The sequence below is a fragment of the Xanthomonas sp. NCPPB 3442 genome (assembly GCF_056725145.1).
Genome location: NZ_CM161514.1, coordinates 2,809,991 through 2,923,833 on the forward strand (window position 1 = coordinate 2,809,991; position 113,843 = coordinate 2,923,833).

General features: G+C 65.4%; 102 protein-coding genes and 1 tRNA gene (2 of these 103 running past the window's edge). 47 read left to right on the forward strand and 56 right to left on the reverse strand.

What is annotated here, in order from left to right; all coding sequences use genetic code 11:
• Positions 1-1,428 carry the 3' portion of a proton-conducting transporter transmembrane domain-containing protein gene (locus AC1POX_RS12235; protein ID WP_372356215.1) on the forward strand. It extends 144 nt beyond the left edge of the window, so 1,428 of the gene's 1,572 nt are visible here — the last part of the coding sequence; its start codon lies off the left edge, out of view; its stop codon occupies positions 1,426-1,428.
• A 27-nt stretch (positions 1,429-1,455) separates the two neighbouring features.
• Positions 1,456-3,894, forward strand: a complete 2,439-nt coding sequence (locus AC1POX_RS12240; RefSeq protein ID WP_372356216.1) for a YbcC family protein — start codon at positions 1,456-1,458, stop codon at positions 3,892-3,894.
• Between the two features lie 146 nt (positions 3,895-4,040).
• On the opposite strand, the gene guaA is transcribed toward AC1POX_RS12240, so the two are convergent.
• From guaA to folD, 3 genes are all read right to left on the reverse strand, one after another.
• Positions 4,041-5,606 carry a glutamine-hydrolyzing GMP synthase gene (guaA, locus tag AC1POX_RS12245; RefSeq protein WP_071117506.1) on the reverse strand — a complete coding sequence of 522 codons (1,566 nt, stop codon included), beginning with the start codon at positions 5,604-5,606 and terminating at the stop codon, positions 4,041-4,043.
• 121 nt (positions 5,607-5,727) lie between these two features.
• Complete coding sequence (gene guaB / locus AC1POX_RS12250; RefSeq protein WP_008572372.1) at positions 5,728-7,185, reverse strand: IMP dehydrogenase; 1,458 nt, start codon at positions 7,183-7,185, stop codon at positions 5,728-5,730.
• A gap of 181 nt (positions 7,186-7,366) precedes the next feature.
• Complete coding sequence (gene folD / locus AC1POX_RS12255; protein WP_008572374.1) at positions 7,367-8,278, reverse strand: bifunctional methylenetetrahydrofolate dehydrogenase/methenyltetrahydrofolate cyclohydrolase FolD; 912 nt, start codon at positions 8,276-8,278, stop codon at positions 7,367-7,369.
• 49 nt (positions 8,279-8,327) lie between these two features.
• Between folD and AC1POX_RS12260 the strand changes: the two genes are divergently transcribed.
• The gene (locus tag AC1POX_RS12260; RefSeq protein WP_029819542.1) at positions 8,328-8,648 is read left to right on the forward strand and encodes a DUF1244 domain-containing protein; all 321 of its coding nucleotides are present in this window, start codon (positions 8,328-8,330) and stop codon (positions 8,646-8,648) included.
• Between the two features lie 270 nt (positions 8,649-8,918).
• On the opposite strand, the gene AC1POX_RS12265 is transcribed toward AC1POX_RS12260, so the two are convergent.
• From AC1POX_RS12265 to cmk, 9 genes are all read right to left on the reverse strand, one after another.
• On the reverse strand, positions 8,919-10,769 hold the full coding sequence (locus tag AC1POX_RS12265) for a monovalent cation:proton antiporter-2 (CPA2) family protein (RefSeq protein ID WP_109290978.1): 1,851 nt from the start codon (positions 10,767-10,769) through the stop codon (positions 8,919-8,921).
• Positions 10,770-10,942: 173 nt separating this feature from the next.
• Positions 10,943-11,836, reverse strand: a complete 894-nt coding sequence (galU, locus tag AC1POX_RS12270) for a UTP--glucose-1-phosphate uridylyltransferase GalU (protein ID WP_008572379.1) — start codon at positions 11,834-11,836, stop codon at positions 10,943-10,945.
• Positions 11,836-13,743, reverse strand: coding sequence for a polysaccharide biosynthesis protein (locus tag AC1POX_RS12275; protein WP_011347661.1), 1,908 nt, complete (start codon positions 13,741-13,743; stop codon positions 11,836-11,838). Before AC1POX_RS12275 ends, galU begins: the two co-directional genes overlap by 1 nt.
• Positions 13,744-13,756: 13 nt before the next feature.
• Positions 13,757-14,725 (reverse strand): MraY family glycosyltransferase, encoded by a 969-nt coding sequence (locus AC1POX_RS12280; RefSeq protein WP_372357173.1) that lies wholly within the window; start codon positions 14,723-14,725, stop codon positions 13,757-13,759.
• Positions 14,725-15,903 (reverse strand): lipopolysaccharide assembly protein LapB, encoded by a 1,179-nt coding sequence (gene lapB / locus AC1POX_RS12285; RefSeq protein ID WP_003489647.1) that lies wholly within the window; start codon positions 15,901-15,903, stop codon positions 14,725-14,727. The genes AC1POX_RS12280 and lapB overlap by 1 nt, the downstream gene beginning before the upstream one ends.
• A gap of 6 nt (positions 15,904-15,909) precedes the next feature.
• Positions 15,910-16,215 carry a lipopolysaccharide assembly protein LapA domain-containing protein gene (locus tag AC1POX_RS12290; RefSeq protein ID WP_003489650.1) on the reverse strand — a complete coding sequence of 102 codons (306 nt, stop codon included), beginning with the start codon at positions 16,213-16,215 and terminating at the stop codon, positions 15,910-15,912.
• Positions 16,216-16,281: 66 nt separating this feature from the next.
• Positions 16,282-16,593, reverse strand: a complete 312-nt coding sequence (locus AC1POX_RS12295) for an integration host factor subunit beta (RefSeq protein ID WP_008572387.1) — start codon at positions 16,591-16,593, stop codon at positions 16,282-16,284.
• Between the two features lie 88 nt (positions 16,594-16,681).
• Positions 16,682-18,367: a 30S ribosomal protein S1 gene (gene rpsA, locus AC1POX_RS12300; RefSeq protein WP_003489652.1), complete on the reverse strand. Its 1,686-nt coding sequence runs from the start codon at positions 18,365-18,367 to the stop codon at positions 16,682-16,684.
• A gap of 182 nt (positions 18,368-18,549) precedes the next feature.
• Positions 18,550-19,233: a (d)CMP kinase gene (cmk, locus tag AC1POX_RS12305; RefSeq protein WP_008572390.1), complete on the reverse strand. Its 684-nt coding sequence runs from the start codon at positions 19,231-19,233 to the stop codon at positions 18,550-18,552.
• 172 nt (positions 19,234-19,405) lie between these two features.
• Between cmk and ykgO the strand changes: the two genes are divergently transcribed.
• From ykgO to AC1POX_RS12335, 6 genes are all read left to right on the forward strand, one after another.
• Positions 19,406-19,531, forward strand: a complete 126-nt coding sequence (gene ykgO / locus AC1POX_RS12310) for a type B 50S ribosomal protein L36 (RefSeq protein ID WP_005913193.1) — start codon at positions 19,406-19,408, stop codon at positions 19,529-19,531.
• Between the two features lie 240 nt (positions 19,532-19,771).
• Entirely contained in the window at positions 19,772-20,113 is a 342-nt protein-coding gene (locus AC1POX_RS12315) for a hypothetical protein (protein ID WP_007970129.1), read from the forward strand.
• 235 nt (positions 20,114-20,348) lie between these two features.
• A complete protein-coding gene (locus AC1POX_RS12320) occupies positions 20,349-21,383 on the forward strand; it encodes an agmatine deiminase family protein (RefSeq protein WP_218488430.1) in 1,035 nt (344 codons plus the stop codon).
• Between the two features lie 125 nt (positions 21,384-21,508).
• A complete protein-coding gene (locus AC1POX_RS12325) occupies positions 21,509-22,393 on the forward strand; it encodes a carbon-nitrogen hydrolase (RefSeq protein ID WP_033478929.1) in 885 nt (294 codons plus the stop codon).
• A 3-nt stretch (positions 22,394-22,396) separates the two neighbouring features.
• Positions 22,397-22,936: a GNAT family N-acetyltransferase gene (locus AC1POX_RS12330; RefSeq protein ID WP_372356217.1), complete on the forward strand. Its 540-nt coding sequence runs from the start codon at positions 22,397-22,399 to the stop codon at positions 22,934-22,936.
• The gene (locus tag AC1POX_RS12335) at positions 22,917-24,149 is read left to right on the forward strand and encodes a TraB/GumN family protein (protein ID WP_046931923.1); all 1,233 of its coding nucleotides are present in this window, start codon (positions 22,917-22,919) and stop codon (positions 24,147-24,149) included. The genes AC1POX_RS12330 and AC1POX_RS12335 overlap by 20 nt, the downstream gene beginning before the upstream one ends.
• 221 nt (positions 24,150-24,370) lie before the next feature.
• On the opposite strand, the gene AC1POX_RS12340 is transcribed toward AC1POX_RS12335, so the two are convergent.
• The 10 genes from AC1POX_RS12340 to AC1POX_RS12385 form a co-directional block, all read right to left on the reverse strand.
• A complete protein-coding gene (locus AC1POX_RS12340; protein WP_372357174.1) occupies positions 24,371-25,264 on the reverse strand; it encodes an endonuclease/exonuclease/phosphatase family protein in 894 nt (297 codons plus the stop codon).
• Between the two features lie 62 nt (positions 25,265-25,326).
• Positions 25,327-28,464, reverse strand: coding sequence for a discoidin domain-containing protein (locus AC1POX_RS12345; protein ID WP_031422947.1), 3,138 nt, complete (start codon positions 28,462-28,464; stop codon positions 25,327-25,329).
• A gap of 26 nt (positions 28,465-28,490) precedes the next feature.
• Positions 28,491-29,327: a carbohydrate ABC transporter permease gene (locus tag AC1POX_RS12350; RefSeq protein WP_011347671.1), complete on the reverse strand. Its 837-nt coding sequence runs from the start codon at positions 29,325-29,327 to the stop codon at positions 28,491-28,493.
• Complete coding sequence (locus AC1POX_RS12355; RefSeq protein WP_011347672.1) at positions 29,324-30,208, reverse strand: carbohydrate ABC transporter permease; 885 nt, start codon at positions 30,206-30,208, stop codon at positions 29,324-29,326. Before AC1POX_RS12355 ends, AC1POX_RS12350 begins: the two co-directional genes overlap by 4 nt.
• A complete protein-coding gene (locus AC1POX_RS12360; RefSeq protein WP_011347673.1) occupies positions 30,205-31,575 on the reverse strand; it encodes a sugar ABC transporter substrate-binding protein in 1,371 nt (456 codons plus the stop codon). The genes AC1POX_RS12355 and AC1POX_RS12360 overlap by 4 nt, the downstream gene beginning before the upstream one ends.
• A gap of 3 nt (positions 31,576-31,578) precedes the next feature.
• Entirely contained in the window at positions 31,579-33,198 is a 1,620-nt protein-coding gene (locus AC1POX_RS12365) for a glucoamylase family protein (RefSeq protein ID WP_011347674.1), read from the reverse strand.
• Between the two features lie 103 nt (positions 33,199-33,301).
• The gene (locus AC1POX_RS12370) at positions 33,302-36,280 is read right to left on the reverse strand and encodes a TonB-dependent receptor (RefSeq protein ID WP_122272967.1); all 2,979 of its coding nucleotides are present in this window, start codon (positions 36,278-36,280) and stop codon (positions 33,302-33,304) included.
• Between the two features lie 133 nt (positions 36,281-36,413).
• The gene (locus AC1POX_RS12375) at positions 36,414-37,436 is read right to left on the reverse strand and encodes a LacI family DNA-binding transcriptional regulator (protein WP_008571806.1); all 1,023 of its coding nucleotides are present in this window, start codon (positions 37,434-37,436) and stop codon (positions 36,414-36,416) included.
• A gap of 377 nt (positions 37,437-37,813) precedes the next feature.
• Complete coding sequence (locus AC1POX_RS12380; RefSeq protein ID WP_008571805.1) at positions 37,814-38,083, reverse strand: BolA family protein; 270 nt, start codon at positions 38,081-38,083, stop codon at positions 37,814-37,816.
• Positions 38,080-38,379 carry a YciI family protein gene (locus tag AC1POX_RS12385; RefSeq protein WP_209261582.1) on the reverse strand — a complete coding sequence of 100 codons (300 nt, stop codon included), beginning with the start codon at positions 38,377-38,379 and terminating at the stop codon, positions 38,080-38,082. Before AC1POX_RS12385 ends, AC1POX_RS12380 begins: the two co-directional genes overlap by 4 nt.
• A 228-nt stretch (positions 38,380-38,607) precedes the next feature.
• Here AC1POX_RS12385 and AC1POX_RS12390 point away from each other — a divergent pair, with 228 nt between their 5' ends.
• From AC1POX_RS12390 to AC1POX_RS12400, 3 genes are read left to right on the forward strand one after another with little or no spacing between them, the layout of a single operon-like run.
• Positions 38,608-39,636, forward strand: a complete 1,029-nt coding sequence (locus AC1POX_RS12390) for a segregation and condensation protein A (RefSeq protein WP_184420162.1) — start codon at positions 38,608-38,610, stop codon at positions 39,634-39,636.
• A gap of 13 nt (positions 39,637-39,649) precedes the next feature.
• Positions 39,650-40,798: an SMC-Scp complex subunit ScpB gene (gene scpB / locus AC1POX_RS12395; RefSeq protein ID WP_372356218.1), complete on the forward strand. Its 1,149-nt coding sequence runs from the start codon at positions 39,650-39,652 to the stop codon at positions 40,796-40,798.
• Positions 40,791-42,431, forward strand: coding sequence for a pseudouridine synthase (locus AC1POX_RS12400; protein ID WP_277573885.1), 1,641 nt, complete (start codon positions 40,791-40,793; stop codon positions 42,429-42,431). The genes scpB and AC1POX_RS12400 overlap by 8 nt, the downstream gene beginning before the upstream one ends.
• A 341-nt stretch (positions 42,432-42,772) precedes the next feature.
• Here the strand turns inward: AC1POX_RS12400 and AC1POX_RS12405 are convergent, their stop codons facing one another.
• The gene (locus AC1POX_RS12405; RefSeq protein ID WP_003487019.1) at positions 42,773-43,210 is read right to left on the reverse strand and encodes a hypothetical protein; all 438 of its coding nucleotides are present in this window, start codon (positions 43,208-43,210) and stop codon (positions 42,773-42,775) included.
• Positions 43,211-43,373: 163 nt separating this feature from the next.
• On the opposite strand from AC1POX_RS12405, the gene AC1POX_RS12410 reads away from it, so the two are divergent.
• Positions 43,374-44,144, forward strand: coding sequence for a glutaminyl-peptide cyclotransferase (locus AC1POX_RS12410; RefSeq protein ID WP_277612226.1), 771 nt, complete (start codon positions 43,374-43,376; stop codon positions 44,142-44,144).
• An 86-nt stretch (positions 44,145-44,230) separates the two neighbouring features.
• Here AC1POX_RS12410 and AC1POX_RS12415 read toward each other — a convergent pair whose 3' ends face one another.
• Both AC1POX_RS12415 and AC1POX_RS12420 read right to left on the reverse strand, forming a co-directional pair.
• Positions 44,231-45,031: an amidohydrolase gene (locus tag AC1POX_RS12415; RefSeq protein WP_372356219.1), complete on the reverse strand. Its 801-nt coding sequence runs from the start codon at positions 45,029-45,031 to the stop codon at positions 44,231-44,233.
• Between the two features lie 140 nt (positions 45,032-45,171).
• Positions 45,172-46,320, reverse strand: a complete 1,149-nt coding sequence (locus AC1POX_RS12420; RefSeq protein ID WP_122272970.1) for a pyridoxal phosphate-dependent aminotransferase — start codon at positions 46,318-46,320, stop codon at positions 45,172-45,174.
• A 226-nt stretch (positions 46,321-46,546) separates the two neighbouring features.
• Between AC1POX_RS12420 and ccmA the strand changes: the two genes are divergently transcribed.
• From ccmA to AC1POX_RS12475, 11 genes are all read left to right on the forward strand, one after another.
• Positions 46,547-47,191, forward strand: a complete 645-nt coding sequence (ccmA, locus tag AC1POX_RS12425; RefSeq protein ID WP_008573812.1) for a heme ABC exporter ATP-binding protein CcmA — start codon at positions 46,547-46,549, stop codon at positions 47,189-47,191.
• Positions 47,188-47,883: a heme exporter protein CcmB gene (ccmB, locus tag AC1POX_RS12430; protein ID WP_008573811.1), complete on the forward strand. Its 696-nt coding sequence runs from the start codon at positions 47,188-47,190 to the stop codon at positions 47,881-47,883. Before ccmA ends, ccmB begins: the two co-directional genes overlap by 4 nt.
• 94 nt (positions 47,884-47,977) lie before the next feature.
• On the forward strand, positions 47,978-48,730 hold the full coding sequence (ccmC, locus tag AC1POX_RS12435) for a heme ABC transporter permease CcmC (RefSeq protein WP_008573810.1): 753 nt from the start codon (positions 47,978-47,980) through the stop codon (positions 48,728-48,730).
• The gene (locus AC1POX_RS12440; RefSeq protein ID WP_008573809.1) at positions 48,727-48,897 is read left to right on the forward strand and encodes a heme exporter protein CcmD; all 171 of its coding nucleotides are present in this window, start codon (positions 48,727-48,729) and stop codon (positions 48,895-48,897) included. The genes ccmC and AC1POX_RS12440 overlap by 4 nt, the downstream gene beginning before the upstream one ends.
• Positions 48,894-49,364, forward strand: coding sequence for a cytochrome c maturation protein CcmE (ccmE, locus tag AC1POX_RS12445; protein ID WP_338334061.1), 471 nt, complete (start codon positions 48,894-48,896; stop codon positions 49,362-49,364). The genes AC1POX_RS12440 and ccmE overlap by 4 nt, the downstream gene beginning before the upstream one ends.
• Positions 49,365-49,535: 171 nt before the next feature.
• Positions 49,536-51,473: a heme lyase CcmF/NrfE family subunit gene (locus tag AC1POX_RS12450; protein WP_372356220.1), complete on the forward strand. Its 1,938-nt coding sequence runs from the start codon at positions 49,536-49,538 to the stop codon at positions 51,471-51,473.
• A complete protein-coding gene (locus AC1POX_RS12455; RefSeq protein WP_008573806.1) occupies positions 51,466-52,068 on the forward strand; it encodes a DsbE family thiol:disulfide interchange protein in 603 nt (200 codons plus the stop codon). Before AC1POX_RS12450 ends, AC1POX_RS12455 begins: the two co-directional genes overlap by 8 nt.
• On the forward strand, positions 52,065-52,496 hold the full coding sequence (locus AC1POX_RS12460) for a cytochrome c-type biogenesis protein (RefSeq protein WP_011347687.1): 432 nt from the start codon (positions 52,065-52,067) through the stop codon (positions 52,494-52,496). The genes AC1POX_RS12455 and AC1POX_RS12460 overlap by 4 nt, the downstream gene beginning before the upstream one ends.
• Entirely contained in the window at positions 52,496-53,509 is a 1,014-nt protein-coding gene (locus tag AC1POX_RS12465) for a tetratricopeptide repeat protein (RefSeq protein WP_338334062.1), read from the forward strand. The genes AC1POX_RS12460 and AC1POX_RS12465 overlap by 1 nt, the downstream gene beginning before the upstream one ends.
• A gap of 300 nt (positions 53,510-53,809) precedes the next feature.
• The gene (metX, locus tag AC1POX_RS12470; RefSeq protein ID WP_209261585.1) at positions 53,810-55,012 is read left to right on the forward strand and encodes a homoserine O-acetyltransferase MetX; all 1,203 of its coding nucleotides are present in this window, start codon (positions 53,810-53,812) and stop codon (positions 55,010-55,012) included.
• Between the two features lie 150 nt (positions 55,013-55,162).
• On the forward strand, positions 55,163-55,777 hold the full coding sequence (locus AC1POX_RS12475) for a DUF1294 domain-containing protein (protein ID WP_014090331.1): 615 nt from the start codon (positions 55,163-55,165) through the stop codon (positions 55,775-55,777).
• Positions 55,778-55,849: 72 nt separating this feature from the next.
• Here AC1POX_RS12475 and cydC read toward each other — a convergent pair whose 3' ends face one another.
• Complete coding sequence (gene cydC / locus AC1POX_RS12480; RefSeq protein ID WP_029819568.1) at positions 55,850-57,535, reverse strand: thiol reductant ABC exporter subunit CydC; 1,686 nt, start codon at positions 57,533-57,535, stop codon at positions 55,850-55,852.
• Positions 57,532-59,268, reverse strand: a complete 1,737-nt coding sequence (gene cydD / locus AC1POX_RS12485) for a thiol reductant ABC exporter subunit CydD (protein ID WP_338334063.1) — start codon at positions 59,266-59,268, stop codon at positions 57,532-57,534. The genes cydC and cydD overlap by 4 nt, the downstream gene beginning before the upstream one ends.
• A 152-nt stretch (positions 59,269-59,420) precedes the next feature.
• Between cydD and AC1POX_RS12490 the strand changes: the two genes are divergently transcribed.
• The 5 genes from AC1POX_RS12490 (at position 59,421) to AC1POX_RS12510 (ending at position 63,895) form a co-directional block, all read left to right on the forward strand.
• Positions 59,421-61,043 carry a cytochrome ubiquinol oxidase subunit I gene (locus AC1POX_RS12490; protein WP_014090334.1) on the forward strand — a complete coding sequence of 541 codons (1,623 nt, stop codon included), beginning with the start codon at positions 59,421-59,423 and terminating at the stop codon, positions 61,041-61,043.
• Positions 61,044-61,059: 16 nt separating this feature from the next.
• Entirely contained in the window at positions 61,060-62,211 is a 1,152-nt protein-coding gene (gene cydB / locus AC1POX_RS12495; RefSeq protein WP_338334064.1) for a cytochrome d ubiquinol oxidase subunit II, read from the forward strand.
• Between the two features lie 88 nt (positions 62,212-62,299).
• Positions 62,300-62,410, forward strand: coding sequence for a cytochrome bd-I oxidase subunit CydX (cydX, locus tag AC1POX_RS12500; RefSeq protein WP_008573380.1), 111 nt, complete (start codon positions 62,300-62,302; stop codon positions 62,408-62,410).
• Between the two features lie 59 nt (positions 62,411-62,469).
• A tRNA-Pro gene (locus AC1POX_RS12505) sits at positions 62,470-62,546 on the forward strand.
• Positions 62,547-62,629: 83 nt separating this feature from the next.
• Complete coding sequence (locus tag AC1POX_RS12510) at positions 62,630-63,895, forward strand: CynX/NimT family MFS transporter (RefSeq protein WP_372356221.1); 1,266 nt, start codon at positions 62,630-62,632, stop codon at positions 63,893-63,895.
• On the opposite strand, the gene AC1POX_RS12515 is transcribed toward AC1POX_RS12510, so the two are convergent.
• Positions 63,876-65,789 (reverse strand): CocE/NonD family hydrolase, encoded by a 1,914-nt coding sequence (locus AC1POX_RS12515; protein ID WP_372356222.1) that lies wholly within the window; start codon positions 65,787-65,789, stop codon positions 63,876-63,878. The two genes, AC1POX_RS12510 and AC1POX_RS12515, sit on opposite strands and share 20 nt — an antisense overlap.
• Positions 65,790-66,112: 323 nt before the next feature.
• Here AC1POX_RS12515 and AC1POX_RS12520 point away from each other — a divergent pair, with 323 nt between their 5' ends.
• Entirely contained in the window at positions 66,113-68,524 is a 2,412-nt protein-coding gene (locus AC1POX_RS12520) for a glycosyl hydrolase family 95 catalytic domain-containing protein (RefSeq protein WP_372356223.1), read from the forward strand.
• 100 nt (positions 68,525-68,624) lie between these two features.
• Here AC1POX_RS12520 and AC1POX_RS12525 read toward each other — a convergent pair whose 3' ends face one another.
• The 12 genes from AC1POX_RS12525 to AC1POX_RS12580 all read right to left on the reverse strand — a co-directional run bounded on the left by AC1POX_RS12525 (position 68,625) and on the right by AC1POX_RS12580 (position 80,807).
• Positions 68,625-69,869 (reverse strand): glutamate-5-semialdehyde dehydrogenase, encoded by a 1,245-nt coding sequence (locus AC1POX_RS12525; RefSeq protein ID WP_031423002.1) that lies wholly within the window; start codon positions 69,867-69,869, stop codon positions 68,625-68,627.
• 159 nt (positions 69,870-70,028) lie between these two features.
• A complete protein-coding gene (gene proB, locus AC1POX_RS12530; protein ID WP_136732623.1) occupies positions 70,029-71,183 on the reverse strand; it encodes a glutamate 5-kinase in 1,155 nt (384 codons plus the stop codon).
• 13 nt (positions 71,184-71,196) lie between these two features.
• A complete protein-coding gene (locus tag AC1POX_RS12535; protein WP_008573390.1) occupies positions 71,197-71,457 on the reverse strand; it encodes a YciI family protein in 261 nt (86 codons plus the stop codon).
• Positions 71,454-72,752 (reverse strand): argininosuccinate lyase, encoded by a 1,299-nt coding sequence (locus tag AC1POX_RS12540; RefSeq protein WP_011347702.1) that lies wholly within the window; start codon positions 72,750-72,752, stop codon positions 71,454-71,456. The genes AC1POX_RS12535 and AC1POX_RS12540 overlap by 4 nt, the downstream gene beginning before the upstream one ends.
• Positions 72,753-72,925: 173 nt before the next feature.
• Entirely contained in the window at positions 72,926-73,876 is a 951-nt protein-coding gene (gene argC / locus AC1POX_RS12545) for an N-acetyl-gamma-glutamyl-phosphate reductase (protein WP_029819574.1), read from the reverse strand.
• Positions 73,873-74,484, reverse strand: coding sequence for a GNAT family N-acetyltransferase (locus AC1POX_RS12550; protein ID WP_008573396.1), 612 nt, complete (start codon positions 74,482-74,484; stop codon positions 73,873-73,875). Before AC1POX_RS12550 ends, argC begins: the two co-directional genes overlap by 4 nt.
• A 5-nt stretch (positions 74,485-74,489) precedes the next feature.
• Entirely contained in the window at positions 74,490-75,833 is a 1,344-nt protein-coding gene (locus tag AC1POX_RS12555) for an acetylglutamate kinase (RefSeq protein ID WP_014090341.1), read from the reverse strand.
• Positions 75,834-75,877: 44 nt separating this feature from the next.
• A complete protein-coding gene (locus AC1POX_RS12560) occupies positions 75,878-76,978 on the reverse strand; it encodes an acetylornithine deacetylase (protein ID WP_338334067.1) in 1,101 nt (366 codons plus the stop codon).
• A gap of 5 nt (positions 76,979-76,983) precedes the next feature.
• The gene (locus AC1POX_RS12565) at positions 76,984-77,436 is read right to left on the reverse strand and encodes a GNAT family N-acetyltransferase (protein WP_136732626.1); all 453 of its coding nucleotides are present in this window, start codon (positions 77,434-77,436) and stop codon (positions 76,984-76,986) included.
• Positions 77,437-77,678: 242 nt separating this feature from the next.
• The gene (locus tag AC1POX_RS12570) at positions 77,679-78,917 is read right to left on the reverse strand and encodes an argininosuccinate synthase (RefSeq protein ID WP_031423013.1); all 1,239 of its coding nucleotides are present in this window, start codon (positions 78,915-78,917) and stop codon (positions 77,679-77,681) included.
• Positions 78,918-78,968: 51 nt separating this feature from the next.
• On the reverse strand, positions 78,969-80,000 hold the full coding sequence (locus AC1POX_RS12575; protein WP_008573404.1) for an N-acetylornithine carbamoyltransferase: 1,032 nt from the start codon (positions 79,998-80,000) through the stop codon (positions 78,969-78,971).
• Between the two features lie 312 nt (positions 80,001-80,312).
• Positions 80,313-80,807, reverse strand: a complete 495-nt coding sequence (locus AC1POX_RS12580) for a hypothetical protein (protein WP_039571965.1) — start codon at positions 80,805-80,807, stop codon at positions 80,313-80,315.
• Positions 80,808-80,984: 177 nt separating this feature from the next.
• On the opposite strand from AC1POX_RS12580, the gene cysS reads away from it, so the two are divergent.
• The 3 genes from cysS to AC1POX_RS12595 all read left to right on the forward strand — a co-directional run bounded on the left by cysS (position 80,985) and on the right by AC1POX_RS12595 (position 84,359).
• Positions 80,985-82,409, forward strand: coding sequence for a cysteine--tRNA ligase (gene cysS, locus AC1POX_RS12585; RefSeq protein ID WP_169306405.1), 1,425 nt, complete (start codon positions 80,985-80,987; stop codon positions 82,407-82,409).
• 265 nt (positions 82,410-82,674) lie between these two features.
• Positions 82,675-83,112, forward strand: a complete 438-nt coding sequence (locus AC1POX_RS12590) for a SufE family protein (protein WP_008573408.1) — start codon at positions 82,675-82,677, stop codon at positions 83,110-83,112.
• A complete protein-coding gene (locus tag AC1POX_RS12595) occupies positions 83,109-84,359 on the forward strand; it encodes an MFS transporter (protein ID WP_008573410.1) in 1,251 nt (416 codons plus the stop codon). Before AC1POX_RS12590 ends, AC1POX_RS12595 begins: the two co-directional genes overlap by 4 nt.
• Positions 84,360-84,573: 214 nt before the next feature.
• Here the strand turns inward: AC1POX_RS12595 and dksA are convergent, their stop codons facing one another.
• Positions 84,574-85,062, reverse strand: a complete 489-nt coding sequence (gene dksA, locus AC1POX_RS12600; protein ID WP_223866281.1) for an RNA polymerase-binding protein DksA — start codon at positions 85,060-85,062, stop codon at positions 84,574-84,576.
• Positions 85,063-85,120: 58 nt separating this feature from the next.
• Here dksA and AC1POX_RS12605 point away from each other — a divergent pair, with 58 nt between their 5' ends.
• From AC1POX_RS12605 to eutC, 8 genes are all read left to right on the forward strand, one after another.
• A complete protein-coding gene (locus AC1POX_RS12605) occupies positions 85,121-85,699 on the forward strand; it encodes a hypothetical protein (protein ID WP_029819583.1) in 579 nt (192 codons plus the stop codon).
• Positions 85,699-85,992 carry a membrane protein insertion efficiency factor YidD gene (yidD, locus tag AC1POX_RS12610; protein WP_011347711.1) on the forward strand — a complete coding sequence of 98 codons (294 nt, stop codon included), beginning with the start codon at positions 85,699-85,701 and terminating at the stop codon, positions 85,990-85,992. Before AC1POX_RS12605 ends, yidD begins: the two co-directional genes overlap by 1 nt.
• Complete coding sequence (locus AC1POX_RS12615; protein WP_071117797.1) at positions 85,989-87,338, forward strand: dihydroorotase; 1,350 nt, start codon at positions 85,989-85,991, stop codon at positions 87,336-87,338. Before yidD ends, AC1POX_RS12615 begins: the two co-directional genes overlap by 4 nt.
• Positions 87,338-88,180, forward strand: coding sequence for a M23 family metallopeptidase (locus tag AC1POX_RS12620; protein ID WP_008573419.1), 843 nt, complete (start codon positions 87,338-87,340; stop codon positions 88,178-88,180). Before AC1POX_RS12615 ends, AC1POX_RS12620 begins: the two co-directional genes overlap by 1 nt.
• A 118-nt stretch (positions 88,181-88,298) precedes the next feature.
• Entirely contained in the window at positions 88,299-88,799 is a 501-nt protein-coding gene (locus tag AC1POX_RS12625) for a VOC family protein (RefSeq protein WP_051370116.1), read from the forward strand.
• A gap of 417 nt (positions 88,800-89,216) precedes the next feature.
• A complete protein-coding gene (gene eat / locus AC1POX_RS12630; RefSeq protein ID WP_008573423.1) occupies positions 89,217-90,581 on the forward strand; it encodes an ethanolamine permease in 1,365 nt (454 codons plus the stop codon).
• The gene (locus AC1POX_RS12635) at positions 90,578-91,987 is read left to right on the forward strand and encodes an ethanolamine ammonia-lyase subunit EutB (RefSeq protein ID WP_031423031.1); all 1,410 of its coding nucleotides are present in this window, start codon (positions 90,578-90,580) and stop codon (positions 91,985-91,987) included. The genes eat and AC1POX_RS12635 overlap by 4 nt, the downstream gene beginning before the upstream one ends.
• Positions 91,984-92,799: an ethanolamine ammonia-lyase subunit EutC gene (eutC, locus tag AC1POX_RS12640; protein ID WP_372356224.1), complete on the forward strand. Its 816-nt coding sequence runs from the start codon at positions 91,984-91,986 to the stop codon at positions 92,797-92,799. Before AC1POX_RS12635 ends, eutC begins: the two co-directional genes overlap by 4 nt.
• Positions 92,800-92,853: 54 nt before the next feature.
• Here eutC and AC1POX_RS12645 read toward each other — a convergent pair whose 3' ends face one another.
• From AC1POX_RS12645 to AC1POX_RS12655, 3 genes are all read right to left on the reverse strand, one after another.
• On the reverse strand, positions 92,854-93,144 hold the full coding sequence (locus tag AC1POX_RS12645; protein WP_008573429.1) for a hypothetical protein: 291 nt from the start codon (positions 93,142-93,144) through the stop codon (positions 92,854-92,856).
• Positions 93,145-93,237: 93 nt separating this feature from the next.
• Positions 93,238-94,119, reverse strand: coding sequence for an MBL fold metallo-hydrolase (locus AC1POX_RS12650; RefSeq protein WP_372356225.1), 882 nt, complete (start codon positions 94,117-94,119; stop codon positions 93,238-93,240).
• Between the two features lie 119 nt (positions 94,120-94,238).
• Complete coding sequence (locus tag AC1POX_RS12655; RefSeq protein ID WP_031423038.1) at positions 94,239-94,742, reverse strand: pyridoxamine 5'-phosphate oxidase family protein; 504 nt, start codon at positions 94,740-94,742, stop codon at positions 94,239-94,241.
• 462 nt (positions 94,743-95,204) lie between these two features.
• Here AC1POX_RS12655 and AC1POX_RS12660 point away from each other — a divergent pair, with 462 nt between their 5' ends.
• Positions 95,205-96,344 carry a putative acyl-CoA thioester hydrolase gene (locus tag AC1POX_RS12660; RefSeq protein WP_372357175.1) on the forward strand — a complete coding sequence of 380 codons (1,140 nt, stop codon included), beginning with the start codon at positions 95,205-95,207 and terminating at the stop codon, positions 96,342-96,344.
• A gap of 326 nt (positions 96,345-96,670) precedes the next feature.
• Here AC1POX_RS12660 and AC1POX_RS12665 read toward each other — a convergent pair whose 3' ends face one another.
• The 6 genes from AC1POX_RS12665 to efp form a co-directional block, all read right to left on the reverse strand.
• Positions 96,671-97,360: an isoprenoid biosynthesis enzyme family protein gene (locus AC1POX_RS12665; protein ID WP_014090355.1), complete on the reverse strand. Its 690-nt coding sequence runs from the start codon at positions 97,358-97,360 to the stop codon at positions 96,671-96,673.
• A gap of 28 nt (positions 97,361-97,388) precedes the next feature.
• Positions 97,389-98,081 carry a phosphoglycolate phosphatase gene (locus tag AC1POX_RS12670; protein ID WP_008573441.1) on the reverse strand — a complete coding sequence of 231 codons (693 nt, stop codon included), beginning with the start codon at positions 98,079-98,081 and terminating at the stop codon, positions 97,389-97,391.
• Between the two features lie 85 nt (positions 98,082-98,166).
• The gene (gene ubiG / locus AC1POX_RS12675) at positions 98,167-98,886 is read right to left on the reverse strand and encodes a bifunctional 2-polyprenyl-6-hydroxyphenol methylase/3-demethylubiquinol 3-O-methyltransferase UbiG (protein ID WP_008573443.1); all 720 of its coding nucleotides are present in this window, start codon (positions 98,884-98,886) and stop codon (positions 98,167-98,169) included.
• Between the two features lie 30 nt (positions 98,887-98,916).
• Positions 98,917-100,254: a TRZ/ATZ family hydrolase gene (locus tag AC1POX_RS12680; RefSeq protein ID WP_338334073.1), complete on the reverse strand. Its 1,338-nt coding sequence runs from the start codon at positions 100,252-100,254 to the stop codon at positions 98,917-98,919.
• A 17-nt stretch (positions 100,255-100,271) separates the two neighbouring features.
• On the reverse strand, positions 100,272-101,252 hold the full coding sequence (locus tag AC1POX_RS12685) for a PA3715 family protein (protein WP_457853338.1): 981 nt from the start codon (positions 101,250-101,252) through the stop codon (positions 100,272-100,274).
• Positions 101,253-101,257: 5 nt separating this feature from the next.
• On the reverse strand, positions 101,258-101,824 hold the full coding sequence (gene efp, locus AC1POX_RS12690) for an elongation factor P (protein ID WP_007962665.1): 567 nt from the start codon (positions 101,822-101,824) through the stop codon (positions 101,258-101,260).
• Between the two features lie 102 nt (positions 101,825-101,926).
• On the opposite strand from efp, the gene epmB reads away from it, so the two are divergent.
• Positions 101,927-102,955, forward strand: coding sequence for an EF-P beta-lysylation protein EpmB (gene epmB, locus AC1POX_RS12695; RefSeq protein WP_218558194.1), 1,029 nt, complete (start codon positions 101,927-101,929; stop codon positions 102,953-102,955).
• Positions 102,956-103,054: 99 nt separating this feature from the next.
• Here epmB and AC1POX_RS12700 read toward each other — a convergent pair whose 3' ends face one another.
• From AC1POX_RS12700 to AC1POX_RS12710, 3 genes are read right to left on the reverse strand one after another with little or no spacing between them, the layout of a single operon-like run.
• A complete protein-coding gene (locus AC1POX_RS12700) occupies positions 103,055-105,172 on the reverse strand; it encodes a putative bifunctional diguanylate cyclase/phosphodiesterase (RefSeq protein ID WP_008573449.1) in 2,118 nt (705 codons plus the stop codon).
• Entirely contained in the window at positions 105,169-106,098 is a 930-nt protein-coding gene (locus AC1POX_RS12705) for a phosphate/phosphite/phosphonate ABC transporter substrate-binding protein (RefSeq protein ID WP_033478490.1), read from the reverse strand. Before AC1POX_RS12705 ends, AC1POX_RS12700 begins: the two co-directional genes overlap by 4 nt.
• Before the next feature lie 51 nt (positions 106,099-106,149).
• A complete protein-coding gene (locus tag AC1POX_RS12710; RefSeq protein ID WP_218502041.1) occupies positions 106,150-106,914 on the reverse strand; it encodes an RNA methyltransferase in 765 nt (254 codons plus the stop codon).
• A 117-nt stretch (positions 106,915-107,031) separates the two neighbouring features.
• Here AC1POX_RS12710 and AC1POX_RS12715 point away from each other — a divergent pair, with 117 nt between their 5' ends.
• Positions 107,032-107,865 (forward strand): inositol monophosphatase family protein, encoded by an 834-nt coding sequence (locus AC1POX_RS12715; protein ID WP_005913068.1) that lies wholly within the window; start codon positions 107,032-107,034, stop codon positions 107,863-107,865.
• Between the two features lie 207 nt (positions 107,866-108,072).
• Here the strand turns inward: AC1POX_RS12715 and AC1POX_RS12720 are convergent, their stop codons facing one another.
• Positions 108,073-108,684: a superoxide dismutase gene (locus AC1POX_RS12720; RefSeq protein WP_003486056.1), complete on the reverse strand. Its 612-nt coding sequence runs from the start codon at positions 108,682-108,684 to the stop codon at positions 108,073-108,075.
• Positions 108,685-108,935: 251 nt separating this feature from the next.
• Between AC1POX_RS12720 and AC1POX_RS12725 the strand changes: the two genes are divergently transcribed.
• Positions 108,936-109,376, forward strand: coding sequence for a guanyl-specific ribonuclease (locus tag AC1POX_RS12725; protein ID WP_122272990.1), 441 nt, complete (start codon positions 108,936-108,938; stop codon positions 109,374-109,376).
• Positions 109,373-109,798 carry a barstar family protein gene (locus AC1POX_RS12730; RefSeq protein ID WP_008576164.1) on the forward strand — a complete coding sequence of 142 codons (426 nt, stop codon included), beginning with the start codon at positions 109,373-109,375 and terminating at the stop codon, positions 109,796-109,798. Before AC1POX_RS12725 ends, AC1POX_RS12730 begins: the two co-directional genes overlap by 4 nt.
• A 290-nt stretch (positions 109,799-110,088) precedes the next feature.
• On the opposite strand, the gene AC1POX_RS12735 is transcribed toward AC1POX_RS12730, so the two are convergent.
• Positions 110,089-111,978 (reverse strand): ATP-binding cassette domain-containing protein, encoded by a 1,890-nt coding sequence (locus AC1POX_RS12735; protein WP_057681915.1) that lies wholly within the window; start codon positions 111,976-111,978, stop codon positions 110,089-110,091.
• Between the two features lie 110 nt (positions 111,979-112,088).
• Between AC1POX_RS12735 and dbpA the strand changes: the two genes are divergently transcribed.
• Complete coding sequence (dbpA, locus tag AC1POX_RS12740) at positions 112,089-113,465, forward strand: ATP-dependent RNA helicase DbpA (protein WP_372356226.1); 1,377 nt, start codon at positions 112,089-112,091, stop codon at positions 113,463-113,465.
• 101 nt (positions 113,466-113,566) lie between these two features.
• On the opposite strand, the gene AC1POX_RS12745 is transcribed toward dbpA, so the two are convergent.
• Positions 113,567-113,843, reverse strand: partial view of an adenine phosphoribosyltransferase gene (locus AC1POX_RS12745; RefSeq protein WP_014090366.1) — the 3' portion only. 284 nt of this gene lie beyond the right edge of the window; 277 of the gene's 561 nt are visible here — the last part of the coding sequence; the start codon falls outside the window, past its right edge — the gene reads right to left on this strand; it ends in the stop codon at positions 113,567-113,569.

The window sequence follows — 113,843 nt, forward strand, 5'->3', positions numbered from 1 at the left end:
GCATCGCTGGCGCTGGTGCTCTTGCGAGGCACCGGCGCCAGCCCGCTGATCGGATGGGGCGATATCGGCCTGTCCGCGCGGCTGGACGCGGTCAGCGTGACGATGCTCCTGCTGGTGGCCTTCGTTGGCTGGATCGTGGTGCGGTACGCGCGCACCTATCTCGACGGCGAGGCACGCCAGGGCTATTTCACCGGGTGGCTGTGCATGGCGCTGGCAGCGGTGCTGCTGCTGGTGCAGGCCAGCAACCTGGTCCAGGTCGTCATCGCCTGGATCGCCACCAGCATCGCGATGCATCGCCTGCTGCTGTTCTACCCCGAGCGCGTCGAGGCGCAGCGCGCCGCACGCAAGAAGCGCGTGTTCTCCACCACCGGCGGTATCGCCCTGACCTGCGGCGCGGTGCTGATCTGGAAAAGCATGGGCACGACCGATATCGCCACGATCAATGCGCTGGCCGCGCGCGGGCAGCACTCCTGGGCGCTGGTCGCGGCGGCCGCCCTGATCGCACTCGCGGCGGTGCTGAAATCGGCGCAGTTCCCGACCCACGGCTGGCTCACCGAGATGATGGAAGCGCCCACGCCGGTATCGGCCTTGCTGCACGCCGGCGTGGTCAACGGCGGCGGCTTCCTGCTGATCCGCTTTGCCGATCTGATGCTCGCCGCCCCCGGCGTGCTCGCCGTGCTGGCCATGCTGGGCGGGTTCACCGCCTTGTTCGGCGCGCTGGTGATGCTGACCCAGCCGGCGGTCAAGACCTCGCTGGCCTGGTCCACGGTCGCGCAGATGGGATTCATGATGCTCCAGTGCGGTCTGGCGCTGTTCCCGCTGGCCCTGCTGCACATCGTGGCGCACTCGCTCTACAAGGCGCACGCGTTCCTGGCCTCCGGCGGCGCGGTCGAGCAGGTGGCGGCCATCCGCCGGCCCGGGCCGGTCGCCGTTCCGAACGGGTCGGCGGTCGGCCGCGCATTTTTGATCGCACTGGCGATCTATATCGGCATCGGCACTGCCTTCGGGTTCACCTTCGGCTTCGAGCACAAGTCGCCACAGGCGCTGGCACTGGGCGCGATCCTGATCTTTGGTGTCGCCTACCTGCTGGCCCAGGGCCTTGCCGATGCCGCGCCACGCCCTCTTACCCGCAGGACGGCGATCTGCGCCAGTGCCGCAGCGATCGGCTACTTCGCGCTGCAGACCGCTGCCGAATGGCTGACGGCCGGCGTGCTGCCAGGCACGCCCGCACCGGGGCGGCTGGAGTGGACGCTGATGACGCTTGCGGTACTGAGCTTCGGGCTGGTGGCGGTGGCGCAGGCGCTGTTCCCGCTCTGGGCCTCGCACCCCGCGGCTGCCGGGCTCCGCGTCCACCTCTCCAATGGGCTGTATGCCAACGCCACGATCGATCGCCTGCTCGGCGGCTGGTCCATTCGCAAGACCTCCTGAACCCCTTCACCCCAGGCCCCCACGCTGATGACCACCACGCCCACCGCCATGCCTGTGTCCCCGTCCCACGATGTGATCATCGCCGTCGCCCAACGTGCGGCACGCGCCATCCCGCCGCTGTGGCCGCTCGCCTCCAGCGTTGCGGTCAACCCCTTCCTCGGCCAGGGCAGCGAGCCGTTGGAAATGGCGGGGGCGCGACTGCGGCGCGCGTCCGGTATCGCGATCACCATGCCGCGGTCCTGGTATGCAGAGCGGCTACAGTCCGGCCAGATCGCCGAGCAGGATCTGCAAGCCGCCTTGCAGAACGCGCCGGCAGCCCTGCGGCCGCCGAACTTGCCCGCCCTGAAACAGGCGGTCCAAGCCGCACGCCCTGCCCCGCAGGCGCTCCCCACGGTCGCCGAGCTGGCCCGCGACGCGGATGCGGTCGACTGGCCCGGCATCGTCAACGAGCGTATCGGTCACTGGGCAGCCGGCTATTTCGACCAGGGCCAGGCGCTGTGGGCGGTCGGCCAGTCCGGTGGCGCCTACAGCACCTGGCGGATCATCGCGACCCACGATCTGACTCCGGAAATCGCCGGCCTGGCAGGTTTCGCACGCTATGTGGCGGAGGCGCCAGCCAATGCCGAAGACGCCATCGTCGACTGCGTCGCTCGCCTGGGACTTTCGCAGGACGCACTGGACGGTTATTTCCACCGCTTGCTGACCACGTTGGGCGGCTGGGGCCAGCTCGCCCGGTATCGGCTCTGGCAGGCAGAGTTGAGCGGCGCAACCGATGCATGCGTCACCGATCTGCTCGCCATCCGCCTGCTCTGGGAAGCCGCGCTGCTGGGCAACGGCGCCTGCACGCTGGTGCCTGGCTGGCAGAGGGCCGTTGCCGCCTACGCCGAGCCGGTCGCTGCAACGTCGGACGATGTCATCGACAGCATCCTGCAGGAAGCGGCCGAACGTGCCGCGCAGCGCAAGCTCAACGCCGTGCTGGCCGCGCCATCGCCGGCCCAGGTCGCATCTGGGCGTGTGAAGCTGCAAATGGCGTTCTGCATCGATGTGCGCTCGGAAGTCTTCCGCCGGGCGCTGGAAAGCCTCGATTCGGGCATCCAGACCCTCGGGTTTGCAGGGTTTTTCGGCTTGGGCATCGGCCATCGTCGGTTTGCCTCGGACGTGGTCGAAGCGCGCCTGCCCGTATTGCTCACGCCAGGTGTGACTACCTGCGCGGGAGATGCAACATCGTCGGCCGCCGCCTCCGACCTCAGCGCACGGATCGCGGCACGTGCCAAGCGCGCCTGGGGCCGCTTCAAGCTGGCGGCCATTTCCTCGTTCGCCTTCGTCGAGGCCACCGGCCCGATCTACGTCGCCAAGCTACTGCGCGACGGGCTGGCGCTGGCCCGCCCGCATGCACCGGACGAGCCTGCGCCACGCTCTGCCGACGGGCTGGACCTGGAGACCCGGCTGACCATGGCCACGCGCATCCTCAAGGCGATGTCGTTCACCGGCGGCTTCGCCCGGCTGGTGGTACTCGCCGGCCATGGTGCGAAAGTGGTCAACAACCCTCATGCGAGCGCGCTGCACTGCGGCGCATGCGGCGGCTATTCGGGCGAAGTGAACGCGCGGTTGCTCGCGTCGCTGCTCAACGACAGCCAGGTGCGCGCCGGTCTTGCCGCACGCGGCATCGTCATTCCCGCCGACACGTTATTTCTGGCTGCACTGCACGACACCACGACCGATGCGGTCACCCTCTACACCGCCGATCACCCTTCGCCTGGGCATGCCGACGATCTCGCCCAAGCGAGGCAGTGGCTGGCCGCAGCCGGGGCGCTGGCGCGCGGGGAACGTGCCGTGCGCCTGCCCCGCGCGCATCGCAGCCAGGACATCGCACATCGCGCCCGCGACTGGGCCGAGATTCGCCCCGAATGGGCACTTGCCGGCTGCCAGGCCTTCATCGCCGCACCGCGCTCGCGCACTGCCGGGCGCGATCTGGCCGGACGCGCCTTCCTCCATGACTACGACTGGCGCTACGACGACGGCTTCGGCGTGCTGGAGTTGATCCTGACCGCACCGGTCGTCGTCGCCAGCTGGATCAGCCTGCAGTACTACGGATCCACCGTCGCGCCCGAGAGTCTTGGTGCCGGCAACAAGCTGCTGCACAACGTCACCGGCGGCATCGGTGTGGTCGAGGGCAACGGCGGGATCCTGCGCACCGGGTTGCCGTGGCAATCGGTGCATGACGGCCAACGCCTGACCCACGAGCCGCTGCGGCTCTCCGTGCTGATCGAAGCACCGCCCGAGGCGATCGCCACCATCCTCGAACGGCACCCGCAGGTCCGCGCCCTGTTCGACAATCGCTGGCTGCACCTGTTCGCGCTGGACGACGAAGGCCGCATGGCGCAGCGCTATCTCGGCAACCTGCGCTGGGAGACGTGTTTCGGGGATGCGCCTTCGGAGAGCAATCGCACGGCCCTCCTCGCGTAAGACAGGTTCTTGCTCGACTGCGCCCCCGCTCGTGGATGGCGGGGGCGAACCTGGAATCTACTTCCAAGCTCGGAGCAACGCCGCCCGATCAGATCATCGGTGCGGCGATTTCGATCGCCGAAACAGTGGGTTCGGCAGACCGGCGGTCACTCCCACTCGATCGTCGCAGGCGGCTTGCCCGAGATGTCGTAGACCACGCGCGACACACCACGCAGTTCGTTGATGATGCGGTTGCTCACGGTGCCGAGGAAGTCGTACGGCAGGTGCGCCCAATGCGCGGTCATGAAGTCGATGGTCTCCACCGCGCGCAGCGCGATCACCCATTCGTAGGCGCGGGCGTCGCCGACCACGCCGACCGACTTCACCGGCAGGAACACCGCGAAGGCCTGGCTGGTCCTGTCGTACAGGTCGGCCTTGCGCAGTTCATCGATGAAGATCGCGTCGGCCTTGGCCAGCAACTCGGCGTACTCGCGCTTCACCTCGCCCAGAATGCGCACGCCCAGGCCGGGGCCCGGGAACGGGTGGCGATACACCATGCTGCGCGGCAGGCCGAGTTCCACGCCAAGGCGACGCACCTCGTCCTTGAACAATTCGCGCAACGGCTCGACCAGGCCCAGCTTCATGTGCTCGGGCAAGCCACCGACGTTATGGTGGCTCTTGATCACGTGCGCCTTGCCGGTCTTGCTGCCGGCCGACTCGATCACGTCCGGATAGATCGTGCCCTGCGCCAGCCACTTGGCATTGGCCAGCTTGTTGGATTCTTCGTCGAAGATCTCCACGAACAGGTTGCCGATGATCTTGCGCTTGGCTTCCGGGTCGCTGACGCCTTCCAGCTTGGCGAAATAACGGTCGGCGGCGTTGACGCGAATCACCTTGACGCCCATGTGCTCGGCGAACATCGCCATCACCTGGTCGCCTTCCTGCCAACGCAGCAAGCCGGTATCGACGAACACGCAGGTCAGCTTGTCGCCGATCGCCTTGTGCAGCAGCGCGGCCACCACCGACGAATCGACGCCGCCGGACAACCCAAGAATCACTTCATCGTCGCCCACCTGTTCGCGCACGCGCGCGATCTGGTCCTCGATGATGTTGGCCGCAGTCCACAGCGTCTGGCAGCCGCAGACATCCACCACGAAGCGGCGCAGCAAGGTCTGGCCCTGCAAGGTATGCGTCACCTCAGGATGGAACTGCACGCCGTACCAACGCTTGGCTTCGTTGGACATGGCCGCCACCGGGATGCGGTCGGTCGTGGCGGTAATGGTGAAGCCCGGCGGCACCTGCGACACGTGGTCGCCGTGGCTCATCCATACATTCAGGCGCGAGGCGCCGGCGTGGTCGGTCAGGCCGGAGAACAAGGCATCTGCCGCCACCACGTCCACTTCGGCATGACCGAATTCGCGTTGATCCGCTGCCTCGGTCGCACCACCCAATTGCGCGGCGAGGGTCTGCATGCCGTAGCAGATACCGAACACCGGCAGGCCGCTATCGAACACTTCCTGCGGCGCCACCGGTGCGCCCGGCAACGTGGTCGACTCCGGGCCGCCGGACAGGATGATGCCCTTGGCACCGAAACCGGCAATCTCCGACGGATCGTGATCCCACGCCCAAATCTCGCAGTAGACCCCGATCTCGCGAATACGCCGTGCAATCAACTGGGTGTACTGCGCGCCGAAGTCGAGGATGAGGATCTTGTCGGTATGGATGTTGGTCATTGAGAGCCGGGAATCGAGAATCGGGATGAGGGAATCGCAACAGCAAACGCAGCGCCGACCGCTATCGGATGAGGAGGCGGCGGGCTCTTACGATTCCCGATTCGCGATTCCCCATTCCCGGTTACCCGGCGCGATAGTTCGGCGGCTCTTTGGTGATCTGCACGTCGTGCACGTGGCTTTCGCGCTGGCCGGCGCCGGTGATCTTGACGAACTTGGGCTTGGTCCGCATGTCTTCGATGGTGGCGCAGCCCACATAGCCCATGGTCGCGCGCAGGCCACCGATGAGCTGATGGATGATGCCGCCGACCGGCCCGCGATACGGCACGCGGCCCTCGATGCCTTCGGGAACCAGCTTGTCGGCATCGGAGGCATCCTGGAAGTAGCGGTCCTTGGACCCCTTTTCCATCGCACCCAGGCTACCCATGCCGCGGTAGCTCTTGTAGCTGCGGCCCTGGAACAGTTCGACCTCGCCCGGCGCTTCTTCGGTACCGGCCAACAGGCCGCCGACCATCACCGTCGAGGCACCGGCCACCAGCGCCTTGCCGATGTCGCCGGAATAGCGGATGCCGCCATCGGCAATCAAGGGGATGCGGTCCTGCAGCGCTTCGGCCACCATGTCCACCGCAGTGATCTGCGGCACGCCCACGCCGGCAACCACTCGCGTGGTGCAGATCGAACCCGGGCCCACGCCGACCTTGACCGCGTCCGCACCGGCATCCATCAACGCCAATGCCGCATCGCCGGTGACGATGTTGCCGCCGATCACCTGCAACTGCGGATAGGTCTTCTTGACCCACGCCACGCGATCGATCACGCCCTGCGAATGGCCATGCGCGGTATCGACAATCACCACGTCCACGCCGGCTGCGGCAAGCAGCTCGATGCGCTGCTCGGTATCGCCGCCCACGCCCACCGCCGCGCCCACCAGCAAACGCTTGGCGCTGTCCTTGGCGGCATTGGGGTTGTCGGTCTTCTTCTGGATGTCCTTGACCGTGATCAGGCCGCGCAGCTCGAAGCTGTCGTTGACCACCAGGACCTTTTCGATCCGGTTGCGATGCAGCAGCTCGAGCACTTCCTCATCGCTGGCGCCTTCGCGCACGGTAATCAGGCGGTCCTTCTTGGTCATGATGTGGCGGACCGGATCGTCGAGCTTCTTTTCGAAGCGCATGTCGCGGCTGGTGACGATACCGACCAGTTCGCTGCCATCCACCACCGGCACGCCGGAGATGTTGCGCGCGCGCGTCAGTGCCAGCACTTCGCCGATGGTCGTGTCCGGACTGACGGTGAACGGCTCGGTGATCACGCCGGATTCGAACTTCTTGACCCGTGCCACTTCGCCGGCTTGCTGCTGCGGGGTCAGGTTCTTGTGGATGATGCCGATGCCGCCCAGCTGGGCCATGGCCACCGCAAGACGGTGTTCGGTCACTGTGTCCATTGCCGCCGACAGAATCGGCAGTTTCAGGCGCAGGTCGCGCGTCAGCCGGGTTTCCAGGCTGACGTCCTTGGGCAGGACGATCGAATGAGCGGGGACGAGCGAAACGTCGTCGTAGGTGAGAGCTTCAGCCTGGATGCGTAGCATCGGCGGACCCGAGTTTTGGGGAAGCGCGGCATTTTAACGCATTGGAGCCGGGATTGGGGAGTCGGGATTCGCAACGGCGGGCCCTGCACCGTTCGCCGTTCGCTTGTTTGTCAGGATGCCGATGGCCGGCCGATCCCGGACGCAATCCGGATGGGCCGACGCGTGCGCGTGGCCGCTGCGGTTAACCAATCCCCAATCCCGAATCCCCACTCCCGGCGGCATCGGCGGCCTCGATGGTGTTCTGCATGAGCGTGGCCACCGTCATTGGCCCTACCCCGCCCGGCACCGGAGTGATCCAGGCCGCGCGCTGCGCGGCGGCGTCGAAGCCGACGTCGCCCACCAGGCGGCCATCATCGAGCCGGTTGATGCCGACATCGATCACCACCGCGCCCGGCTTGACCCATTCGCCCGGAATCAGGCCCGGGCGGCCCACCGCCACCACCAGGATGTCGGCATTGCGCACGCTCGCTTCCAGCACATCGGGCGGGGTGAATTTGTGGCAACTGGTGACCGTGCACCCGGCGATCAATAGCTCCAACCCCATCGGACGGCCCACGTGGTTGCTCACCCCCACGATGGTAGCGTTGCGGCCGCGCACCGGTTGGTCGGTATGCCCGAGCAAGGTCACGATGCCGCGCGGCGTGCACGGGCGCAGCCCGAATTCGCGCAAGGCCAGATGCCCGACATTCTGCGGATGGAATCCGTCCACGTCCTTGCGCGGGTCGATGCGCTGAATCAGCCGGTTGGCATCGGGGATGCCCGGCAGCGGCAGCTGGATCAGAATGCCGTGGATCTTGGGGTCGGCATTGAGCTCATCGATCAGCGACGCCAGCTGGGCTTCGCTGGTGCCCTGCGGCAGGTCGTAATCGAAGGCTTCGATGCCGACCTTCTCGGCCGCGCGCCGCTTGTTGCGCACATACACCGACGATGCCGGATCGCCACCGACCAGCACCACCGCCAGCCCGGGTCGCGCCTTGCCGGCGGCCAGCCGCGCATCCACCCGCAGCTTCAATCCGTCGAGCAATTCCTCGGCAATGCGGCGACCATCGAGAAGGCGGGCCGAAGCGGAGGCAGCTGGCGCAGAAGCGGTCATGGGGCGTCAGGTGTAGAGTCGAAGGCCGTCTATTGTCCCCGATTCCGCAATGACCGACACCACCTCACGCACCGATTCAAGCACCACTTCGATCGAAGCGGCAGCATTTCGCCGTCTCTTGCAGCATCTCAATCGGGACCGCACCGATGTGCAGAACATCGACCTGATGATTCTCGCCGGCTTCTGCCGCAATTGCCTGGGCGATTGGTACCGCGAAGCGGCCGAAGCGCAAGGCCAGGCCATGACCAAGGAACAGGCGCGCGAAGCCGTTTACGGCATGCCATTTGCCCAGTGGAAACAGCAGCATCAGAAAGACGCCACGCCCGAGCAGTTGGAAGCCTTCGCCGCCGCCCAGCGCAAGCATGGCTAGTAGGCATCGGTGAGCGCGCCTGCCAGAACGTCCCGTCAATCTTTGGCGGGATGTGGGCGCACTGAGGAGCCGGAGCGCCCGAGCGATCCGTACCGCATCGAGCAGGGGTGGCGCACCCGACGCCTGCGCAGGCGTGTGTGCCCGCTCCTGGCGGCCAACAAGACCTAGTGAGCAGTCGTCCAATCGCGGCTATCGCGCCGGACGACTGGCGCACCGCATCGCGCACTGGCCATGCCGCGGAGCGCCTGCGCAGCGGTTTGTGGGCCGCCCTTAGTCGCGCGTCTGTGTCTCTGCTGGCTCAGCCTGCGGCACCGCATCGGGATTCAACGTGCGGCTGCCGCGACGCGGCCGCGTGAACGGCGTGGGCCGGGGCGCGATCGGCACGGTGTTGCCATACATCAGCTTGGCTCCGGCGCGTGCATCGCCGGCAGCAATCTCCAGTTCGAAACGCTCGGCATCGCGGCGGCGGATCTGACGCGAAATCATGCCGGCTTCGTCCTCGTCCACCCCCAGCTCCACCAGCGCCACTTTGCCGAAGAGCACCGCCGACTCGAAGGTCTCGCGGATCTGGTAATCCACTCCCGCAGCGACCAACTGCAGCGAATGCTGGCGGTCGTACGAACGCACCAGCAGCTTGGCATGCGGAAACTCGCGCGTTGCCAGCTCGACGATGCGATTGGCCGCCTCCTGGTTGTCGACGCACACCGCAATCGCACGTGCGCTGTGCGCGCCGGAGGCGTGCAACACATCGAGCCGGGTGCCGTCGCCGTAGTAGATCTTGAAACCAAATTCTTCCGCGCTCTGGATCATCTCGATGTCGTTATCGATGATGGTCACATCCACGTCGCGCGCCAGCAGCGACTGACTGGCCACCTGTCCAAAGCGCCCAAAGCCGATGATCAGCACGCTGCCGGTCTGGCCACTGGCTGCTTCCACGCCATCCAGCGAGACCGCCGCCGCCGGCGTCAGCCGCCGTTGCAGCAGCACGAACAATGGCGTCAGTGCCATCGACAACACCACGATCGCGGTCAGGCTGGCATTGACCTGGGCATCGATGACGCCGGATGCCGACGCGGCGGCAAACAGCACGAATGCGAATTCGCCGCCTTGCGCCATCAACACACCACGGTCCAGCGCCTGGCGATGGTCGCTGTGCATCAGCCGCGCCACCGCATAGATGCACACGCCCTTACCCACCATCAGAGCCGGCACGCCCATCACGATCAGGCGCCAGTCCGCCGCCACCACGCGCAAGTCCAGGCTCATGCCGACACCGAGAAAAAACAGCCCCAGCAGGATGCCGCGAAAAGGTTCGATATCCGCTTCGATCTGATGCCGGAACGTGGACTCGGACAACAGCACGCCGGCCAGGAACGCCCCCATCGCCATCGACAGCCCGCCCACCTGCATCAGCAGCGCGGCGCCCAGCACCACCAGCAATGCCGCTGCCGTCATCACCTCGCGCGCCTTGGATGCGGCCAGGATGCGGAACAAGGGATTGAGCAGCCAACGCCCGGCCGCCAGCAAGCCGACGATGCAGGCCAGACCGATGCCGATTCCCTGCCAACGCTGCGATGCCGCCTGCGGGTCGCCGCTGGCTCCCATCCAGGCCACGATCGCCAGCAACGGCACGATCAACAGGTCTTCGAACAGCAGGATCGCCACGATCTTCTGCCCCGGCGGCAAGGCGACGTCGCCACGCTCTGCCAAGAGCTGCATCACCACGGCAGTGGATGTCAGCACGAAACCGGACGCCGCCACGAAGGCCACCGGTAGCGCAAAGCCGAGCAACATGCCGACGCCGGTCAACACCAGCGCGCAGACCGCGATCTGCAGCGTGCCGAGTCCGAAGATTTCCTTGCGCAAACTCCACAGGTGCGAGGGGCGCATTTCCAGCCCGATCACGAACAGAAACATCACCACGCCCAACTCGGCCACATGCAGGATGGCTTGCGGCTCGTTGAACAGGCCCAACCCGAACGGACCAATTGCCAGTCCCGCCGCCAGATAACCCAACACCGAGCCCAGGCCCAGACGACGGAACAACGGGATTGCCACCACGGCAGCGCCGAGCAGCACTACCACGTTGATCAGCTCACTGGATTCGGCAGGTTGGCTCATGCCCGGATTCTAGCGGCACTTGCGCGGCCCCAGCCTGCATCAGGGTGCGCATCTTCGTCCCCGCTTGGGCTTGCCAAGCCGAGCTCTGCCGGCGCGGCAAAGCATACGGCAAGCCCCTAAACGACGAACGACGCCAGCTGGCGTCGTTCGTGGAAACAGCGATCAGGCAACACTCAGCCGCGCGCGTCGGCCTGGGCCAGTGCATTGCGCAGGATTTCCTTCGCTGGGCCGCCATGCTTTTCGTGCTCAAGCGCGAAATGCACGGTGGCTTCGATCAGGCCGATGTGCGCGCCGCAATCGAAACGGCGACCTTCGAAACGGAAGGCATCGACTTGCTCTTCCTTCAGCAACTCGGCAATCGCATCAGTGAGCTGGATTTCGCCGCCCGCGCCTGCACCGGTGGCTTCGAGCAGGTCGAAGATCTTGGGGCTCAGCACGTAACGACCGACCACGGCCAGATTGCTTGGCGCGACTTCCGGCTTGGGCTTTTCGACGATCGCGTTGATGCGGCCCTTGCGGCCGTCGAACGCGTCGGTGGAAACGATGCCGTAGCTGGCGGTCTTGTCGTGCGGCACGTCTTCCACGGCGATCACGCTGCCGCCCGAGGCTTCGGCCACGTTGGCCATCTGGGTCAGCGCGGCATCGCCGCGGTTCCACATCAGATCGTCCGGCAGCAACACCGCGAACGGCTCGTCACCGACAACGGCCTTGGCACACAACACCGCATGGCCCAGGCCAAGCGCCTCTGCCTGCGTGACAAAAATGGCGCGGACGCCCTCGGGCAATGCATGGCGCACCAGCTCCAGCTGCTCCAGCTTGCCTGCGCGCTCCAGCTTCTGCTCGAGCTCATAGGCTTTGTCGAAGTAGTCGGCAATGGAGTGCTTGTAGCGGTTGGTAACGAAGATCAGCGTATCGCAACCAGCCTGGATGGCTTCGTCGACGGCGTACTGGATCAATGGCTTGTCGATGATTGGCAGCATTTCTTTCGGCACTGTCTTGGTTGCCGGAAGAAAGCGGGTCCCAAGACCTGCGACGGGGAATACGGCCTTGCGAATACGCTGGCTCATTACAGTCTTCTGACCTCACGTGCGGGGAATGGAACGACCGTATCAGATCGCGCGTCGACTTTCCGTCGAGCAGCCGCGAAATCCGGCATCAGGCTGCCCAATACAGTCTCCATCGCGTTGATGTCATAGCGGTTAACGGCCTCGCGCAAGCGCGTCACCAGCTGCAGCACCTGCTCATGCGAGAACTCGCGCACACCGGCTTCCAGAATCTTGGGGTGCGCGGTGGGACGATAGTCTTCGTCGGAATAGAACAGCGTCTCATGCAGCTTCTCGCCCGGCCGCAGGCCGGTATAGAGAATCGCCACGTCCTTGCCCGGCTGCTTGCCGGCCAGTCGGATCATCTGCTCGGCAAGCAAGCGAATCGGCACCGGCTCGCCCATGTCCAGCGTATAGATCGCACCATGCGATGCAGATGCAGCCGCCTGGATGACCAACTGGCAGGCTTCGGGGATGGTCATGAAGTAACGCGTGACATCCGGATGCGTCACGGTCACCGGGCCGCCCTGGCGGATCTGTTCGCGGAACAACGGCACCACGCTGCCGGCCGAATCCAGCACGTTGCCGAAGCGCACGGTGATGAAGCGCGTCGGCGCATCGCGCGCGTCAAGGCTCTGGCAGATCATTTCTGCATAGCGCTTGCTTGCGCCCAGCACATTGACCGGCTCGACCGCCTTGTCGGTGGAAATGAAGACGAACGTCTCGATACGTGCCCGCTGGCAAGCGCGCGCCACGTTCTCGGTCGCCAGCACGTTGTTGCGCACCGCCTCGCGCAACTGCTCTTCCAGCAACGGCACCTGCTTGTACGCAGCCGCATGAAAGACCGCGTCCGGCGTGGCAGTGTTCAACGCATGCGCCACGACCGCCGGGTCGCCGCAATCGCCCAACACGCGCACCACTTCGATATCCGGAAACAGCCGGCGCAGATCCGAGTCGATGGTCAGTAGCGCCAGCTCGTCGATTTCCAGCAGCACGATCCGGCGCGCGCCATGGCGTGCGCACTGGCGGCAGACTTCCGAACCGATCGAACCGCCGGCGCCGGTCACCATCACGGTCTTGTTGGTCAGCCAGTCGCGGATCAGGCGCCAGTCGGGCGTGACCGGCTTGCGGTTGAGCAGGTCCTCGATCGCGACCTCCTTCAACTCGCCCGGCAAGGAGCGCCCTTCCAGCACGTTGATCAGCTTGGGCACCATGCGGAACGGCAAGCCGGTGCTTTCGCAAATCGCCACCACGCGCTGCATGCCGGAGGCATCCAGCGATGGAATCGCGATCACCAGTAATTTGGCAGCAGTCTCTTTGGCAATCGCGGCGGCCTGGTCCAGATTGCCCAGCACATTGAGGCCCTGGATCTTGGCGCCATGCAGGTTGCTGGCATCGTCCAGATAGCCGATCGGCACAAACGCACCGGTACGGCGAAGATCGCGCACCAACCCTTCGGCGGCGCGCCCGGCGCCGAGGATCAGCACGCGCTGCCCCGCATCACCGGAATGCGCGATCTGGTAGTCCTTCCAAGCGCGATACAGCAGACGCGGCGTACCCAGCATGGCCGACAACGCAAAGGGATAGACCACCAGCACCGACAGCGGCACGCCATCCAGACGGTCGTACGCCAACGCCAGCACGATCGCGACCAATCCGAGAAAACTCGACTTGAAGATGTTCCACAGGTCCGGCACCGAGGCGAAGCGCCACAACCCGCGATACAACCCCATCTTCCAGAACACCAGGCCCTGCGCCACCAGCACCACCGCGGTGCGCCAGTCCCACAGCGGCAGATCCGGCGCGTCGCGTAGCATCGAGTAGCGGCCGGCATGCAGGAGCTGCCAGCACACCCACACCATCAGCAGGTCGTGTACCACGACCGCTATCTGCGGCAGGGCCTTGGTCAAACGGTCACGCCAGGAAATCATAAAAGTCCATTAGTCAGGAATTGCGCAATCCATCGCGCAGAAAATGCCAGATTGCAGTGGTGCCCATGCCCCATGCCAGCGCGCCGGACACCTGCAGCCAGAACGGATCATGACGGATTAACAGGTACAAGCAGACGGCAATGAGGCTGAAAGCGAAATAAACGCACGTTACCGGAACGTGCGTCTCAAGACGACGCGCCAGACGTTGATAGACGTGCTGGGCATGCGGTTCCCACCAGCGTTGCCCAGAAAGCATGCGAGCAAGCAGTGTGAAGCCGGCGTCTACAACAAAGACCGTCAACGGGAACCAGCTGATCCACCAGCTCACCTGACCACTCGCTACGTTCAGCGCCAATAGCGCCGCCAGCACATAGCCGAGCGCACCGCTGCCGCCATCGCCCATGAAGATGCGTGCACGTGGGAAATTGAACGGCACAAACCCAAGGCACGCCGCTGCAACCGCCAGACCTGCCCACGACCAACCGGCAGGCGCTACCAGCGAGAATCCGAGCGCGGCCAACGCCGCCTGGGTGCTGGCCAGCCCATTGATGCCATCCATGAAATTCCAGACATTGATCAATACCACAGACGCAGCGGCAGTCAGCAATCCATCCCACACGCTGCCCGTGTCATGCCAAACCAAGGCGCCCAATGCCGCCGACGCGGCCAGGTGAATCGAAAACCGCAGCCTTGCCGAAAGCGGACGATGATCGTCCCACCACCCTACGCCGGCCACGGCGATCAGGCCCGCTGCGAACCAGCAAACCGTCAGCCGCGACGTCGGCCACAGCGCGCAAGCTGCAACGCAGCCCAGCAAGATCGCCGCCACAATCGCCATACCGCCGCCGCGCGGGGTAGCGACCACGTGGCTACGCCGTTCACCGGGATGATCGAGCAGGCGGCGGTGCAAGGCATAGCGCCGCAGCCCCCAGGTCCCCAGTGCCGCGACCAGCAGGTGCAGCGCGCACCACAGCCACGCCATCAGACCACCGCGTAGTTCAACAGCGGTTTGACCGTACCCCATTCCTTGCAGCTCGGGCATTGCCAATGATGCGTCTTGGCACCGAAGCCGCAGCGCGTGCATCGGTAGCTCGGATTGCGCACCAGCAATTGGTCGGTGATGTGCTTGAGGTCCTGCAAGGTGCCGACCGGGTCGCTTCCCTCGGCCAGGGTGAGATCGATCAACGCCGACTCACCACGCACCGACGGCCGATCCTTGAGCTGGCGGCCAAGATAGGCCAGCGCAGGCGCGACGCCATCCTGGGCTTCCATCAACTGGGTCAGCGCCAGCACCGGAGCGATGCCGCGATAGTGCTCGGTCATCTCCGACAGGAAGTTGCGCGCCCCCGCGATATCGCCGACCCGTCGATACGCGGCCATCAATGCAGGAATGATCTCGGGCAGGTATTCCGGATCATGCCGGGCAGCCCGTTCGAAAGCGCGCACTGCCGCTTCGTCGTGACCGCGCTCGGCTTCGATGCGCCCTTCCAGAATGCCGGCGCGCACGGAGGTGCCATCGGCCTGGTAGGCACGTGCGATGGCTTGTAGCGCATCGTCGGTCTTGCCCAGGCCGCGATAGCGATCAGCCAGTTCGCATTCGAATTGCGAGATCAGTTTGCCCATCGGCTCACCGGTCACTTCTTCGTAGCGGGTGGCGTTGTCGATCGCCTTTTCCCAATCGCGCTCGGCCTGATAGATGCCGATCAGGTGCCGCAGCGCCTGCGGCGCGCGCTGGTCCAGTTGCGCCAACTCGGTAAAGACCGTTTCGGCACGATCCAGCAGACCCGACTTCATGTAGTCCTCGCCGAGTGCCAGCAAGGCCTGCACGCGCTGCTGATCGGTCAGGTCGCCACGCTGCACCAGGCCCTGGTGCAGGCGGATCGCACGATCCACTTCACCACGGCGACGGAACAGATGCCCCAACGCGACCTGGGTCTCGAAGGTTTCCTTGTCCAGTTCGGCGATATGCAAGAACAGCTCGATCGCCTTGTCCGGCTGCTCGTTGAGCAGATAGTTCAACCCACGGAAATAAGTACTGGAAAGACGACTGACCTGCGTGTCGCCATGGCGTTGACCGCCACGACGGCCCACGATCCAGCCGCCTAGCGCAGCCAGCGGCACAAACAGGAAGAACCAGATCCACTCGGTCAGAAAGTCCATACGTCGTTACAGTCCATCGATGGGGCGCGGCTCGACGGTCGCAGGCGTGACAGGCCTGGCGTCGGCGCGACTGACCGCAACAGCCTTGTTGGCCTGGCGCAGTTTGGAATAGAGGGGAATGACCACACTGACCAGCACCATGCCGGCACCGATCAACACACCGACCAGCAGCGCGACGATGATCGCGACGCCTGAACTGGTATGCACGCTGGAGAACAGGAAGTCGAGCGTGACGTCCTGGGAATTGACCGCACCGATGATCAGACCGACCAACAGGAAGGCCAACATCACCAGCAAGCGAAGCACCTTCATGGCGAGACTCCGTCGGGAAGCATGCTAGCTTAACCGAGACGACATAAACGCAGCGCCAGACGGGCTTCAGTCTGCCGTATCGACCACATCCACGGGCACCACGGAGCTGACCCGCTCACGCAATTCCTTGCCCGGCTTGAAGTGGGGAACATGCTTGCCCGGCAGCGCGACCGACTCGCCGGTCTTGGGATTACGTCCCAGACGTGGCGGACGGTAATGCAGCGAAAAACTGCCGAACCCGCGAATTTCGATCCGATCGCCATCGGAGAGCGCCTGCCCCATCATTTCCAGCAGCGACTTCACTGCCAGATCCACGTCGTCCGACTTCAGATGCGCTTGGCGTCGCGCCAGGATTTCAATCAATTCGGACTTGGTCATGGGAAGACTTGCTTTTTTCGACTGACACATCGGAATCGGCCCGGGCAAGCCCGGGCCGATCCATTACGCTCTTGCGAGCGCTACGCGCTTACTCGGACTTGTTGTTGTTCAACTGTGCACGCAGCAGCGCGCCCAGCTGAGTCATGCCGCCCGACGCGGAGGCGGACTGGTAGTCCTCCAACGTTTCGCGCATTTCGGCATCGTCCTTGGCCTTGATCGACAGCTGCAGGGTGCGGCCCTTACGGTCCATGCCCACGAACTTGGCTTCGATCTTGTCGCCGACCTTCAGGTGCTGAGTGGCGTCGTCGACGCGCTCGTTGGCGATGTCGCGTGCAGCGACGTAGCCTTCGATGCCATCGGCCAGATCGATCGTGGCGCCCTTGGCATCCACTTCACGCACCACGCCTTCGACCTTCGAGCCCTTCGGGTTGGACGCCATGTACTGACCGAACGGGTCCTGCTCCAGCTGCTTGACGCCCAGGCTGATGCGCTCGCGCTCCGGGTCCACTGCCAGCACCACGGCTTCCAGCGTGTCGCCCTTCTTGTAATTGCGCACGACATCTTCGCCGGTGGTGTTCCAGCTGATGTCGGACAGGTGGACCAGACCGTCGATGCCGCCGTCCAGACCGATGAAGATGCCGAAGTCGGTGATCGACTTGATCTGACCGGACACCTTGTCGTTCTTCTTGTGGGTGGCAGCGAAGGTTTCCCACGGATTGGCGGCAACCTGCTTCATGCCCAGCGAGATGCGGCGACGCTCCTCGTCCACGTCCAGGACCATGACTTCGACTTCGTCACCGACCTGCACGACCTTGGACGGGTTGACGTTCTTGTTGGTCCAATCCATCTCGGAGACGTGCACCAGGCCTTCGACGCCCGGCTCGATCTCGACGAACGCGCCGTAATCGGTGACGTTGGAGACCTTGCCGAACACGCGGCTGTTGGCCGGGTAACGACGCGCGATGTTGTCCCACGGATCTTCGCCCAGCTGCTTCAGGCCGAGGCTGACGCGGTTACGCTCGCGATCGAACTTCAGCACGCGCACGTCCAGCTCGTCGCCGACGTTGACCACTTCGGACGGATGGCGCACGCGCTTCCAGGCCATGTCGGTGATGTGCAGCAGGCCGTCGATACCGCCCAGGTCCACGAACGCGCCGTAGTCGGTCAGGTTCTTGACGACACCCTTCAGGATCGCGCCTTCCTGCAGCTTATCCATCAGCTGCTCGCGCTCTTCCGAGTGCTCGCTTTCGACCACTGCACGACGCGAGACAACGACGTTGTTGCGCTTGCGGTCCAGCTTGATCAGCTTGAACTCAAGTTCCTTGCCTTCCAGGTAGGCCGGGTCGCGCACCGGGCGCACATCCACCAGCGAACCGGGCAGGAACGCGCGGACATCCTTGATGTCCACGGTGAAACCACCCTTGACCTTGCCGCTGATGCGGCCGGTGATGGTTTCGTTCTTTTCCAACGCTTCTTCGAGCTCGTCCCACACCATCGCGCGCTTGGCCTTCTCGCGCGACAACACGGTTTCGCCGAAGCCGTTCTCGATGGAATCGAGGGCGACCTTGACCTGGTCGCCTACGCCGACATCGATCTCGCCAGCGTCGTTACGGAACTGCTCGATCGGCACGATGCCTTCGGACTTCAGGCCAGCGTTGATCACCACCACGTCGCCGCGGACTTCCACGACGGTACCGGTGACGATGGAGCCCGGCTTCAGCTTCGCCAGATTGGCTTGGCTGGCTTCGAACAGTTCTGCAAAAGATTCTGTCATTTGAATTTACTCAGTTGAACACACGGGCGCCGATTGTCGGGGTGCGACAGATGCGAACCGCCCAGCCTGTTGGTCGACTCGGGAAAGCGAGTCGGTTGGAAGTCATAGAACCGCCACGCAGGATGCGCGACGGAGCTTTGGAACGCCTTACGGTCGGCGGGACAAACCCGCTTGCCAAACGCTTACGACGGCGCGCGGTCTGCGAGCAACCCGACCACACGCTGGACGACATCTTCGATTCCCATTCCGCTGGTATCGATCAGCACGGCGTCTTCGGCCGGCCGCAATGGCGCCACCACCCGCTGCGCATCACGGGCATCACGGGCCATGATCTCGCGCAGCAGGTCGTCAAAGATAACCGAAACACCCTTTTCCATCAACTGTTTATGGCGACGGCCCGCACGTTCTTCGGCACTGGCGGTCAGAAATACTTTGTAGGCCGCATCGGGGAAGATCACCGTGCCCATGTCGCGCCCGTCGGCAACCAGTCCGGGGGCGCGCCTGAATGCGCGCTGGCGCTCTTTCAGGGCGCTGCGCACCTCGGGAATGGCGGCAATGGCCGAGGCCAGCGCGCCCGTAGTTTCCAGGCGCAGCTCACTGGTCGCATCTGCGCCATTGACCAGCACGCGCAGCCCTGCCTCGCCCGCATCGTCGAACTCCACCCTGGTGTCGAAGGTGCAACGCACCAGCGCTGCCGGGTCGGAGACATCCAGGTCGGCCCAGCTCGCCGCCACACCCACCGCGCGATACAGTGCACCCGAATCGAGGTAATGCCAGCCCAGCCGGGCGGCCACGATCCGGCTCACGGTGCCCTTACCGGCACCGGAAGGGCCATCGATGGTGAGAACGGGCGACAGGTCGGTCATTCAGGTTTCCGGAAGGTCATCAGCGCGTAGTGTAGCGCCGCTCGCAGCGATCGCGCTGCAACCACTTGAAAGCACGACGAAAAGCCGGTTAGAATCGCCGGCTTAATTCCGGGTGCACCCTCGATCGTGGGCACTCTTCCATCGAATCCAACCGTTTACGCCGAGGTGTGCCATGAAAGTCCTGTCCTCCCTGAAGTCTGCGAAGACCCGTCACCGCGACTGCAAGGTGGTCCGCCGCCGCGGTAAGGTCTTCGTGATCTGCAAGTCGAACCCGCGTTTCAAGGCGCGTCAGCGCTAAGCCTTTGCGGCGCGTGCAAGACCCGAGAAAGCCGCCTTCGGGCGGTTTTTTCTTGGCCGCTGCTTCACAGTGGTTGACATACGGATCTACCGCCGGCCTGCCCACGCAGGACATCGCCGTCCCTGGGCCAGGGCGCCGGGCAATCGCGGCCCCGACAGGTCAGCCGTGTCGCAACAGCGCCTGTCGTCGTTTTTTGCTGTAATCACCATCTGAAATCTTGTCCACTGGGGAGTAGATGACATGCGTAACCGTTTGTTTGTGATGCCGCCGGTCGTGCTGACAATCGCGCTGATGGGGATCAGTGCCGTCGCTTCGGCCGATACATTGCTGGTCGACCGCGCACAGCAGAAGCCTGCCGCTGCCCTGCCCTTGCGCGGCGAGAGCATGAGCCAGGTCGAAGGCCGCTACGGCGCGCCACAGGAAAAGCTCGACCCACGTGGCGGCCAGAAGCGCCAGTGGCCGACCATCCATCGCTGGGTGTATCCGGCCTTCACCGTGTACTTCGAAAAGAGCAAGGTGATCGACGTGGTGGCCAACAAGGCCGATGCCAACGAGATTGGGCCCAAGCCGCCGATCCGCTGAGGCGTCGGTGACGGCTCGACCGGAGGTTTCGGCATCCGGTCTTCGCACGCCGGCCGTCACGATTCGCATCGCAAGGTGCACCGGGTCCGTCAGCAGCCGGACATGCGTTGCTGCGATGCTGTTACAAGGCCGGCGCGGCGATCGGCGACTGGATTGCAAGAGCCCGCATCCACGTGCGGGATATCGATGAACGAGCGGGCGATGGCCTGCACACCAAGATGAGTATTTGCCTGGCATGACCGACCGTCTTCGCTTTCCCGCCGAGTGGGAACCCCAATCCGCCGTGTTGCTCGCGTGGCCGCATGCCGGCACCGATTGGGCCGAGCGCCTGGCCGACGTGGAAGAGACCTATATTGCGCTGGTCACGGCGATCTCCCGCTTCGAGCCGGTGGTCATCTGCGTGGCCGACGACGACCTGCAGATCTATGCCGAGGCGCGGCTGCGTTCGGCGCGGGTGGAGATGACGCGCGTGCGCTTCGTGATCGCCGCGTACAACGACACCTGGCTGCGCGATTCGGGCCCGATCACGCTGCGCCAGGAAGCCGGCTTCCGGTTGATGGATTTCCGTTTCACCGGTTGGGGCGGCAAGTTCGAAGCCAGCCTGGACGATCAGTTGGTGAGTTCGCTGGATGCCGCGCAAGTGTTCGTGCCGGCGCAGGTGGAGACCATCGACTTCGCGCTGGAAGGTGGCGCCATCGAGACCGATGGTGCCGGCACCCTGCTGACCACCTGGAAGTGCCTGCATGAGCGGCATCCGCAGCGCACGCGCGAATCGCTCAGCAGCGATCTGGCCACGTGGCTGGCGCAAGAGCGCGTGCTGTGGCTGGATCACGGCTACCTGGAAGGCGACGATACCGACGCGCATATCGACACGCTGGCGCGCTTTGCCGGCCCGGATGCGATCGTTTATCAGGGCTGCGACGTGCCCGGCGATTCGCATTACGTCGAACTGCAGGCGATGGGGGCCGAACTGGCCGCGCTGCGCAGGGCCGACGGGCAGCCATATCGGCTGTTTGTGCTGCCGTGGGCACAGCCCATCCTCGATGAAGGCCGCCGGTTGGCTGCGTCGTATGCCAATTTCCTGATCGTCAACGGCGCAGTGCTGATGCCGGCCTATGGCGATGCGGCCGATGCAACCGCGCAGGCGGTGCTGGCGCAGGCATTCCCGCAGCACGAGATCGTGCCGGTGCCGTGCCGTGCGCTGATCTGGCAGAACGGCAGCCTGCATTGCCTGACCATGCAATTGCCGGCCGGCCTGCTCGCGGCCTAAGCGCAGTTGCGAACCTCGCCTGCGTCGCGGCCGCACAGACCGCGCGCGGCTTCCTGTTCCGGCCGGCAGGCCGGTGTTACGCCATGGCGCGCTACCTTAGTGCGCCACTTACGTTGGATGCTGCCATGACCCGTCATCTCCTTCCCGTCGCGCTGATCCAGGAGCGCAACCACGGCGACGCCGAGGCCAACCTGGCCGTCATCGCATCGCGCGTGGCCGAAGCCGCCGCGCAGGGCGCCAAGCTGGTGCTGCTGCAGGAACTGCACAACGGCGCGTATTTCTGCCAGCACGAGTCGGTGGACGAGTTCAACCTGGCCGAGCCGATTCCCGGCCCCAGCACCGAGCGCTTGAGCGCGCTGGCCAGGCAGCACGGCGTGGTGCTGGTCGCCTCGCTGTTCGAGCGTCGCGCGGCCGGCCTGTATCACAACACCGCGGTGGTGTTCGAAAAGGACGGCCGGCTGCTCGGCAAGTACCGCAAGATGCACATCCCCGACGATCCGGGCTTCTACGAGAAGTTCTATTTCACTCCGGGCGATCTGGGCTTCACGCCGATCGATACCTCGGTGGGCCGCCTGGGCGTGCTGGTGTGCTGGGACCAGTGGTATCCGGAAGCGGCGCGCCTGATGGCGCTGGCCGGTGCGGAACTGCTGCTCTACCCCACGGCGATTGGCTGGGATCCGGACGACCAGCAGGCCGAGCAGGAGCGCCAGCGCGATGCCTGGATCCTCAGCCATCGCGGCCATGCGGTCGCCAACGGCGTGCCGGTGCTGTCGTGCAACCGGGTCGGCCATGAGCCCTCGCCGCTGGGCGCCTCGGGCATCCAGTTCTGGGGCAACAGCCATGTGCTGGGGCCGCAGGGCGAGTTCATTGCCGAAGCCGGCCAGGATCCGACCGTGCTGATCTGCGATGTCGACCTGCAACGCAGCGAACATGTGCGCCGCATCTGGCCGTTCCTGCGCGACCGTCGCATCGATGCGTACGGCGATCTGCTCAAGCGCTACATCGACTGACGCATGCCATTGGAGCTGCGTGCAGTCCGCGATGCGGACATCCCGGCGATCACTGCGATTTATGCGGAGCAGATCGCCGGGGTCAATACCTACGAATACAACGCGCCATCGCTCGATGAAATGCGCGCGCGGGTAAGCGCGATCGTGGATGCAGGCTACCCCTATCTGGTGGCAGAGCTCGATGGCGTGGTCGCGGGCTATGCCTATGCCAGCGCATTTCGCGCGCGCGCCGGATATCGCTGGACGGTGGAGAACTCGATCTACCTGGCCAGCGCGATGCAGGGCCGCGGCATCGGCAAAGCCCTGCTGGGCGAGCTGATCGCGGTGTGCGAGCAGCGCGGCTTCCGCCAGATGATCGCGGTGATTGGCGATGCCGGCAATCTGGCATCGCGACACTTGCATGAACGTTTTGGATTTCGCACGGTCGGAGTCTTCAACGGAATTGGCCGCAAACACGGTCGCTGGCCGGACGGCGTGCAGATGCAACGCGCGCTCAGCTCCGGCGACACCGCCCCTCCTTCTGATGAAAAGCCCCATGACTGAGCAGCCCCCCCACGTTCTGGACGATGCGCTGTCCGGCCAGCCGCATCGCATCGTCGAACGCGACGGCGTGCGCTATACCTTGCTCGGCACCGCGCACGTGTCGCTGGCGAGCGTTGCCGCCGTGCAACGGGCGATCGGCAGCGGGCGTTACGACGCGGTAGCGGTGGAACTGGACGCGCAGCGCCTGCAGGCGCTCAGCGATCCCGATGCCCTCGCCCGCCTGGATCTGGTGCAGGTGATCCGCAAGGGCCGTGTGGCCTTGTTCGCCGCGAATCTGGCGCTTGCCGCGTACCAACGCCGCCTGGCCAAACAACTGGGCATCGAACCGGGCGCGGAATTGAAGGAGGCGGTGAACCTGGCACGCGCGCAGGGCTTACCGGTGCATCTGATCGATCGCGAGGTTGGCCTAACCTTCAAACGTGCGTCCGGGCGGCTGGGGTTTTTCGGCAAGATGAAACTGGCCGGGGGATTGCTCGGCGGCCTGTTTGCTGCCGATGAGGTGGGCGAAGAAGAAATCGAAAAGCTCAAGCAAGGCGACATGCTCGAGGCAAGCTTCGGCGACTTCGCCAGCGAAAGTCCGGAGCTGTACGAGACGGTGATTGCCGAGCGCGACCAATACATGGCCACGCGTCTGCGCGAAGAAGTCGGCGCAGAGCAGCGCGAGATCTTGGCGGTGGTTGGCGCTGGACATCTGGCCGGACTTGCGCGCCATCTGGAACAGGACACCGCCGCGCCCGGCCCGCTGCGCGAATCGCTGGAATACGTGCAGCAGCGCAAGCGTATTCCGTGGATCACGCTGGGCATCCTGGCGGTCATCATCACCGGCATCGGCATCGGGTTCTGGCGTGGCGGCCTGAGCATGGGCGCGGACCTGTTGATGCAGTGGGCCATGTATACCGGCGGCATGGCCGCGCTCGGCTGCTTGCTGGCCGGTAGCCACCCGTTGAGCATTCTCACCGCCGCGGTCGTCGCGCCGTTCAAGCCATTTCGCCTGAGCGTGCCGACCGGTGCATTCGCCGCGTTGGTCGAAGTGCATATGCGAAAGCCGGCCTACGGCGACTTTCTGTCATTGCGCGACGACGCGCAGACGCTGCGCGGCTGGTACCGCAACCGCGTCTCGCGGGTGGTGCTGACATTTCTGCTGACCAATTTCGGCAGCATGGCCGGTGTGTGGCTGGCCGGGGTGCAAATCTTCAACCGTCTGCACGGGTGAGTACAGCGGCACTGAAGCCGCCAGCTCCAGACCGTTCGTCGGAGCGCACCCGGGCCAATAGGCCTTACGGTAAATCCCCGTCGCGCCCGGGTGCGCTCCTACGGCATACGGGGGGGGGTGGATGCTCCGGCGCTGGCTGCAGGCGTACCCGGAGCCATGTAGAAACGCCCTGGGCGCGATGAGGCCTTCCCGGTAAATTACTGTCGCGCGCGGGTGCGCTCCTACGGCATCCGGTTGCTTGCCGGATGCTCCGGCGCAAGCTGCAGGCGTACCCACACACCATAGTGATCCGATGCCCAGCGGCCTTCGGCATAAGGCGCCTCGAACAGGATGCGGGCTTCGCGGGCCAGCAGGCGGTTCTGCTGGAAAAACACATGGTCGATGCGTGCAGGCCTGTCGAAGATGTGCATGTTCAAGGTGCTGACCGTGGCGTCGCTATTGCGATGCACGCTGCCGTAGCTGTCGCCGTAGCCCTTGCGTAGCGCTTGCAGATCGAGCGTGTCGGCGGCGGTATTGAAATCGCCGGCGATCACCACCGGCGCCTGCGCGCTGTTGGAGGCGATGAAGTCCAGCAGATCGGCCACCTGGCGCGTGCGTATGCCGGCACAGCGTGCGTCGGCGCGTTCGTTGAGATGGGTGACATAGACGTTGACCGGCTGGCCATCGACATCCACCTGCAGATGCGCGGCGACACGGTAATCGTCCAGCGGCTGCAGCAGGCGCTGGTGGGTGGCCAGCACTTTGCGGCGACTCAGCAACGCATTGCCGTAGCGTTTGGGTGCACCGACCGGATCGACCGAGGCGAAGGTGTAGTCGTAACCGAGCTTGCGCGCGAGCCAGGCGGCCTGGTTTTCCACGCTGCCGCGGCGCTCGATCACTTCCTGCAACGCAATCACGTCCGGCGCCAGTCGCTTGAGTTCCCTGGCGATATAAGCGCGTCGTGCCGGCCAGTCTTCGCGATCGTGGTGCAGGTTGAGCGTGACCAGGGTCATTTCGCGCGACGCTGTGGCGGATGACTGCACGGCGTTCGCTACTTGCTCACGATTGCCGCGCTGCACGGAGGGAACGCCCTGCCCGGCCTGCACGCCAGTGGAGAACAGCAGCAGTGCAACCAACATGAGCAGCCCTTCGGAACCTCGCCGTGCTGGCGCTGCCTGGGACGGCCGCCACGCCTGCCTCATTGCGTGGCGCGCTCGGCCCGCCGCACCGCGCTGGGCACATCGATTTGCACGTTGGCCGGCAGTTGCTGGATGCGCAGCTCGCCGTTTTGCCATTCAGCCGATTCGCCGTTGATCGTGGCCTTGCCCGGGGTGCCCTGATACGGCCACGGCAGCACCACACCGCCCGGCGGCAGGATCAGCCCGGGCTGCAGCTGCAGCACCAATTGCTTGTCGGTGCGTTGCAAAGTGTAGTTGAGGCGCCCGTACGGTGTACGCAGTTCGGCGATACCGATTCCCTTGCCTTCGAACCAGCGCGTCGGCGTGCCGGCCGCGATGACCAGGCTGGCATCGGATTCGCGGCCGTAGGCGAACATGTCCAGCACCGAGCGTACGAAGTCCGAGGCGACCCAGGCATGCGGCAGGTCGCCGACGAAGAACGGCGTGCGTGGCGTGCGCGAGACCACTTCGGCCCACTGGTTCCAGGGTTGTGGAGCGCGGTCCTTGAAGAAGAACGCGGTCGCGTCCCAGGCGCGGTCGCGCCAGCCCAGGCGCACGAATGCGGCCACGTTGCGCCACTCGTAGGGCGTGTAGTCCTTCCATTCGCGCTTGCCGTCGCGACGGTCGGAGAATTCCTTCCAGTAACGCTCGAAGGTCTTGGTCAGCAGATCCTGCGGCAGGCGTTGCTGCTCGCCGCCTGGCGTCAACGCAATGGTGGTCGAGGTCGCATCGAAGTCGCCCAGCTCCGCCGAGCCCGGCAGAAAATCCAGGTTGTGCTGACGCACGGCCGCGCCCAGCGATGCCACCAGATCGCCACTGAATTCATCGCGTGCGGCGCTGAAGCGTGCCGCTTCCTCTGGCTTGTCCAGCGCCCCGGCCAGCATCGCCGCGTCCTTGTAACCGCGCAGTGCCCAGAAATTATCCCAGTACGAATGCACCGGCTTGGCCGAATAGCCTTCGTGGCTGATCGACACCGGCATCATTCCGTAGAAAGCCGGGTTGCGCATGAAGTTTTCTTCGGTACGCTCGCTGGCGCGCAGCGTTTCCATGTAGTCGTAGGCGCCGGTGACATGCGGCCACATCTTTTCCAGGAAGGCCTTGTCGCCGGTATAGCGGTAGTACTCGGCGATGTTGTAGATCAGCTCGCCGTGGCTGTCGTTCTCCGGCACCGGGTCGCTGCCGCGGTCGTCCACGCAGCACGGCACCATGCCATCGGCAAACTGGTATGGCGCGAACCAATCCACGTAGTCGCGCACCACGTCTTCACGACCCAGCCGCAACAGCCCTTCGGAAATCATTGCGCCGTCGCGGATCCAGCTGCGCGAATACGAGCGTGTGCCCGGCTGCAGGCGTGGACCGATGCGTGAGATCAGCATATGCGCCAGCGCGGTGCGCAAGGTATCGACCACTGGCTTGCCTTCGGCCGGCACGCTGATGCGCACCCGATCGAGCTTGCTGCGCCATTGCTGCGCCACCTGCTGCTGCGCCTTGTCCGCATCGAAGTCAGCCGGCAGCTGCGCGGCACCGGTTTGCGGAATGACCAGGGCCACTTCGCGGCGTTGGCCGGGCTCCAGCTTCCAGCGATACAGCAGTACACCCGATGCCAGGCCAGTTTCGTCCTTGACCTGGGTCACCGTCGGCGGCGTGGCCGCGGTGAGATGGCTGACGTCCATGCCGCTGTCGAAGGCGCTTGCAAAGCCGGCATCCGGCCGCTGTGCAGCGAACACCCGCGGCTTGCCGTTAACGCTGACCTGGCCACCATCCACTGCGAGTTGGTCGATGCGGCTGACGCCACCCAAGGTGTTGAGAAACTGCGCCGGCGGGTTGACCTGGAATGGCCGGACTGCCAGCGCCAGGGTGAACTCGCGCGCATCCTTGCCGGTGTTGTGCAGTTGGTAACGCGCGACCAGTTGCGCCTGATCGGGGGTGCCCTGCACGAAGGCGGTGACGCGCAGATTCATCAGGTCGTGGTGCCAATCCACGCTGGGAATCGGCAGGTAATCGTCCTGCAGGCTTTGCTCGCTGCTGACATCGGACCAGTGCAGCACCTTGCCGCCGGTAACCACGAACGGCTCGATGCTGAAACCGCCCTTGCCCACTTCCACCGCACCGTCCTCGCCGATCAGGCCCTGTTCGGTGCCGCCATCCAGGCCCAGGATGGTCCAGTACGGCTGCTCGCCGGAGAAGCCGCGCGGATAGCTGCCGCGCGGCAGTTGCGCGGCCAGCGACTTGATGAAGTCATTGGGCGTTGCGGCGAATGCCAGCGGCTGCAGCTGCACTTCCTTGATGCCATAGCGCCAGTTGGGGCCGTCCTTGAGATCGAAACGCAGGTAGCGCGCTTCGGTATCGGGAAGCGCCAACCAATCGGTGCCGCCCGCGCCGGCAGTGACCGTGCGCAGGTCGCGCCAGCTCCGTCCGTCGCTGGAGGAGCGCACCACGTATTGCGAGGCCTGCAGACCCGGCACCCACTGCACCACGGCGCCGCCGAATTCGCGCACCTTGCCCAGATCCAGCGTGACCGTCTGTTGCTTGACCGCGCCGCTGAGCCAGAACGTGTCCGGCTTGCCATCGGCCAGGCGCTGTTCCAACGCAGGCGCGGTGTCGGTGATGGCCTTGGCCTGCAACGGCGAGGTGTCTTCGGGCGGCAGCGGCGTGAGCGTGAGCCGGTCGAAGCACACCGTGCCCTTGCCGCCGACCTTGTTGTAGATGGTGAACTCCACATCGGCGCTGCTGCGCAGTTGCTTGTCCTGACCTGGGCCCCAGGCCTTCTCGATGTTGCGCTTGCGGTAGTTGAACGTTGTCCAGTTCTTCGGGAAGTTGAAGCCCGGCCGGTTGACCCACCACACATTGTCGCCGCTTGCGTCGATCAGCTTGAGCTGCAGGTCGTTGGACGGCGACTCGCCGCGCACCGCGAACGACATCCGGTAATTGTCCGGATAAGTGATCGGCAAATTGCGACGGATGCCGACATAGCCGGACACGCCGTTGAAGTTGTAGTCCAGGCACAGCGCATGCCCGCCCGAGGGCGTGGCCACCGGGCGCAGCGAACCGCTAACCTGGTTGGACACCACCAGGCGCCAGGCACCGATGTCGTTGAAGCCGTCGAGCACGCGCTCCTGCGCCTGCGCCGCGCCCGCAGACGTGACGAAAGCGGCCATGGCACACAGTCGCAGGAACACTGGTTTCACCCCTTCACACTCCCCAGCAGAAGACCTTGGATGTAGTAACGCTGCAGCGCCAGGAACAATAGCAGCACCGGAATCACCGTCACCACTGCGCCAGCCATCATCAATTCCACATCCATGATGTGCTCGCGCGACAGCGCCGCCAGCGCCACCGGCAAGGTGTACTGCTCCTGGTCGGTCAGCACGATCAACGGCCACATGAAGTCGTTCCACGAACCCATGAAGGTGAAGATGGTCAAGGTGACCAGCACCGGCTTGAGCATCGGCAACACGATCTGGAAGAAGATGCGCATCTCGCTGGCACCGTCGATGCGCGCGGCCTCGATCAATTCATCCGGAATGCTGCGCGCGTACTGACGCACCAGGAAGATGCCGAACACCGTGGCCAGCGCCGGCACCACCACCCCGCCGATGTTGTTGACCAGGTGCAACTGCTTCATCAGCAGGAACAGCGGCAGCATCGCCACCTGCGCCGGGATCACCAGCGCGGCCATCAGGATCTTGAAGATGCGCTCGCGGCCGACGAACTGCAGCTTGGCGAACGCATAACCGGCCATGGTGTTGACCAGTAGCGAGCCGAGCGTGATCAGCCCGGACACCAGCAAGCTGTTGGCGAAGTTGCGCGCCATGCCGGTGCGCGCGAACAGCTCGTGGTAGTTGGCGGTGGTGAACGCCGACGGCAGCATCGGTGGCGGAAACCGGCTGGCCTCGCCGGTGGGCATGAACGACACCGACAGCATCCATAGCAGCGGTGCCAGGCTGATCACCGCCAGCGCCAGCAGGCCGCCGTTGATCAGCACGGCATTCCAGCGCGACTCGCCGACATCACGACTCATATCAGGTCCTTCTTGCGGCCAAAGCGCAGCATCACGGTGGTCACCGCCAGAATGATGAGGAACAACAGGAACGCCACCGCCGACGCGCGGCCGAGGTTCCACCACTTGAAGCCTTCTTCGAACATGAAATACAGCACACTGACGGTGCTTTGCAGCGGGTCGCCGCGGGTCATCACGTAGGGTTCGGCGAACAGCTGGAAGTAGCCGGAAATGGTGATCACGCCCACGACCATCAGCACCGGGCCGAGCATCGGCAAGGTGATGTGCAGGAACTGCTTCCAGCGCGACGCGCCATCGATGCGCGCGGCCTCGTACAAGTCCTGCGGGATCGCCTGCAGCCCGGCCAGGAAGATCACCATGTTGTAGCCGAAGTTCTTCCACACCGCGAACAGCATGATGGTGGGCATCGCCCAGCGCGGGTCGCCCAGCCAGTCGATCGGGGCGATGCCCAGATGGCTCAGGCCGAAGTTCACCAGGCCGTACTTGATATGGAACAGGTAGCGCCAGATTACCGCCACCGCTACCAGCGTGGTCACCACTGGCGCGAACAAGGCGGTGCGGAACAGCGCCTTGAAGCGCGAGGCCTTGGCGTTGAGCAGCAGGGCCGCGCCCAGCGACACACCGATCGACATCGGCACGCCCAGCAGCACGAAGTAGGTGGTGTTCCACAACGACTTCCAGAACAGCGGCGTCTGCAGCAGGTCGATGTAGTTGCCCAGGCCGACGAAGCGCAGATGGCTGCTGTCGGCCAGTGCGTACAGGTCGAAGTCGGTCACACTGAGCACCAGCGCGGCGAACACCGGCACGCCGAAGAACATGCCCAGCACCATGATCGACGGCGCGGCAAAGACCCAGCCGGCGACGGAATTGCGCTTCATCATCGTGCGGCTCCCTGATCCGCTGCGGCAGCTGGCGCGGTGGTGCCTGCTGCCGCTGGCTTCACTGCCGGCGGAGCGGTGTCACCGGCCGGGCCGACATGCCCGCCCTCCTGCTCGAAGATCCAGCGGCGCTTGGCCAAGATTTCGTCCACGCGTTGATCCAGTTCCTGCACGGCGGCTTCGTGCGATTGCCCGCCGCGCACCACGCGCTCGGTGACCAGACGCATTTCCTGCACGATGCGCTCCCACTCCAGCACCTTGGGCGTGGCCTTGACCCGCTCCAGCTGGTCGCCGAAGGCATGCGCCAGTTCGTCGTTGGCCAGCGAAGGCAGCTTCCAGGTACTGCGACGCGGCGGCAGGTCGCCGATGATGGCGTGGAAACGCGCCTGCACCTGCGGCTGCGACAGATATTCGATCAGCTTCCAACTGGCGTCCTTGTGTTGCGAGGACTTGAAGATCACCAGGCTGGAACCGCCGGCGATGCCGGCACCCAAGCCGTTGGGCCCCGGCAACGGCGCGGTGCCCCACTTGCCTTCCATGCCCGGCGGCTGGCGCAGCTTGAACTCGCGCACGTTCCACGGCCCGGACAGATAGAAGGCGTAATAGCCGTTGAAGAATTCGTACCAGACATTGGAGACCTGGGTCTCTGAGACCTTGGGCGCCCAGCCCTGCTGATACATGTTGTCGTAGAAACCCAGCGCCTTGCGGAAACCGGCGCCACGGAAGTTGCCGTAGTTGTCGTGGTCGCGCAGCAGGCGGTCGTCCTGCTGCAGCGCGAACGACAATTGCTGCTCGAATTCGTTGAGCGGCATCAGGATGGCATAGCGGTCGGGGCCGACCTTGCGCTTGATCGCGGCCATCACCTGTTCCATCTCGGCCCAGGTCTTGGGCATTTCGCTATAGCCGGCCTCGCGCAGCAGGTCCTTGCGATAGAACAGCAGCCGCGTGTCCACGTACCACGGCACGCCGTACAGCGTGCCATCGACCAGATTGGTGTCCCACACGCCGGGGAAATAATCGGCCGGGTCGACAACGCTGGAGCGCGCCACGTACGGCTGCATCGGCTCCAACGTGTCCAGCAGCGCGAACTCCGGCAGCCAGGTGTTGCCGAGCTGGCACACATCCGGCAGGCCATCGGCGGCAAAGGCGGTCAGCAGTTTTTCGTGTGCCGCCGTCATCGGGATGTTCTGCACATCCACGTGGATGGTGGGGTTCTGCTTTTCGAAATCGGCCACCAGCTCGGCGACCACTTCGGCCTCCTTGCCCATCGCCCAGAAGCGCACCGTGGTCTTGCCCGGATCGGAGCGTTCGCATCCCGTCGCACCTGCACACAGGGCGACGGCCAACATCAACAGTTTCAAAAGGCGCACGGATTACTCGGGTTTCTGGCGTTGCGAGGGGTCTTGCTGGGCCTGGGCGGCGGCGGCACGCGATTCGGCCATGCCCAGCGCGCGCGCGGCGGCCTTCTGCTCGTCCTTCTGCGGCGCCGGCTGCGGCTCGCCCTCCGGAGTGAGCCAGCCGCCGGTGAAGCCGGCGCGTTCCAGACCGGCACGGATGTAGGGGTTCTTCTTCATCACGTTCCAGACGAATTCGTTCTGGTAGTTGGCGATCATCGTCAGGATCGGGCCCTGGTCGATGGCGATGTAGTCGCTGGCCACCCAGCCACGGTCCGGCACCATGCGCCCGGTCTTGATCGGGATGTCGTAGTTGAAACTGGGGTTGAACGAATCCAGGAACCCGTAGCTCGAATACAGGAAGTCGCCATAGCGCTTGTGCATCTCTTGGGTGGCAGGAATCACCACTTCCGGGGCGAACACGATCGAGGAGATCGCTGCAGTCGGGGCGATGGTGCCGTCGTCGAAATTCTCGCGCAGACCGGCGCCGCGCGAAGAGTAATGGCGGAACTGGCGCTGCTCGCCGCGGTATTCCTGGCTGGTGTTCTGCGGACCGTCGCTGGCGGTCAGGCCCCAGACGTTTTCGCCGTAGTCCTTCCACTTCATCGGGTTGTCGATGGCGTAGTCGCGCTGCGCCAACGTGGCGCGGCGGCTGTTGAGGAAGTAGTCGATGCCGCGTTCGCGCATGTACTGGTCCTGGATATCGCGGAAGTCGATCCAGACATGGCTGTATTGGTGGCCGAACAGCGGGCCGAACGACAGGTATTCCTGGCCCTGATACACGCCCCAGTCGTTGTTGTAGGTGCGGGTCCAGCTGGTCCAGGCGTCCGGGTCGACGCCATGCGTCGGCGAGCCCAGCGCGAGGATGTATAGCATCATCGCCTCGTTGTAGCCCATCCAGTCGTGGTTGATGAAGCCGCTCTCGGGGAACCAGCCCATCGAGATCAGCGGGGCGCGCTGTTGCAACCAGCGCCAGTCCACGCGCTTGTACAGCGTGTCGGCGATCTGGCGGATCTCCTTTTCGCGCGGGTCGTCGCCGTCGTAGTACGACTGGGTGAACAACACGCCCATCATCAGCAGTGCGGTGTCCACGCTCGACAGTTCAACCCAGCTGTCGTAGCGGTTGCCCTGCTGCATGTCCAGAAAATGGTAGTAGAAGCCCTTGTAGCCGGCCCGGCCGGTCTTCTGCGGACCCATCGGTGCGTCGCGGAAGAATTTCAGCGTGGTCAGGGTGCGGTCGATCGCCTGATTGCGACTGACCCACCCGTTCTCGATGCCGATCGGATAGGCGGTCAACGCGAATCCGACCGACGCAATGCTGGCAAACGGGCGCGACGGAAACCGATCCGGCGACAGGCCGTTGACCTCGTTGGTGGTGTCCCAGAAGAACTGGAATGTGCGGCGTTCGATGTCCGAAAACAGCGGCGGCAGCGGCGGCTTGACCGGTTTGGGCGGCAGTTGCGCCTCAACCAGGATGACTTTGACCGGTGCCTTCTTTTCGGCCACCTTGGGTTCCTCGGCTTGCTTGCACGACGCCAAGACCAGCGCGCCCAGCAAGAGTGGAATCGTCAACCATCGCGACGTGTTGCCCCTGTCCATCCGCCCCCCACGTGTGTAATCGATTACATCTGACACGCCAACCTACCCTATCCAGGCGCCGAGTTCGACCGCCCTGGCGTTGCGGCCAGGGCGGTCGAGCACCTCACCAGTTCAGGCCGAAGGCCAGACGGAAGGTACGCATCGGCGACGCCAGCACACCGGTCGGTGTGCCGTAAGCCGTGTTCAAGTCCTGCAATGTTCCGGTATCGCCGTTGAAGGTGGCGTAATTAACCCAGTTGAACACGTTGAGGATATCCGCACGCACATTGAATTTGACACCACCGCCGGTGTCCCACTCTTTATTGGCGGCAATGCTGAATTCCTTGTAGCCCAGCGTGCCATCCGGCTTGAACTGGATGATCTCGCACTGGTCGTTGCCGGCCAGGCAATTCTGGCCATAGCGCGCGGTCTGGCTGGCCAGCGACAGCTTGCCGGACAGCTTGATCTCATACGGCAGCTCGTAGATGCCGGTGACCACCAGGCGGTTCTTGGGGATGCCGCCGGCCTCGCGCCAGCCATAGTCCTGGATGCGTTCGCGGTCCAGCGCATAGTGCTCGCCGAACTGCCGGTTCTCCTTCGCATCGGAATAGGTGTAGGCCACGGTCAGGCCCCAGCCGGATTCTTCGTCGAAGGGCTTTTCCACCTGCAAGGCCAGCTGGTTGTTGCGGGTTTCCACGCCATTGGTGCCCAGCACGATGGCGCTATAGCCGTTCGGGCCGTCGGTCGGCACGCCGGAGGTGGTGCCCGGCTGGAAGAACGACCCGTCCGGCAGGCGGTTGCCGCGCACGAAGGCGAAACCGTCATGGCTTTCGATGCGGCTCAGGGTGACATCGGTGAACCAGTCCTGGCCCCACAACGGCACCATGTTGCGCATGCCGATGCTGAATTGATCGGAGTACGGGGTCTTGAGGTTGTTGTCGATCAGGTAGACCTCACGTCCGCCACCGCCGGTGCTGTTGGCCGTAAGTGTGTTCAAGCCATCCTGACTGTTGTATGCCGGATTCCAGGCCGTGCACGGGTCGCCCAGGCAAGCGGGGTTGTTGGCGCTGGTGAAGTAGTAGCTATACGACTTGAAGGAGTTGTTGAGCTGCTCCAGTGCCAGGTAATCGAAGATGTTGCGGTCATAGGCACGACCGGCGCCACCATAGATCACGTGGGCCTGATCGCCGAACAGGTCGTAGGAGGCGCCCAGACGCGGCTGCCAGGCATTCTTGAACGCCTTGCGGTTGTTGCCGGTGCTGATGAAGTCGTTGATGTTGTAGTTGGCGTTGCGCAGGTTCGGCCAGTTCTGCAGCGCGCTGGCGACATCCGAGGGGGTCACGAAATCCAGGAATGCCGGGGTTTGCTCGTAGTCGTAGCGCACGCCCAGGTTCAAGGTCCAGTGCTCGTTGACCTCCCAGTCGTCCTGCAGGTAGATGCCGTACTGCTTGTTCTTGGACACCACCGAACCGCCACCTTCCACCAGCGGCGCACCGAAGCGCACGCGGTACGGCGTTTGCACGTCGGTGAGGATGTTGTAGTAGTACTGCGGGTTGGCCGGGTTGAACTGGGTCGAATCCAGGTCGATGCTCTTGAACTTCACGCCCATCTTGACGGTGTGCGCACCGTGCCATTCCAGGCTGTTCAAGGTCAGGTCGTCCTGGAAGGTCCAGCCCTTCTGCCCCTTGCGCTGGAAGCTGCTGCCGGCGCCTGCCGCCAGGATGTCGGTCTCGTTGCCGCGCACCGGTGCGTAGCTGAGGATGTAGCCGTTGCCGTTGTTGATCGGCGCCTGGTTCCAGAACGCGCTTTCGTAGCTCAGGTTGGCCTCGTTGAGGAAGTTGGCCCCGCTGTACTGCCAGCGCAGGTTGGCGCGCTTTTCTTCCTGGCCGTTGATGCTGCCGTGCTCGTAGGTCGAGGTGCGGCCGACGTCGTTGAGCTCGTCTTCCTTGCGGTACTTGCCGGTCAGCTCGAACAGGTTGTTTTCGCCGATGGTCCAGTCGATCTTGCCGAAGTACAGGTCTTCCTTGAACGGCGTGCTGGAGGTCACCACCAGCGGCTGCAGCTGGGCCGGCAACTGGTCGACGCGGTCCGAATAGATCGAGCCGGGGATCACCACGTTCGGGGTGGTGTATTCCTTGGCTTCATAGGCGATGAAGAAATGCGCCTTGTCCTTGAGGATCGGGCCGCTGAAGGTGGCGCCGTACTGGGTTTCTTCGAAGTCGTCGCGCACGCCGGCCTTCTTCTCCAGCGGGCTTTCCTCGCGCCAGCTGTCGTTGCTGGTGTCCCAGAAGAAGCTGCCGTGGAAATCGTTGGTGCCGGACTTGGACGAGGCCACGATGGCCGCGCCGCTGACCTGGTCGAACTCGGCCTTGTAATTGGAGGTGATGACCTTGTATTCGCCGATCGCCGACTGCGGGAACGGGTTGCCGCGGCTGGAATCCTGGCCGCTCACGCCGCCGGTGAGCACGTAGTTCTTCTGGCTCACGCCGTCGATGTAGACGTTGGTGCCTTCGGCCGAGGTGGCGCCGGTGCGTACCTTGGTGGTGCCGTTGGCCTCGCGGGTGAACTGCACGTTCGGCACGGTGTCGGCCAGTTCCAGGAAGTTGCGCGTGGCACGCGGCAGGTTCTGGATCTGCACGTTGGAAATGTAGGTGGCGTTCTCGGAGGTGCGCGTCTCCACCAGCACCGGCGGCGCCTTCACCTGCACCGCGTCCAGCGTGGTGGCGTTACCACCCGCGGCGGTGGCCGGCTCGCCGCCGACGCCCAGGTTCAAGGTCGCGGTCTGGCCGACCTGCACGGTGACGTTCTGCGAACTGGTCTGGCCATTGGCGGTGACATCGATGCGGTACGAACCCGGCGGCAGGCCGCCCACCGAATAGCCGCCATTGCTGACCTGCACGGTGCGGGTCAGGCCGGTGGCCAGATTGGTGGCGGTGACCTGCGCCTGGGCGGCAGGTGCGGCATCGACGGTGACCTGCCCGCGGATGGTCGCAGCGGTGCTCTGTGCGAAGGCCGGAGCGGCGCCGAGCAGCAGGCAGCTGGCAAGCGCGCAGCTGAGCAGCTTGCGCGCCGGACGGGCGGAATGGGGGTGGTGGTGGCGCATGGTCGTCCCTCCAGGGATCGGTACAGATTGTTGTTGTGGCAGTGCAGTGGTGCAGGAACAGCCGCTGCGGGGACAGCGGGAGCGGACAGGACGTCCGCGAAAAGGTCGGCCCGGAAACGCGTGGCCGGAAAGGTCAGTGAGCCGATTGGCCGGTACCGCAGGAGGCACGGATCACCAGCTCGGGCGTCAGCAACTGGCGGATGCCGTCGTCGCGGTCAGGCGTTTCGACCAGGCGCATCAGCCGGGTCATCGCCTGCTCGCCCAGCCGGGCGATGCTCACCCGCATGGTGGTCAGCGCGGGATGGACAAAGCGGGCCAGCGGAATGTCGTCAAAACCCGCCAGCGCCACGTCGCCAGGCACCGACACATCAGCCTGGGCGAACGCGTACAGGCAGCCCAGCGCGGTCATGTCGTTGGCGGCGAACACCGCATCCGGCAACGCGCCGGCCGCCAGCATCGCCAGCCCGGCGCGGTGGCCGGAGGCTTCGTCGAAGTCGCCCGGGTATTCCACGCCCTGCGCCTGCGCACCGAACGCAGCAAGCGCATCGCGGAAGCCGCGCAGGCGTTCGCGCGCATCGAAGTTCAGCGCCGGGCCACCGATGAAGGCGATGCGGCGGTGCCCGGCCCGCAACAGGTGCTCGGTCATGGCCATGGCACCGGCATGGTCGTCGATGCTCAGCACCGGATAGTCGGCACCGGGCAGGTGCGCATTGATCAACACCGTCGGCAGCGACTGCGGCAGGTTGTCGGTGAGGAACCCCGGCTGCTCGGCGTAGGGCGAAAGCACCAGCAGGCCATCGACGCGCCCGCGCATCGAGCGCAGCGCCCTGCCCTGGGCTTCCGGGTCGCCGTGGTAGCTGGACACCAGCAGGTGCTGGCCGGCCGCACGCGCCGCGCCGTCGATGCCGCGAATCAATTCGGAAAAGAACTCGCCATACAAGTCCGGCAGCACCACGCCCAGGGTCTGCGAGCGCCGGCTGCTCAGGCTGCGCGCGGCCGCATGCGGGCTGTAGCGCAGCCGCTCGGCCACCTCCAGCACCTGCTGGCGCACCGGTCCGGCAACGTTGTCGTGCCCGTTGAGCGCACGCGACACCGTTGCGACGGAGACCTGCGCTTCCCGAGCGACATCTTTGATGGTGACCGCACCCTTGGCCATTCGTGTCGCCCTCCGCGACCGACTTCCCAAACTGGCGCGGACTGTAAGCGTTTTCATACAGATGCGTAAACCCCTATCTTCACATGCGTGAAAACGCTTACAGATCAATCAACTGCAGGTGAGGAGCACGTGAAGCAATGTGCTGCGTCGCAACAAATACGCACCCATGCGTCCACACCCGAAGCAGGATGCAGGTCACGATTCGCTGGTCAATCCAGTCTTGCCAGGACCGCACGGACCAGCGCCTGCACCGGCACTCCCGCGGCCTTGCCGGCTGCGCCCCGACGCTCGCTGCCGTGAAGGCAATCGCCGCTGAGCACCAGCGGTTCTGATCACAGCAGACGGCCCGGTCCGACCGCCGGCGTTCCCCGCGACGTTCAGCCAACCTCGCCCGGCGCGAAGGCCTCGATCGACAAGGCGTGGATATCGGTCTGCATCATCTCGCCCACCGCGGCGTACACCGCGCGATGCCGTGCCAGTGGCGGCTTGCCGACAAATGCGGCGCTGACCACGCGCACATTGAAGTGCCCGCGCCCGTCGCGCGCACCGGCATGGCCGGCATGCCGCGCGCTGTCGTCGACGACGTCCAGTTCGGTGGGCGCCAGTGCCGCCTGCAACGCTGCGCGGATCTGCTCGACCCGGCTCATGGCAATACCCGGCGGAATGGGCGGACCTCGGTGCGCGTGTACACGCCCGCTTCCACATAGGGGTCGGCATCGGCCCAGGCGCGCGCATCCTCCAGGGCGTCGAAGTCGGCAATCACGACGCTGCCGGTGAAACCGGCCGGACCCGGATCTTCGGCGTCGATGGCCGGACACGGGCCCGCCACCAGCAACCGCCCAGCGGCCGCGAGCGCCTGCAGACGGGCCAGATGCGCCGGCCGCGCCTGCTGCCGTGCCGCCACTGCGTCGGCCCGGTCATATCCCTCGATTACGTACCACACACGCCACCTCGCCCAAGACTGGAAGATCACCGCACCGATTCTAGCCGCGTCGGCGCTGGACACCGCCCCCGCGCACGCATTACCCTTGGCACCACTGCACACGCAACCGGACGCAGCGGCCCGTCGGCCCAGGCGCAGCGCTCTTCCCGACGACCGATTCGCTGCCCACCGCCGGTCCGCGTAGACGACCTCCTCGCTGTTCCGTCGCCGCATGCCACGCGGCGGACGTTGTATGTGGATTTGTGGGATCGTGCCGGCACAGGCACGACATTGATCGCAATAACTCAAGGCAAAGCCCTGCAGGCGCGGCTTAAGACCGCCGCCGGCGACCGCAAGACCGATGTCGACCTGATGAATTCCGAACTCGCGCACGTCGCGACTCCGCCAGCCACGAGCGCGCCGCCACAGCAGCAGGAAATGCCGCTGGCGGTGGTGCATGGGCAACCGGTGCTGCAGATCCCGCAGGATCTGTATATCCCGCCGGATGCGCTGGAAGTCATCCTGGATGCCTTCGAAGGCCCGCTGGACCTGCTGCTGTATCTGATCCGCCGCCAGAACCTGGACATCCTGGACATCCCCGTCGCCGAGATCACCCGGCAATATGTGGACTACATCAATGTGATGCAGGAGCTGCGCTTCGAACTGGCAGCCGAATATCTGGTAATGGCGGCAATCCTGGCCGAGATTAAATCGCGCATGCTGTTGCCGCGCCCTCCCAGCCAGGATGGCGAAGAAGAAGATCCGCGCGCCGAGCTGGTACGCCGCCTGCAGGAATACGAACGCTTCAAGCAGGCCGCCGAGGATCTGGACACCCTGCCCCGCATGGGCCGCGACAGCGCGCCGGTGCAGGCGCATCTGCCCGAGCGCGCAGCGGTGAAGCTGCCGCCGCCGGTGGAGCTGAAAGAAATGCTGATGGCGCTGTACGACGTGCTCAAACGCGCCGAGCTGTTCACCGGCCATGCGATCAAGCGCGAGGCGCTGAGTGTGCGCCAGCGCATGGGCGATGTGCTCAGCCGCCTGGACGATGGCAAGTTCTACCGTTTCGAATCGCTGTTCACTGCCGAAGAAGGCAAGCTCGGCGTGCTGGTCACCTTCCTGGCGCTGCTCGAACTGGCCAAGGAGCAGTTGCTGGACATCGTGCAGGAAGCGCCGCTGGCGCCGATCTACGTGAAGTCGCTGGCGTTGGGCAATACCAATGCGCCGTTGCAATTCTCCAGCGAATTCGACGATAGCGATGCCGCCAACGAACCTATCTGAAGCCGATCACCGAATGGATCAAGCGCTGATCACCCGCATTATCGAAGCCGCCCTGTTGGCGAGCAGCCAGCCGCTGACGCTGGCGCAACTGCAGGGCCTGTTTCCGGAAGAAGAGCCGGCACCGCCCGGCAGCGTGGAGCGCGCCCTGGAACTGCTACGCGAGGCCTGCGCCGAGCGCGGCGTGGAACTGGTCGAAGTGGCCTCCGGCTTCCGCTTCCAGGTCAAGGCCGATGTGCATGGCTGGGTCGCCCGGCTGTGGACCGAGCGCCGCACCAAGTACACCCGCGCCACGCTGGAGACCCTGGCGCTGATCGCCTACCGCCAGCCGATCACCCGCGGCGAGATCGAGCAGGTGCGCGGCGTGGCCGTCAGCAGCAACATCATCCAGGCGCTGGAAGAGCGCGAATGGATCCGCGTGGTGGGCCACCGCGACGTGCCCGGCAAGCCGGCCCTGTTCGGCACCACCAAGGGCTTTCTGGATTATTTCGGGCTCAAGCGATTGGACGAGCTGCCGCCATTGTCTGAGTTGAAGGACATCGCCGAGCTGGAACCGCAGCTGCCGCTGGACCGCGAGGGGCAACTGGATGGCGCCGTGCCCGCGGCGGCAGCGATGGACGCGGCGCGGGATCAGGCCGATGCAGATCAGGCTGACGCCGAGGGCGGCGATACGGCTGCGGGTACTGACGATGCGGATGCTGGCGGTACCGACGCGGATGTGGAAGCCAACGCTGGTGCTGCGGCTGACGACAGCGGCACCGGCGCTTCGCAAGATAGTTTGGAAATGGACGAGGCCGACGCCGAGCGCGATACCGAAATTGAAAGTGACGCCGACGCCGACCTGCATGCACAGCAATCGCCTGACGATGCCGCAGTCGACCAGCAACACCACGGTCTCGATGAGGCGATCGACACCGAAGCGGTCGACGCAGTAAACGACCAGACACCGCAACACCCCGAGCATGGCTCGGCGCACGAGAAGAACACGCAGGACCCAGACGACGCCCGTGAGGGCGACCCCGACACCGCGCCGGGAACGCGCGCGGATGCAGTGAACGAAGACGAAGACAACGCCGTCGCGACGACGACCGTGGCTGTTGACGAAGCCGATTCCGACCCAGAGGCCGACCCGCAACGCGGCGGCCGGAGCCAGACACATGAGTGACACCCCCCGCAAGCTGTCGTTGAACAAGCTTTCTCTCAAGCGCGACAGCGCGCCCGAAGCGCCCAAGCTGGAAGAGCGCCTGCACAAGGTGCTGGCCCAGGCCGGCCTGGGTTCGCGCCGCGCGCTGGAACAGCGCATCGCCGACGGCCTGATCAAGGTCAATGGCGCCGTCGCGCAGACCGGCATGTCGGTGCGCAGCGGCGACAAGATCGAGTTGGACGGCCGCAGCTTCGTGGCCAGCGCGCTGACCGAGCCCTCGCGCGTGCTGATCTACAACAAGCCCGAAGGCGAAGTGACCACGCGCGAAGATCCCGAAGGCCGCCCGACCGTGTTCGAGTCGCTTCCGGTTTTGAAGGGCTCGCGCTGGATCGCCATTGGCCGCCTGGACATCAACACCACCGGCCTGCTGCTGCTCACCACCGACGGTGAGCTGGCCAACGCGATGATGCACCCCTCCTACGAGGTCGAGCGCGAATACGTGGTGCGCGTGCGTGCGCCGGAAGGCGAAGAAAAAGTCTCCGATGCCATCATCGAGCGCCTGTCGCGCGGCGTGCTGCTGGAAGACGGTGGCGCCAAATTCGACGAGATCGAACGCATCGGCGGTACCGACTCGCACGACTGGTTCCGCGTGGTGGTCAAGGAAGGCCGCAACCGCGAAGTGCGCCGCCTGTGGGAATCGCAGGGTTGCCAGGTCAGCCGCCTCAAGCGCAGCCGCTACGGCAAGATTTCGCTGCCGCGCGAACTGCTGCGTGGGCACTCGGTGGAAGTGGCGCAGGACAAGGTCGACGCCTTGCGCGCCGAACTGAAACTGGAAGAAGGCGCGCCGTCGGCACTGACGCTGCAGCCGGTGATCGGCCAACGCCGCGCCGCCAAGTCCACCGTGCACGTCTCGCGCGATGGCCGCAGCAATGCCTACGTCAACGGCCAGACCTCTGGCGCGGATGAAGGCCGCGAACTGCGGCGTTTCGACAACTTGCGCGAAGATCGCGGCCGCGGCGGTCGCGGCAAGCCGGGCGGTTTCAGGGGCGGCCTGACAGTCAGCGGCGAAGCGGCCGCCAAGCAATCGCAGCAGCGCCCGTTCAAGCAGCGCGGCCCGGCCAAGGGCGACCGCGGCGCGTTGCCGGACGGCAATCCGGCCGCGTTCCGCAGCTGGTATGTGCCCGATGGGGTGAGCACCGGCCCGAGCGGTCACCGCAATGCCGGCCCAAGCGGCCCGGGCACCGGTCAGGCACGCCCGTATGCCAAGAAAGGACCGGGTGGTGCGCGTCCGGGTGCTGGCGGTCCAGGTGGCGCCCGCTCGGGTGGTCCGGGACGCGGCGCTGGCGGCGGACAGGGTCAGTCGCAGGGCCAGGGGCAACGCAAGCACCCGTATGGCCACCCGGGCAACGCACCGAGCTTCCCCTCCGATCACGCCAACCCGGGCTTCAGCCCGTACGGTGCCGCACGCCCTGCTGGTCGCCCGAGCGGTGGGCGACCGGGTCCGGGTGGTAATCGCGGCCCCGCGTCTGCCAACCGTGGCCCCGGCGGTCCCGGTGGCGGCGCTCGCGGCCCGGGTGGCGCACCGCGCGGCCCCGGCGGCCGTCCGCCGGGCGGCGGCAATCGTCGTCCTCCCGGCGGTAATCGCGGTCGTTGAGCGTCAACCGATCCGCGCAATAAAAAACGGCCCTGCAAAGGGCCGTTTTTATGTGGCGGACGGTATAGGACATCGACTGAGACACAGAAGCTGCCGCGTATCCGGTCGTACAGTCGTTTAACGAAAGCCATTCCCTTGCAGCGCCATCGCGATGCAGACACCGCACCGACCGGTTGAATGAGCGCGATCCCGATGCTGCGACCTGGATCGGCAACACGACTGCGCGGCCTTCGGGTGGGCGCGACCGTTGCTCGACATCGACACCTGCCACCCGTGCGCTCCGGTGTCGGGCGCGCAGCGCACGCCCATCCGGGGACAGCTCGCTCAGCGTGTTACCGCTCTTACTTGCGACGCTCGATCACGAAGTTACCCACGTTGACACCCAGGTCCACGCCCTCGCCTGTGCCTGCCAGCGCAAGCGAGATATCGCCCTTGGTGACGACCTGTGCGGTGCTGGACTTCACGACGCCCGCGTGCGCTTCGGCGGCGGCATACGTGCCGAACAGGTCGTTGAGGCTATAGGCACCGCTGAAGGTGCCGCGGCCGCCGACGATCTTGGATTTACCGACCGTCAGGCCACCGCCTTTGCTGGAGATCTTGACCGGAATGACCGCACCGTTATCGCACTTGATGGTGCCGGTACCGCTGGCGGTTTTGTAGAACACCGACCAGCCGGACAAGTTGAACGACAGCTGGCAATCGATGTTGCCGGCGGCCTGCGCCTGCGGAGCCAGCGTGGCGGCGCCAAGCAGCGCGATGAGCGAAAGTGACTTGATCATGTGAGCAGTGCCAGTGGTGGACGTGGCGCGAGACTAGCAGCGCCGATGTGGCAGCCGCGACAAGATTCCAGCGCGGCGCAGGCGTTTGTTCAGCGGGGTCTTAGCCAAGTCCGACAGGGCAACAGAGCTGCCGCCTGCGGCCGCGACATGGGATGATTGCCGCATGCCACGCATCGTCTACAGCCTGCTCGCCAGCGCACTGCTGCTGCCCGCCCTCGCCCACTGCGGCGAGGCGATTCCCACCCAGGGTTACACCGTCGTCAAGGCCTATCCGCACGATACCGCTGCCTTTACCGAAGGCCTGTTCTATCTGGACGGGCATCTCTACGAGAGCACCGGCGAGCTGGGCCGGTCCAGCGTGCGCAAGGTCGACCTGGACAGCGGCAACGTCCTGCAGCAGGTCAATACGCCGCCGCCTTTCTATGGCGAAGGCATCGTGGCCTGGAAGGATCGCCTGATCCAGCTGACCTGGCGCAATCAGCGCGGCTTCGTCTACGACCTGGCCACGCTGGCACCGCGTACCCAATTCACCTATTCCGGCGAGGGCTGGGCGCTGACCAGCGATGATCGCCAGCTCTATATGAGCGACGGAACCGCCAACATCCGCCGGCTGGATCCGCAGAGCCTGAAACAGATCGGCAGCATCAAGGTCACCGCCCGCGGCAAGCCGCTGGACAACCTCAACGAGCTGGAATGGGTCAAGGGCCAGTTGCTGGCCAACGTGTGGCTGACCACCCGCATCGCACGCATCGACCCCGCCAACGGCAAGGTCATCGCCTGGGTCGACCTCAAGGCACTGGTGCCAGACCCGGACACCTTGACCGACCCCACCAATGATGTCCTCAACGGCATCGCCTACGACGCCGAGCACGATCGCTTGTTCGTCACCGGAAAGCGCTGGCCGAAGATCTACGAGATCAAGCTGGCTCAGTAGCCGGGATTAGAGATTCGGGATTCGGGATTGGCGACAGCGGCCGGGCTTGCAACTGCCCGGCAGCAGCTTGTGCCGATCCCGGATCGCTAATCCTCAATCTCGAACCGATCTGCATCCAACATCGCGGGAAAACGGGCGCGGTGCTCGGCCAGCGCAGTTGCGCTGATGGTGGTGGTGACCACCTGCTCGCGTTCGCGGATTTCCACCTGCGGCTGACCGAGGAAATCGATCACCGCGCTGTCGCCGGCGTAATGCAGCTGGTTGCCGTCCACGCCAATGCGGTTGACCGCCGCCACGAAACACAGGTTTTCGATCGCGCGGGCGCGCAGCAGCGTCTTCCAGGCATAGGCACGGGCGGACGGCCAGTTGGCGACGAACAATTGCAGATCGAAATCCAGCTGCCCCGGGCGTTCCACATCGAAGCGATTGCGGCAGAACACCGGAAACCGCAGGTCGTAGCAGACCTGCGGATTGATCCGCCAACCCTTCCATTCCACCGTCAGCCGCTCGCGCCCGGCCGCATAACGCAGATGCTCGTTGCCGAAGCGAAACAGGTGGCGCTTGTCGTAGTACTGCAACGCCCCATCGGGCGTGGCCCAGAGCAGCCGGTTGAACACACCGGCATCAGTGCGCAACTGCACGCTGCCGGTCACCGCTGCACCCAGGCGTGCGGCTTGAGCACGCATCCACGCCACGGTCGGCCCGTCCATCCCTTCGGCCTTGTCGATGGCGTCGTTGGAGAACCCGCTGGTGAAGGTTTCCGGCAGGATCACCAGATCGGTCTGCCCGGCCAGCGGCTCCAGCAGCGCAGCGTAATAGTCGCGGTTACCGGCCGGGTCATGCCAGCGGGTGTCGCCTTGGATCAGGGAGATGCGCAGGTCGTTCATAGAGAGGCGGGATTTGGGAGGCGGGATTCGGGATTCGAAACAGCGGATGTCGGGCGGCTTGGTGCTATCGGTTTCGTGTGGATTCAAAGCAACGAACAGCGCGCCGCCGTTGCCAATCCCGAATCCCGAATCCCCGCCCGTCAGAGCTTCTGCAGGCGCTCAATCGCCGCATCCAGCGTCGCATCGTTCTTGGCAAAGCACAGCCGCGCCAGGCGCTGCCCTGCAGGCGCGTTCTGGTAGAACGGCGACAATGGGATCGCGGCCACGCCCTTCTCGATCGTCAGCCACTTCACGAATTCGGTATCGGGCAGATCGCTGATGGCTGAGTAGTCCACCAGCTGGAAGTAGCCGCCGGGCACAGGCAACGGCTTCAAGCGCGTGGTCAGCAGCCGTTCGCGGAAGCGGTCGCGCTTGGCTTGGTAGAACGCGCCCAGTTGCTCGTCGTGTTCGGGCTCGTCGCGGATCATCGCAGCAAAGGCGTGCTGGGCCGGGCCGAAGCTGGTGAAGGTGTTGTACTGGTGCACCTTGCGGAATTCGGCCGTGAGCGCCGGCGGTGCGATGGCGTAGCCGATCTTCCAGCCGGTGCAGTGGTAGGTCTTGCCGAAGCTGGAAATCACCAATGCGCGCTCGCGCAGTTCCGGCCAGCGCAGCACCGATTCGTGGCGGCGGCCGTCGAACACGATGTGTTCGTAGACCTCATCGGACAGCAAAAAGATGTCGGTGCCGCGCAACAGCTCAGTCAGCGTCTGCATGTCCTCGGCCGACAGCATCGCGCCAGACGGGTTGTGCGGCGAGTTGATCATCAACAGGCGCGTCTTGGGGGTGATCGCGGCGCGTAGCGCAGCCCAGTCGACCGCAAAGGTCTGCGGGTGCAGCGCCACATGCACGGCGCGTGCGCCGGCCAGATCGATCGCCGGCTCGTAGCAGTCGTAGGCCGGGTCCAGCACGATGACCTCTTCGCCGGCGCGCACCACCGCGTGGATGGCGTTGAAGATCGCCTCGGTGGCACCGCTGGTGACGGTGATCTCGGTGTCGGCATCGACCTGCGCGCCATAGCAGCGCTGTGCCTTGCCGGCGATGGCCTGGCGCAACGCGGCCACGCCGGTCATCGGTGGATACTGGTTGTGGCCGGCCGCCATGGCCTTGCTCAGTTCGTCGACCAGCCGCTGCGGCACCGCGAAATCGGGAAAGCCCTGGCCCAGATTGACCGCGCCGTGCTCGGCCGCCAGCTGCGACATGACGGTGAAGATGGTGGTGCCCACCTTGGGCAGCTTGGTCGTGAGGGGCATGGTGCCTGTCCGGACAAGAAACGGGGGACCGCGAGTGTACGCAAAGCCGCCAGCCGGTTGCGCCCGGACGCTGCAAAACAGCGTTCCCTGACACATCGCGGCGCCTGCGGCGATGCCGCAGGCGTCCCCGGCATGCCACCATCGTCGCTACAATGCGCGCCCGGTCCGGCGCGTGCCTGCCCCGGCCCTTCCCCATGCCGTCCTGCGACCCGAGCCTGCTGCACCGATGATCGAACCGCTGCACACCGCACCGCCGCTGCTGGCGGCGCACGCCCTGGCCTTCAGTCGCAACGAGGAGCCGGTGTTTGGCCCGCTGGATTTCCATGTCGATGCCGGCGAAGCGTTGCTGGTGCAAGGCGACAACGGCGCCGGCAAGACCACGTTGCTGCGCGTACTGGCTGGCCTGCTGCACGTGGAGCGCGGGCAGATCCAGATCGATGGCAAGACCGCCAAGCGCGGCGACCGCAGCCGCTTCATGGCCTACCTCGGCCACCTGCCCGGCCTGAAGGCCGACCTCAGCACGCTGGAAAACCTGCACTTCCTGTGCGGCCTGCATGGCCGTCGCGCCAAGCAGATGCCCGGCAGCGCGCTGGCGATCGTCGGCCTGGCCGGTTACGAAGATGCGCTGGTGCGGCAATTGTCGGCTGGCCAGCGCAAGCGGCTGGCGCTGGCACGGCTATGGCTGTCGCCGGCACCACTCTGGTTGCTGGATGAGCCGTACGCCAATCTGGATCTGGATGGCATCACCCTGGTTAACCGAATGATCTCCGCGCATCTGCGCGGCGGTGGCGCGGCGCTGGTCACCACGCACGGTGCGTATGCAGCGCCACCGGTGCGCACCCGCATGCTCACGCTGGAGGCTGCGGCATGAGCACGCATTCGCCGCAACCCTCGCTCTGGCAGGCGGCCCGCGCCCTGCTTGCCCGCGACCTGCACCTGCTGTGGCGACGCCGCAGCGATGCATTGCAGCCGGCACTGTTCGCATTGCTCATCGTGGTGTTGTTCGCGTTGGGACTGGGCGGACGCCCGGACCTGCTTGCGCAGGCCGCGCCGGCGGTGCTGTGGCTGTCGGTGTTGCTGGCTGGCCTGCTGTCGCTGGACGCCTTGTTCCGCAGCGATGTGGAAGACGGCTCGATGGAGCAGTGGCTGCTGGCACCGGTGCCGTTGGCCTGGTTGATCGCAGTGCGCGTGCTGCTGCATTGGGCGACCAGTGCGCTGCCGCTGATTGCCGTGACGCCGCTGCTGGGCGAATTGCTGCACCTGCCGCATGACCAATTACCTGTGCTGCTGGCATCGTTGGCGCTGGGAACGCCGCTCCTGAGCCTGCTCGGCGCTGTCGTTGCGGCACTGACGGTGACGATGAAGCGCTCTGGTATTCTCGTGGCCTTGCTGGCGTTGCCGCTGTACGTGCCGGTGCTGGTGTTTGGTGCCGGCAGCGTGGCGGCCAGCGGACAAGGGCAGGATGCGGTGGGTGCGTTGTTGTTGTTGGGCGCCGGACTGGTGATCGGCGTGGTCCTGGCACCGCTGGCTGCGGCGGCCGCGATCCGCATTTCGTTGAGTTGAGCGCTGCACTCGATGCATTGTCGATAGCACGTCCCGCACAACGCGTTGTTGCTGTTTCGAGAGCCAATGCCATTCCAAAGGCTACTGCCATCGCATGAACGTCGTCGTCCGCTGGTTCCACCAACTCGCATCGCCCCCGATCTTCGACCGTTTTACTGCGCGCTGGGCGCCCTGGTGCTACGCGCTGGCCGCGTTGCTGCTGGGTGTGGGCATCTGGCAGGCCTTGTTCGCGGTGCCGGCGGATTACCAGCAAGGCGACAGCTTTCGTATTCTCTACATCCATGTGCCGAGCGCGTGGATGAGCCTGTTCGTGTTCGGGCTGATGGCGCTGTATGCGGCCATCGCCTTGATCTGGCGCATCAAGATCTGCGAGATCCTGGCGATGGCGTGCGCGCCGATCGGCGCTGCGTTTACCGTGATCACCTTGCTGACCGGCAGCATCTGGGGCAAACCGATGTGGGGCGCCTGGTGGGACTGGGACCCGCGCCTGACCACCGAATTGATCCTGCTGTTTCTGTATCTGGGCGTGATCGGCCTGTATCACGCCATCGACGACCGCCGTCAGGCGGCGCGCGCGGCGGCGTTGCTGGCCATCGTCGGGGTGGCGCTGCTGCCGGTGATCCGCTATTCGGTGGTGTGGTGGAATTCGCTGCATCAGGGCCAGAGCATCCGCCTGCTTGGGCCGTCCACCATCGACGCAAGCATGCTGCTGCCGCTGTGGTTGATGGTGATCGGCACCAAGTTCTGGTTTGTCGGGTCGCTGTTGACGCGCGCGCGCGCCGACAACCTGCGCCGCGAGGCGGGCAAGGCCTGGATCGTGCGCGATGCGCAGGAGAGTGCGGCATGAGCTACCTGCCTTACGTCATCGCCGCCTATGCGGTGTTCGTGCTGGTGCTGCTGTGGGATCTGATCGCCGGCCGTTGGCAGGTACGTCGCGCCCTGAAGACCGCCCAGGCGCGCCGTCTGCGCGAGCGCAAGCGCGCGGTGCCCAGCGATGCGGAGCTGATCCGGTGAACCCGCAACGTCGCCGCCGCCTGTGGCTGGTGCTGGCCTTGGTGCTGGCCGGCGGGCTGGCAACCACGCTGGTGGCCATGGCCTTGCAGCGCAACGTGGCCTACCTGTACACGCCCTCGGAAGTGCTGCGTGGCGATGCCGGCGCGCATTCGCGCTTCCGGCTTGGTGGCATGGTCGAAAAAGGCTCGTTCAGACGCGCCTCCGGCGCATTGGAAGCGCAATTCCGCGTCACCGATGGCGATGCGCAATTGCCCGTCAGTTACGACCGCATCCTGCCGGACCTGTTTCGCGAGGGGCAGGCAGTGGTGGCCACCGGCCGCATGCAGAACGGCATCTTCGTCGCCGAAGATGTGCTGGCCAAGCACGACGAAACCTATATGCCGAAGGAAGTCGCCGACAAGATGGGCAGCGCGCATCGCAAGCACGATGTGCCGGCCGCTGCGGGCCAAGCTGGAGAGCTGCATTGATGGCGTGTGTCAGGAGATCGGCATTCCTGCAGACAGGTGGCTTGCGCGGCGGGTGCGTGGCTGACGATGTCGCCGTGCGTTGGCAAGCAGGTGCAACCGCTGCAGTAATGCGGACTCTGCAATGCACCTGCCGTCGTGGCACGGACCCACGCTCGACAACGCGCCGACCCGATGCTTCCTGAACTCGGGACGTTCCTGCTGGTGCTGGCCCTGCTGGTGGCGCTGGTGCAGGCCGTGGTGCCGCTGGCAGGCGCACGACGCGGACGCAGCAGCTGGATGGCCGTGGCGCGGCCGGCAGCGCTGGTGCAGCTGGCACTGATCGCATCGGCCTTTGCCGTGTTGACGCATGCCTTCTTGGTGCAGGATTTTTCGGTGCGCTACGTCGCCGAGAATTCCAACAGCCTGCTGCCGGTGATGTACCGCTATTCGGCGGTGTGGGGCGCGCACGAAGGCTCGCTGCTGCTGTGGACGCTGGTGCTGGCGTTGTGGACCGGCGCGGTGGCGATCTGGTCGCGGCAGCTGCCGGCGCATGTGATCGCGCGCGTGCTCGGCGTCATGGCGCTGGTGAGTATTGGGTTTCTGGCGTTCCTGCTGTTCACCTCCAACCCGTTTGCGCGGTTGTTTCCGGTGCCGCCGGAAGGTGGCGACCTCAATCCGCTGCTGCAGGATCCGGGGCTGATCGTCCATCCGCCGATGCTGTATTGCGGCTACGTCGGCTTTGCGGTGCCGTTCGCGTTCGCCATCGCCGCGCTGCTGGAAGGCCGTATGGATGCGCGCTGGCTGCGCTGGACGCGGCCGTGGACCAATGTCGCCTGGTCGATGCTCACCGTGGGCATCGCGCTCGGTAGCTGGTGGGCGTATTACGAGCTGGGCTGGGGGGGCTGGTGGTTCTGGGACCCGGTGGAGAACGCCAGTTTCATGCCGTGGCTGGTGGGCACCGCACTGCTGCATTCGCAGGCGGTGACCGAAAAGCGCGGCAGCTTCGCCAGCTGGACCTTGTTGCTGGCAATCGCCGCCTTCGCGCTGTCGCTGCTGGGCACCTTCCTGGTGCGCTCGGGCGTGTTGACCAGCGTGCATTCGTTCGCCGCCGACCCGTCGCGCGGGCTGTTCATTCTGGTATTCCTGCTGGCCGTGGTCGGTGGTTCGTTGCTGCTGTATGCCCTGCGCGCGCCGCTTCTGTCGGTGGCGGACGATCCGCGTCGCGCATTCGCCGGCAGCTCGCGCGAAACCTTGCTGCTGTTGAACAACCTGCTGCTCACCTGCGCCTGCGCCATGGTGTTGCTGGGCACCTTGTACCCGCTGCTCGCCGATGCGTTGGGACTGGGCAAGTTGTCGGTCGGCCCGCCCTACTTCGGCACCTTGTTCGTGGTGCTGATGGCGCCGCTGGTGGCGCTGCTGCCGTTCGGCCCGCTCACCCGCTGGCAGCGCGAACAGGCCTCGCGGCCGCTGGCGATGCTGGCGCCGTGGGCAGGCCTGGCGCTGGCGGCCGGCGTGCTGGCCTGGTTGGTCGCGCCGCAGGGACAGTTGAAAGCCGCCTTCGGTGTCGCCGGTGCAGCCTGGGTGCTGCTGGGCACCGCGCGGTTCCTGTGGACGCGGCGGGCAGCCAAGGGGCGCAGATTCACCGCCGAGATGCTGGGCATGGTGCTGGCGCACCTGGGCGTTGCGGTGTTCCTGTCCGGTGCCCTGCTGGTGGAGGGATTGAGCCTGCAGCGCGAAGTGGCGCTGGCGCCCGGGCAACAGGTGCAGATCGGCCGCTATGCCCTGCATTTCGACGGGCTGGAAGAACTGCGCGGGCCCAATTACGTGGCCGACCGTGCCAACCTGCAGGTGCTCAAGGACGATGCGCCGGTGGGCGCGCTGCAGGCCGAAAAGCGCCGCTACGCCAGCGGTGGCCAGACATTGACCGAGGCGGCGATTCGTCCTGGCCCGTTTGGCGACCTGTATGTCGCCCTTGGCGAACCGCTGGGCAACCAGGCCTGGGCGGTGCGTGTCCACCTCAAACCGTTCGTCCGCTGGATCTGGCTGGGAGCGCTGCTGATGGCGCTTGGCGGCCTGGTGACCGCGGCCGACCGGCGTTTTCGTCGTTCTCCGGAGATCCAAGATGGTTGAGTCACGTTCGCCCCGCCTGCCCACTGCGGTTCTCGTGGGCGCCATCGTGCTGCTGCTCGCCCTGGCAGCGCTGCTGGTCTACGCGGTGGTGCGCTCCGGTCAGGACGATCGCGATGCCCTGCCCTCTGCGTTGATCGGCAAACCGGCGCCGGAATTCGCGCTGCCGCTGCTGCACGACCCGGCCATCGTGGTGCATGCGCGCGAATTGCGCGGCGCGCCGTACATCATCAACGTGTGGGGCAGCTGGTGCCCGGCCTGCCGCGAAGAACACCCGGTATTGAGCCGCTTCGCACTGACCAAGCGCGTACGCGTGATCGGCTACAACTGGAAGGACGAGCGCAACGATGCGCTGCGCTGGCTCGAACAACTCGGCAACCCGTATCTGCTGGTGGTCGCCGATCAGGATGGCCGCACCGCCATCGATTTCGGCATTGCTGCCGCGCCGGAAACCTTCTTGGTCGACGGGCGTGGCGTGGTGCGCTGGAAGTACAGCGGCATGCTGACCCAATCCATCATCGACACCCAGTTGATTCCGGCGCTGAGCAAGATCGAACGTTCGCCCACCGCCGCACCGGACCTGCACGCCAAACAATGATCCGCTGGCTACTGACGCTAGTGTTACTTCCCTGGCTGGCATTCGCCCAGCCGGTCGGCGACCCGGCGCCGCTGCGCTATGCCTCGGCCGAAGAGGAGGCGCGTTTTCACGCACTCACCGCCGAGTTGCGCTGCGTGCAGTGCCAGAACCAGTCGCTGGCCGATTCCAACGCGCAGATTGCGCAGGACCTGCGCCGCGAGGTGCTGGCACTGATGCACGAGGGCCGCAGCGATGCGCAGATCCGCCAGTTCCTGGTCGCGCGCTATGGCGAGTTCGTGCTGTATCGCCCGCGGGTGGAGTCGCGCACCTGGCTGCTATGGTTCGGTCCGCTGCTGGTGTTGCTGCTGGGCGCGGGCGCCGTGGTGCGGGTGGTACGCAAACGCAGCGTGGCCGCGCCTGTCGTGCCTGCCGATGAGCAGGAGTGGTGATGGCCGGCTTTATCGTCGCGGGGATCGTGATTGCGCTACTGGCCTTCGGCGTGGTGTTGCGCCCGCTGTGGCGCGAAGCGCGCGGCCTGGCCGCAAGCGTGGCAGTGTTGCTGCTGGCCGCGAGCACGGCGTTGTACTGGCTGGTCGGAACGCCTGGCGCCATTACGCAGCCGACCAATCGCCCGGCCACGCCACGTTCGCTGGATGAAGCCATCGTGCAGCTGCGCGCGGCGCTGGCCAGTCACCCCGAACAGGCCGAGGGCTGGGTGTTGCTGGGGCGCTCACTGTCCAGCCAGCAGAAATTTGCCGAAGCGCGCGATGCCTTCGCACGCGCGGTCGCACTCCGTCCGGACGAAGCGGACGTGCTGGTCGCCGCGGCGCAGGCGCGCATGCTTGCCGACGACAGCGGCCGCCCGGACCCGGAAGCCATGCGCCTGCTCGAACACGCGCTGGCAGTGCAACCGGACCACCAACGCGCGCGCTGGTTCCTGGGGGTGGTGCAGCGCCAAGCCGGTGAGCCGGCCAAGGCCAGTGCGACATGGGAGCCGCTATTGCGCGTGGTCGATGCCTCCACCCGCCCCGGCCTGCTCGAACAGATCAATGCCGCCCGACAGGACGCCAGGCTCGAGCCGCTCCAGGCACCGGCTGCGCCTACCGCCGCCGCAGCGAGTGGCAAACGCCTTCAGGTGCGCGTGACGCTGGATGCCGAATTCGCCAAGCGCGCCGGACTGCCCGGCGATACCAGCGTGTTCGTGATCGCGCGCGCGGCCGACACGCCGATGCCGGTGGCGGTGGAAAAACACGCGCTGCGCGAGCTTCCATTGACCATCACGCTGGACGATGGCGACAGCCCGATGCCGACGCGCACGCTGTCGTCGCTGGACAACGTGCAGCTGCTGGCACGGCTGTCGCGCAGCGGCAACGCCATGCGCCAGGCCGATGACGTGGAGAGCGCTCCGGTGACGGTCGCACTGCCTGCGGCCGCGCCGGTGGAACTGGTGATCGGCCGCTGATGGCTGACGCATTGCGTGTGATGGGCGCGGTCATCGACCTAACTGATGCGGGCAAACACTCGATCTTCGTGCAGCCATGCCGCTGTACCGAAGGTACATCACGCGTGCATCGACACAGATCGAGCGGCGTTTGCGACTGCCTGCTGAGCCGGATGTTTCGTTGTCTACATGCGCATGCAGACGAATGTACGCACCGCCGGCCAGCAGCCTAATCGCGTATCAAATGAGCGCCCCTCGCTTCGTGTATTTCCCATCTCACATGCCCCAGCACCCTCGCGCAGTGCCAGCTAGAATTGGCCCATGACTGAATTCATCCCTGCCGGCACGCTGTACCACGCCCTGCCCTCGCCGTTTCCGATGAAGCGCGGTGGCGTGCTGCATCAGGCACGCGTGGCGTACGAGACCTGGGGCACGCTGGCCGCAGATCGCAGCAACGCGATCCTGATCGTCACCGGCCTGTCGCCCAATGCGCACGCGGCGGCAAACCAGGCCAACCCCGAGCCGGGCTGGTGGGAAGCGATGCTGGGCCCGGGCAAGCCGATCGATACCGCACGCTGGTTCGTGGTCTGCGTCAATTCCTTGGGCAGTTGCAAGGGCTCGACCGGGCCGGCCTCGGTGAACCCTGCAACCGGCGCGCCGTATCGCCTCACCTTTCCGGATTTGTCGATCGAAGACGTGGCCGACGCCGCCGCCGATGTGGTACGCGCACTGGGTATCGCGCAACTGGCCTGCCTGATCGGCAACTCGATGGGCGGCATGACCGCGCTGGCGCTATTGCTGCGTCATCCCGGCATCGCGCGCAGCCATATCAATATCTCCGGCAGCGCGCAGGCATTGCCGTTTTCGATCGCAATCCGCTCGTTGCAACGCGAGGCGATCCGGTTGGACCCGCATTGGAATGGCGGCCACTACGACGATGCCCGCTACCCGGAATCGGGCATGCGCATGGCGCGCAAGCTCGGCGTGATCACCTATCGCTCGGCGCTGGAATGGGACGGTCGTTTCGGCCGCGTGCGACTGGATTCCGAGCAGGCGGCAGATGATCCGTTCGGGCTGGAATTTCAGGTGGAAAGCTATCTGGAAGGCCACGCGCGCCGCTTCGTGCGCTTCTTCGACCCCAACTGCTATCTGTACTTGAGCCGCTCGATGGACTGGTTCGACCTGGCCGAGCATGTCGACGAGCAACCGGCTACCGACTCTGCCATCGACCACGCCCATGCAGATGCCCTGCCCGCCTCTGCCAAGCCGCAGACCGGCGTCTCGACCGCCGACACGGTGCTTGCCGGCCTGGCGCGTATCCGCATCGCGCGTGCGCTGGCGATCGGTGCCAACACCGACATCCTGTTCCCGGTGCAGCAGCAGGAGCAGATTGCCGACGGCCTGCGTGCCGGCGGCGCCGATGCGCACTTCATCGGCCTGGATTCGCCGCAAGGCCACGACGCGTTCCTGGTCGATTTCGCCCGCTTCGGCCCAGCGGTCCGCGACTTTTTGCAGGGCTGTTGAGTTCCTTGAACGTCGCTCTGCGCCGCCGGATCTCGGCCGATGCTGCTGGAAGATGACGACCGTCACCGCTGTTTTTCCGGCTGGGAAATTGATGCGTGATATGCGCGCAGATCGCACCGGCAAGCCACACCATCCAACAGAGCAACGCGAATGCGCTATCAGGGACGTCTCAGCGACTGGAATGATCACAAGGGCTTTGGCTTCGTCACGCCCCATGGTGGTGGCGACCGCGCATTCGTCCATATCAGCGCATTTGCACAGCAGACGCGTCGCCCGCGCGATGGGGAGATCATCACGTATGCAATCGAACGCGATGCGTACAAACGCCTGAATGCCACGCAAGTGCAGTGGGCAGACCGTACCACCGCCGCCAGAACCGAACAGCGTCGCAGCGGCTTGCCACGCAAGACGCTGGCTGCGGTGTCGATGCTCGCGTTGGCGGCGGCCACGCTGATGCACGTGGTACCGGTGATCGTCCCGCTCTGGTACGCGGCGGCCAGCCTGGTCACCCTGCTGATCTATGCGATGGACAAATCGGCCGCGCAACGCAATCAATGGCGCATACCCGAATCCAGCTTGCACCTGCTGGCGCTGATCGGTGGCTGGCCAGGTGCGTTGCTGGCGCAGGAAATCTACCGGCACAAGTGCAGCAAGGCGGCGTTTCAGCTGACGTTCTGGCTCACGGTTGCGTTGAACGTCAGTGCACTGGTACTGGCAGTGACCGAGACCGATCTGATGGCCGCGCTTGCGGTGCTGTTTGATTGAACGCGATCAACAACGCGCGGCCCGGCGATCAACTCCCACCCTGTGACCACGTTCGAGGACCTCGGTGATCGGCTATGCGTTCTGGTCGAGCAACTCCAGCGTTCCCTCACGCATCCGGTAATGCCGTTGCACGACACCGGGCGGCAGCGCGTCGTGGGTGATCATCACCAGCGAGCGTTCGCCGAGTGCGGCGGCCAGGTCGACCAACAGCGCGTGGGCGGTATCCACGTCCAGACCATCGGTGGGTTCGTCGAGCAACAGGATCGGGGCATCGCGCAGCAGTGCCCGCGCGAGGGCGAGCCGGCGCGCCTGGCCGGCAGACAGCGTGGCGCCGTTTTCGCCAACCCAGGTGTCCAGACCGTCGTTCGCGCTGGCCCACGCGCCCAGGCGCACCTGTTGGAGCACCTGCCACAGTGCGGCATCATCGGCAGCGGCGTCGCCGATGAGCAGGTTGTCGCGCACGCTGCCGGCAAACACCGGCGCGTTCTGTGGCAGCCAGGCGATACGCTGGTGCCATTGCGCCTGTGCGAGGTGGCGCAGGTCGATGCCCGCGTAGCGCAGCTGCCCGGCCTGCGGATCCCACAGGCGCAGCAACAACGCCAACACTGTGCTTTTACCGCTGCCGCTATCGCCACTGATGGCAATGCGCTCGCCCGGCGCCAGGGTCAGATCGAGCGCGTGCAGCACCGGGCGCACGCTACCGGGCCAGGCAAACGACACCTGCTGCAATTGCAACGTGCCGGTGCGCGGCACGTCGATCGCGTGCGCCGGATCGCTCACCGATGGCGCTTGATCGACGATGGCCTGCAGGCGCCCGGCGGCAACGCGTGCGCTTTGCAGCGCCTGCAATGCCAGCCCGGCACCGGCCCAGACTTCCAGCAACGCCATGGTCAAAAACACCAACCCCGCAGCGAGCTCGGCGGCGATCAGCCCGCGTTCGGCCGCGCCAAGTGCCAGCCACAGCATGCTGGCCAGCCCCAGCCCGCCGCAGAGCGCATGCAGCAGGTTGCCTGTGATCAGCCGTCTGCGCTGGATGCGATCGCCGCCGGTGACGGCGGCGGCGGCGGCGTCACTGCGCTGCAGCCAGGCGCCCTGCGCGTCGACCGCAGCAAGGTCGGCCGCGCCCTCCAGGCCTTCGAAGGCCTGCGTGCGCAAGGCCGTGCGCTGCTGCGCACGCAACTGCTCGCGCTGCGCGCCGCCGCGTGCCACCTGCCACGGCACCAGCCCGCCGATCAGCACGCCAAGCACCAGCAACAAGCACGCAGCGGGGAGATAGATCAGCGCAGCGGCGGCGACACCACCTAACCAGATGCCGAGCAATGCGGCCAGCGGTGCCAACGCGCGCACGCTCAGGCCGTCGACCTCGCCGATGTCGGACATCAACCGCGCCAGCAGATCGCCGGTCCGGGTGGCCGACAATCGCCCGGGCGCCAGCGGCAAGGCGCGGCGAAAGAACCACACCCGCAGATCGCGGGCGATGCGCAAGGTGGCATCGTGCCCGATCAACTTTTCGCCGTAACGCGACACGATACGCGCGAAGGTCAAGGCGCGAATGCCGGCCGACGGCGAGAAAAAGTTGAAACCGGCCCCCATGCCGGCAACGCCTGCCAGCGCAGCGGCGGTCAGGAAGCTGCCGGACAAGCCCAGCAGGCCGACACCGGCAAGCATGGTGACCAGCACCAGCACTGCCGACAACAGCAGGCGCCAGGCATGCAGACGAAACACATCGCGCAAACGATCAGGCTGGGGGCGGCTCATGGTGCCTCCAGCGTGACCGGCACGCCGCGCAGATCGATCACCGTGTCGGCCCAACGCATCGCCGCAGCGCTATGCGTCGCCAGAACGACCGCACGGCCGCGCGCAAAGATGCCCAGCGTCCGCAGCAATTCCGCTTCGGTGTCCGGGTCCAGAAAGGCGGTGGGTTCGTCCAGCAGCAACACCTCCGGCTCGCGCAACAACAATCGCGCCAACGCCACGCGGCGGGCTTCGCCACCGGACAAACCAAAGCCACGCTCGCCGATCACGGTGTCCAGGCCGGCCGGCAAGTGCGCGGTAAAGCGCAGCACCTGCGCCGCCTCGGCCACCGCGTGCAGGCGCGCATCGCTGGCCTGCGGGTCGGCCAGGCGCAGGTTGTCGGCAATGCTGGCGTGAAACAGGTAGGGCCGCTGCGTGGCATATCCAATGCGCGCCCCCGGGCGCACGGCCACGCTGCCCGCCTCGGGTGCAAGCCAACCGGCGAGTCCTTCCAGCAGCGTGCTCTTGCCGCTGCCGCTGGCACCGATCACCGCAACGCGCTGGCCGGGCTCCAGCGTCAGCGCGAACTCCTGGACCACCACCTGCGGCGCGCCGGCAGGACGCAGCACCAATCCACGTGCCTGCAACAAGGGCGCATGCGCTTGCGCCGGCTCCAGGGCACGTGCGGGTAGCACGGCGGTGTGCGCGGCGGCAGCCGGCTGGAAACCCTGCAGCAAGCGCTCGGCTTCGGCCACGGCAGCCAAGGCGTTCGCGCGGTCATGGTAATGCGCGGCCAGGCGCCGCAGCGGTGCGAAGAATTCCGGCGCCAGCAAGAGGCAGAACATGCCGGCACCCAGCGACGGCATACCGTGCAGATGGAGCATGCCCAGATAGCTCAAGCCGAAGTACAGCGCTACGATCGCAACGCTGACGGAGGCAAAAAACTCCAGCACGGTGGAGGACAGGAATGCGATGCGCAACACCTTCAGCGAGCGCTCGCGCACGCCCTCGGCAGCGGCGGCAATGCCCTGCAATTCAGCCTGGCCGCGGCCATACACGCGAAGCAATCCCAGGCCCTTGAGGCGATCGGCAAAATGCCCGCCCATGCGCGCCAGTTCGCCGAGTTGTTCGCGCCCTGCGGCCTCGGCGCCCCAGCCCACCAGCATCATGAAGAACGGAATCAGCGGCGCGGTGAGCAGCAACACCAGCCCGACCACCCAATCGACCGAAAACACCGCGATCAGAATCAGCGGCGGCACCAGCACCATTTCGATGCGAGCGAGCTGGTAGCCGACGAAATAGCCTTCCAGCGCATCGGTATGCGCCAGGCTCAACTCGCCCAGTTCGCCACTGCGTTGCCGGCGCAACCAGAGCGGCCCGTGCTGCACCAGGCGTTGCGCAATGCGTGCGCGCAGTTCGCGCTTGGCCACGTCGGCCACATCGCCGGCCAACGATTGCGCCCAGGCATTGAGTAGCGCGCGCCCGATCAGCGCAACCAGCAACCCCGCGCCCACGTTGCGCAATTGCGCCAATGCCAGGTGCTGCACCAGCACCGCCTGTACCAGCCAGGCGATCGCAGCCGATTGCACAAGCAGCAACGCACCCGACAACGCCACCGCCACGCCGGCAAGCCGCCGCGCGCGCGTGGCCGATGCGGCCAGCGCATCCAGCCAGTGGCCGCGTTGACGGCGCTGGGTGGGCGTTTCGCTGGCTTGCACGCTGGGCTGGCTCACGTCGCTCTTCTGAAGACTGCGCATTGCACGCGATTGTAAGTCGCCGCCTCCCGGTCGGGGATGGACAGTGTGACGCACCTGTTCAGGACCGCATTGATTTGGATCAACGCGGCCGGCGCGAGAGCGGCAGATGATCGCCACATTCCTTACCGACCCTCAACCAGGCCCACCCCGCCATGATCGACTCGACAGTTGTCGAACTGTCGCGGCTGCAGTTCGCAGTCACCGCGATGTACCACTTCATCTTTCCACCGCTCACCATGGGTCTGTCGTTCCTGCTGGGCATCATGGAAAGCGTCTACGTCATGACCGGCAAGCAGATCTGGCGGCGCATGACCATGTTCTGGGGTGTGCTGTTCGGCATCAACTTCGCCATGGGTGTCGGCACCGGCATCGTGATGGAATTCGAATTCGGCATGAACTGGTCGTACTACAGCCATTACGTGGGCGACATCTTCGGTGCGCCGCTGGCGATCGAGGGACTGATGGCGTTCTTTCTGGAAGCCACCTTCTTGGGCCTGTTCTTTCTTGGCTGGAATCGCCTGAGCAAGGTACAGCACCTGATCACCACCTGGCTGGTGGCGCTGGGCAGCAACTTCTCCGCGTTATGGATCCTGATCGCCAACGGCTGGATGCAGAATCCGGCCGGCGCGGTGTTCAACCCCGACACCATGCGCATGGAGGTGGTGGATTTCGTGGCAGTGCTGTTCAACCCGGTGGCGCAGGCCAAGTTCGTGCATACGGTGAGTGCCGGCTACGTGCTGGGCGCGGTGTTCGTGATGTCGATCAGTGCGTTTTATCTCTTGCGGGGCAAGCATATTGAAATGGCACGGCGTTCGTTTGCGGTGGCTGCAGCGTTCGGCCTGCTGTCGTCGCTGTCGGTGGTGGTGCTGGGCGACGAGAGCGGCTATGCCGCCAGCGAACACCAGAAGATGAAACTGGCCGCCATCGAAGCGATGTGGGAAACCGAAGCCGCACCGGCCGACTTCACTGCATTCGGCATTCCGAACCAGACCACCCATCGCAACGATTACGCCATCAAGATTCCGTACCTGATGGGCTTGATCGCCACGCGTTCGCTGGATGAGCCAATTCCAGGCATTCTCGAACTGGTCGGCCGTGCCGAACACCGCATCCGCGGCGGTCAGATCGCCTACGGCGCACTGCAACGCATCCGCGCCGACAAGAACGACGCCCAAGCACGCAAGGTTTTCGATGCGCACTGGCAGGACCTGGGCCACGGCCTGCTGCTCAAGCGCTATCGCGACGATATCGGCAACGCCACGCCGGAGCAGATTGCCCAGGCCGCGATGGACACCGTACCGCGCGTGCTGCCGCTGTTCTGGACCTTCCGCATCATGGCCGCCATCGGCATGTATCTCATCGCGTTTTTCGCTGTCGCCTTCTGGTTTGCCTGCAAGCACAACTTCCAGGAAAAACGCTGGTTCCTGAGCTTGGCCCTGTGGACGTTGCCGCTGCCGTGGATCGCGATCGAATGCGGTTGGTTCGTTGCCGAATACGGCCGCCAGCCGTGGGCGGTGGAAGGGGTGCTGCCCACGTTCTACGCCGCCTCGGGGCTGGACCTTTACGAGATCGTGATGACGCTGGTGGGCTTCACCGCGCTGTACACGACGTTGTTGGTGATTGCGATCAAGTTGTCGCTGAAGACCATCAACAAGGGACCGGAGGTGTTGTTCCCACCGATGCCGCCCAACGCATTGCCCGCCGCCCTGCAGGACCATGCCCCGTCGCGTCACGCACCGCTGAGTTCCGGTGCCGTGGCCGGCAGCGCACCGTAAGCAAAGGAGAGACATCATGGATTTCGTATTGCTCGATTACACGACCCTGCGCGTGATCTGGTGGCTGCTGCTCGGCGTGCTGCTGTCCGGCTACGCGGTGATGGGCGGCTTCGATCTGGGCGTGGGCGCGCTGCTGCCGTTCGTCGCCAGCAACGATGCCGAACGCCGGCTGGTGATCAACACCGTCGGCCCGGTCTGGGAAGGCAACCAGGTGTGGTTGATCCTGGGCGGCGGCGCGATCTTTGCCGCGTTTCCGCCGTTGTATGCAGTGAGCTTCTCCGGGTTCTATCTGGCGATGTTCCTGATCCTGTTCGCGCTGATCCTGCGCCCGGTCGGTTTCAAGTTCCGCGGCAAACTGGTGAGTCCGCGCTGGCGCAGCACTTGGGACTGGGCGTTGTTCGTCGGCGGCTTCATTCCGGCGCTGATCATGGGCGTGGCGGTCGGCAACGTGCTGCTGGGTGTGCCGTTCCACTTCGACGACAGCATGCGCACGTTCTACACCGGCAACCTGCTCGGGTTGCTGACGCCGTTCGCATTGCTCGCCGGCTTGCTCAGCGTGGCGATGCTGCTCGCGCATGGCGCCGCGATGCTGGTGCTCAAGACCGATGGACCGGTGGCCGAGCGCGCGGCACGTTTCGGCGGCATCGCCGCGCTGTGTGCGCTGACACTGTTTGCAGCAGGCGGCGCATGGGTGGCGCTGGGTCTGCCCGGCTATGCGGTGACCTCGGTGCTGGCCACCGATGCGGCCACCAACCCGCTCGGCAAGACCGCTGCGCTCACCGCCGCGGGCGGCTGGTTGCACAACTACAGCAGCATGCCGGCCACATTGATGGCGCCGCTGGTGGGCCTGGTCGGGCTTGCGATGAGCGCGGTGTGCTTACGCCTGCGGCGCGGCGGCCTGGCCTTCATCGCCTCCGGCAGCGCCATCGTCGGCATCGTGTTCACGGTGGGCTTTGCGTTGTTTCCGTTCCTGCTGCCCTCTTCCAGCGCGCCAAGCGCGAGCCTGACGGTGTGGGACGCATCCAGTAGCCGTCTGACGTTGTGGATCATGTTGCTGGCCACTGCCGTGTTCATGCCGATCGTGCTGGCGTACACGAGCTGGGTGTATCGCGTGCTCAAGGGCAAGGTCACCGACGATGCGGTCACGGCCAATCCCAACGCGTACTGAGCGCCGCGGCAGCGATCGCAGTGCCTGCGCTGCCGTTGCCGCACCGCGCGCCACCATCATCCTGTTCAACGATTCGAGGAGCACACCAATGTGGTATTTCGCATGGATACTTGGCACCGGCCTGGCGGCATTGGCCGCGGTGCTCAACGGCATGTGGTTCGAAGCACGCGAGCCCGAGCGTGGCGAGCCGCCTCAGTAAAATAATTTCATCAGATGCTTGCCGATTCCCCATTCCCTATGTAACATACGCGGCTCCTTCGGGGTGTAGCTCAGTCTGGTAGAGCGCTACGTTCGGGACGTAGAGGTCGCAGGTTCGAATCCTGTCTCCCCGACCAGTTTCAAAACACAAACCGGCCTCGTGCCGGTTTTGTGTTTTCAGGCGTCGTTGCACGCACGTGCGCGACGCGGATGGTCTGTCATGTCTGTTGTCACTGCCGCGTCTTCTTCGTCCGCCCAGTTGCGTGGTCGCGGCCTGGTGCTGGCCGCGATCCTGCTGTCCGCATTCAACTTGCGCACCGCGGTGACGTCGCTGACGCCGCTGCTGGAACGCATTGCCGACGAGTACGCCTTCGGCGCGCCCACCATGGGTGCGCTCGGCATGTTGCCGACCGCAGCGTTCGCACTCACCGGCGTGGCAACGCCCGCATTGCTGCGCCGTTTCGGCTTGCTGCGCGTGGCGCTGTTGTCGATGGCGCTGGCCACGCTGGGGTTGGTGCTGCGCCCGCTGCTGCCGGGCACCGCCGGGTTGCTGGTCGGCTCGCTGGTGGCGTTGGCCGGTATGGGCATGGGTAACGTGGTGCTGCCGCCGCTGGTGAAGCGCTACTTCGGCGACCGCGTGGGTCGGGTGAGCACGCTGTACATCACCGTGCTGCAGGTCGGCACGCTGCTGCCGGCCCTGCTGGCAGTGCCGGTGGCCGATGCGCTGGGTTGGCGCAGTTCGATGGTGGCGTGGGTGCTGCCGGCCCTGCTGGCAACGGCGGCGTGGGCCCTGGTGCACGCCAACCATCGGCGCATCCGCGCCACCGGCCCGGCACCGGTCACACCCACGCCCGAAGCCGAAGGCCGCGTCGCGCGTACGGCGCTGGGTTGGAGCATGGCGGTGACCTTCGGCATGACCTCGCTGGTGACCTATTCCATGTTCACCTGGCTGCCGACGCTGCTGCGCGAAGCCGGTGCATCGCCTGCGTTCGGCGGCACCATGGTGGCGTTGTTCGCGGCATTGGGCATGGTCGGCGCGCTGATCATGCCGGCGCTGGCGGTGCGCATGCGCAATCCGTTTCCGATCGTGCTGCTATGCGCAGCCTGCCACCTGGTCGCGTTCGCCGGGCTGTGGTGGGCGCCGCTGGCCGCACCGGTCCTGTGGGTGACCCTGCTCGGCCTGGGGCCGAGCACCTTTCCGCTGGCGTTGGTGTTGGTGAATCAGCGCAGCCGCACGGCGGCCGGTTCGGCCGCGCTGTCCGGTTTCTCGCAGGGCGTGGGCTATGCGGTGAGCTGCCTGGGGCCGTTCCTGTTCGGCTGGCTGCACGCGCACAGCGGCGGCTGGACCTCCCCGTTCGTGTTCCTGGTCATCTGCCTGCTGGTGCAGCTGGCCGCCGCCTGGGTGGCCTGCCGCCCGCAGTTGCTGGAAGATGCGTGGACGCCGCCGGCACGCGGCGCCCGCGCGCTCAACGTACCGGCAGACTGATGTAGCTGGGCTGCTCGGGGGACACGTATACCCGCTGCGTGGCCTTCTGATAATCGCCGGGCTTGGCGAAGAAGATATTGGGCACGTAGGTCTGCGGGTTGCGGTCGTACAGCGGGAACAGGCTGGACTGCACCTGCACCATCACCCGATGGCCCGGCTGGAAGGTGTGGTTGGCGGTTGGCAGGCCGAACTGGAATGCCAGCGGCTGATTGGAGGCCAAGGGTTTGGGCGTGCTGAAGCTCTCGCGGTAACGGCCGCGGAAGATCGCCAGCGACACCGGCAACTCGTAGCCGCCCATCTTCGGGTTCGACGCCATCTCCTCCGGATACACATCAATCAGCTTCACCACCCAATCGCTGTCGCTGCCGCTGGTGGAGGCCTGCAGATGCACTTCGGGGGCACCGGCGATCTGCAGCGGCTCGGTCAGCGGCTCGGTGACGAAGGTCAGCACGTCAGGGCGGCCATCGACAAAGCGCTGGTCGTGCACCAACCAGGTGGTCCACATCGCGCGGTCGGCAAAATCCACCGGGCGCGGCACGAACGGCACCGGCTTGGCGGGGTCGGACACGTACTCTTCAAAGCCCGCCTGCCCGGCCACCGGTTGCTGGAACGACAACTTGCCGCCGGCCTGCAGATACAGCGGCCTGCTGGACGAGGCGCAGCCCTTGTCGCAACTGCGCGGCCACGCCTTGAGGCGGTCCCAATGGTTTTCGCCGGTGTTGTAGATGAACACCGGCGGCGTGTCTGCCTTGGGCGCGCCATCGACCAGGTACTGGTCCAGGAACGGGCGCAGCACCTCGGAACGGAACTGGCGCGCGGTATCGCCTTCGAAATTCAGCGGGCCCAAGGCACTGCCGTCGTAGTTCACCTGACTGTGGCGCCACGGGCCCATCACCAGGTAGTTGAGCGTATTGCGCTGGTCGCGCGGCTCCATCGCCGCGTAGCTGTGGATCGCCCCCCACATGTCTTCCTGATCCCACAGGCCTTGCAGCCACATCGTGGGCACCTTCAGCGGCGTGCGCGCCATTACCTTGTCGAGCGCCTGCTCCTGCCAGAACGCGTCATAGGCGGCGTGTTCGGTGAGCTTGTGCCACCACGGCAATTGCTCCAGACCTGCGGCCTTGGCGAAGTCGCCGGCCGAGCCGGCCTGCAGGAAGTTGCTGTAATCGTCGTGCCCCTGACGCGCGATGCCGGCGCCCTTGCCGCGCTTGCTGAGCTGGCCGGTGAAGTAATCGAAATTCACCTGGCGGAACGCGCCGTAATTGAACCAGTCGTCGCCCATCCAGCCGTCGATCATCGGGCTTTCCGGCACCGCCACCTTCAACGCCGGATGCGGGTTGGTCAGTGCCATCACCACGGTGAAGCCTTCGTAGGACGAGCCGATCATGCCGACCTTGCCATTGGATTCCTTGACGTTCTTCACCAGCCAGTCGATGGTGTCCCAGGCATCGGTGGCATGGTCGACCTCGCTGGGATTGAGCGGCCCACGCAGCGGGCGCGTCATCACGTAATCGCCTTCGGAACCGTATTTGCCGCGCACGTCCTGAAACACACGGATGTAGCCGCCTTCCACGAAGACGTCGTCGCCGGCAGACAGCAGGTCCTTCATATGCGGCGAGGACAGCCGTTCGGTGCGGCCACTGGCGTCGTAAGGCGTGCGTGTCAGCATGATCGGTGCGTTCCTGGCGCCCTTCGGCAGCACGATCACCGTGTGCAGCTTGACCCCATCGCGCATCGGAATCATCACCTCGCGCTTGATGTAGTCGTTGTTCGCATCGGCAGCCACGAACGGCTTGCCGGTGATGTCCGGCGTCATCGGCGAGGTTTGCGTCATCGCGGTGCCGGTGGCGGTGGCAATGGCGGTGGCTAGCAGGCAGGCGACAAGGCGGCGCATGGAATCTCCGGCAGCAACGGTGGGCAGGATGAACAACTGCAGCAGCGTAGGCACAGACAACTGGCTTGCGGGAGTGTCGAAGGTACCGGGTCGGCCACGCTGCGGCGCGCACGTGCTGCCGATTGGCGGCAAGGCAGCGCCTTGGTGCTGTCCTGAAATGACCATGCCGTGCGTTGCATCCCTTGCACGCCAGTCTTGGATAGGTGCGCGCAAGCCAGCACCAAGCCAACCCAACGTCATTGGCAGACCGGCAAATCGCACGCTTCCGCAGGCGCGGCAGATGCTTTACAACGTTTGATCCCACGATTGCAGCGACCGCTCGTATGCGCGATATCCCCTCACACGCCTGCGCCGACCCACACCGCCGCCGTCTGCTCACCCACCTCGGTGCGGCCGCGCTGTTGCCGTTGCTCGGCCGTGCAGGCAGTAGCGACGCGACCACGCCACCGGTACGCCCCACCCGTTCGCCGTTGCTGCCGCCCGAGCAGGCGCTGCGCCTGCCCTATGCGGCACCTGCCGCCGATGCCCAGCTGTTGCGTGAAGGACTGCCGATCGGCAATGGCCGGCTCGGTACGCTTTGCGGCGGGGCTCCTGCCTGCGAGACGCTGTTCGTTTCCGAAGGCAGCCTCTGGTCGGGCGGCAGCAACGCAGCGCTGCAGGACGATGGCCAGTTTGCGTATACCAAGGAAGATTTCGGCAGCTTCATGCTGCTGGCCAAACTGTTCGTGGAACTGGAAGGGCATGCGCAGGCGCAGGTGTCCGATTACCAGCGCGAACTGGACATGAGCAACGGCTGCGTGCGCGTGCGCTATCGCATCGGCGAGACGCGTTATACGCGCACGCTGTTCGCAAGCCACCCGGATGCGGCCATCGTGTTGCGCCTGGATTGCGAAGGCGCAGGCAGCCACCGTGGCCGCATTCGCCTGATCGATGCGCATGCCGGCGCCGGTCGCGCCGACGGCGACGCTGGGCTGCGCTTCGCCGGCCAGCTCGATAACGGCCTGCGCTATGCCGCAGCGCTGCGCGTGCACAGCGACGATGGCAGGCTCGAAACAGGCGACGGCCTCCTGCAGTTTCGTGACTGCCGTGGCCTGACCATCGTGTTGTGCGGCGACACCGATTACGCCGCCGATGGCGCACGCGGCTGGCGCGCCCCCACGCGCGACCCGCTGGCGCGGGCGCGCCACCGCGCACAGGCCGCCGCTTCAGTGCCTGCGGCGCTGTTGCTGGATACCCATGTCGCCGATCACCGTGCGCTGTTCGACACGTTGCAGGTGGAGCTTGGCCAGTCCAGCGATGCGCAGCGCGGCCTGGCGACCTGGCAGCGAATCCAGGCCCGCGCCGCGGCACCTGCGCTTCCCGACCCGGAACTGGAAGTGGCCTATCTGCAATTTGGCCGCTACCTCACCATCGCCGCCTCGCGCGATGGATTACCCACCAACCTGCAGGGCCTGTGGCTGGAAAACAACGACCCGCCATGGATGAGCGACTACCACAGCGACGTCAATCTGCAGATGAACTACTGGCTGGCGGACCCGTCCGGCTTGGGCAACTGCGTCGATGCGCTGACACGCTATTGCCTGGCGCAGTTGCCGTCCTGGACACGCATCACCCAGACCCATTTCAACGACCCGCGCAATCGTTTTCGCAATACCTCCGGCAAGATCGCCGGCTGGACCGTGGCCATTTCCACTAACCCGTTCGGCGGCAACGGCTGGTACTGGCACCCGGCTGGCAACGCATGGTTATGCGACAGCCTCTGGCAGCACTACGAGTTCACGCAGGACCGGGGCCAGCTCACGCGCATCTATCCGCTGCTCAAGGGCGCCTGCGAATTCTGGCAGGCGCGCTTGATCGCGATGGAGGTCACCGATGCAGACGGGCACACGCGACAGTGCCTGGTCGACGACCATGACTGGTCGCCCGAGCACGGCCCGGAAAATGCGCGCGGTATTGCCTACGCGCAGGAACTGGTGTGGACGTTGTTTGGGCAATATCGCCAGGCCAGCGCCCTGCTTGGCCGCGACGCGGCCTACGCCGCGACCGTCGCCACGCTGCAGCAGCGTCTGTATCTGCCGGAAATCAGCCCGCTAAGCGGCCAATTGCAGGAATGGATGTCCCCCACCGACCTGGGTGAAGCCCATCACCGGCACCTGTCGCCGCTGATGGGTTTATTCCCCGGCCATCGCCTGCATCCGGATCTGGGGCCGCCCGCGCAGGTGGAAGCAGCGCGCAAGCTGTTGGAAGCGCGCGGCATGCAGAGCTTTGGCTGGGCCTGCGCGTGGCGGGCGCTGTGCTGGGCAAGACTGGGCGATGCGGAGCGTGCTTATGCGCTGGTGCTGACCAATCTGAAACCCTCGATCGGTCACAGCAATGGCACCGCGCCGAATCTGTTCGATATCTACGATCTCAGCCAGCACGGCGACCCCACCCTTGGCGGGGTGTTCCAGATCGATGCCAACTTCGGCACCCCGGCCGCAATGCTGGAAATGCTGCTGTATTCGCGCCCTGGCCAGATCACGCTGCTGCCCGCACTGCCCAAGGCCTGGGCCGCGCAAGGCCGCGTTACCGGCCTGGGCGCACGCGGCGGATTCACGGTGGATATGGCGTGGCGCAACGGCGTGCCGACGCAGGTCAGCGTGCGCAGTGTCGGCGGCACCCGCACCCGCATTGCCTGGGGCGCCCAGGCGCACGACATTACGCTTGCACGCGGCCAAGTGCGGCGCGTGCTGTGAGCCGGCCCCGCAGGCCGGCAGCGCCTGCAGCATGACGCCGTTGCAGGCGGCGTCTGCGTGGCGGCCGTTGATGGGTGTTCGCTAGGGGTGCCCAGCGTTCCTAATGCCGCACCTGGCCTTCGCCACGCACCACGAAGCGCTCCACCGTCAGCGCTTCCAGGCCCATGGGGCCATAGGAATGCAGGCGTGTGGTGGAGATGCCGATCTCCGCGCCCAGGCCCAATTCACCGCCATCGGAAAAGCGCGAGGAGGCGTTCACCATCACCACCGCAGAGCGTAGCGACTGCACGAATCGCTCGGCGTTGTCGGCATCCTGCGTGGCGATGACTTCGGTGTGGTCCGAGCCATACTGGCGGATGTGCGCCAGCGCCGTGTCCAGATCCGGCACCACGCGGATGGCCAGAATCAGATCCAGGAATTCCGCGGCATAGTCGTCGTCGCTGGCAGCAGCGATGTCCGGCAGCACCGCCTGCGTCGCCGCATCGCCACGCAGTTCCACCTTGCGTTCGCGCAATGCCTGCGCGGCAAGCGGCAAGAAGCGCTCGGCGATGCCAGCATGCACCAGCAAGGTCTCCAGCGAATTACAGGCCGACGGCCGCGTCGCCTTGCCATCGATCAGCAGGCGCAGCGCAAGCTCCATATCGGCGGATGCATCCACAAACAGGTGGCACACCCCCTTGTAGTGCTTGATCACCGGCACGCGCGCGTGCTCGGCGACAAACCGGATCAGGCCTTCGCCACCGCGCGGAATCGCCAGATCGACGATGTCGCTGAGCTGCAGCAGTTCCAGCATGGTCTCGCGGCGCAGATCCTCGACCAGGGTCAGCGCCGCGTCCGGCACATTGGCCTCGCGCAAGGCCCGCTGCAGTGCGCGCGCAATGGCGGTATTGGAATGGATCGCCTCCGAGCCACCGCGCAGGATCACGCCATTGCCGGCCTTGATGCACAGTGCCGCAGCGTCGGCCGTGACGTTGGGCCGCGCCTCGTAGATCATCGCGATCACGCCCAGCGGCACACGCACCTTCTGCACGCGAATCCCGTTGGGGCGCACATCTTCGCGGGTGATCCGACCCACCGGGTCGGGCAGCTGCGCCACCTCGCGCAGTGCGGCCGCGATGCCGGCCAGGCGCTTGTCGTCCAGCGCCAGCCGATCGAGCATGGCACTGCCGGTGCCCTTGGCACGCGCGGCCTCCAGATCGCGCGCATTGGCGGCCAGAATCGCCGCGGCATCGGCTTCCAGCGCGGCCGCCATCGCGTCCAGCAAGGCATGCTTGGCCGGTGCAGACAATTGCGACACCACCTGCGCGGCATCACGGCATTGCAGAGCGAGCGTTTTGATGGTCATTTGGGAGCCGGGATTGGGGAGTCGGGATTAGGGATTGGCAAAAGCGGGCGACACGGTTTTATCACTACCAGGGGTCAGTCGCTGGGACGAAGAGGCAGAGGTCTAGGGACGCAGTGCACACGCTGTTGCGAATCCCAAATCCCAAATCTCGAATCCAGGCTACAACAGCACCAGATCATCGCGATGCACCACGTTTTCGCCGTAACTGTAGCCGAGCACGTTCTCGATCTCGCGCGAGTGGCGGCCTGCAATACGACGGATATCCAGGGCCGAATACTGGCTGACGCCGCGTGCCAGACACTGGTCGCCCGCGGTGTCGCGCAGACGAATCTCCACCATGTCGCCGCGACGAAAATCGCCCTGCGCGCCGGCCACGCCGCCTGGCAACAGCGAGGCGCCCTTGCCGGTCAGGGCCGCTGCGGCGCCGTCGTCGATGAGGATCGCGCCCGCTTCCACCGGTGCGTGCCGCAGCCAGTATTTTCGCGCAGCGATGCGCGTGCGCGCGGCGTGGATGCGCGTGCCACGCAGGCGGTCCTGCGCCAGGGCGCGCACCACCTCGCCACTTCGGCCGTTGAATAGATAGGTTTCGATGCCGGCCGCACCGGCCTTTGCTGCGGCTTCCAATTTGGTGCGCATGCCGCCGGTCCCCACGTTGCTGCCGCTGCCGCCGGCCATCGCCAGGACTTCAGGGGTGAGCTCGGGCACATCGTCGAGCGGGCGCGCCAACGGGTTGCTGCGTGGGTCGGCGCTATACAACCCATCGATGTCGGTGGCGATGAACAACGCGTCGGCATCGACCAGCGCAGCCACGATCGCGGCCAGGTTGTCGTTATCGCCCAGCTTCAACTCATCCACCGAGACGGTGTCGTTTTCGTTGATCACCGGCAGCGCGCCCAGCCGCAGCAACTCGCCCAAGGTGGCACGCGCGTTGAGATAGCGGCGACGGTTGCGCAGGTCGTCATGCGTGAGCAGTACCTGCGCCACCGGCCGCTCGAAAAAGCGCTGCCATAACGCAATCAGCTGCGCCTGGCCCAAGGCGGCCAGTGCCTGCCGCGCCGCGATCGGTGCGCCGACATCCGCCGCTTTGGGCAGGATGGCGCGACCAGCGGCCACCGCGCCCGACGAGACGATCACCAGCTCGCGCCCGGCTGCCAGATTGGCGGAAACGAACTGCGCCAGACCCAGCGCGAAGCGCGGGGACAGGCCACCGCCATCGGCGGCGAGCAGGCTGCTGCCGACCTTGAGCACCGCACGGCGCCACGGCGGCAGCGCCTGCTGGGTAAACGGCGACAACGTGCTGGCAGGCGTGCTCATGGCAATGGCGTCCTCAGTGCGTGTTCCACTCATACACGGTCAGTGCAGAGGCATCGCGCAGCACCAGCGGGTCGCGCGCAACGATCTGCTGCGCCTGTTGAAGCGTGGCCACGTTGACCAGCACATACGCGCCACCGCTGCGATCGCTGAAGCCGCCGGTCAGCTCGAGTTGCCCGGCGGCGCGCAATGCATCGAGAAAGTCCAGATGCGGCTGCACCACATCGGCGGGAAACCCCGGCTTGCGCAGCGCAAGCACCAGATAGCGGGTCGTCATGCGCGCAGCGCCTGCCAGCGCGCCTGCAGCACATCCAGTTGCAGGTCGGCTGCCGCACCGGGCGACACGCGCGCAGCCAGGCTGCCTTCCGGCGTGCGTCCCTGCCCTGCGGTCTCGGCGGCCTGCGCTGCGGCCTTGTAGGCCTCGCGGAACGGCACGCCGGCTACCGCGGCTTCCACTGCCACATCGGTGGCATACATGCCCGAATCGATGGCTGCGCGCAGTTTGTCCGGGCGCCATTCCAGATTGGCCAGCAAGGCCGGCAGCAGTTCCAGCGCTGCAAGTCCGCGGCCAAAGCCGTGCACGATCGCGCCCTTGCTGCTCTGCAGATCGCGGTGATAACCCGACGGCAGCGACAGCAGCTGTTCGATCTCGGTGCGCGCTGCCGCCACGCTGGCATGCGTTGCGCGCATCAGCTCGATCACGTCCGGGTTGCGCTTGTTCGGCATGATCGAACTGCCGGTGGTGTATTGGGCCGGCAAGGCGACAAACGCGAATTCGCCACTGGTGAACAGCGACAGATCCCAGGCGATGCGGCGCAGATCCAGCGTGGCGCTGCCGAGCGCTTCGAGCGCGGCCAGTTCGTACTTGCCGCGCGAAAGCTGGGCGTAGATCGGCGAGACCAACAGGCGTGCAAACCCCAGTTCGGCGGTGGTATGCGCACGATCCAGCGGCAGATTCACGCCATAGCCTGCGGCGGTGCCGAGCGGGTTGCTGTCGACCAAACGGACGGTGTCGTCGGCGCGCACGGCGTTGTCGATGAACGCTTCCGCCCAGCCCGCCCACCACATCCCGGCCGAGGACACCACCGCCCGTTGGATGTGCGTATAACCGGGCACCGGCAGCCCGGCCTCGGCCTGTGCGCGGTCCAACGCCACCTTGGCGATCTCCGCGCTGAGCGTGGCAACGCGCTGCAATTTGTCCTTCAGCCACAGCCGCGTGGCGACCAGGATTTGGTCGTTGCGGCTACGCCCGGTGTGGATCTTGCGGCCTGCATCGCCCAGACGCTCGGTCAATCGCGCTTCGATGGCGGAGTGGCAATCTTCGTATTGCGCATCGAGCACGAAGGCGCCGCTGCGAAAATCGGCGGCCAGCAGGTCGAGCTGTTCGCTCAAGCCGCCCAGCTCCTGCAACGACAAGATGCCGATGTGCTGCAGCCCCTGCGCATGCGCCTTGCTGGCAGCGATGTCGTACAGGAAGAATTCGCGATCCAGGATCACATCGTCGCCGGCCAGGAAACTCTGGATCTTGGCGTCAACGGCAACGCCAGGTTTTTGCCACAACAGATTGGTCATCGGAAAGCGTCTCGAGTAAGTCGTCCAGTTTCGATCCCCGCACATGGATGCGCGGGCTGTTGCGAGGAACTCGCTTCGTTGAATCCCCGCACATGGATGCGCGGGCTGTTGCGAGGGACTCGCTTCGTTGAATCCCTGCACATGGATGTGCAGGCTGTTGCGAGGGACTCGCATCAACGCATTGCCATCAACTCGTCCCAGCCCAGCGCAAGGTTGAGGTTTTGCATCGCCTGCGTTGCCGCACCCTTGAGCAGATTGTCCAGCGTCGCCACCACCACCACGCGCTTGTTGCCGGGCGCCAGCGTTACTCCGCCAATCTGCACACCGTGCTTGCCGGCGATGCGGCTCACCCAGGGCGCCTCGTCGACGATTTCGATCAACGGCTCGTCGGCATAACGCTGCGTATAACGCGCCTGGATCTGCTCGCGCGTCAGCGGCTGCTGCAGCCACAGGTTGACGGTCATGGTGATGCCGCGGAAATGCGGCGCCACGTGCGGCATGAACTCCACCGGCACGCCAAGCTGCGCAGACACCTCGCGCTCGTGCATGTGGTTGGTCAGCGCATACGGCATAACGTTATTGGAGAGCAACGCAGGATTGTTCTTGTCCGAAGGCGTGGTACCCGCGCCCGAATACCCGGAGACACCGAAACACTGCGGTGGCCCGGCCAGCTGGTCGAGCAGTGGCGCGATGGTCAGCTGCATCGCGGTGGCATAACAGCCCGGGTTGCTGATACGTTTTTGCCCGGCGTAACTGCCGCGCGTCAACTCAGGCAAGCCGTAGTACCAGGCCGGATCGAAGCGATAGTCGGCCGAAAGATCGATCACCAGCGTCTGTGGCGCTGCCGCGTCGATCGCGGCGACAAAGGGCTCTGCCTTGCCATTGGGCAGCGCCAGGATCACCACGTCGGCCGCCTTGGCGGCCACCGCGTCGGCATCCAGGTTCTCGTAGCGCAGCTGGCCCTGGTAGGCATCGTTATGCTCGGCCACGGGCTGCCCGGCCAGCTCGCGCGAGGACACGAAGCTCAAGTGCAGCTGCGGATGCGCCGCCACCAGTTTGATCAATTCCGAGCCGGTATGCCCGCGGGCGCCGACAATGCCGATGGTCTTTTGTTCAACAGTCATGCGTTTGCTTCCAGGCGGAACTGCAGGTGGCGTTTGACCCCGGCCCATTCCGTATCGATGATGGAAAACACCACGGTATCGCGCGGCGTACCGTCGGCGTGGCGGGCGTGGTTGCGCAGCACGCCGTCCTGTTTTGCACCCAGCCGCGCGATCGCCGCGCGCGAGGTATGGTTGAACCAGCTGGTCTCGAACACCACGCTCAGGCACCCCAATGTTTCGAAGGCGTATTGCAGCAGCATCAGCTTGGTTTCGGTGTTGACGCCGCTGCGCTGCACGCGTGGTGCGTACCAGGTGTAGCCGATCGACAGCCTGGGCACTGCGGCATCCAGCGCGTAGTAGCGCGTGCAACCGACGATGTCGCCGGCCGCATCGCGCACCACATATGGCAACGCCGCGCCATCGGCGCAGGCGGCCAGGGCCGCAGCGATATACGCCTCGACCTGCTCCGGTGCGGGCACGCTGGTGTACCACAGCCGCGATAGCGCGCCGTCGCCCACCACCTCACGCAACCCATCGGCATGCGCTGTCTGCAGCGGCTCCAGGCTCGCATGCCGTCCACGCATGTTCGGCTGCTCGCGCCAACGTGCTGGCAAGGTGACGACGCTCATCGCAGTCAGCCCAGCAAGGTCGGCTGACGCGTCGCGCAGTGCGCAACGCAATGCTGGATCTGCTCGAAGTTTTCCAGCCCGTACCAGAACACCTTCCACTTCTCCTGCTTGATGCAACCGTCGGATTCGGCGTAGTAAAAGATATTGACCTGGTTGTTATGGCGCGAGCGCCAGAACAGCTGCGGGGTCTCTTCGCGCATCACATTCCATACCGCCCGGCCAAGACCTTCGCCCTGCGCATCGTCGAGCACGGCGAACTTGTCCAGATAGGTCAGCCTGCCCGCACCGAACTGGCCTTCGTCGGTCAGGATCACCGCCGCGCGGTAGTTTTCGCTGACATACGCGCGCAGCAACGTGGTGGTCTCGAAATACTCCGGCACCAGCGTGCGGCCGAAGCTGGATTCGATCAGCGACTTCAGGCGAGGCAGATCCAGTTCGTCCCAGGAGGTGGCGCGCAGCACGCGCTCGCCGCGCCGCACCAGCGTACCCGAGCCCTTGTGGGTGAACAGCTCCTTGGCCAGGTCCGACGGCCGGGTGATCGACACCGACGATTCCAGCGGCAGGCGATCGAGCAAGTCCTTGATCTGCTCGATCTTCACCCGCATGCCGCCGTTGATCCACGGCTGCTGCATCAGGTGGTCGAACTCGGTAGACAGGTTGATCGAATCGATCAACTTGCCATCGGCATCCAGCAGGCCGCCGGTGCCGGTGAGAAAGATGATCTTGTACGGCTGCAGCTCCTGCACCAACTCGTTGGCGGCAAAATCCGCATTGACGTTGAGGATCTGCCCGCTGGGCGTTTCGCCCAGGCTGGTGATCACCGGGATGGAGCCGGCCTGCAGACTGGCTTCGATCGGCGCCAGATTCACCGCCTTGACCTCACCGACCAGGCCGTAGGTGTCGCGATCCAGATACTCGGCCTCGAACACGCCACCGGTGATCGAGGTCGCACGCGCGCCGTTTTGCTGCAGCGCTTCCACCAGTTTCAGGTTGGAGGCCTGGAACACCTTGCGCACGATCGCCAAGGCTTCGGGCGAGGTCACGCGCAGTCCGTTGACGGTGTGCTTTTCGATACCGGCGGCGGCCAGCTCTGCATCCAGCTGCGGGCCGGCGCCATGCAGCACGATCGGGGTCAGCCCAACTTCCTGCAGGAACGACAACGACGAGGTCAGCGCGTCCAGATCGTCGCGCAACACCGCGCCCCCCACCTTGACCACCGCAAAGCGCTTGGCATCGAGCTGCGAAAACCGCTTGAGGTATTGGCTGATTTCCTTCGCGCTGGCCATGCTGGAGAGCAGGCGCACGATGGTCTGGCGGGTTTGTTTGTGGGGTTGTGCGGAAGGGGACATTGCCGTGTTCGAAAGAGGAAAGGGAGCGCCAGGCGCGTGTCGGTTCAATGCGAACCGTTGATGATGCGATGGACCGATTCGGCGTAACCCTGCAACTGCGCCAGCGTCACGAATTCGTCGGCGGTGTGCGCCTGGGCGATGTCGCCCGGACCATACACCAGCGCGGTATAGCCGCCGGCCGAAAACAGCGAGGCCTCGGTCCAGAAGTCCACTGCGTTGCCGATCGGCAGGTCCAGCGCATCGGCCACATCGCGTGCGGCCAGGCGGCGTTCTTCCGCGCGTGCGATGTCGCCCGACGGCAGGCTCGGCCCGCGGAAGGTTTCTTCGAAATGCGCTGCCGCCGGTTCGGCGAAGCCGGCAAAGCTTGCCAGCAGTCCATCCACGTCCATCGACGGCAACGGACGAAAGCCGAAGCGCACTTCGGCTGCCGGCGCGATCATGTTGGCCTTGATGCCCCCCTCGACGCGGCCGATGTTGAAGCGCAATCCGGTCAACCCGCCGAAGCGCGCATGCGCCAGCGATTGCACATGGTCCAGGGCATTTGCGCCCCAGCGCATTGCCTGATGGAGCGCGCTGGCCGAGGGATCCTGCTTGCCCGATGCATGCCCTGCGCGCCCGGCAAACCGCATCAGCACCGAACTGATGCCACGATGCGCCAGCACCGCTTCGCCCATGGTCGGCTCGGCCACCAGGACAGCTTCGTACGGCACGCCGCGCGCCAGGAACGTGGCGATGCAGCGCGGATCATTGGCCTCTTCGTCCGAAGAAAACAGGAACGCGGCATCGCCGTTACCGGCATTGGCCGCGGCAACCAGCGCCGCCGCCGCGCCCTTGATGTCGCACACGCCCAGGCCCACCACGCGGTCGTCCAGGCGCCGCATCGCGTGCGGGTCGGCGCTCCAGTGCGGCGAATCCGGCACGGTATCCAGATGCACGTTGAACAGGTACTTCGGCGTGCCGCGCACCGCGTACAAGCTCACCGCCCCTGCACCGTGATCGACCACCTCGACCTGGAACCCCGGCAGCTGCGCGCGCAGATAATCGAAGATGCCGCCTTGCGCGGCAATCGCACGCGGCGGATTGCGGGTGTCGAATGCCACCAGCGCCTGCAGGTGGTCGAGCGTGGAGGTGAGCAGGTCAGTCATGTGGGTCAGGCAGCCGTGGTGGTGGTGCGGTAGAGATCGGGATAGGCGATTTCCATCAACGCCTGCGGCCGTGCCGGCGCGGCGAAGCCGTGCTGTGCGTACAGCGCATGCGCATCGGAGGTGGCGAGCATGAAGCGGCGAAGACCTTGCAGATGCGGATGGGCCATCACTGCTGCCACCAGTTGCTTGCCATAGCCGCGCCCACGGTATGCATCGAGCACGAACACATCGGCGAGATAGCCGAAGGTGGCACCGTCGGTGATCACGCGCGCGAACGCCACCTGCCCTACGTCCGCGCAATAAGCGCCGAAACACAGCGAGCCGGCGATCGCCCGCTGCACCGTGTCCAGCGGGATGCCCAGGCACCAATAGGCCTGCTCGCTGAGGAAGCGATGGATCAACGGCAGATCGAGTTCCTGCTTGTCGGTACTGATGCGTAATGCGGGCATGGGTTCCATCGCAGTGGCCCTCTTCTCCCACCGGGAGAAGGTGCCCCGAAGGGGCGGATGAGGGGCGCCTCACGAAACTTCGCGAAGCAACCAGGTCGAACGCGTCGCCACGCGCCCAGATGGAGAACGATGGAGGCAATGCTGCAGTAGTTCCCCATGACTGGCGCGTGGCGACGCGTTCGTCATGATCGATCTTGGAGGTTTCTGCGGCACCCCCAAGCCCCTCTCCCCGGGGGGAGAGGGGCTTTTGCTCAGCGGTTGACCTGCGCGTACAGCGTCGAGCTCATCCCGAACAGCTTGATGAAGCCTTCCGCTTCTTCCACGCCCCAGTCGGCCGATTGCGCGTAGGTCGCCCCCTTGGTGTTGAGCAGGTGCGGCGAGCGTACCGCCACCGCATCGACGCGGCCGCCGCGGGTTTCCAGCGTCACCTCGCCATTGACCTTGGACTGCGAGGACTTCAGGAACGCCTCGATATCGCTCTTGAGCGGGTCGTGATAGAAGCCTTCGTACACCAGCTCCACCCATTTGCGCGCCACGTCCGGCTTGAAGCGATTCTGCTGCTTGGTCAGCACCGCATCTTCCAGTGCACGGTGCGCGGTGAGCAGCGAAATCAGGCCCGGCGCTTCGAACACGATGCGGCCCTTCAACCCGATCACGGTGTCACCGGTATAGACGCCGCGGCCCACGCCGTATTGCGCAAACAAGGTGTTGAGCTTGGCCAGGATCTTGGCACCCGGCAGCGGCTTGCCGTCCAGTTCCACCGCTTCGCCTTCGACGAACTTCAGCGTCACCGTCAACGCCTCGCTCGGCCAAGCACTGCGCGGCGCGCACCAGCCGCGCGCGCCCTCGCCCGGCGCTTCCCAACGATCGATCTCGCCGCCGGACATGGTCAGGCCCAGCAGGTTCTCGTTGATGGTGTAGGCCTGCTGTTTGGCACGCACGCCGAAACCACGCGCTTCCAGATACTTCTGCTCATAGGCGCGGGTCTGGGTGTGCTCTTTCTGGATCTCGCGGATCGGCGCCACGATCTGGTAGTCGCCCAGCGCCTTCACTGCCAGGTCGAAACGCACCTGATCGTTGCCCATGCCGGTGCAACCATGCGCAATGATGCGCGTGCCCAATTCTTCGGCACGCTTGAGCGCAGCATCCACGATCAGGTAACGGTCGGACACCAGCAACGGGTACTGGCCCTGGTACCCCTCGCCCGCCCACACGAACGGCTTGACGAAGCCTTCCCAGATCGCCGGGCCACCGTCCACGGTGACGTGGCTGGCCGCGCCCAATTCGGCGGCGCGCTTCTCGATGAACTCACGCTCTTCGGCATCCACACCACCGGTGTCGGCAAACACGGTGTGCACCGCATAGCCGCGCTCCTGCAGATACGGAATGCAGAAGCTGGTGTCCAGACCACCGGAAAACGCGAGAACGATGTCCTTGGTGCCGGGAGTCGGGATTCGGGATTCGGGATTGGTGGAAGCAGCGCTCATCATTGTTCCTTAGTACGTAAATGTGGGGGCCAAGTGTGTTGCTGTTGCGATTCTCTAATCCCGATTCCCGATTCCCGCTTGCGAAGCAAGCGCCGCCATGATCGCCTTTTGCACATGCAGCCGATTTTCGGCTTCATCGATGGCGATGCAGTTGGGCGAATCCATCACCGCATCGGTCGCCTTGACGTTGCGGCGCAGCGGCAGGCAGTGCGAGAACACGCCGTTGTTGGTCAGCGCCATCTTGCGTTCGTCGACGATGAAATGCTGGTACTGGTCGCGGATCGGCTTTTCTGGTTCCCAGTTGCCGAAGAACGGCAACGCACCCCAGCTCTTGGCGTAGACGACATCGGCGCCGGCGTAGGCGCTGTCGATGTCATGGCTGACCTGCAGCGAGCCACCGCTTTCGGCCACGTTTTGCGCGGCCCAGTCCATGTAGCGCTGATCCAGGATGTAGTCCGGCGTCGGGCACAGTAGGGTCACGTCCATGCCCATGCGCGTGGCGATGGTCAGCGCCGAGTTGGCCACCGCTGTGTTCAGCGGCTTGGGGTGGTAGGTCCAGGTCAGCACGTACTTCTTGCCACGCAGATCCTGGGTACCGAAGTGTTCCTGCAGCGCCAGCGCATGCGCCAGCTCCTGGCATGGGTGGGTGATGGTTTCCATGTTGATCACCGGCACCGGCGAATACTTGGCAAAGCTCTTGAGCACCTGGTCTTCGCGGTCCTTGGACCAGTCCACGAACTTCGGAAACGCGCGCACGCCGATCAGGTCGACATAACGCCCCAGCACGCGCGCCACTTCGGCGATGTGCTCTTCGGTGTCGCCGTCCATGACCGTCCCCAGATTGAACTCGATCGGCCACGCATCCTTGCCCGGCTGCAAGACCACCGCATGCCCGCCCAGTTGGAACGCGCCCAGCTCGAAGCTGGTACGGGTGCGCATGGACGGGTTGAAGAACACCAGCGCAATCGACTTGCCCTTCAGCTCGCTTCCCAGCTTGTTGCGTTTGAACAACGCGGCCTGGGTCAACAGCGCGTCCAGCTCGGCGCGGCTCCAGTCCTGGGTGTTCAAGAAGTGCTTCAGTGACATCGATCGATCCTTTGCTGCGTGCTACTGCTGCGTTGGTCCGCCAGGAGCGACGGGGTGCGCGACATGCGCGTTTCTTGCCGTTGAAACTTTTGTGACGCCAAAACGAAAAAACCCAGCCTGGGGGCTGGGTCTTCAACGTCGGAACAGCAAACGCCCCGGCTTACCCAGCGAAAATGTGGGATTCCGGTCGGCGGGCACGCGAGGTCATGCCGGAGGCCATCCGGGCGGCGCTGGTGTCGTGCTGAAAGGCGTTTGCTTGCATAGGGCGCGAATCCTCGCACGCATGTGGGCACGGCGCAACCGCTGCGCATCTCAGCGCGGCGGCGCGACGATGGCGTCGGGAATGTACGGCGTCACTGAGACCCGGATGCGCAGCCGATTGCCCGGATCTTCGGGCAGGCGCGAACGGTATTTGGTGCCCTTGTAGACATAGTCCACGTCGAAGGCGATCGGCCGGCGGAACTCGCGCGGCACTTCCACCACCTTGCAGTTGCGCCGCGTGCTGGTCGGCGGCACCGCAGCGGGCGCGGCCGGTTCGGGGCGACGTGAGAACATTTCCTTGACCGAATCGACCATGCGGTTGATGCGGCCCTCGTCCTCGGCCGGCGCTGCCGCAGCCTGTGCCGCCTGCTCGGCTTCGCATTGCTCTTCGATACGCGTGGCGCGAAGCGTCTGGTAGACCGGCTCGACATTGAGCACCTGCGCATAATCCAGTTTCACGTTCTCGATCACCACGACCCGGTTCTTGGGGTCGGGCTCTGCCGCATGCGCCGGAATCACTTGCCCGGCAAACGTACACAGCAGCATGAAGAACGGAGAAGGTCGCATCAGTACCGGGAACGCGCAGCCAGGCAGTACGTAAGTGTATGGAGCTTGCGGCCGCCTGGGCTGAACGCAACCCATCCGGTGGCCATCGTCGGGCTGGCGATTCGCCATCCCGCCACAACGGGCTAGAATCGCGCGATTGCCCTTTTTCGGATGCCGATGAGCCTGCGCCTGCACAACAACCTGACGCGGCGGGTCGAGCCGTTTGCGCCGCTCGATCCGTCCAGCCCCACCCTGTACGTCTGCGGTCCCACCGTCTACAACTACGCGCATATCGGCAACGCTCGCGGCCCGGTGGTCTTCGATGTGCTTGCCGCGTTGCTGCGCCGACGCTACGGCGCGCTGCGCTACGCGCGCAACATCACCGACGTGGACGACAAGATCAACGCCGCCGCGCAGGCGCAGGGCGTGCCGATTTCGACGATCACCGACCGCTTCGCGGCGATCTACCGGCAGGACATGGCAGCGCTCGGCGTGGCTCCACCGGACATCGAACCGGAGGCCACCACGCACATCCCGCAGATCGTGGCGATGATCGAGCAGCTGATCGCCACTGGGCATGCCTATGCCGCGGAAGGCCACGTGCTGTTTTCGGTCTCCAGCTTCGAGGACTACGGCAAGCTCTCGCGGCGCGACCCGGACGAAATGTTGGCCGGCGCGCGCGTGGACGTGGCGCCATACAAGCGCGACCCCGGCGACTTCGTGCTGTGGAAACCCTCCAGCGACGACCTGCCCGGCTGGCCATCGCCCTGGGGCCGCGGCCGGCCGGGTTGGCATATCGAATGCTCGGCGATGGCCGCCGCCCATCTGGGGCCGACCATCGACATCCACGCCGGCGGTGTGGACCTGCAGTTCCCGCATCACGAAAACGAGATTGCGCAGAGCGAGTGCGCGCATGGCGGTGCCACCTTTGCGCGCTTCTGGCTGCACAACGGCATGCTCAATTTCAGCGGCGCGAAGATGAGCAAGTCGCTGGGCAATATCGAAACCGTGCACGAGCTCATCGCCAGGCATCCGCCCGAAGCGCTGCGCTATGCGCTGTTGAGCGCGCACTACCGTCAGCCGCTGGACTGGTCGGATGGGTTGATCGAGCAGGCCAAGAACACGCTGGACCGCCTGTATGGAACGTTGCGGGATCTGGCTGCGCTGGAAGCCGAAAGCGGCAGCGATCCGGCGGTATCCATGACGATTCCCGCCGAGGTGGAGTCCGCTCTGGATGACGATCTCAACACGCCGCTGGCCTTGTCCGTCATGGCAAGCATCGCCTCCGATGCGCGTGCATTGCGCAGCGACCTGATGCAAAGCGGCCAAGCATCGGCGCGCATGATCGAGCTGCATGCGGCGCGCGCCAAGTTGCTCGGTGCCGGAATGGCACTGGGGTTGCTGCAACAAGACCCGGCTGCATGGTTCTCGCGCGGCACCGACGCCGGCGACGATGCACGCATCACCGCATTGGTGGAAGAACGCAGCGCGGCGAAGAAAGCCAAGGATTTCGCCCGCGCCGACGCCATCCGCAAGCAACTTGCCGACGAGGGTATCGTGCTGGAAGACACGCCGCAGGGCGTGCGTTGGAAGCGTGCTTGATCCTTCTCACGTCTTCCTGTGGGAGAAAGTGCCCCCTCAGGCGGATGAGGGTGCGCTGCGGCGACAAGCAACCGTCGGTCATGGCAAACGCGTCGCCACGCGCCAGCCAGAAAGAATGACCGACGGCCCTCGCAGGCTGCCCCGCCCTGGCACCTCATGAAAGATGCAGTGGCCACAGCGCTCCAAGGCCAGGTGCCAGTGGCGCACACCGTGCCTTCTCGCCCCGCGGGAGAGGGACTTGATCGAATTGATTCTGGATTTTTAGATGACCACCTCCCCCTTCCCGCTTGAACCGACTGCTACCGAGGCGCAGGCCGCCATTGCCGAGGAATTTTCCTTCTTTGGCGACTGGTCCGAGCGCTACCAGTACCTGATCGACCTTGGCCGCAAGTTGCCCGCCTTCCCGGAACAGTGGAAAACCGAAGAGCACCGCCTGCACGGCTGCCAATCGATGGTCTGGATCGTGCCGGAGGGCAACGCCGAGCGGCTGGATTTCCATGCCGTCAGCGATTCGGCCATTGTCTCCGGGCTGATCTACCTTGCGCTGCGCGTGTATTCCGGGCGTAGCGCGCAAGAGATCCTGGCTACCGAGCCTGACTACATCGCCGGGATCGGCCTGGCCAAGCATCTGTCGCCGACCCGCAGCAACGGCGTGGCAGCGATGCTGGCCTTCATCCGCGATACCGCGCGCGCGCAGCAGTGAGCACGCCCGCCCCATCGCCCGCCGATTCGCTGCGGACGCTGCTCGCCCATCCAGGCTTCGGCCTGGTGCTGCTGTACCGCGTGGCGGCGATGCTGTCCTACCAGATCGTCGCGGTGACGGTCGGTTGGCATATTTACGAAATGACCGGCAACCCGCTCTCGTTGGGGCTGATCGGCCTGGCGGAAATCCTGCCGTTCTTCTGCATCGCCCCCTTTGCCGGCTACCTGGTCGATCACCTGCCGCGCCGCCGGCTGGGCATGGTCGCCGTGCTGGGCTTGGTCGCAACCGCGCTGTTGCTGTTGGCGATCACGCAAGGCTGGCTGCCGGTCAAAGGCGTGTGGCCCATCTATGCCGCCATCTCGCTCACCGGCGCGGCGCGCTCTTTCTTGTCGCCGGTCTACAACGCCTTGTTCGCACGGGCGCTGCCGCGCGACGCATTCGCACGCGGCGCCAGCATCGGCAGCGTCACCTTCCAGGCCGGCATGGTGATCGGCCCGGCGCTGGGCGGCGTGCTGGTCGGCTGGGGCGGCAAGGGCCTGGCCTACGGGGTCGCCGCCAGCGTGGCGATGCTGGCGATCCTGGCGTTGGCTTTGTTGCGTGTCAGCGAGCCGGTCAGCGCCGGCCCGCGTGCGCCGATCTTCCGCAGCATCGCCGAAGGCGCGCAGTTCGTACTGTCCAACCAGATCATGCTGGGCGCCATGGCGCTGGACATGTTCTCGGTCCTGCTTGGCGGCGCGGTGTCGATGTTGCCGGCCTTCATCCACGACATCCTGCACTACGGCCCGGAAGGCCTGGGCATCCTGCGCGGTGCGCCGGCGCTGGGTTCGATCGTGGTTGGCGTGTGGCTGGCGCGGCACCCGCTGCAGCGCAATGCCGGACGCGTGCTGCTGCTGTCGGTGGCCGGCTTCGGGCTTTGCACCATCGCCTTCGGACTGTCGCGCCATTTCTGGCTGTCCGCGGCGATCCTGCTGGTGTACGGCATGTGCGATGGCGTCTCGGTGGTGGTGCGCCAGACCATCCTGCAGTTGGCCACCCCCGATGCCATGCGTGGCCGGGTGTCTTCGATCAACGGCATCTTCATCGGCTCGTCCAACGAGTTGGGCGCGTTCTACGACGGCGTCATGGCGCGCCTGGTCGGCCTGGTGCCGGCGGTGGTCATCGGCGGCTGCGTCACCCTGGGCGTGGTGGCCACCACCGCCTGGAAGGCGCCGCGCCTGCGCAAGCTGGACCTGCGCGATCTGCAGTGAGCGGCGCGATCGCGTGATTGCCGGTGCCCCCTGCGCCGCTGTGGTGGCAAGGGGCTCGTGTTGCGGACCGCGCTCACGTGCCGTGTGCAGCTGCGTGCGGCGGCGTCTCGCCAATGGGCGCTGCCTGACTATCGGCCAGGCGCCAATACAACGGATCAGGCGACCATAAAAAACCCCGCACATGGCGGGGTCTTTCGGTGAGCCAGGCGGACGATCAGTCGCCCTGCTGCTTCTGCAAGTGCTCCCAACGCTCCTGGGCATCGATGGTGCGCTCGGCAGTCAGACGCGCTTCCAGGCGGTCCAGGCCAATCTCTTCACCGGTGTCCACGCAATAGCCGTAGTCACCGTCTTCCAGACGCTTGAGCGTGCTGTCGATCTTGGAAATCAGCTTGCGGGCGCGATCACGGGCACGCAGTTCCAGCGAGTTTTCGGTCTCGCGGGTGGCACGTTCGGCTTCGTCGCCGATGTCGCGCACTTCTTCGCGCAGGTTTTCGATGGTCTGCTTGGATTCCTCCACCATCTCGTTGCGCCAGCTCTGCAGACGCTGGCGGAAATATTCCTGCTGCAACTTGTTCATGTACTCCTCGTCCGCGGAAGGCTTGTAGCCCTGCGGCAGGATCGGGCGACCGGTTGCTTCGTCGGTCTTGTACTCGACCACCTTGTACTTGGTCTTGGGAGCCGCGCTGGACGGCTTGGACGTCACGGCCACGGCCACCTTGCCGACCGGACGGGTCGCAGCAGGCTTGGCGGGGGCTTCGGTTTTGGTTGGCGTTTTTGCGGAAGATTTCGAAACGGGCACGGGATTCTTAGATGACGGGGTCGCAGGCTTTGCCGGCTTCGCAGGGACGGCCTTGGGGACCGGTGCGGGCGCGGGCTTCTCAGCCTTGACCGGGACTGACTTGGCCGGAGCCGGCTTGGTGGCCGGCTTCGGTACGGACTTGGACGCCACCGGCTTGGCGGCCGGTTTGGCGGCAGCCGGAGCTGCCTTTTTCGCCGCCGGCTTGGCAGCACTCTTGGCGACGGGTTTCACTGACTTGGGGGCTGCGGACGCGGTGGTCTTGGAAGCCGGCGCCGGCTTGGCAGCGGCCTTCTTCGCAGGTGCCTTCTTCGCGGGTGCCTTCTTGGCAGCCGGCTGCTTGGTCGGCGGTTTTGCGGCCGGTTTCGCAGCAGCGGACGTCGCTGCCTTTTTCGCAACGGGTTTGGCGGACTTCTTGGCGGCCTCTACGGCCTTTTTTGCAGGTTTTTTAGCAGCCACGAAACGCTCATCCTTGGTTCCCCCGGGGCCCGGGAAAGCGGGCCTTTATAACGTACCCCGCGGACCCCCGGCAACCACCTATTAATGCAAGTGGCATATCATTGGCAAGTGATCTCACGCCTGCTCATCGCGCTGCTGCGCGTCTACAAGCTCGTCATCAGCCCCCTGCTCGGGCCGCGTTGCCGTTTTGCACCAAGCTGCTCGGACTACGCGATGACCGCCATCGGCCGCTTCGGCCCGCTGCGCGGCAGTTGGCTTGCCGCGCGCAGGCTCGGCCGCTGTCACCCCTTCCATCCGGGCGGATTCGATCCGGTGCCCGATGCACCCGCCTCGCCCTCCCCGTCTTCTTCCTGCAGCTGCAAAGGACCCCATCCATGAGCCGAACCGTCATCGTCAACGCCCGCCTGGTCAACGAAGGCAAGGAGTTCGACGCCGATCTCCTGATCGAGGGCGGCCGCATCGCCAAGATCGACAGCAAGATCGCCCCTGCCCCTGGCGATACCGTCGTGGATGCCGCCGGACGCTGGGTGCTGCCAGGCATGATCGACGACCAGGTGCACTTCCGCGAACCTGGCCTGACCCACAAGGGCGACATCGCGACCGAATCCGGCGCCGCGGTGGCTGGTGGCCTGACCAGCTTCATGGACATGCCCAACACCAATCCGCCGACCCTGGATGCCGCCGCACTGCAGGCCAAGTACGACGCCGCTGCCGGGCGCGCCTGGGCCAACTACGGCTTCTACATGGGTGCCAGCAACGACAACCTGGCCCACATCCAGTCGCTGGACCCCAAGACTGCACCGGGCATCAAGGTGTTCATGGGCGCCTCCACCGGCAACATGCTGGTCGATAACCCGGAAACGCTGGACGCCATCTTCCGCGACGCACCCACGCCGATCATCACCCACTGCGAAGACACCCCGACCATCGACGCGACGATGGCGCAGTACAAGGAAAAGTATGGCGATGCGCTGACACCGGAGATGCACCCGGACATCCGTTCGCGTCAGGCCTGCCTGAAGTCCTCGCAGCTGGCGGTCTCGCTGGCGCGCAAGCACAACACCCGCCTGCACGTGCTGCACATTTCCACCGCCGACGAGCTGTCGCTGTTCGAAGCCGGCCCGCTGGTCGATGCCGATGGCAAGCTGCGCAAGCGCATTACCGCCGAGACCTGCATCCACTTTCTGCGCTTCGATCGCAGCGATTACGCACGACTGGGCAACCTGATCAAGTGCAACCCTGCGATCAAGGACGCCGAAGATCGTCTGGCGCTCATCGATGCGCTGGCCGAAGATGTCATCGACGTGCTCGCCACCGACCACGCCCCGCACACCTGGGAAGAAAAGCAAAAGCCCTATGCGCAGGCGCCCTCGGGCCTGCCGCTGGTGCAGTACGCGCTGGTCGCGGCACTGGAGCTGGTGCACGAAGGCAAGTTGCCGATCACCCGTATCGTGCAGAAGTTCGCGCATGCGCCGGCCCAGTTGTTCGATGTGCAAGAGCGCGGCTTCCTGCGCGAAGGCTATTTCGCCGACCTGGTGATGATCGACAACACCCCGTTTACCGTGAAGCGCGAGCAGGTGCTGTCCAAGTGCGGCTGGTCGCCATTCGAGGGCACCACCTTCCGTTCGCGCATCGCTGCGACGTGGGTCAACGGCCAGCAGGTGTGGGATGGCGAACAGCTGGTGGGCAGCGCTGCCGGCCAGCGCCTGACCTTCGACCGCTGATGCGCGCAGCCCTGTTTGGTGCCTGGTTGATCCTGGCGCCGGTCGCGCTGGTTGCAGGTCGCGCCCAAGCGCAGGGTGCGGCCGCCGCAACCGATGTCGTATTTCCGCAAAGCGCGTCGCAAGGCGCGCTGGTGATCGGCAAGGTGCCGGCAGGCAGCAAGGTGCAATATGCCGGCCGCAGCTTGCGTGTGAGCGGTTATGGAAGCGTCGTGTTCGGGATCGGCCGCGATGCGACCGGGCCCTTGCAGGTGCAGATCACCCAACCCGATGGCAGCACGCGCACCGTGAGCATCGCAGTAACGCCGCGCGACTGGCCGGTGGAACGCGTCAATGGCGTGCCGCCGAAGACGGTCAACCCGCCGGCCGAGATTGCCGCGCGCATCAAACGCGAACAGGCGCAGGTCACGGCGGCGCGCGACCGCGATGACGCACGCACCGATTTCGCCCAACCCTTCATCTGGCCGGTGCAGGGACGTATCAGCGGCCGCTTCGGCAATGCACGCGTGTACAACGGCCAGCCGGGCGCCGGCCATTCGGGCATGGACATCGCCGTGCCCACCGGCACCCCGGTGAAGGCACCGGCTGCCGGCGTGGTGACGTTCGCGGCGCCGGACCTGTATCTCACCGGCGGCACGGTGCTGCTGGATCACGGCTTCGGGGTGAGCTCGAATTTCCTGCACTTGTCGCGTATCGACGTGAAGGTGGGCGACCGGGTCGAGCAAGGCCAGGTGATTGCCGCGGTTGGTGCCACTGGGCGTGCCACCGGGCCGCATCTGCATTGGGGGATGAACTGGTTCGACACCCGCATCGATCCGTTGCTGGTGCTTGAGCGGACGAAGTAGAGCGTTCGAAAGATCGCCTCTTTGACGTGCGGTGGCATTGAAGACGCTGTTCTACGCTTCCTAGAAGAGCCTGCTTGGCCAGCCCGGTCTTCTGCTGACTCGAGTTTCCCTCACACCAATTATCGCGTCCCGGACGTACTGGAACGGAGCCGCAACAGTGGATGGCAATGCAGGCGTGGCCAACGTTGATCACATCGGGTTTGCCGTTTCATCTCTTGACGAGGCGATCCGGTTCTGGACCGAGGCCCTGGGGTTTACGCTCGAACGACAGGCACAGATGGGCGGCGATTTCCTGCATCAGGTCACCGGCGTGGATGATCCGAGCGTGCGAACGGCAATCGTGAAGGCTCCGGACGGATTCATCGTCGAGTTGCTGCAATATTCCAAAGGTCGTCGGAATGGGCAGTCGCCGGACAGCGCGGGTGCGATCGGGGCCGCCCATCTGGCGCTGACCGTCCGGGACATCCATGCGGCCATCTGCCGTGTCGAGGCGGCCGGATGGAAGGCGAAGGGCAAGCCGCTGCCGATTCCGGGAGGTCCGAGAACAGGAACGCTCACCGCCTACGTGTCCGGTCCCGACCATATTTCCATCGAGTTCATGCAGCCCGCTGGACCGTGACAGAACCGGCGCGCCCCGACTACCGGCGCAGTCGTCAGGGGGATGACACCGAATGGTCGCATCCCCGCCCCGTTGATGGACCATGATCCCGATCCGCCTTAGCGTGCGGCTGCAGAGTCATTCTGCGATGACCCCACTATTTGATGCATCGCGACCACTGGATCAGGCCCCCTCGATTTAACAACGGGCCACACCCTGCGACGACAGAAGAAAAACGCAACCCACGACCATTGCGCCGGAACGCTACACACCCGGTCGGCGGCGACCTACCCGTCGTGCTTGTGTCCGCCAGCGGGCTTTGCGGTATAACCGAAACGACCGTCGTGCGTCGCTGCAGGTGGACGCTTGGGCTGCCGACGGTCGGTCCGTCGCTTCGGCGTCGGGCGTGCTTCATCTCCCCTCCCCCGACTGCAGGAGATGTGCGACATGCGCAACGAGCACCTCAAACCGACCCTGGGTACCTGGCAGTTGTGGGGCATCGCGGTGGGGCTGGTGATTTCAGGCGAGTATTTCGGCTGGAGTTACGGCTGGGGCACCGCCGGTACGCTCGGCTTTCTGGTGACCACGCTGCTGGTCGCAGTGATGTACACCTGTTTCATCTTCAGCTTCACCGAATTGACCACCGCCATTCCCAATGCGGGCGGGCCCTTCGCCTACAGCCTGCGCGCGTTCGGGACCTATGGCGGCATGCTGGCAGGCCTGGCCACGTTGATCGAATTCGTGTTCGCGCCGCCGGCTATCGCGATGGCGATCGGCGCGTATCTGAATGTGCAGTACCCCACGCTGGATCCGCGTCTTGCAGCGGTTGGCGCCTACCTGGTCTTCATGAGCTTGAACATTGTCGGCGTGGCGATTGCAGCCACCTTCGAGCTGATCGTGACCTTGCTGGCGGTGATCGAACTACTGGTGTTCATGGGCGTGGTGGCACCGGGTTTCAGCGTGGCGCGCTTTGCCGCCAACGGCTGGGCCGGCAGCGACGGCTTCGGGCCGGCCGCCATTTCCGGCATCTTCGCTGCGATCCCGTTTGCGATCTGGTTCTTCCTGGCGATCGAAGGGGCGGCGATGGCGGCCGAAGAAGCCAAAGACCCCAGGCGCACGATTCCGCGCGCCTACATCGCCGGCATTCTCACCCTGGTGGTGTTGGCGCTGGGCGTGATGGTGTTTGCCGGCGGCGTCGGCGACTGGCGCCAGCTTTCCAACATCAACGATCCGCTGCCGCAGGCGATGAAGGCCGTCGTCGGCAACAGTTCCACCTGGTTGCACATGCTGGTGTGGATCGGCTTGTTCGGGTTGGTGGCGAGTTTCCACGGCATCATCCTGGGCTATTCGCGTCAGTTCTTTGCGCTGGCGCGTGCCGGTTTCCTGCCACATGGGCTGGCCAGGCTCTCGCGTTTTCGCACGCCGCATCGCGCCATCCTGGCCGGCGGCGTCATCGGCATCGCCGCGATCTGCAGCGACAGCGTGGTCAAGATCCAGGGCATGTCATTGACCGCAGCGATGATCACCATGTCGGTGTTCGGCGCGATCGTGATGTATGTGATGAGCATGCTCAGCCTGTTCAGGCTGCGTCGCGCCGAACCGGGATTGGAGCGTAGTTTCCGCGCACCGTGGTACCCGGTGGTGCCGGCCATTGCGCTGCTGCTGGCACTGGTGTGCCTGGTGGCGATGGTGTGGTTCAACCCGATCGTGGCATTGATCTTCCTGGGCCTGCTGCTGTTCGGCGCGGCGTGTTGCGTCCTGAGCCTGCGCACGCAACACACGCCTGTGGCCAGCGCCGGATGAGCGGGTTTGCCTTCACCGCAGGCGGCGAACGCTTTCAGTTTGCCGATCTGAAGCAGCTGCTGGCCAAGGCGACGCCTGCGCGCTCCGGCGACCAGCTGGCCGGTCTTGCCGCCGACTCCGGTCTGCAGCGCGTGGCCGCACAGATGGCGCTGGCCGATCTGCCGCTACGGCACTTCCTCGACGAAGCAGTGGTACCGTATGAAGCAGACGAAGTCACCCGGCTGATCATCGACCAGCACGATGCCGCTGCATTTGCCGCCGTGGCGCATCTCACCGTGGGCGGCTTTCGCGATTGGCTGCTGAGTGCGCAGGCCGACGAAGCTGCATTGACCGCGTTGGCACCCGGCCTGACGCCGGAAATGGTGGCCGCGGTGTCCAAATTGATGCGGGTGCAGGACCTGATCCTGGTGGCGCAGAAAACGCGGGTCGTCACCCGCTTTCGCAACACGCTGGGGTTGCGCGGACGCCTGTCGACACGCCTGCAGCCCAACCACCCCACCGATGATGCCACCGGCATCGCCGCCAGCGTGCTCGACGGCTTGTTGTACGGCAACGGCGATGCGGTGATCGGCATCAACCCGGCCAGCGACAGCCTGGCCGCAACCACGGCCCTGTTGCGCATGCTCGATGCGGTGATCAGTGGGTATCAGATTCCCACGCAATCGTGCGTGCTTGCGCACATCACCACCACCATCGAAGCGATCGGCCGCGGCGTGCCGGTGGATCTGGTGTTTCAGTCCATCGCCGGCACCGAGGCGGCCAATGCCAGCTTCGGCATCAACCTGGCCTTGCTGCAGGAAGGGTATGAAGCGGGCCTGTCGTTGCGTCGCGGCAACGTCGGCGACAACGTGATGTACTTCGAAACCGGCCAGGGCAGCGCGTTGTCGGCCAATGCGCACCACGGCGTGGATCAACAGACCTGCGAGGTGCGCGCCTATGCGGTAGCGCGCCACTACAAACCGCTGCTGGTAAACACCGTGGTGGGCTTCATCGGGCCGGAATATCTCTACGACGGCAAGCAGATCGTCCGCGCCGGGCTGGAGGACCACTTCTGCGGCAAGTTGCTCGGCGTGCCGATGGGCTGCGACATCTGCTACACCAACCATGCCGAAGCCGATCAAGACGACATGGACGTGTTGCTCACCCTGCTCGGTACTGCCGGCATCAACTTCATCATGGGCATCCCCGGCTCGGACGATGTGATGTTGAACTACCAGACCACCTCGTTTCACGATGCGCTGTATGCGCGCCAGGCACTCGGCCTGCGCGCCGCACCCGAGTTCGAACGATGGCTGGAGCAGCACGACATCCTGCGGCTGCGCGATGGCCGCTTCGAACTTGGCAGCGAGGTACCGGCGCCATTTCGGCGTGCATTGGCACAGGCCAGCGGTAGAGCGGCGCCATGAGCGCACCCTCCACACCGCCCTGCGATGCCTGGGCGCACCTGCGCCAACGGACGCCAGCGCGCATTGCGCTGGGCCGGGTGGGGACCAGCCTGCCTACGGACGCGCACCTGGAGTTCCAGCTGGCGCATGCGCAGGCACGCGATGCGGTGCATCTGGCATTCGACCCGGCACCGCTGCAGGCCGCGCTGGAGCAACGCGGGCGCAGCAGCATCCTGCTGCAGAGCGCTGCCACCGATCGTCATCAGTATCTGCAACGTCCCGATCTGGGACGGCGCCTGGCCGAAGAAGCCGCCGCCCAGCTACGCGGCCTCACGGCCGTGCATGGCGGCGGACAGGATGTTGCGGTGGTCATCGCCGATGGGCTGTCTGCGCTGGCCGTGCATCGGCATGCCGCGCGCATGCTCGACCAGATCGATGCACTGGCATCGCAGGAAGGCTGGTCGCTCGCGCCGGTGGTGCTGGTGGCGCAAGGGCGCGTGGCGATCGGCGATGAGGTCGGCGAACTGCTCAACGCACGCGCCGTGATCGTGCTGATCGGCGAAAGGCCGGGCCTTAGCTCGCCCGACAGCCTGGGCCTGTATCTCACCTACACGCCCCGCGTCGGGCTCACCGATGCAGCGCGCAACTGCATTTCCAACATTCGCGCCGAAGGACTGAGTTATGCCGAGGCGACCCACAAATTGGCGTATCTGCTGCGCGAGGTATTTCGCCGCAGGCTCTCTGGCGTGCAGTTGAAAGACGAAGCCGAACAACCTGCGTCGCTGGCAGGGCCTGCCGACATCGCGCCGCGCACGTTCTTGCTGCCGGACTGAACTGCGCGGCGTGTACTGACCAGGAGTCACACCGCGCAATTCGCAATCAATCCGTCACTTCAATGCCCCATCCTGCGTATTGCTGGCGGCATAGGTGCTGGTTTGCAGTTCGTTGTCATGCGGATGACGTAAGGCGTTGCGTACATCATCGGGAAGCTTGTCGACATCCAGCATCACCTTTCCCGAGTGCACATCACGCACCACCGAGGCAGGCAGCACGAAGTCGCCGCCATTTTCGATATTGATGACCAGTTCGTCCCCATCGTTGCGGATGTCGCGGACGGCACCGACGCCGACTTCGCCATCGCGTAGAAATACCATCTGGCCAATTTCGATCTGCTGCATGTTCAATCTCCTGGAATGGCGTCATCACGCAAGCGCGCTGTGCCGGTGGCAGATCATCGCGCTGCGGTGCGTTGGCGCGTGGTGAAGCGCGGATCACTGCGGCGTGGGTGCGTGCAGCAAGGCGCCGCTCGGCAGGCGGGCCGGCTGCCCGGCAATACGCTCGAACTCGCTCACATCGTGCGAACAGAACACTTCCACCTCACTTGCATGCTGTTGCCGTAGAGCGCGCAGGCGCTGCTGGTTGCTCAAGCGCGCGGCGCGGTCCTTCTCCAGCATCCATTGATATGCGCGCAGCCCTGGCGTGCAGTAAGGCGCGTCCGGATCCATTTCGCGATGGAAGAAATATGCATCGCCTGCCAGCAGCAGCCATCGTGCCGGCGTGTGCACCGCAACCGCGGCATGACCCAGCGTGTGCCCGGGAAGCGGCACCATCAGAAGCTCTGGCGGTAATCCATGCAGGTCGCGCACGCACTCCAGCCCCATCCAGCGCTCGCCTGCTGCACCGTCGTAGGTGCGCCACTGCCCGCGCGTAGACCACTGTTGCGGACGAAAGCGTTGGCGATCCATCCAGGTGCGCTGTGCCAGTGCGGCATCGCGTTCGCTCGTCATCAGGTGCACGCGCGCATGCGGAAAGTCGTCCAGCCCGCCGGCGTGGTCGAAATCCAGATGGGTCAGCACGATGTGCCGCACATCGCGCGGGTCCAGCCCCAGCCGTTGTATCTGCCGGATTGCGGTCATCTCCTCGCGCAAATCCGGCTTGACCAGGGCCAGAAAAAACCGACTCAGGCGCGCACGTGGCTCGGCCACATCGCGCAGGCCGAAACCGGTATCGATCAGTACCAACCCGGCGCTGGTTTCCACCAACAAGCAATGGCAACACAGATGGCCGCGATCCAGGACGCCTGGCGTACGTCCGTCCATGAGATGGCCGCCCAGCGGACAGGTGGAGATGCAGTTGAAGTGATGCACGCGCATCGGCACGCTCCGCTTGGCGGGCCAGCGTGGCAATGCGACCGTCGCACAGCGGTGAGCGGAGCAAATCGCGCAACCAGTGCGCACACGCCACCTTGACGGTGGCGCGTGCGCCCCAGATTTCAGCGCAGCGGAACGTCCGCCACCTTGTCCTGATAATCCTTCTTCGGGTCGACGCCCAACAACACCTTGATCCCTGCCAGCAGGCTCGACTCGTTGAGCCAGATCTGCGCATGGTCGGCGTCTAGGCGCAGCAGCGCCAAGTTCGGATCGGTCTTGCCGCCTTCGTACCACGCAGCGACATATGGATTCCACAACCGGTCGACCATGGCCGGGTCGGTGTCTTCGCGCAGCGAGCCGCTGATGCTGGCGAACAAATCGTGGCCCTTGCTGCTGAAGGCGCCGATGACGCGGCGGCCCTGCCCCAGCATGGTGATCAACGCGTTGTCCTTGGATGTAAAGAACCAGATCGGTCCACCGCTATCGCCTTCGATCTGTGCGGTCATCGGACGCGCATGACCGTCTTCGACACCGTCCAGGCCCAGCATCACGGTGCGATCGGATTTGAGCGCCTTCCAGAATTTTTCCTGCAACTCTTTGGTGTCTGCCATTTCGATTCCTGACATGCGCGTGTACGCGGGTGAGTCAGTCTGAAAGGCCCTGCGCCCACGGCATGTGAGGACGCATCTCGAATCGCCGTCATTGTGCAACCGCAATATGGTCCGCGTGCGCACATGGCCTGTAGCGCCAGTACCGGCCCGCAAAGCGTGACCGATTCGCAGTTCCGGCACATTGGCCGATACGTCATCAGCCGAAAAACGAACACGGCAGTAGGATCGGCCGGCCGCTGGTGCGGCACGAACGAGAACCGCGCATGGCAACGACCGTCGTTGCACCTGCGCTGCATTGCTTCCGAATCCTGAAGCGGCCGGACACCTGTTGCGATCGTTTATCAGGCGAGCGCGCACCGGCGTCGTCGTCGCTCCTGGCTTGCCGGCATCTGCAGCGTATTGCGCATACGTCCCCTTCTGAGAGAGCGCCACCACATGTCTGCAACGCACATCCGTTCGACCTGTCTCGCTGCCGCAGTGCTGAGCCTTGTTAGCGCCACTGCGCTGGCATTGACCGGCACTGCCACACGGCCGCAACTCACCAGCAGCGAAGCGAGCAGTTATACGATCGCCAAAGCCTTGGCCAAAGCCGGGCCGATCAGCGCATTGGTGACCGATAACTGGAACCCCACCGCAGGTGTCGCCCTACTCAGTGCCGATTACGCAGTGGCGGCCGACGGCTCAACACGCTACCGCACCGTGCAATCTGCCATCGACGCTGCCGTGGCTGCCGGCGGCACCACACGTCGCTATATCAGCATCAAGGCGGGCACTTACACCGAGCTGGTCTGCGTGCCGAACAATGCGCCACCGCTGACGCTGTTCGGGCTGGGCACAAATACCGGCGACACCGTCATCCGCTTCAACAATGCCAACCCCACTCCCAAGCCAGCCGGCACCGCAAGCCACCCGTGTGCGAGCAATGCGTCGGCGACCACGGTTGGCACCTCCAACAGCGCGACGTTCACCGTGCGCGCGGCGAATTTCGAGGCGCGCCACCTGCGCGTGGACAACAACTATGTGGAAGGCACCTACACCGACAACAATCAATCGGCGGTGGCGCTGGCTGTGCGTGGCGACAAGGCCAACTTCCAGGATGTCCTGGTGACCGGCAACCAGGACACCTTGTTGATCAGCGCGACCAGCGCGTCCAATGTGATCCGGGCGTATTTCAAGAACAGCACCATCGAAGGCGATGTCGATTTCATCTTCGGCTCCGGCGTCGGTGTTTTCGATGGCGCCACCATCCGTTCCACCGGCGCACGCCTGGGCAGCAGCCGCGGCGGCTATATTTTTGCGCCCAGCACGCGTCCTGGCAGCAGCTACGGATTTCTGGCGATCAACAGCAGCTTTACCGGTGTCTCCGGCTCCCCGGGCAACAACACCTATCTTGGACGTGCGTGGGACGAGAGCGTCGGCAGCCTGAGCTCTTACGTCAACGGCACTTCGCCCAACGGCCAGGTGACGGTACGTGACTCGACCCTGGGCAGCCATATCCGCAAGACCGCGCCATGGAATGCATCAACGGTCGGCCGCCCGTATTGCAGCAGCAACTGCACCAATTCGGCCAACCGTTTCTACGAATACAACAATAGCGGTCCCGGCGCGGCCAATTGAGTCGATGCTTCACCGCAACTGCGCCGCAAGCCGGGCATTGCCCGTGCTTGCGGCCTCGCGCGTCGAGCCGGAATTCCTGCCGGGATCCCTGCGTGTGCGTGGCGTCGCGCGGGTCGTCTCGGCCGCGACAACGGCAGCGCACCGGCTGCCGATAAGAGGGCGTGCGAACGGCCTGACTGCGTCGCAAGGCCTACGCACGATTGGCGCTGTCATTACCTTAGCGCTGTGCTGCCAATCGGCCCGCTCCGAACACGACAGACTGGGCCGCCGCGCCCGTCACGCCACACACGCGCATGCTGCGCACGCAGCTGACGTACCGGCGCCGCTTAATCGGTGCCGCTGGCGGCACGCCAGCTATGCCAGAGCTGTTGCATCGGCGGCGGGTACGCAGGCTTGCCCGCCAGCTCGCGCTGCAAGCGCAGCCGTGCCAGACGCGACCACACCCGGTGCGGCCGCGCCAACGCGACCTTGCGCGGCCAGGCCTGCAACAGCTGCGTGCGCCAGGCGGACGTGGCAACGCCACCGGGCGCTGCGCCGTCGCCGGCCACGCGTTGGCGTGCATCCAGCCATTGCACCGCCACCGCAGTGGCATCGCCAGGCCGTGCCCGTGCGAACAGCACCGCTTCCACCGCAATCACCGCCTCGGCGAACGTGCGCAGTGCCCCTAGCGCGTGCTGCAGCGATTGTGGCTGGACGCGCGCGGCCTGCATGGCCGGCAAGGTGTCGGCCAGCTGTGACCACGGCGCACGCACCGGTTCAAGCACGCGCCCCAACGGATGGCGCGAGCGCTGGCTGGACCAGTCACGCAGCTCCTGCTGCCACCACGCCAGCTTGGCATCGGCCGGCAACGGGTCGCCGGCGATATTCATGATGTCTTCCCATTCCTGCAGCAACGCGAACCAGGCAACTGCCAGACGGCGTTGCGGCTCGGGCACGAACGGTTCGGCAACCGACCATTCCGGCCAGCGGGTGGCCCACTTGTCGAGAAAACTGTCGAGCGCGCTGGATTGGCTCATGGCGGGTCCGGAAAAATACGAAGAAAGATCAGATCTGCGGCCACGTTGCCGCATTCCAAAGTGCCTGCGGCTGCTCGACCAGCACATCGGCCTGCCAGTGCGTCGGGTCGTCGTCGTCCAGACGATAGCCCCACAACGCCGCGACCGACGCCATCGCCGCCGCGCGCGCAGCCACGATGTCGCGCTCATCGTCGCCCACATACACGCATTGCGCAGGTGCAACGCCGATGCGTTCTGCGGCTATCACCAGCGGCAACGGATGCGGTTTGCGCTCGGCCAGCGTGTCGCCACCAATCAGCACCGCGCAGCGCTGCTCCCAGCCCAACTGCGGCAGGATCAGGCGTGCCAGATATTCGGGCTTGTTGGTGACGATGCCCCACACGCAGCCGGCATCCTCCAGCCGCACCAGCATCTGTTCGATGCCATCGAACAGCTGCGATTGCGTGCCGATCAGGCCTTCGTAGCGCTGCAGGAATTCCGGCACCAGCGCCGCGCACGCCGCGGCATCGAGCTCGGCAAAGGCCACGCCGAGCATCGCACGCGCACCTTTGGAAACCACCGGGCGCAGCGACGCCAACGCAAGTGGTGCACGCCCACGCGCATCCAGCATGGCGTTGACTGTCGCCAGCATGTCCGGCGCGCTGTCCAGCAAGGTGCCATCCAGATCGAACAACACCGTGCGCGGGAAACTCACCACAGCGCCACGGGCCTGCAACTGCATGCACTCCACCCGAAACGAGAAAATCTCAAACCCTCAGCCAACCGCCTTTGCGATTCCTGACTCCCGATTCCCGATTCCCCGCCCATCACGGCTTCACCGCATACGCCAGGTAATTCACCTCAGTACGCGAGGACAGGCGGGCGCGATTGCGCCACGGCTCGTACAGCATGCCGCTGACGTCTTCGAGCTGCAGCCCGGCGTTGCGCAGCCACGCCGCAAGCTCGGCCGGCTTGATGAAATCCTTGTAGTGGTGCGTGCCCTTGGGCAGCAGGCGCGCGATGTATTCGGCGCCCACCACCGCCAGCGCGAACGCGGCAGGGGTGCGATTGAGCGTGGACAGGAACAGCTTGCCGCCCGGCTTGAGCAGGCTGGCGCAGGCACGGATGATCGCGGTCGGATCCGGCACGTGTTCGAGCATTTCCATGCAGGTCACCGCATCGAAGCTGCCCGGCTGTTCGGCGGCCAGGTCTTCCACCGATTGCACGCGATAGTCGACCTGCACGCCCGATTCCAGGCTGTGCAGACGCGCCACCTTCACCAGTTCCGGCGCCAGGTCGATCGCAGTCACCTGCGCGCCCAGACGTGCCATCGATTCGCTGAGCAAACCGCCACCGCAGCCGACATCGAGCACGCGCGCACCGGCAAGTTCCAGCCGCGCGGACACATACTCCAGACGCACAGGATTGAGCGCATGCAGCGGCTTCTGCGGGCCGTCGGCATCCCACCAGCGGTTGGCCAGCGCGGCGAATTTATCCAGCTCGCTCTGATGGAAATTGCTGGATTTGGCGTGCGTATTCGAATTCATGCGGGGGCTCCGTGATGCGGTGACGCGCGCTCAGGCGCGGACGGTGCAGATGCGTTCGCGCCACTGCCGCGCATTGGCGAGAAGGGCGGCGGTATCCATGTCGATGAGCTCGCGCTGTACCAGTTTGGGCTTTCCGGCGATCCACACATCGGTGACCTGATGGCGGCCAGCCGCGTAGATCAGCTGCGACAGCACATGATGCAGCGGCTGGGTTTCCAGTGCAGACAGGTCCACGCAGACCAGGTCGGCCTGCTTGCCGACCTCGATCGAGCCGATCCTGTCGCCGAAGCCCAAGGCACGCGCGCCGCCTAACGTGGCCGCACGCAAGGTGGTCGCGGCGTCCAGCGCGGTCGCATCGTTGGCCACGGCCTTGGCCAGAATGGCGGCGGTACGGTTTTCGCTGAACATGTCCAGGTCGTTGTTGCTGGCGCAGCCGTCGGTGCCGATGGCCAGATTCACGCCCGCACGCTGCAGCGCGCATGCCGGGCAAAAGCCCGAAGCGAGCTTGAGATTGGATTCGGGGCAATGCACCACGCTGACGCCGCGCTCGGCGCACAGATGGATTTCCGCATCGGTGAGCTGGGTCATGTGCACCGCGATCAGGCGGTCGTTGACCAGGCCCAGGCGATCCAGCCGCGCCAGCGGGCGCTGGCCGTACTGCTTGATCGAATCGGCCACTTCCTGCGCGGTTTCGTGCGTATGCAGATGCACCGGGATGTCGAGCTGGTCGGCCAGCATGCGTACGCGTTCGAAGTTGGCATCGTTCACGGTATACGGCGCATGCGGCGCGAACGCGGTGCTGATCAACGGATCGTCGCGCCATTGGTCGTGCAGTTCGCCGGCACGCGCGAAGTATTCGTCGTCCGACGATGCCCATGCGGTCGGGAAATCGATGATCACCGCGCCCACCAGCGCACGGAAGCCGTGCTGCTTGTAGACGGCCGCCTGCACATCGGCGAAGAAGTAGTTTTCGTTAACGCAGGTCGTACCACCGCGCAGCATTTCGGCGATTGCCAGCGTGGTGCCATCAGCCACGAATTCCGGCCCGATCACCGCCGCTTCCACCGGCCAGATGTGCTGCTGCAACCACACCATCAGCGGCAGGTCGTCGGCGACGCCGCGCAGCAGCGTCATCGGATTATGCGTATGCGCATTGACCAGTCCCGGCATCAACGCCGCATCGGGCCGCGACACGGTCTGCTTGGGCGCAAAACGCGTGCGTGCTTCGGCAGCCGGCAGCACGGCAACGATGACGCCGTGACTGACCGCGACCGCGTGGTCTTCCAGCACCACCGCATGCGGTTCGATCGGCACGACGTAGCCGGCCTCGATCAGCAGGTCGCAGGGTTCGGGCGGAGCGTTGGTCATGAGTGGATCCATTGAAGTTAGTTGCCGAACGGCCAGGAGTCGTCGGAGCGTGACACAGGCGCATACCGCGTGCCGTCGTAGCGCAGCACCTGGCGCTGGCGGTGCGTGCGCTCGATGTCGTCTGCATCCTCGACGGTGGTGGAAGTCACCAGGTTGGCAGTGACTGCGATGTCGGCATAGCCCGTGTGGACCGGCGCGTCCATCGACAGGGTGAGCGTGCCGCGTTCGGTCACCACACCCGTCGCGCCCCAGTTGCACGGTTCGCCTTTTACCCGCCGCCAGACAGTGAGATCCCGCTGCAGCACCGGGCGCAACCGGCGCTGTTCGCGCACCAGCAAGGTCAATGCATCGTTGCTGTCGAAATCCGGACAACTGGGCCCGCGCGCAACGCTGTGCACCACCACGCCAACCGCACGCACGCCCTGCGCCAGGTCATAGCGTGCGGTATCCAGGCGCAGACTGTCGGCAGCAAGTTCGAAGCCGGCATCTTCGCCCATGTCCTGCGTGTACAAGGCAACGACCTGGGCAGTACGGGCATCGAGCATGGCAACGCGCAACTCAAGGTTGCGTTCGCCTGCCTCGGTGGTGGCATCGCTGGCGAACGCAATGGCCGCCAGTCGTATCGATGGGTCGTACGGCCACGGCTTGCAGGTCTGTGCCACGGCATGGTCGACCGGCACCGCCCCTGCGGCGCCGGACACCGCACCAGCTGCCACCGCCGCCACGCTTTGCGCGTCGCAGGCAGTGGCGGCGGCGGTTTGCGCAAGCACCGGACACGCCGCCAGCAGGCCGCTCAGCCCGGCCAGCAACGCGACGCACGCGGCCGTCAGGTGCGAGCCAATGGCGCACGGGACCGGCAGTGCACGCGTGGCCCATGCAGATTCCAGACACCGGCCGCCCAAGCCTGGCAACGGCGCAGTCGTTTCTTCGGCTGCTCCTGGCGTCGTCAGGACACTGGCGCTGCGTACTGCTCGACCGGACCGGCGTCCCAAGCGCATCTGGATTACTTGACGCGCGCCGAGTATTCGCCCGAACGGGTATCGACCTTGATGATCTCGTCCTGGTTGACGAACAGCGGCACGCGCACCACCGCGCCGGTTTCCAGCGTGGCCGGCTTGCCGCCGCCGCCGGAGGTGTCGCCGCGCACGCCCGGATCGGTCTCGGTGATCTTCAGCTCGACGAAGTTCGGCGGCTGCACCCAGATCGGGGTGCCGTTCCACAAGGTCACGATGCAGTCTTCCTCGCCCTTGAGCCACTTGTCGGCGCCGCCCATGCCGGCCTTGTCGGTCTGCACCTGCTCGAAGGTTTCCGGGTCCATGAAGTGCCAGTACTCGCCATCGCTGTAGAGGTAGCGCATGTCGGTATCGACCACGTCGGCCACTTCCACATCGTCGGTCGCCTTCATGGTCATTTCGACCACGCGACCGGACTTGATGAAGCGGTACTTCATGCGGGTGAAGGCCTGGCCCTTGCCCGGCTTGACGTATTCGGTCTCGGTGATGACCGCCGGCTCGTTGTTGACCAGGATCTTCATGCCGTTCTTGACGTCGTTCATGCCAACAGTGGCCATGGTGCAGCTCCTCGATAAGACCACGACCCGCCACGCGGTAGCAGGTCGGATTAGAATGGGGCGCCCGCCGCAACCGGCGGGCATTTGGTTTTGTGACCGCACATGATAACCGCAGCCCCCCTCGCCTTACAGCCATCCCCGCCCCCCGCCCTGCAGCCAGCGCGCTGGCAACAGCAGTGGCGCGACGCCGTGCGCGACCCGCGCGTGCTGCTGCAGCTGCTGGGCCTGGATGCGCAAGCGGCGGCAATCAGCGCTGCCGCCGCCGCCCAGTTTCCACTGCGGGTGCCGCGCGCCTTCGTGGCGCGCATGCGCCATGGCGACCTGCACGACCCGCTGCTGCGCCAGGTGCTGCCGCTGGATGCGGAAATGCAGCCGGTGCCGGGCTTCGGCCTGGATGCGGTGGGCGATGCCGCCGCCCGGACCGCTGCCGGGGTGATCCAGAAATACCGCGGCCGTGCCCTGCTGATCGCCACCGGCAGCTGCGCGGTGCACTGCCGCTACTGCTTCCGCCGCCACTTTCCGTATGCCGAAGAGACCGCTGCGCGCGATAGCTGGCGTGAAGCGGTGGCCGCGATCGCCGCCGACCCCGGCATCGAGGAAGTGCTGCTTTCCGGCGGCGACCCGCTCTCGTTGGCCACACCCAAGCTGGTCGAACTCACCGACGCCCTGGCGGCCATCCCGCATCTCAAGCGCCTGCGCATCCACAGCCGCCTGCCGATCGTGCTGCCGGAGCGCGTGGATGCGCCACTGCAAGCCTGGCTGCGCAGCCTGCCGTGGCCGGTGGCGTTCGTACTGCATGCCAACCATGCCAACGAATTCGACCCCGCGGTAGACGCCGCCGTGCAGGGGCTGCGCGATACCGGCGCACACGTGCTCAACCAGGCCGTGCTGTTGCGTGGCGTCAACGACAGCGTGGATGCGCTGGCGGCGCTGAGCGAGCGCAGCCTTGCCGCCGGCGTGCTGCCCTACTACCTGCATCAGCTCGACCGGGTCGCCGGGGTGGCGCATTTCGAGGTGGACGATGCGCGCGCGCGCGCGCTGCATGCCGAGCTGGCTGCCCGCCTGTCCGGCTACCTGGTCCCGCGGCTGGTGCGTGAAATCCCCGGCGATACCGGCAAGCGGCCGCTGTAACCGCCCGGACCTCAGCGCAACCGGTCGTAGGAGCGCACCCGGGCGCGATGGCGCTTTACCGGTAACGCCCGGTCGCGCTCAGGCGCGCTCCGAGGGCACTCACCCCGCCGCGATCAGCTTGACCATATCGGCCGGGCTCAACGGCCTGCTGAACCAATAGCCCTGCCCCAGGTCGCAACCGCGCTCGCGCAACAGATTGAATTGCGCTTCCTGCTCGATGCCTTCGGCAACCACAGTGATTCCCAGCGAGTGCGCCATGTTGATGATCGCGGTGGTCAGCGCCAGATCGTCCGGGTCGCGCTGCAGGTCGGCAACGAAACTCTTGTCGATCTTGACCCCGTCCACCGGCACCTGACGCAGATGGCTCAAGCCGGAGAAGCCGGTGCCGAAATCGTCCAGCCATACCTTCACGCCGGTGCGGTGCAGTTGGTCGAGCAGGCTGGCCGCCATCATCTCGTCGCCGATCACCGCGGTCTCGGTCAGCTCCAGATGCAGGCGCGCGGCCGGCAGCCCCGACTCGGCCAGGCACCCGGCCACGGTGTCGATCAGCGCACCGCTGCGCAGTTGCCGCGGCGAAACATTGACCGACACGAACAAACCCTCGCCCACCACTGGCCACTGCGCCGCCTCCAGGCAGGCCGCGCGCAGCACCTTGGGGCCGATCACTTCGATCAGGCCGCTCTGCTCGGCAATATCGATAAAGGTGGACGGCGCGATCGTTCCCAGCGCCGGATGCTGCCAGCGCAGCAGCACCTCCACGCCCACCAGCACACGGTCGCTGGTGCGGTAGATCGGCTGGTAGACCAGGCGCAGCTCGTCGCGTTCCCAGGCCCCGCGCAACTCGTGCTCCATGTGCACACGGCGCTCCACCGCGTGATCGGCGGCGCGGCTGTAGAAGCGATGGCAGTTCTTGCCGGCGACCTTGGCCTGGTACATGGCGATGTCGCCGTTCTTCAGCAGCGCGGTGGCATCGCGCGCATCATCGGGGAACAGCGTGATGCCGATCGAGGTCCCCAGGAACACCTCGCGGCCCTGCACGTTCAACGGCCGGCTCAGTTCGTGCACCAGCCGGTCGGCCAGTTGCGCCGCCAGCAGGCTGACATCGCCGCTCTGCAGCAGGATCACGAACTCATCGCCGCCAAAGCGCGCCAGAATCGCATCGTCGCCGCCCAGCGCGGCAACTGCGCGGCTGATGCGGCTGGCGAACTGCAGCAAGGCCTCGTCGCCGGCCTCATGGCCAAGCGTGTCGTTGACGCGCTTGAAGTCGTCGATATCGGCAAACAGCAAGGCCAGCTTGCTGTCGGTGCTGCGCGCGGTGTGGAGCAGATGATCCAGACCCTCGCGAAAGCCCAGCCGGTTGGTCAGCCCGGTCAACGCGTCGGTGTAGGCCATGTGCCGCACTTCGCGGTCGTGCCGGGCGATGCTTTCGCTCATGCGCCCGAACGCGGAAATCAACTCGCCGATCTCGTCGTTGCGGGGGTGCGGCGGCAGCTGCACCGCGTAGTCGCCCCGTTCGATCTGCCTTGCCGCTGCCGCCAGCAACCGAATCGGCGCCACCAGCGTGCGCTGCACGTAGATGGCCAGCAACACGCCCAGCCCGACCAGCGCAGCCAGCAGGACCAGCAACCACCCCAGATCACGCTTGCCGATGGCGTTGAGGTTCTGCACCAGGGTGAGATTGGCGCCGGATTCGATCTTGCGCACCCGCTCGCGCGACATGCCCACGCGCACGCCACCGATGCGCTGGTCGCCGATCTTGATCGGCACCGTCACATCCAGCACCTCCGGCGAGGACTGCAACACCATCGCCTGCGCCGCCAGCGCCTTGGCGGCGAGCGGATCGGTCATGGCCTGCCCGTAACGCTGCAAGGTCGGCGTGCCGTCATGCACCAGCCGGCCATGGCGGTCGAACACCAGCACATAGCTCACCACCTGCTGGCGCGAGGCATTGCGCACCAGCGCCCCCACCGCGCCCAGGTCCGAGTAATACAAGGGGTTGGCCAAGCCGGAAGCCAGCTCGGTCGCCAGCGTTTCGCCGCGCGTGCGCAGGCTGCGATCGAACAGCTCGTGCAGGATCTGCGCACTCAAGCCGCGCACCTCGCGCTGCATCGCGCTTTGTCGCTGCAGCAGCGAAGCCAGGATCGCACCGACCAGCAGCAGCGTCAGCGCCATCACCAAGAGAAAGCGTGCCTGCAAGCCGAAGCGCACCTGAGTCATTCCACGTGATCCCTGACGCGTTGCACGCCCGCGCTCAACTCTTGCAGACGTCGGCGGCTAGCGGGATCCAGCGGATGGAACCCGGTAGTGTCGAAAAAGCGCTTCAGCGCCGGGCCCGCCTTGGGGTCGGAGGCGGCCTGCAGCAACACCACCCGCAGACGCTGCTCCACGGCCGGGTCCATTCCTGCGCGCACCATTTCCACCGCGCGCGGCACCGGCGCAGTGCGGTGCACGATGCGGAAGTCGCGCTTGAACACCGGTGGCATGTGGCGTTCGTCGTCCCAATCGACGTTGCTGAGCGCGCCCACGTCGATCAGATGTTTGTGCACGAACGCGGCAACGTTCAATTTCGACCCCACCATCAGATAGCCGGCCGATCCGCGTGCCGGGGTGTCGTCGGCCGACAGCAGCACATCGCATGCGATGCCGTTGCGCAGCAGTTCGAGCACCGGTAGCAGGTAGCCGCTGGTGGACGAGGCGTTCTGCAATGCCAGGGTATGGCCGCGCAACTGCGACAGCGACTGGATCGGGCTGTCGCGGCGCACGAAGAACACCGTGTGGAAGTCGCGCAGTCCGCCACGCTCGGTCATGAGCAAGGGATGCGCGCTGCCGCGCTGTTCCAGCAGCATCGCCGCACCGGTCGTTTCGCTGACCCAATCGACCCGGCCGCGCCGCAGATAGCTGGACATCTGGCGCGCATCGGGCGCCATCAGGATTTCGCCGCGGCGGATCCCGACCTCGCGCATGCGCGGCACCACGTAATCCAGCAAGGGCTTGAGCTGCTCGTAATGGCTGGCGGGATCATCGCTGATCCGTCCAAGCACCAGGACCGAGGAAGGCGCTGCCGCAGCCGTCACGGCCAAGCCTGCCCCGGCAATCAGCCAGCAGGCAATCAGACACCATCGTAGACCGCGCAAAACGGACACTCCCCTAGAGCCGCGGACAGCCTAGCCGAATCTTTGAAGATGTGACAGACGTCAGTTTCCGGCCTGCTTGGCAAGCATGGCCATGCGCTGCGCATCGGACAGGATGCCGCGAATCAGCCGCACCTCCTGCTCGGTCATCTCTGCGCGCAGCAACAACCGGCGCAACTTGCGCATCGCCGACTCCGGCGCACGGCCCTTGTGGAAGTCGATCTCGTCCAGCGTGTCGCCCAGCTGGCCGAACATCCCTTCCAGCTGTGCGTGGCTGGCCGGCCCGTCGCGCAAGCCCGGAGCCGCTGCCGGCGCGCGTTCGGCCTGGCCTGCCGCCAGCTGCGCCAGTCGCACTTCGTACGCCAGCACCTGCACGGCCGCGGCCAGATTGAGCGAACTGAACTGCGGATCGGAGGGAATGTGGACCGCGGCGTGGCACAGCTGCAGCTCGTCGTTGGTCAGACCGGTACGCTCGCGGCCGAATACGAAGGCCACCTCGGCCGGCTCGCCCGCCTTGGCCAGAGCACGCTGCGCGCCCTCGTCCGGCAGCAGTTCTTCCAGCGCCACCCGGCGCGCGCGCGCAGTGCAGCCAATCACCAGCGTGCAGTCGGCCACCGCCTCGCCCAGTGTCGCGAAGATCGGCGCCTGGCTCAGCACGTCTTCTGCGCCGGCCGAGCGCCGATAGGCGTCTTCGTCGAGTGCGCGCTCCGGCGCCACCAGCACCAGGCGCGAAATCCCCATGGTCTTCATCGCACGCGCTGCAGCGCCGATGTTGCCTGGATGCTGGGTACCCACAAGAACAAATCGGATGCGCTGGCTGACGGACATGAACGGAGATCGGGAAGCTGTTCGGCCGTAGATGGTAAACTGCGCGGCCGGCTTTCGCGCCGGACCGCTCTTTTACCTTCGCCATTGTCCGATTCTGCCTTCACGGGAGCTTTCACCATGCAGAAACCCGCCGTCACCGTCATGGTCAAAGCCGCCCGCCTCGCCGGCAATGTGCTGTTGCGCGGCATCAACAAGCTCGATGCGCTCAATGTGGTGCAGAAAGGCCGCATGGACTACGCCAGCGAAGTCGATGCCGATGCCGAGAAGGTCATCATCAAGGAACTCAAGCGCGGCTACCCCGAGTACGCCGTGTTCGGCGAAGAAGGCGGCGTGCAGGGCGGCAAGAGTGGCCGCTACACCTGGGTCATCGATCCACTGGACGGCACCAGCAATTATCTGCGCGGCTTCCCGCACTACTGCGTGTCCATCGCACTGGTGGAAAATGGCGAACCGACCGATGCGGTGATCTTCGACCCGCTGCGCAACGAGCTGTTCACTGCCAGCCGCGGCGCAGGCGCGGTGCTCAATGACCGCCGCATCCGTATCGCAGAGCGCAAGGATCTGGAAGGCGCAATGGTCCACACCGGCTTCCCGCCGCGCGAGCGTGCGCGCGCCAGTGCGCAGCTCAAGTGCGTGGATGCGCTGCTGGTGCAGGCCGAAGACGTGCGCCGCACCGGCTCGGCAGCGCTGGACCTGGCCTATGTGGCCTGCGGCCGCGCCGACGCCTATTTCGAAGCGGGCGTCAAAGCCTGGGACATCGCCGCTGGTGTGCTGCTGGTACGCGAGGCCGGTGGCCGCGTTTGCGACTACAAGGGCGCCACCCCGCCGCGCATGGACAACATGGGCCCTGAGACGCAGCAAATCGTGGCCGGCAACATCAAGATCAGCGACGCGTTGCAGAAGGTCATCGTCAACACCGGCTACGCCCGCGAGTTCGACGCCAAGTTCTGATCGACCCGTTCGCACTACCGCTGCCCGGCAGACATCGGAGCACGCCCGAGCACGGAGGCTTCCCTGCAAAGCCTCTCGCGACCGGGGTCTATCCACAGCGCACCTACTCACAGCGCAGTAAACGTACAAGGCCGGGATCGCTCCCGGCCTTGTGCGTTGGGTGCCGCTGTCACAGCGCTAGGCAGTGCCTGGCGCCGGTGCAGGACCTCAGGCGATCGCGGCGTGGTAGCGGCGCTCGACTTCTTCCCAATTGACGGCGTTGTAGAACGCGCCGATGTATTCCGGGCGACGGTTCTGGTACTTCAGGTAGTACGCGTGTTCCCACACGTCCAGACCCAGGATCGGGGTGTTGCCCTCGAACAGCGGGCTATCCTGGTTGGCGGTGCTTTCCACAACCAGCTTTTTGTCGGGGGTCACGCTCAACCACGCCCAACCCGAGCCAAAGCGGCTGACGGCGGCCTTGGTGAAGGCTTCCTTGAATTTCTCGAAACCACCAAGATCCTTGTCGATCGCCTTGGCGACCTCGCCCTTGGGCTCGCCGCCACCGTTGGGCGACAGCACGGTCCAGAACAGGGAATGGTTGGCGTGGCCGCCGCCGTTGTTGCGCACCGGGCCCTGCAGGTTTTCCGGCAGGCTCTTCAGCTTGGAGACCAGTTCTTCGATCGGCAGATCGGCGTACTCGGTCCCTTCCAGCGCCGCGTTGACGTTGTTGATGTAGGTCTGGTGATGCTTGGTGTGATGGATTTCCATCGTTTGCGCATCGATGTTCGGTTCCAGCGCGTCGTAGGCGTAGGGCAACTGCGGAAGGGTGTAAGCCATGCGTATCTCCTGGACTTGCCGCCCGGCGAAGACCGGGCGTTGCGGGGTGAATGGTAAGGACGGCGGCAGCGGTTACCAAGGGTGCTGGCAGGGAAACTTCATCCCATCGCATGCCGCACGATGTTCGCCGCACACCTTGCACCAGGTCCCGGTTACTTGGGCGTGAACCGTCCCGGCGCCGGCCACGTTCAAAGTCGACACAGTCGCGCATCGGCATACTTGCTCTGCCGTACCCATTTCGGACCGTCTTCATGCGCAAGCCCGCTTTGCTCGTTGTCGCCATCGCGCTGCTCGTCGCCGGCCTGTGGGGCATGCGTGCGATGCAGACGCCCAAGCCGCAGTTCGCGCCGCAACTCAACGCCCCGATCGCCGCGGACACGCCGACGCGCGAGGTGCCGCGTCTGCCCGCCTTTCTGCCGACCGAGGCGATGGCCACCATCGTGCTGATCCAGCGCGGCGGCCCGTTTCCGCATCCGCAGGATGGCGGCGTGTTCGGCAACCGCGAGCATCGCCTGCCCGAACGCCCGCGTGGCTATTACCGCGAATACACTGTCGATACCCCTGGCAGCCCGGATCGCGGCGCGCGCCGCATCGTCACCGGCGGCACCCCGCCCGGGGCGTGGTACTACAGCGACGATCATTACCAGAGCTTCAAGGCCTTCGATGGCCCGACCCCGGACCAGGCGCCATGAACGCTGGCGACTTCGCGCTGGATCTGTCCGATCCGCAGCAGTCGGGGGTGTATCAGGCCGAGACCGACGATCTGGACACCATGGCAGCGCTTGCGCGCGATGCCGGCCTACGCATCGTGCGCGTGGATCTGGCCGCCTGCAGCGACAAACGCATGCTGCTGATGCGCCTGGCCACGCAACTGGATTTCCCGGCCAGCTTCGGCCGCAATTGGGACGCGCTCAGCGATGCCCTGCGCGACCTGGCGTGGCTGCCTTCGCCACATGGCTATGCGCTGCTCATCGACGGCGCCCAGGCGCTGGCCAGCACGGCACCCAACGACCGCGACACCTTGCTGGACATCCTCGATGAAGTCGCCAACGCCTGGGCAGCACGCGGGCTGACCTTTGCCGCGTTCGTTGCGCCCGCAAGCGCCTGCGACTGAGAGCAGCCAACAGCACGCCTGCGCAGCCGGCCGAGCGGACACGCCTGGCGCCGGCACCACATGCCCAGTGCAGAAGCGATGGCTGCCTGCATGCCGCCCGCACCGACCTGATGAGCGCTCGCGATGTTTCCCAGGCACCATGCGGCGCTGTCGATCAGCGCTGGTATTTCCGGCGAACACGGATCGCTACGCACCCGCATCGGCCTGCATCCAGGCGCGATGGCAGACCACCATCGCCCTTCGTCGCGCCAGACGCGCGAACGGCACGCATTGCGCGTGCCGACCGACGATCAACTATCCAGCTCGCTCCAGCGCGCGTACGCCGCATCCAGGTGCTTTTGCGCATCGGCCAATGCTGCGGTGTGGGCCGCCATCGCCGCACTGTCGCGCTGATAGAAGGCCGGCTCGTTCATCGCCTCGGTGAGCGTGGCCACTTGCTGCTCCAGCGTCTCGATCAGGGCCGGCAGTTGCTCCAGCTCGCGTGCATCCTTGTAGCTGAGCTTGCGCTTGGGAGCGGTGTCCGCCGGCACTGCAGCCACGGGCGCGGTCGCCACCGCAGTGGCCGATGCCTTGGCCATCGCCATCGCATTGCCGACCGGCGTACGGCGCTGGCGCAGCGAATCGCTGTAGCCGCCGACGTAATCGCCGATCAGGCCATCGCCCTCCATCACCAGCGTGGAGGTCACCACGTTGTCGAGGAAGTCGCGGTCATGGCTGACCAGCAACAAGGTTCCGCTGTATTCGCCCAGCAATTCTTCCAGAAGCTCCAGCGTTTCCACGTCCAGGTCGTTGGTCGGTTCGTCCATCACCAGCAGGTTGGACGGCTGCGCGAACAGGCGTGCCAGCAGCAGGCGATTGCGCTCGCCACCGGACAGGCGCGTGATCGGCGCGCGCGCGCGCTCGGGCGTGAACAGGAAATCCTGCAGATAGGCATGCACGTGCTTGCGCTTGCCGTTGATTTCCAGGAAATCGCGGCCTTCGGCTACGTTTTCGATCGCGCTCCAGTCTTCGCGCAGGGTGGAACGGTATTGGTCGAAATACGCAATCTGCAGATTGGTACCGATGCGGATTTCGCCCTGCTGCGGCTGCAGATCGCCCAGCAACAGCTTGAGCAAGGTGGTCTTGCCGCTGCCGTTGGGGCCGATCAGGCCGATGCGGTCGCCACGCTGGATGATGGTGGAAAAATCCTTGACCATCGTGCGCGCACCGAACGCGAAGCCAACCTCCTTGGCCTCGATCACCTTCTTGCCGGACGACTCGCCCTGCGAGACTTCCATGCGCACGTTGCCGGTGAGCTCGCGCCGCTGCACGCGCTCGTTGCGCATCGATTCCAGGCGCCGCACGCGGCCCTCGTCGCGGGTGCGCCGCGCCTTGATGCCCTGACGGATCCAGATCTCTTCCTGCGCCAGCAACTTGTCGAAGCGCGCATTCTCCTGCGCCTGCGCATTGAGCCGTTCCTCGCGGCGGCGCTCGTAGTTGGCCCAGTCGCCCGGCCAGCTGGTGACCTGGCCGCGATCGATCTCGACGATGCGGGTGGCCAACGCACGCAGGAAGCGCCGGTCGTGGGTGACGAACAGCACGCTGCCGCTCCAGCCCTTCAGGAAGGTTTCCAGCCAATCGATGGCTTCGATATCCAGATGGTTGGTCGGTTCGTCCAGCAGCAGCACATCCGGCGAGGACACCAGCGAACGCGCCAACAGCACGCGTCGCTTCATACCGCCGGACAGCCGCGCGAACTCCGCATCGCCGTCCAGTTCCAGCTTGGTCAGCGTCTCGGTGACGCGTTGATCCAGCGCCCACCCGTCGGCCGCATCGATCTTGGCCTGCACCTTGCCGAACGCATCGGCGTCGAACACCTCGGCATGGCTGAGCTGATGGAATTCGGCCAGCCAATGACCCAACTCGCCCAGACCATCGGCCACCACGTCGAACACGCTGCCGCCGGTCCCTTGCGGTACCTCCTGCTCCAGCCGCGCGATGCGCACGCCCTGTTGCACGCGCACTTCGCCGTCGTCGGGCTTGAGCTCGCCGGCGATCAGTTTCATCAAGGTCGATTTGCCGGCGCCGTTGCGGCCGATCAAGGCGATACGCTCGCCCGGCTCGATCGTGAGGTCGGTTTTTTCCAGCAACAAGGGGCCGCCGACGCTGTAGTCGACGCTTTGCAGAGTGATTAAAGGCATGGCGCAATTGTACGGGATTGGTGATTGGGGATTCGGGATTGGCAAAAGCGCACGCTGTCACGGTGACGAATCCCGAATCCCTACTCCCCAATCCCGGGCTAAAATGCGCCATGAACGAATTCTCCGCGCTGCCGCTGTCGCCGGCCCTGGCCCCCGGCATCGACGCCCTTGGCTACACCGTCCTGACTCCCATCCAGGTGCAAAGCCTGCCGCCGATCCTGCAGGGGCTCGATGTCATCGCCCAGGCGCCGACCGGCAGCGGCAAGACCGCCGCGTTCGGGCTTGGCCTGCTGCAAAAGCTCGACCCTGCAGTGACCCGCGCACAGGCGCTGGTGCTCTGCCCCACCCGCGAATTGGCCGACCAGGTCGGCAAGCAGCTGCGCAAGCTCGCCACCGGCATTCCCAACATGAAGCTGGTGGTGCTCACCGGCGGCATGCCGCTGGGCCCGCAGTTGGCCTCGCTGGACGCGCACGACCCGCAAGTGGTGGTGGGCACGCCCGGTCGCATCCAGGAACTGGCCCGCAAACGCGCCCTGCATCTGGGCGGCGTGCGCACGCTGGTGTTGGACGAGGCCGACCGCATGCTCGACATGGGCTTCGAAGAACCCATCCGCGAGATTGCCAGCCGTTGCGACAAACACCGCCAAAGCCTGCTGTTTTCGGCCACGTTCCCGGACAGTATCCGCACGCTCGCACGCGAGCTGTTGAAGGAGCCGGTTGAGGTCACGGTGGAAGGCGCCGATAGCGCACCGGAGATCGATCAGCAGTTCTTCGAGGTCGACCCGACCTATCGGCAAAAGGCCGTTGCCGGCCTGCTGCTGCGTTTCAATCCCGAGTCCAGCGTGGTGTTCTGCAATACCCGCAAGGAAGTGGACGAGGTGGCTGGCTCGCTGCAGGAGTTCGGCTTCTCCGCACTCGCGCTGCACGGCGACATGGAACAGCGCGACCGTGACGAAGTGCTGGTGCGCTTCGTCAACCGCAGCTGCAACGTGCTGGTGGCCAGCGACGTGGCCGCTCGCGGGCTGGACGTGGAAGACCTCTCGGCGGTGGTCAACTACGAGCTGCCCACCGATACCGAAACCTACCGCCATCGCATTGGCCGTACCGCACGTGCCGGCAAGCATGGACTGGCGCTGAGCCTGGTCACCCCGCGCGAAACTGCCCGCGCGCAGGCACTGGAAGCCGAACAGGGCCAACCCTTGAAGTGGTCGCGTGCGCCGCTGGCCACCGCGCGCCCGGCGCAACTGCCGCAGGCGGCAATGACCACCTTGCGCATCGATGGCGGCAAGACCGACAAGCTGCGTGCCGGCGACATCCTGGGCGCCCTAACTGGCGAAGCCGGGCTCTCGGGCGCGGCAATCGGCAAGATCGCCATCTACCCTACCCGCTCCTACGTGGCCATTGCCCGCGCGCAGGTCGCCAAGGCGCTGGCACATCTGCACGCAGGCAAGATCAAGGGACGCCGGTTTCGGGTCAGCAAGCTCTGAACGCAGCGCGGCCGGCGTCGCGCCGGCCGCCTATGTTTCAGCAGCAGCAATCCTGGATGCGCGCACGTCCACGCATCCAGGGTCGCTTCCAGCGCTTGGACTCAGTAAGAAAGTGTCGCCAACAGCGGCACATCGTTCGCCCATTTCTGGCGACCCTGCAGCACCTGCAATTCCACCAGCACGGCTGCGCCAACGACTTCCAGTTCGAGTTGGGCAGCAAGCCCCAAGGCCGCACGCAGCGTGCCGCCGGTGGCCAGCACGTCGTCGACAATCAGTACGCGCGCCCCGCGTGGCAGCGCATCCTCATGCATTTCGATGCGATCGGTGCCGTACTCCAGCGCGTATTCCTGGATCAGCGTGCGCCCCGGCAGCTTGCCC

What these genes read in the sequence shown, in the direction of transcription:
- AC1POX_RS12450 (WP_372356220.1), top strand. Translation starts at nt 49,536, where the DNA reads ATGCTTCCTGAACTCGGGACGTTCCTGCTGGTGCTGGCCCTGCTGGTG.
- cydB (WP_338334064.1), top strand. Translation starts at nt 61,060, where the DNA reads ATGGATTTCGTATTGCTCGATTACACGACCCTGCGCGTGATCTGGTGG.
- cydD (WP_338334063.1), bottom strand. Translation starts at nt 59,268, where the DNA reads ATGCGCAGTCTTCAGAAGAGCGACGTGAGCCAGCCCAGCGTGCAAGCC.
- AC1POX_RS12550 (WP_008573396.1), bottom strand. Translation starts at nt 74,484, where the DNA reads ATGAGCGTCGTCACCTTGCCAGCACGTTGGCGCGAGCAGCCGAACATG.
- yidD (WP_011347711.1), top strand. Translation starts at nt 85,699, where the DNA reads ATGCAAGTGGCATATCATTGGCAAGTGATCTCACGCCTGCTCATCGCG.
- AC1POX_RS12685 (WP_457853338.1), bottom strand. Translation starts at nt 101,252, where the DNA reads ATGCGCTTGGGACGCCGGTCCGGTCGAGCAGTACGCAGCGCCAGTGTC.
- AC1POX_RS12665 (WP_014090355.1), bottom strand. Translation starts at nt 97,360, where the DNA reads ATGAGCCAATCCAGCGCGCTCGACAGTTTTCTCGACAAGTGGGCCACC.
- cydX (WP_008573380.1), top strand. Translation starts at nt 62,300, where the DNA reads ATGTGGTATTTCGCATGGATACTTGGCACCGGCCTGGCGGCATTGGCC.
- AC1POX_RS12735 (WP_057681915.1), bottom strand. Translation starts at nt 111,978, where the DNA reads ATGCCTTTAATCACTCTGCAAAGCGTCGACTACAGCGTCGGCGGCCCC.
- AC1POX_RS12240 (WP_372356216.1), top strand. Translation starts at nt 1,456, where the DNA reads ATGACCACCACGCCCACCGCCATGCCTGTGTCCCCGTCCCACGATGTG.
- AC1POX_RS12645 (WP_008573429.1), bottom strand. Translation starts at nt 93,144, where the DNA reads ATGCAGCAGATCGAAATTGGCCAGATGGTATTTCTACGCGATGGCGAA.
- eat (WP_008573423.1), top strand. Translation starts at nt 89,217, where the DNA reads ATGTGCGACATGCGCAACGAGCACCTCAAACCGACCCTGGGTACCTGG.
- AC1POX_RS12730 (WP_008576164.1), top strand. Translation starts at nt 109,373, where the DNA reads ATGAACGCTGGCGACTTCGCGCTGGATCTGTCCGATCCGCAGCAGTCG.
- AC1POX_RS12365 (WP_011347674.1), bottom strand. Translation starts at nt 33,198, where the DNA reads ATGGACAGGGGCAACACGTCGCGATGGTTGACGATTCCACTCTTGCTG.
- lapB (WP_003489647.1), bottom strand. Translation starts at nt 15,903, where the DNA reads ATGGACTTTCTGACCGAGTGGATCTGGTTCTTCCTGTTTGTGCCGCTG.
- AC1POX_RS12280 (WP_372357173.1), bottom strand. Translation starts at nt 14,725, where the DNA reads ATGGCGTGGCTGTGGTGCGCGCTGCACCTGCTGGTCGCGGCACTGGGG.
- argC (WP_029819574.1), bottom strand. Translation starts at nt 73,876, where the DNA reads ATGACTGTTGAACAAAAGACCATCGGCATTGTCGGCGCCCGCGGGCAT.
- AC1POX_RS12635 (WP_031423031.1), top strand. Translation starts at nt 90,578, where the DNA reads ATGAGCGGGTTTGCCTTCACCGCAGGCGGCGAACGCTTTCAGTTTGCC.
- AC1POX_RS12330 (WP_372356217.1), top strand. Translation starts at nt 22,397, where the DNA reads ATGCCATTGGAGCTGCGTGCAGTCCGCGATGCGGACATCCCGGCGATC.
- AC1POX_RS12295 (WP_008572387.1), bottom strand. Translation starts at nt 16,593, where the DNA reads ATGACCAAGTCCGAATTGATTGAAATCCTGGCGCGACGCCAAGCGCAT.
- AC1POX_RS12475 (WP_014090331.1), top strand. Translation starts at nt 55,163, where the DNA reads ATGCGCTATCAGGGACGTCTCAGCGACTGGAATGATCACAAGGGCTTT.
- AC1POX_RS12525 (WP_031423002.1), bottom strand. Translation starts at nt 69,869, where the DNA reads ATGACCATCAAAACGCTCGCTCTGCAATGCCGTGATGCCGCGCAGGTG.
- epmB (WP_218558194.1), top strand. Translation starts at nt 101,927, where the DNA reads ATGATAACCGCAGCCCCCCTCGCCTTACAGCCATCCCCGCCCCCCGCC.
- AC1POX_RS12410 (WP_277612226.1), top strand. Translation starts at nt 43,374, where the DNA reads ATGCCACGCATCGTCTACAGCCTGCTCGCCAGCGCACTGCTGCTGCCC.
- efp (WP_007962665.1), bottom strand. Translation starts at nt 101,824, where the DNA reads ATGGCCACTGTTGGCATGAACGACGTCAAGAACGGCATGAAGATCCTG.
- AC1POX_RS12260 (WP_029819542.1), top strand. Translation starts at nt 8,328, where the DNA reads ATGACCGACACCACCTCACGCACCGATTCAAGCACCACTTCGATCGAA.
- rpsA (WP_003489652.1), bottom strand. Translation starts at nt 18,367, where the DNA reads ATGACAGAATCTTTTGCAGAACTGTTCGAAGCCAGCCAAGCCAATCTG.
- folD (WP_008572374.1), bottom strand. Translation starts at nt 8,278, where the DNA reads ATGACCGCTTCTGCGCCAGCTGCCTCCGCTTCGGCCCGCCTTCTCGAT.
- AC1POX_RS12375 (WP_008571806.1), bottom strand. Translation starts at nt 37,436, where the DNA reads ATGGCCAAGGGTGCGGTCACCATCAAAGATGTCGCTCGGGAAGCGCAG.
- scpB (WP_372356218.1), top strand. Translation starts at nt 39,650, where the DNA reads ATGGATCAAGCGCTGATCACCCGCATTATCGAAGCCGCCCTGTTGGCG.
- AC1POX_RS12315 (WP_007970129.1), top strand. Translation starts at nt 19,772, where the DNA reads ATGCGTAACCGTTTGTTTGTGATGCCGCCGGTCGTGCTGACAATCGCG.
- AC1POX_RS12460 (WP_011347687.1), top strand. Translation starts at nt 52,065, where the DNA reads ATGATCCGCTGGCTACTGACGCTAGTGTTACTTCCCTGGCTGGCATTC.
- AC1POX_RS12725 (WP_122272990.1), top strand. Translation starts at nt 108,936, where the DNA reads ATGCGCAAGCCCGCTTTGCTCGTTGTCGCCATCGCGCTGCTCGTCGCC.
- AC1POX_RS12380 (WP_008571805.1), bottom strand. Translation starts at nt 38,083, where the DNA reads ATGAGCCGGGTCGAGCAGATCCGCGCAGCGTTGCAGGCGGCACTGGCG.
- AC1POX_RS12700 (WP_008573449.1), bottom strand. Translation starts at nt 105,172, where the DNA reads ATGACTCAGGTGCGCTTCGGCTTGCAGGCACGCTTTCTCTTGGTGATG.
- ubiG (WP_008573443.1), bottom strand. Translation starts at nt 98,886, where the DNA reads ATGAATTCGAATACGCACGCCAAATCCAGCAATTTCCATCAGAGCGAG.
- AC1POX_RS12455 (WP_008573806.1), top strand. Translation starts at nt 51,466, where the DNA reads ATGGTTGAGTCACGTTCGCCCCGCCTGCCCACTGCGGTTCTCGTGGGC.
- AC1POX_RS12560 (WP_338334067.1), bottom strand. Translation starts at nt 76,978, where the DNA reads ATGACTGACCTGCTCACCTCCACGCTCGACCACCTGCAGGCGCTGGTG.
- AC1POX_RS12555 (WP_014090341.1), bottom strand. Translation starts at nt 75,833, where the DNA reads ATGTCCCCTTCCGCACAACCCCACAAACAAACCCGCCAGACCATCGTG.
- ccmB (WP_008573811.1), top strand. Translation starts at nt 47,188, where the DNA reads ATGAGCACGCATTCGCCGCAACCCTCGCTCTGGCAGGCGGCCCGCGCC.
- AC1POX_RS12415 (WP_372356219.1), bottom strand. Translation starts at nt 45,031, where the DNA reads ATGAACGACCTGCGCATCTCCCTGATCCAAGGCGACACCCGCTGGCAT.
- AC1POX_RS12405 (WP_003487019.1), bottom strand. Translation starts at nt 43,210, where the DNA reads ATGATCAAGTCACTTTCGCTCATCGCGCTGCTTGGCGCCGCCACGCTG.
- guaB (WP_008572372.1), bottom strand. Translation starts at nt 7,185, where the DNA reads ATGCTACGCATCCAGGCTGAAGCTCTCACCTACGACGACGTTTCGCTC.
- AC1POX_RS12510 (WP_372356221.1), top strand. Translation starts at nt 62,630, where the DNA reads ATGTCTGTTGTCACTGCCGCGTCTTCTTCGTCCGCCCAGTTGCGTGGT.
- AC1POX_RS12650 (WP_372356225.1), bottom strand. Translation starts at nt 94,119, where the DNA reads ATGCGCGTGCATCACTTCAACTGCATCTCCACCTGTCCGCTGGGCGGC.
- AC1POX_RS12440 (WP_008573809.1), top strand. Translation starts at nt 48,727, where the DNA reads ATGAGCTACCTGCCTTACGTCATCGCCGCCTATGCGGTGTTCGTGCTG.
- AC1POX_RS12265 (WP_109290978.1), bottom strand. Translation starts at nt 10,769, where the DNA reads ATGAGCCAACCTGCCGAATCCAGTGAGCTGATCAACGTGGTAGTGCTG.
- cysS (WP_169306405.1), top strand. Translation starts at nt 80,985, where the DNA reads ATGAGCCTGCGCCTGCACAACAACCTGACGCGGCGGGTCGAGCCGTTT.
- AC1POX_RS12535 (WP_008573390.1), bottom strand. Translation starts at nt 71,457, where the DNA reads ATGACGACCCGCTATCTGGTGCTTGCGCTGCGCAAGCCGGGGTTTCCC.
- AC1POX_RS12355 (WP_011347672.1), bottom strand. Translation starts at nt 30,208, where the DNA reads ATGATGAAGCGCAATTCCGTCGCCGGCTGGGTCTTTGCCGCGCCGTCG.
- AC1POX_RS12490 (WP_014090334.1), top strand. Translation starts at nt 59,421, where the DNA reads ATGATCGACTCGACAGTTGTCGAACTGTCGCGGCTGCAGTTCGCAGTC.
- AC1POX_RS12345 (WP_031422947.1), bottom strand. Translation starts at nt 28,464, where the DNA reads ATGGCCGCTTTCGTCACGTCTGCGGGCGCGGCGCAGGCGCAGGAGCGC.
- AC1POX_RS12290 (WP_003489650.1), bottom strand. Translation starts at nt 16,215, where the DNA reads ATGAAGGTGCTTCGCTTGCTGGTGATGTTGGCCTTCCTGTTGGTCGGT.
- metX (WP_209261585.1), top strand. Translation starts at nt 53,810, where the DNA reads ATGACTGAATTCATCCCTGCCGGCACGCTGTACCACGCCCTGCCCTCG.
- eutC (WP_372356224.1), top strand. Translation starts at nt 91,984, where the DNA reads ATGAGCGCACCCTCCACACCGCCCTGCGATGCCTGGGCGCACCTGCGC.
- AC1POX_RS12620 (WP_008573419.1), top strand. Translation starts at nt 87,338, where the DNA reads ATGCGCGCAGCCCTGTTTGGTGCCTGGTTGATCCTGGCGCCGGTCGCG.
- AC1POX_RS12325 (WP_033478929.1), top strand. Translation starts at nt 21,509, where the DNA reads ATGACCCGTCATCTCCTTCCCGTCGCGCTGATCCAGGAGCGCAACCAC.
- AC1POX_RS12615 (WP_071117797.1), top strand. Translation starts at nt 85,989, where the DNA reads ATGAGCCGAACCGTCATCGTCAACGCCCGCCTGGTCAACGAAGGCAAG.
- AC1POX_RS12540 (WP_011347702.1), bottom strand. Translation starts at nt 72,752, where the DNA reads ATGACCAATCTGTTGTGGCAAAAACCTGGCGTTGCCGTTGACGCCAAG.
- ykgO (WP_005913193.1), top strand. Translation starts at nt 19,406, where the DNA reads ATGAAAGTCCTGTCCTCCCTGAAGTCTGCGAAGACCCGTCACCGCGAC.
- ccmA (WP_008573812.1), top strand. Translation starts at nt 46,547, where the DNA reads ATGATCGAACCGCTGCACACCGCACCGCCGCTGCTGGCGGCGCACGCC.
- AC1POX_RS12570 (WP_031423013.1), bottom strand. Translation starts at nt 78,917, where the DNA reads ATGATGAGCGCTGCTTCCACCAATCCCGAATCCCGAATCCCGACTCCC.
- proB (WP_136732623.1), bottom strand. Translation starts at nt 71,183, where the DNA reads ATGAGCACGCCTGCCAGCACGTTGTCGCCGTTTACCCAGCAGGCGCTG.
- cydC (WP_029819568.1), bottom strand. Translation starts at nt 57,535, where the DNA reads ATGAGCCGCCCCCAGCCTGATCGTTTGCGCGATGTGTTTCGTCTGCAT.
- AC1POX_RS12590 (WP_008573408.1), top strand. Translation starts at nt 82,675, where the DNA reads ATGACCACCTCCCCCTTCCCGCTTGAACCGACTGCTACCGAGGCGCAG.
- AC1POX_RS12515 (WP_372356222.1), bottom strand. Translation starts at nt 65,789, where the DNA reads ATGCGCCGCCTTGTCGCCTGCCTGCTAGCCACCGCCATTGCCACCGCC.
- AC1POX_RS12575 (WP_008573404.1), bottom strand. Translation starts at nt 80,000, where the DNA reads ATGTCACTGAAGCACTTCTTGAACACCCAGGACTGGAGCCGCGCCGAG.
- AC1POX_RS12400 (WP_277573885.1), top strand. Translation starts at nt 40,791, where the DNA reads ATGAGTGACACCCCCCGCAAGCTGTCGTTGAACAAGCTTTCTCTCAAG.
- guaA (WP_071117506.1), bottom strand. Translation starts at nt 5,606, where the DNA reads ATGACCAACATCCATACCGACAAGATCCTCATCCTCGACTTCGGCGCG.
- AC1POX_RS12335 (WP_046931923.1), top strand. Translation starts at nt 22,917, where the DNA reads ATGAAAAGCCCCATGACTGAGCAGCCCCCCCACGTTCTGGACGATGCG.
- AC1POX_RS12350 (WP_011347671.1), bottom strand. Translation starts at nt 29,327, where the DNA reads ATGAGTCGTGATGTCGGCGAGTCGCGCTGGAATGCCGTGCTGATCAAC.
- AC1POX_RS12565 (WP_136732626.1), bottom strand. Translation starts at nt 77,436, where the DNA reads ATGGAACCCATGCCCGCATTACGCATCAGTACCGACAAGCAGGAACTC.
- AC1POX_RS12580 (WP_039571965.1), bottom strand. Translation starts at nt 80,807, where the DNA reads ATGCTGCTGTGTACGTTTGCCGGGCAAGTGATTCCGGCGCATGCGGCA.
- AC1POX_RS12520 (WP_372356223.1), top strand. Translation starts at nt 66,113, where the DNA reads ATGCGCGATATCCCCTCACACGCCTGCGCCGACCCACACCGCCGCCGT.
- AC1POX_RS12320 (WP_218488430.1), top strand. Translation starts at nt 20,349, where the DNA reads ATGACCGACCGTCTTCGCTTTCCCGCCGAGTGGGAACCCCAATCCGCC.
- AC1POX_RS12465 (WP_338334062.1), top strand. Translation starts at nt 52,496, where the DNA reads ATGGCCGGCTTTATCGTCGCGGGGATCGTGATTGCGCTACTGGCCTTC.
- AC1POX_RS12670 (WP_008573441.1), bottom strand. Translation starts at nt 98,081, where the DNA reads ATGCAGTTGCAGGCCCGTGGCGCTGTGGTGAGTTTCCCGCGCACGGTG.
- AC1POX_RS12275 (WP_011347661.1), bottom strand. Translation starts at nt 13,743, where the DNA reads ATGATTTCCTGGCGTGACCGTTTGACCAAGGCCCTGCCGCAGATAGCG.
- AC1POX_RS12720 (WP_003486056.1), bottom strand. Translation starts at nt 108,684, where the DNA reads ATGGCTTACACCCTTCCGCAGTTGCCCTACGCCTACGACGCGCTGGAA.
- AC1POX_RS12710 (WP_218502041.1), bottom strand. Translation starts at nt 106,914, where the DNA reads ATGTCCGTCAGCCAGCGCATCCGATTTGTTCTTGTGGGTACCCAGCAT.
- AC1POX_RS12370 (WP_122272967.1), bottom strand. Translation starts at nt 36,280, where the DNA reads ATGCGCCACCACCACCCCCATTCCGCCCGTCCGGCGCGCAAGCTGCTC.
- AC1POX_RS12420 (WP_122272970.1), bottom strand. Translation starts at nt 46,320, where the DNA reads ATGCCCCTCACGACCAAGCTGCCCAAGGTGGGCACCACCATCTTCACC.
- dbpA (WP_372356226.1), top strand. Translation starts at nt 112,089, where the DNA reads ATGAACGAATTCTCCGCGCTGCCGCTGTCGCCGGCCCTGGCCCCCGGC.
- AC1POX_RS12655 (WP_031423038.1), bottom strand. Translation starts at nt 94,742, where the DNA reads ATGTCAGGAATCGAAATGGCAGACACCAAAGAGTTGCAGGAAAAATTC.
- galU (WP_008572379.1), bottom strand. Translation starts at nt 11,836, where the DNA reads ATGAGCCAGCGTATTCGCAAGGCCGTATTCCCCGTCGCAGGTCTTGGG.
- AC1POX_RS12680 (WP_338334073.1), bottom strand. Translation starts at nt 100,254, where the DNA reads ATGACCAACGCTCCGCCCGAACCCTGCGACCTGCTGATCGAGGCCGGC.
- AC1POX_RS12715 (WP_005913068.1), top strand. Translation starts at nt 107,032, where the DNA reads ATGCAGAAACCCGCCGTCACCGTCATGGTCAAAGCCGCCCGCCTCGCC.
- cmk (WP_008572390.1), bottom strand. Translation starts at nt 19,233, where the DNA reads ATGACCGACCTGTCGCCCGTTCTCACCATCGATGGCCCTTCCGGTGCC.
- ccmC (WP_008573810.1), top strand. Translation starts at nt 47,978, where the DNA reads ATGAACGTCGTCGTCCGCTGGTTCCACCAACTCGCATCGCCCCCGATC.